Genomic DNA, 113,495 nt, shown 5'->3' on the forward strand with positions numbered 1-113,495 from the left:
GTGCAGGACCGTCTGCCGCAATGGTTGAAGCTGCATGTCAGTTCGGTGGACTCTTCGCTGGTGGCCCATCTGCAAAAATCAGGTCTGGGTGATGCAGGAGGTTCATCATGAGCAGTTACCATCTGATCCGTCATCTGGAAGGCAGCTTGCAGGCGGTGATGGAGTTGCAGCCCCAGGAACAGATGCAGCATTGGCGTTTGATGGTGAAGTTGATTTATGCCGGTGAAGCAGCCGGAGAGATCAGTTTTAACCTGCACAACTATTCTGAAGATGAAGCTCGCGATCTGGTGCATAACATCACTGATCACGGTTTCATCATGCGGGAAATTGATGACCTGCTGTTTGGTGACAGTGAATGAAATCACCGGGCATCCTTGCCCGGTTGGGGTTGCTGTCTGTCATCAGAAGAAAGTGCTGGCATCAGGGTGAAGCGGTGGCCTTTTCCAGACTGTCGTGAATGATCTCCGGGGGTAGATGTGGTGCATGAAGCTGCAGCAGTTGCTCCTTCACTTCCGGACTGGCAATCACTGTGGCCTTGATGCCTTTTTTCTGCAGTCGTGCCGCCATCTCATCTAGTGCAAAAATGGCGGTCAGATCCATAAAGTGCACCTGGCTGCAGTTGAAGATGATCTCACGGGTATCCAGCACCTGGTCCACCCTTTCGATTCGATCCAGCATCTGGCTGGTGGTCCCGAAAAACAGTGCCCCCCTCACATTGACTACTCGCACTCCGTGTTGCAGTACCGGCATGCCGGGCACTGTGCCGCTGTCATCGTGAAAGGAAATGTGTGCTTCTTTTGCCACACGCCAGGTCAGCAGGCCCATGGCCAGTACCACGCCGGCACCCACGGCGATCACCAGATCCACCAACACCGTCAGGGCAAACACCACCACCATGATCAGGCTTTCCTGTTTCGGGATGCGCTTGATCAGTTTCAGCAGGCGGTAGTCCAGAATATCGATGCCAACCTTGATCAGGATGCCGGCCAGCACGGCCAGCGGAATGCCGGAAGCCAGTGGTGCCAGGCCCAGCAGCAACAACAGCAGGAACACTGAGTGCACCACGCCGCTCAGACGAGTCTGGCCGCCGGAGTTGACATTGACCACGGTTCGCATGGTGGCACCGGCACCGGGCAGGCCACCGATGAAAGAACACAATACATTGCCAAGGCCCTGACCGATCAGCTCCTTGTTGGGGCGATGGCGGGTCTGGGTGATGGAGTCTGCCACCAGGGAGGTCAGCAGGCTGTCGATGCTGCCCAGCAGGGCCAGTGTTAGGCCCAGGGTGAAGATCAGCGTCCACTGCTCCAGACTGAAGTGGGGTAAGTGCAGGTCTGGCAGGCCGGTGGGAATGTGGCCGATGGTTGGTACATCAAAGCCCAGGATCACGGACAGCAGGGTACAGGCTATCAGTGCCAGCAGCGGTGATGGCATGAAGCGGCTGATGCGAATGGGGGTCAGAAACACGATGGCCAGGGTGATGGCACCTAGCAGTAGGGCTTGATGATTAAAGGCACCCAGGGTGGCCGGAATATTGGCCAGGGCTTTTAAAGGGGATGATGAAGGCGGTGCGCCCAGTAAGGGCCCAAACTGCAACAGAATGATGATGATACCGATGCCACTCATAAAACCGGAGATCACCGGGTAGGGGATGTAACGCACCAATCCACCGGTTTTCATCAGACCCAATGCAACCTGCAGCAGACCACCAACCAATACCACGGCCAGCGCCATTTCAAAACTGCCACCAAAGGCTGCAATGGCTGAAGCAAACACCACCGTCATTGGGCCGGTGGGGCCAGAAATCTGTACGCGGGTGCCACCAAACAGGGTTGCCATCAGGCCCAGTGCAATGGCGCCGTAAAGTCCTGCTGCAGCACCGGCACCGGATGCGACCCCGAAGGCCAGCGCCAGTGGCAGCGCCACCACTCCTGCGGTCAGGCCACCAAACAGGTCGCCGCGTAGGGTTGTTGCGGAAATATTTTGCATGAATGAAGCCCGGTTTGTTGTTGTCTTTATCCTGAGTCTTTCAGTTGTGCAAAGATCAAGTTACGGCAATCACCGGGCGAATGCAAACCCCCAAAAAGCAGTAGAAGCAAGCATTAATGATGTGTTTCCGGCGCTTTACACTGGCTGCCTGAATGGGATCTGGTGCAGGTCTGCACATCCATCGCTGTATCCTGTTGATCCAGCCCCACCCAGGCCTTGACCTCTGCCAGATCAAAACCCACCATGCGGCGTTCTTCACTGATCATCAGCGGGCGCCTGATCAGCAGAGGGTCTTCCAGCATCAGTGCCAGAGCCTGAGCTTCAGTCAGGTGATCCGGTGTCACTTCACCTTGTTTGATTCGCGGGGCCGCTGGGTTAAACCACTGTTGCAGTGGCAGGCCCTCAAAAAAGGCCTGCAGACGCTCTGTGGTCCAGGGTTCGGTCAGCAGGTTGCAGGCGATCACTTCATGGCCGGAGGCCTGAAGTAACTGTTTCTGGCGGGTATTGTTCATGCAGCCGGGCTTTTCATAAAAAACAATGCGTGCCATCTTGAGTCCCTCGGTTTTATTGCTGTAATCGGTCGCGTAGCAGTTGCACCAGATGCCTGGGTTGCCGGCCAGTGTGGCTGATGATCTGCTGGCGGCAGGAAAAACCATTGGCTAGAACCGCAGCCTGGGGTTGCTGCTCCAGAGCGGGCAGCAGGGCGTCAGCAGCCATTGCCTGAGACAAGGCGTGATGTTCCTTTTCATAACCAAAGCTACCACCCATGCCACAACAACTGGCTTCAATAAACTCCACCTGGGTGCCTGGCAGGTAACTGAGTACCTTGCGCATGGATTTCATGGCTCCTACAGCCTTTTGATGGCAATGACCGTGCACCAGCAGTGGTTCGCCTTCACCATTGAGTGGGTCAGCAGTGAAGTTGAGCTTTAATTTGCCGGTACGCAGCTCGCGGGCCAGAAACTCTTCCAGTAACCAGGACTGGCGGCTGATTTTTTCTGCTGCATCACCCAGCCCCAGTGCCCGATAATCATCACGCAGGGCCAGCAGGCAAGAAGGCTCCAGGCCAACAATCGGATAACCCTGTTCCACCCAGGGCAGTAATGCATGCAAGACTCTCTGGGCTTCGTGACGGGCTTCCTTGATGAGTCCCTGTGCCAGCAGACTGCGTCCACAACAAAGCGGGCGATCAGGCTCTGCATCTTCTGCCGCAGCCTGCACCAATTGCACTTCACAGCCACCGGCCTGCAACAGCTCCAGGGCTGCTTCGGCCAGCTCCGGCTGGTAATGACGCGTCCAGCTATCAACAAACAGCACCAGGCGCAGTTCTGATACTGGTGGCAGACAGGCATCCTGGTTGTTCTGCAGTGGTTCACGAAAGGGTTGCTGGCAGGCGACCGGCAGGGTACGAGGTGCCAGTCCCAATAGCAGCTTGTTTAACTGGCGCAGCAGTGCAAAACGGTTGTGCAGCTTCGGCAAACGCCCCAGCAACGGCCAGCGGTGCATCCATTGTGGCAGTTTGCCAAGCAGCCTGGTGCGCAGGCCTGCGCCATGATAACTGTGGCGCTGAGCCAGGTATTCCAGCTTGATTTGTGCCAGATCCACGCTGTTTTCACATTCACGCTTGCAGCCTTTACAGCCCACACACAGGGCCATGGCTTTTGCCAGTTCCTGATCCAGCAGCAGGGTTTCCGGTGATTCACTGTTTAATGCGCGTTTCAGCAGCTTCACCCGGCCACCAGGCGTGAAAGCGGGATCCCCCGTGACTCGATAGCTGGGGCACATCACACCACGGTCACGGGTTTCACACTGACGGCTGTTGATGCAGACGGCTACAGCCTTGGCAAAATCACCGCCTCGCCTGGGGATGTCAGCATAGGCATCACCCATACCGGCATCCTTGTATTCACGCCAGTCCAGAAAATGTTTCATCTGCGATTATCCTTCAACAAGTGCACCTGGATTCAGCACTGGCAGATGCAAGGCTTGTGCCGGGCCGGAAAGTCGCATTTATTCAGTGGTTGTAGATCAGCGATGTTGTATTTGTGACAGAGCAGCAGGTGCTTTTTACTGATTTGCCACAGCTAGACTGACGAGTCAAAATTTCGTGTTAAACTTCCGTTTCTTTTCTACTTATTTGCAGGATGCCTGACATGTTGCGCTGGTTTGAGTCCCGCCTGAATCCTTTCCCGCCTGAAGAACCGCAGGAGCCGCCACGGACACTGCTGGCTTTCTGCCTGTATTTCACCAAGGGCTCCTGGCCCTGGATTAGTGTCACAGCCGTGCTGATGGCGTGTATTGCGCTGGTGGAAGTCTGGCTGTTCAGTTTTCTGGGTGAGGTGGTGAACTGGTTGTCGGTACAGAACCGGGAAACCTTTCTGGCCACCGAGGGCTGGAAGTTGGCTGGCATGGCGCTGGTGATTCTGGGGCTGCCCTTGATGGTGCTGATGCATTCGCTGCTGAGTTTTCAGGTGCTGATGGGCAACTACCCGATGCGCATTCGCTGGATGGTGCACCGTTACCTGCTGAAGCAGTCGATGGCTTTTTATCAGGATGAGTTTGCCGGGCGCATTGCCACCAAACTGATGCAGACCTCTCTGGCGGTGCGGGAGTGTGTCATCAAGCTGGTGGATGTGCTGAATTACGTGTCGGTCTACTTCATTGGCACCCTGGTGATTGTGGCTTTTGCCGACCCGCGCCTGATGGCACCACTGGTGCTCTGGCTGGCGGGTTACATCCTGCTGATGCGGTTTTTTATTCCGGTGATGGGTCGGGTGGCGCAGGAACAGGCGGATGCCCGTTCCATCATGACCGGGCGGGTGGTGGACGCTTATACCAATATCCAGACGGTGAAGCTGTTTTCTCATGCCCGGCGTGAATCGGATTATGCCCGTGAAGGCATGGACAACTTTCTGGTCACGGTGCACCGGCAGATGCGGCTGGTGACGGGTTTCAACACCAGCCTTTACCTGCTGAATTCGCTGCTGCTGCTGTCGGTGGCCAGTCTGGCCATCTGGCTGTGGCTGGGAGATCTGATCAGTGTGGGTGCAGTGGCTGTGGCGCTGGGTCTGGTGCTGCGCCTGTCTGGCATGTCCCAGTGGATCATGTGGGAGGTGGCCTCGCTGTTTGAAAACATCGGTACGGTGAAGGATGGCATTGGCACCATTTCAAAACCCCAGGTGGTTGAGGATGTGCCGAATGCGCCACCTTTGCAGGTGGAAAAAGGCCGAATTCAGTTTGATGCCCTACGTTTTCATTACGGCAAGGGTTCCGGAGTGATTGAAAACCTGTCGCTGGATATCCAGCCCGGTGAAAAGGTGGGGCTGGTGGGGCGTTCGGGTGCCGGAAAGTCCACCCTGGTGAACCTGCTGCTGCGTTTTTATGATCTGGAAGGCGGCCGCATCGTGATTGACGGGCAGGACATTGCCGGCGTTCAGCAAGACAGCCTGCGTGCTGCCATCGGCATGGTCAGTCAGGATACCTCGCTGCTACACCGCTCGGTGCGCGACAACATCCGTTATGGCAAACCCGATGCCACAGAAGAAGACGTATGGCATGCAGCAGTCCAGGCACAGGCTGACACCTTTATCCCAGCGCTGGAAGATATCAAAGGCCGCAAGGGGTTGGATGCCCACGTGGGTGAACGGGGGGTGAAACTCTCCGGTGGTCAGCGTCAGCGGGTGGCCATTGCCCGGGTGATGCTGAAGGATGCCCCGATCCTGATACTGGATGAAGCCACCTCGGCACTGGATTCGGAAGTGGAAGCCGCCATTCAGGACAATCTCAATCGCCTGATGGAAGGCAAAACGGTGATTGCCATTGCCCACCGCCTGTCCACCATTGCCCAGATGGATCGGCTGGTGGTGATGGATCAGGGCCAGATCGTGGAAACCGGCACTCATGAACAACTGATAGCCAGCGGTGGTTTGTATGCCCAGTTGTGGGCGCGCCAGTCTGGTGGTTTTCTGGCGGAGGATTAAGCATGACCGCATTGCAGATCAGAAACGCCCGGAGCAGTGATCTGGATGCCATACTGACCATTCAGGCACTGTGTTACACCGAGTTGGAGCCGGAGTCGGCCCGGTCGATGGGTGCCAAGTTGGCTGCAGCGCCGAACAGTTGTTTTGTGGCTGAGCATCAGGGCCGGGTGGTGGCTTATCTGCTGTCCCTGCCCTGGCTGTTGCACCGCTTGCCCGCTCTGAACAGTCAGGAATGCCAGTTGCCGCATCAGCCGGATTGTTTTTACCTGCATGATCTGGCGGTGGTCCCACAGGGACGCAAGCTGGGTGCCGGGCGGGCATTGATTCAGGCCTTTTTCACCGCATTGACCCGTGCCGGGCTGGATGTGGCCTGTCTGGTGGCGGTGCAGGGTTCCGGTGATTACTGGCAGCGCTGGGGATTTGTGGTGCAACAGCCGGATGCCGAGCTGCAACATAAACTCAGCAGTTATGGTGAGGGGGTGGAGTATCGGGTGTGGTCGCGTGAAAGCGTTTTCTGAATACCCAGGCCAGTGTCAGCCCGCGCAGGGCATTAAACACCAGCAAGGCCGCCCACAAGCCATGATTGCCCCAATCCTGCAATAACCACCAGGCCAGCAGGTAACCGGCCAGTGAAAGCAGCAGGGTATTGCGCATGGCATCCGTCCAGGTGGCCCCGATGAACACTCCATCAAACAGATAACACCAGAGTGATACCGGCAGAATCAGCCACAACCAAGGCAGGTGGTTTTCCGCCACCTGACGCACCTCCGGCAGATCGGTAAGCCGGTGGATCAGCCATGCACCACCCAGCCAGACCAACAGTGTCAGCAGCAAAGCGGTGACGACTGATAAAAACAGCCCGGCACGAAAAACCTGCACTGCTTCCTGATGGCTGCGGGCAAAAGCAGCACCAAAACGTGCTTCCACCGCCTGAGCAAAACCATCCAGCAAATAACTGGATAACATCACCAGCTGCATCAACACCGCATTAGCAGCCAGCACTTCGTTACCCTGCTGGGCACCCTGACGGGTGAAAAAGGCCAGTGCCAGCAGCAGCGCCAGGGTACGCACAAACAGGTCACTGTTCACCTGAATCAACCTTTTGAGAGCGGCTGCGTCAGCAGTGGGGCGTTGCAGGGGAATGCCCAACTGACGGCAGGTGCGCAACAACCAGAATAGTCCAGCCACAGCAGCGGCCCATTCCGCCAACAGACTGGCCAGTGCCACACCGTTGCTGGTCATGCCCAACTCCAGTACAAACCACAGATCCAGCAGGATATTTATACCGTTAGCTAATATCAGCAGGGCCAACACCACTCGACTGCGCCCCAGGCCGATGGCAACACCCAGCACCACGTATTGCATCAAAACCGCAGGAGCACTCCACAGACGAATGCTGATGTACTCTGCCGCCAGCAGACGGGTTTCCGGTTCACCATCCAGCAGTGTCAGCAGCCACGGCACCAACGGCCGCAGCAGTTGCAGTGTCAATCCCAGCAAAAACGCCAGCCCCAGTGCCTGTAAAATCAATCGGCCCAGTGCAGCCTGATCCTGCCTGCCCCAGGCCTGAGCCACCAAGCCAGTGGTGCCCATGCGCAGAAAACCAAAACCCCAGTACAAAAAGCTGAACACCACCGCACCCAGCGCCACTGCCGCGAGGTAACGACCATCCGGCAAATGCCCCAGCACTGCCGTATCCACCAACCCCAGCAGTGGAATGGTGCAATTGGACAACAAAATCGGCCAGGCCAGACGAAACAAAGGGCGGGTTTGAGCAGGGAGCATGGAAATGTGCCGTTGGGAATGGGTGTTGGCTTATTGTTGGGCTTTACGCAATAATGAACAGAGCATGTCCAAGTGTTCTAGGAGGTATCTATGATACGCGAGACCAAACCCTTGCATTATGGTAAAACCGAATCTTCGCATGAGCAGAAGGCCGGATCTCTAGATGATTGTAAATTATATAACTCTGATGATGCCGATATGTATCAGATACTTCAGACGGTTTCTATTCGTGTAGCTGAATCTGTAGCCAGGGCAGACCTGATCCATAAGCAGCGTCTACAGAAGATTCATGCGGCCACCATCTAGCCATGAGAAAACCAGTATTGGCAATCATTGCTGGCCCTAATGGATCAGGAAAAACCACGATTACTGAGGTTCTTTTACAGCATCAATGGCTGAAAGAATGTGTGTATATCAACCCGGATAACCTTGCTCGGGATCTGGGAGACTGGAACGACCCGAAACTATCCCTGCAGGCTGCAAATCAGGCCGCTGAGTTACGTGAAAAGCTGCTGAAAGAGCAAAAATCCATAGCGTTTGAAACGGTGTTTTCTGCACCTGATAAGCTGGATTACCTGAAGCGGGCGAAACAGGCAGGTTATTTTACTAGGCTATTTTTTGTCTCCACCAGTTGCCCTTCAATCAATGCTGCCCGTATCACCAAAAGGTATTTGCTGGGTGGCCATGAAGTGCCTATTTCCAAGATCGTTGAGCGTTATTACAAATCCATCCAGCAAGCGGCGGATGCAATTCCTTATGTTGATCGCTTGGATGTTTTTGATAACAGCCAGGAAGGTGAGGGTGTCTGGCTGCGTCTGTTCAAATTCGGTCCCGAGTACCGGATGAAACTGATGATTGGTCAAGATCAGTTGCCAAGCTGGTCTGCTTCGCTTTATCAAACAGCAACTGAGCTTCAGACAAGCTAACCTGATGGCTTTCAAGTACTGGTTTGGCAGGATTTAGTAACCTGCATCTGGTTTTTTCTCAATCGGCATTATATGCTCTGGTGCGGATCGAATGATCGGTCCACGTCGCTGGGACGGTTCCCGGCGCTGACGCTATCGAGTGTATTATGAGCAAAGACACCTCTGGTGTGCCTTCTGCACGCCGTTTTTCCCGTATTGATCGCCTGCCTCCTTATGTATTCAACATCACTGCCGAGCTGAAGATGGCGGCTCGCCGTCGTGGTGAGGACATCATTGATTTCAGCATGGGCAACCCGGATGGCGCCACACCGCCACACATTGTTGAAAAACTCTGTGCCGTGGCTCAGCGTGAAAACACCCACGGTTATTCCACTTCTCGCGGCATTCCGCGCCTGCGCCGGGCCATTGCCAACTGGTATCAACAGCGTTTTGATGTGCAGATCGACCCGGAAACCGAAGCCATTGTCACCATCGGTTCCAAGGAAGGGCTGGCGCACCTGATGCTGGCCACCCTGGATCATGGCGACATGGTGCTGGTGCCCAATCCCAGTTATCCGATTCATATTTACGGTGCGGTGATTGCCGGTGCCCAGGTGCGTTCGGTGCCGCTGATTCCGGGCGTGGATTTTTTTGTGGAGCTGGAACGGGCGATCCGCGAAAGCATTCCCAAACCCAAGATGATGATTCTGGGTTTCCCGTCCAACCCGACCGCACAATGTGTGGAACTGGACTTTTTTGAGCGGGTGGTGGCGCTGGCACGGGAGCACAACATCATTGTGGTGCATGACCTGGCTTATGCCGACATTGTGTTTGATGGCTGGAAAGCACCGTCCATCATGCAGGTGGAAGGGGCGCGGGATGTGGCGGTGGAGTTTTTCACCCTGTCCAAGAGTTACAACATGGCTGGCTGGCGCATCGGCTTTATGGTCGGTAATGCTGAACTGGTGCAGGCACTGGCACGCATCAAGAGTTATCACGACTATGGCACCTTCACGCCCTTGCAGGTGGCGGCCATTGCTGCGCTGGAAGGGGATCAGCAGTGTGTGCGTGATATTGCCGAACAATACCGTAAACGCCGTGACACGCTGGTGAAAGGGCTGTACGAAGCTGGCTGGATGGTTGATAAACCCAAGGCCTCCATGTACATCTGGGCCAGAATCCCTGATCAATACCGTGCCATGGGATCACTGGAGTTCGCCAAGAGGTTGTTGGCCGAAGCCCGGGTTTGTGTGTCGCCGGGCGTGGGTTTTGGTGATTACGGTGATGATTATGTGCGTTTTGCCCTGATCGAAAACGAAAACCGCATCCGTCAGGCGGTACGGGGCATCAAGGCGATGTTCCGTCACGATGCCCAGCAGGCCACGGACTCCTGAAACTCAGCTGCCCGAAACCGGGCAGCTTCACACCCAGATGCCAGGGGTCGATCCCAAAGTTCAGCCCCAGCAGATTGACTTCCAACCCCTCCTGCACACTGGTGGCAACCCCGGCATAACCGAACAGGGATGCCTGGTAGCCGCTGTTGCTGGGGGTGCGGTTGAACGCACCGGGAGCCGGGTAGTCCTTGCCAATGGCGATGTTTGGCAGCACCACTTGCAGTTGCGGCGTTTCCCGGATCAACCAGGCCACAAAGGTGTTGCTGTTCGGTCCCGGCCAGGCTTCGTAGGTGTCCGGGTAGGGGTAGCTCTTTACGGCTGCCAGAAGATTCGGAATCGCCGCTTCGGCTTCAGCGCCACGCAGTTCGGCCAGCAATCGCGGCTCAGCACCGTACCAACGACGATCCGGCAGGTCCGGGCCGGAGCGGACAATCGGGCGACGCCAGCCCATCACTTCATGCACCTGCCAGTGATCAGCATCGGCTTCCTTGGTGGAAACCCAGGTGTGCACGGCAAAGTTGCCACGCCAACCGAAGGTACGCGCTGCGTACACCAGTACCACGGCTTCGGAAACGGCCTCAGCCGGTGGTGCCAGCCCGGCACTGGAACGATCGGCCTCTGACCAGTGCACCTGGGGTTTCAACAGGCTGCAGGCGGTCATCATGGCCGGTATTGCCAGCAGGGCAACAAGAAGCAACAGGCTGCGCAGCAGCCAGCTCAGTGAGCGTTTGATCATTGGTTTTTAATCATCTGCCTGGGCAGCTTGCCAAAGCTGCGGTCAACGAATAAGTTTCTGTATAGAACCCTTTGATAATAAAAGATTCCCTGTCCAAGGACATCCATGGCTACCGAAACACCGCTGTTGCAGCAGTTTTACATCAATGAAGAGCAGTCGCTTTACCTGATGAGCCATGAGGATGCCCAGAAGGTACGTGATTGGATCAGCCTGTGCCAGCAGCAGTTGCAGCAGGCGGGATTCAGTGACATCGAGCTGGTCGGTAAGGGAGCCTTTGGTTTTGTGTTTGGCGGCCGGGGCAGAGATGGCCGCGAGTATGTATTCAAGTTTTCCCGTATCAATCTGCCTCAGGCGGTGCAGGACCGGTTGGAGGAAGAAGCCTGGATGCAGGGGCAGGTGCAGCATGCCTTCATTCCCCGTCTGTATGAGTACACCCGCCTGGCGCGTCAGTCGGTGCTGGTGATGGAAAGGGCCAGGGGCATGGATCTGGAAGCCTGGTCCTTGCAGCAGGGGCGTTTGCCAGCCCGACTGATTCTGCGGCTGGCCTGGCAACTGGTGGAAGTGCTGAATGCCCTGCGCAGTCATCACAATGAACAGGGCGAGGCGCCGCTGGTGCATGGTGACATCAAACCTTCCAATATCGTGTTTGATCCGCAGACGGAAAACATCAAGCTGATTGACTGGGGTTCCAGTGTATTTGCCCAGTTGGATGTCCGAGGCCAGCCGGTGGGCCACAGTGCCGCACTGGGTCTGGGTGATGTCGGCAGCAGTAATGCCCGGCTGGGGGATGTGTTTTTTATCGGCGATGAGCAGTTGAACGGCGGGCTGAGTTCCCCGCGTTTTGATGAGCAGGGGCTGGCAGCCACCCTTTATGCGCTGGCATCGGCGCAGTCCTGTCGCCACGGTATTCATGCCATTCCGGCCACTTCGCTGGGTTTGCCAACCGCTTTTGGTGAGAATCTGCAGCAATTACTGGCCGGTGATCCTCAGCAGCGACGGGAAGCTGGAGACCGGATGATGCAGCAGGCACATCACTTGAAGCGCTGGGTATTGCCGGATGCATCGGACCTTGAGGTGCGCCCGGCCTTGCCGGTGTGGGTGACCGAACAGCGTGAGGCACTGGAAACAGTAGTGTACAGCTCGCGTCGCAGCTTTCTGCGTGCTGAACAGCCGGATTTAAGCCTGCTGGCCGGTATCCGGGATGTGGAGCTGGAGAAATACTACAAGAACTTCCTGCAGGGCATGGGTGATACCGAGAAGGCTTTTCTGGCAGCGGTCAGCCGCCTGGGCAAATATCCCTTGCTGGGCGGTCTGGCGATTCACTGGCAAGGGGATCAGTTGCTGGTGGATTCCAATCTGAAACTGCATGACCCGCAGTTGCGCAGATCCTTTGTCGACTCCGTCAATAATCTGATGACCCTGGCACGAGCCATCAATCGGCAGGAAGGGGTATTCAAGTGCTGCATGTTTGATGCTCGTGCCACCCGCCACCTGGAACGGGATGATGAAAACCAGCCTTTTGTACCGCCGGATGACTGGCATTTGCCCTATGAGGTCTTGCCAACCCCGGCAGTGGAAGACAGCAGTCTCAGCCACTCCTATTTTGAGGACGGGGATGATCCGGATGAGCTCTTGCATTTGCCGCAAGCGATTCTGGATGAAATTGTGCGCTTGAATGCCATCCGCCATACCGGTCTGATCATTTTTGAAGCCCTGCCCAGGCATCTGAAGGTACACAGTTATTATGTGCTGCTGGATGTTTCACGAGAGGAAGAGTTTGCAGCCTGCCTGCAGCGCATTCGGGCGGCAATTCCGCAGATTAATGGCTTGGGAGTGTCGGGTTTCATGAAGATGCCCTATAAGAATACGCGGCATTTTGAACGGCTCAGCAGTTAAGAAGCTTCTTGAGTGCTCTCAGTGACTGAAAAAAACAAACATCCCACGCGCCGACAGGGCCAGCAGCGCCAGCGACAGCAGCAACAGCAGCAAGGCCAGCAGTTGGTAGGCCAATCGCAGCAGGCGCAGTTTGGTGCGCCGCCACCAGCCAGCAGTCGGTTCAGGCTGTGGCAGGTGTTGAAACAGTGTCAGGAAAGCGTACAGCAGCAGTGACCAGATCAGCAGCAGGATTGCTGGCAACTGCAGGGTCAGGATGAAGGCGATCAACCCTGCTGCAGCCAGCAGCAGGGCCGGTACTCTCAGGAAGGCCAGGTGTTGTGCCCGGCGCTCCAGCCAGTTCAGCATGGGTTTTCCAGTCTGTTCGTATGGATTCCGGTGCCCTGGCAGTGCTTGTACGGATCAGTATTTTTCTTCTGAAACCCACAGATCCGGCGTAAAGCGCACCACCTGGTTGCGACCTCTTTCCTTGGCAGCATACAGGGAAACGTCCGCAAATTTAAGCACCTGCCAGAAGGCCTGGCCATCATTGGGATAATCTGCCAGACCGGCCGAGATGGTTTTGTTCAACAGTACACCGCCCGCCTTGAACTGATGATTTTCCACTGCCTTGCGTATTTTTTCAGCCACCAGCATGCCGCTGGCTGAATCGGTATCTGGCAGGATAATCAGGAATTCTTCACCGCCATAACGGATGACCAGGTCGGATTCACGCACGTTGGCGCGAAAGATATTGGCCAGATCCACCAGAATGCTGTCACCGACATCATGCCCGTAGGTGTCATTGACCTTCTTGAAGTAGTCCAGGTCCAGCATGATCAGTGTCATGGCTGTTTCACGGCGCTTGCACTGATTGACCAGGGTATCGGAATACTCCTCCAGAAAGCGACGATTGCGCAGGCCGGTCATGGCATCATTCAGTGTCGACTCCCGCAGGCTGGCCATCAGGCGTTTGGCCTGCAGAACCGGGGCAGCCTCCCGCAGGTAGGACTCAACCAGCGGGCGGACACGTTCGGCACGTTGAACATCAGTGTGATCCAGCACCAGTTGAATGACACTGCCAACGCCACCGGACTGAATCACAGGCAGACAGAGGTAGGTTTTATGCTGCTGGCGGGCCTCAGTGGAGAAGGAGCGGCAGATCAGGTTATTTTCAGTGCCATCAATAAAGTGCCCGGTGCGTACCGCCCTGCAAGCGGTGCACTTGTCGGAGATGTCGGCATTGCACCAGTGAATCGGGGCCTGGGCAATGCCATCAACACAAACGGTATGAATCTGTTTTTTGAGTTGATCCACTTCGTAAATGGAAAAGGTTTCAAAATGAAACTCATCCTGCAGCACTTCACCAATGCGCTGGAACACTTCTTCACTGGATTCGTCTTCTTCGATGGCTTGCTTGAACTGGGCCACCTTGACTAACCCGGACACGGTGTTGGCCGTATCGGCAAGCAAATCCCCGTTTTCAAGTGGCTGGGATTGCACCAGATGAGCCACATTCTGACGAATTTCACTGAGTTTGCTGGTGATGCCTTCGGATAGACTATTGAAGTGGCGGGCAATGGCACCGATTTCATCATTACTGCGCTGTTGTACACGAACACTGAAATCACCGGTTTTGGCCTGGCGCACGGCATGTTCAATTTCACTGGCTGTAGTGACCAGCGGCTGCAGCAGGCGGCGCAGGAACAGCAGGGAAATGATGGAAAAGAGGGCAGTGGCACCAACCAGAACAATAACCGTGAGTATGGCGGCAGTACGCATGTGTTCAATGGAAGCGGTCAGGGTTACGGCACCCAGTACCGAGCCTTCAGGAACAGCATGGCAGCTCAGGCAGTTCACATCACCACGACTGGTGGCAATGTAAGGAATGGTGGCACGAAACTCCGGGGTGAGATGACCACCCACCAGGGTATAAACCGGCTGGCCACTGGCCAGTACCTGGAGGTCGATGGTGTCTGCATGGCTTTCCAGCGCCAGGCCATCACCAAACTGCTGGGCAACTAATTTACCACGAATGACACGGGCTTCATCCAGACCATCCACCTGGGCAATGCGTTTTAGCAGGGAGTCCCGTTCGTGCATGGTGCCGTTGATCATGGATTCTGTCAGTGCTACACGAATCATTTCTGCCGCGGTGCGCGTGTGCTCAGTCGCGGCCCGGATGGAAAAATCACGAAACGAAGCCAGGCTGGCCAGGGTGATCACCAGCGTGAGGGTTAACATGACAGAAGCCAGGGCCAGGAGGGTTTTGGTCTGGAGTTTGAGCATTTGCAGCGGTCCTTGACTCGGTATTAACAAAAATTTTTTCTTATGGGACATTTTGTCGCTTTATACCGCATGAATGTATTGTCCTACGGCAAATATTATGTAATTTGTTGAAGGGACTGTTTTTTTTGTAGGCATCTGGATTATGCTGAGGATCAGTACAATTGATGTAAGGGGCTGCAAGAGATGGATGATGACTGGAGAAAGTTGGCGCAGAAACCGGAAGACCGTCACAAGAAAATTCCGGAACGCCGCCGCCGTCGTGACCCGCTACTGAATCTGATCAGTATTTTTGGCGCGGTATCCTGGGTGCTGATGTTGCCAATCCTGTTTCTGGTGGAGCAGGCTCGCCCGGAAATGGAGACCTTTTTTGATCGCATGCTGGGTTTGAAAGTACGCCCGAGCTGGGATGAAACAGCTTATTATTATGCTTTTTTCTTGATGTTGGCGGTGTTGCTACTGGCTGGTTTTGGTTTGCTGCTTAATTCTTTGCGGAACCGCCGTAAAACGGATTCGATTCGCATTAACCTGGTCGTGGTGTTTACGCTGTCCTTATTGGGTGTGTTGCATTATTTGATTCGATTTGTGTTCTGAAAATAAAACCCGCACCTGGCGGGTTTTATTTTCTTCAGTATTCAGTCGGCCGGTCTCAAGCCAACTTCTCACGGATGAAGTCAAGGATGGTGTCAGCCGCAACCATACTGGCTTCGGCATCACGGCGGCCCTTGTATTCCAGTTCACCGTTGTTCAGACCTCGCTCACCCACCACGATGCGGTGCGGAATGCCGATCAATTCCAGGTCGGCAAACTTGGAGCCGGGGCGCTCATCCCGGTCATCCAGCAGCACATCCACACCGGCTGCCTTCAGGTCCTGATAGAGTTTTTCGGTGGTTGCCCGCACCAGTTCGGATTTGTGGGCGTTCATCGGCACAATAGCCACTTCAAAGGGGGCAATGGCGTTTGGCCAGATGATGCCGGAAGCATCGTTGTTCTGTTCAATCGCTGAGGCCACCACGCGGGTGACACCGATGCCGTAACAACCCATGATCAGGGTGGCGTGTTTGCCATTTTCATCCAGTACTGTGGCGTTCATGGCTTCGGAGTATTTGATGCCCAACTGGAAGATGTGGCCCACTTCAATGCCGCGCTTGATCAGCAGGGTGCCCTTGCCATCAGGGCTGGGATCACCTTCCACTACATTGCGGATGTCGGCGGTTTCAGGCAGCGGCAGGTCGCGCTCCCAGTTGATACCAAAATAGTGTTTGCCATCTTCATTGGCACCGGCACCAAAGTCACTCATCATGGCAACAGAACGATCAGCAATGCAGGGGATCGGCAGCCTGATCGGGCCCAGAGAGCCGGGAGCAGCACCAATGGCAGCCTTGATCTCTTCATCACTGGCCATCTGTAATGGGCTGGCCACCTGAGGCAGGTTGGCGGCCTTCACTTCGTTCAGTTCGTGATCACCACGCACCAGCAGGGCAATCAGGCCACCTTCAGCCGCTTTCACCACCAGGGTTTTGATGGTTTTTTCAATCGGCAGGCCGAATTGTTCAACCAGTTGCGCAATGGTCCTGGCTTCCGGGGTGTCAATCAGGCGCAGTGCTTCCGTTGCTGCAGGGCGTGAGGTTTCACGCGGCAGGGCTTCAGCTTTTTCGATGTTGGCAGCGTAATCAGAGCTGTTGGAGAACACGATGTCGTCTTCACCCGAGTCAGCCAGTACGTGAAACTCGTGGGAGCCGGTGCCACCAATGGAACCGTTGTCTGCAATCACCGGACGGAAATCCAGGCCCAGACGGGTGAAGATGTTGCAGTAGGTACTGTGCATCACATCATAGGTCTGCTGCAGGGATTCCTGCGTCAGGTGGAAGGAGTAGGCATCCTTCATGATGAATTCACGGGCACGCATCACACCAAAACGGGGGCGGATTTCATCACGGAATTTGGTCTGAATCTGGTAGAAGTTGCCGGGGAGCTGTTTGTAGGAGCGCAGTTCACGGCGAATCAGATCGGTGATCACTTCTTCGTGGGTCGGACCAACGCAGAAATCACGGTCGTGGCGGTCTTTAACGCGCAGCAGCTCCTTGCCGTATTGTTCCCAGCGACCGGACTCCTGCCACAGTTCAGCAGGCTGGATGGCGGGCATCAATACTTCCTGCGCACCTGCCTTGTCCATTTCTTCACGCACAATGCGTTCCACCTTGCGCAGGGTACGCAGGCCCAGCGGCAACCAGGTGTAGAGGCCAGAACCATGGCTGCGAATGAAACCGGCGCGCAGCATCAACTGGTGGCTGATGACCTGGGCATCGTTGGGGGTTTCCTTGAGGGTGGCAATCAGGATCTGTGAAGCGCGCATGGGGTCAGCTTACCTTGAAGTCAAAATGGGTGTGCGAATGGGTATGTGTGCGATTACGTAAATGACGGGAAATTTACAGGATTTCGCTGCCTGTGTCACTGCAGCATAAGGCAAGACCCGGTGTCTGCCCTGTGCTGCGGGTGTTTACCGAAACCAGCGAGGTTGGGCAGTGCTTTGACCGTTACGCGTCAGCCACTTGCCCGCTACTGCATCATGGCCGTGCAGGCTTTCGTAGTGGTGAACTTCGATATGAGCCTGTTGCCAGTGAGGCAGTTTTTCAACACCCAGCGCCAGACGACGAGCAGCATCCTCACAGAACATCTGGTTGGCACCGTTTCGTAGGGCGAAGGCCTGTTCATCGGTGCGCTTCACGGCAGTTTGTACCGGTGTGGCAAGGGATTTTTCCATCTGCAGGATCAGGGTGTCCAGTTGCAGGGGTTGCTCTGCCTGCAACGAAGAGTGGAGTTCCACTCGGGCCATGCTACGCTGGCTGTGTGGAGTTGCCAGACTGGCGTGTTGCTGTAACCAGCGAGCTACATCTTCCGGTCGTAGTGCCTGATGATCAGCAAACTCCTCCCTGAATACTTCGGCCAGGGCTTCTCTCGACAGCGCTGCCGAACAGGGGCAGGTGGAAGAATAGAGTACTTCCACACGCTGCAGCAGTTGCATGCCCTGATCATTCTGCCAGGCGACCAGCTCAATGGGGTAACGCTGCCAACCACTGTTGTCACTCAGCAGTGCCGGAACCTTTTTTAACCAATCGAACCTGAGCGCCAGGCGCAGTTGTTGGCTGCCGGGTTGCTGGGTTTCCAGTAGACTGTTCAGCAGGGTGATCAGGCAACTGGTGTCCAGTGGCTGTTGGCTGGCCAGTTGTTCCAGTGTCAGATACAGGCGTGACATGTGGATACCGCGCTGCTCAGCACTCAGGTCAACGGTGACGGTGGCGCTGGCACTGATGTCCTGGTCCTGAAAGCGCAGGCGCAGGGGGATGTTGGCCATACCTACCTGGTCCAGATGCAGGCTCTGGTGGGTTTGGCGAGCAACGTCAGGCAGTGCAGCAGTCATGCGGAGTTCCTGTATTTGAAAAACACTTGGTTTCAGCGGGATTGCGGCAGCAGTTGTGCCACTTCTTTCAGGTTCATGCGGTTATCCAGCCCGGCAAACAGGCGTTGGCTCTGCTCTTTGAATTCGCGCAGGTCATTGCCTTCCAGTTTTTCAACACTGGGGAGTTCAGCACGCATGGCATCCACCGGGCGGCCATTGATGTGCAGTTCATAATGCAGGTGGGGACCTGTACTGCGACCGGTATTGCCTGTTTGCCCAATTTGCTGGCCGCGGCGCACATCCTGGCCGCGATTCACATACATGCGATGCAGGTGCAGGTAGCGGGTTTCAAAGCCTTGACCGTGATCGATGACCAGGTAGTTGCCACCATAAGGGTGCCAGCCGCGCCGAATGATTCGACCATCGGCAGGAGCGACCACCGGGGTGCCGACAGGGGTGGCAAAATCGGTGCCGTAGTGCGGCTGTACCCTGCCGGTGATGGGGTGACGGCGATTCAGGTTGAATCCGGAACTGATGCGAAAACGCTGAGCCAGCGGGATACGGTCAAAGGGTGGAATCAGGCTGACCCCTTCCGGAGTGTAAAAACGACCGTCCTGGTGGCGGGCTGCCCGAACCTGCATGCGATCACCCTTGTAATCAAAGGCCAGCAGGCGGGTTGAATAGGGGGTTGGGTCATTGCTCAGCCATTCCTGTTCAATCAGCAGGCTGAATTGATCACCATCACGGGCATCACGGCGCAGCGGTAGATGACGATCCAGTGCCGCGGCAATGGCACCTTGTTGCCCAGCAATTTCAGGCATGTCTTGCAGGCTGTTGACCAGAATGCCGTTAAGTGTGCCTTCCAGGCGTAGCAGGCGTACTTCTCGCTGGGAAGTGAGTTCACGAAAGCTGAATCCGCTGGATTCGCGCAGCCATTCACTGCCTTGTGCCCGGCTCTGCCAGATGCGTAAGGCCAGCAACTGGCCATCACGGCTGGCGAGCCACTCAATGTGCTGGCCGGGACGAACCCGGTTCAGGTGTTGTGCTCCTTCACGGTTTTCCAGCAGTGTATAAAGGGTAGCCAGCGGCAAGTGCCATTTTTCATGCCACAGGTGTGACAGGCGATCACCCGCCTGCAGGGTGTACTGCTCCCAGTCGGGCGGTGGCTGCAATGGTGGAATCAGGGCGTTATGGAAGTCGGTGGCTTCAAGCGCCTCCAGTACTTCACTCATGTTTGGTGCGGATTCGTCAACTGCTGGCGGGGTGCTGACCAGATAAACTGCAATGCCCAGTACCAGGCTAAAGCTGGTGATGAACAACAGGGCCCAGTGTCTGGGGCGGGCGGTAAAACGGTTCAGCATGACAGTCCTGAAGTGTTCCACGGGTGATTTTAGCCGCAGATAATAAGCAAGGGTGCAAGTGTTATACTATAACATTTGTGATATTCGCAGTAAATATATCTGTGAGCCAGGCACCAATTTAGTGCATTCTCGGTTAGAATCGGCTTTTTCAGTGGTGGGTCAATCGGGCTGGAACGCCTGTAAAGGAAGGGCAGAGTGAACCTTGAAGTAAAATGGCTGGAGGATTTTGTGGCGCTGGCAGCCACGCGCAGTTTTTCCCAGGCGGCAAAGCGGCGTTTTGTCACCCAGCCGGCTTTCAGTCGCAGAATTCAGTCACTGGAGCGTGCTGTGGGTTCAACTTTGGTGGATCGCAGTAAGTCACCGTTGGAGTTGACGGCCGATGGGCAGTTGTTTCTGATCACTGCACGCAATGTTGTTGAGCAGTTGGGTGAGGCCTTGCGGCATCTACGCGGTCTGGATGCCGCAGCGGGACAGTTGCTGGAATTCACCGTGGCGCATTCGCTGGCGTTTAACTTCTTTCCGCGCTGGTTGAAGCGTCTGCAGGCTGTGGTGGGTGAAGTGGGTTCACGCATGACGGCCATGAATGTCGGTGAGGCTATGCACGCGCTGCGTGAAGGGCGTTGTGACCTGATGCTGGCCTACCATGACCCGCATGGTTCCCTGCAGTTGGATCAGGAGCATTTTCCTTCCTTGCGTATGGGGGCCACAGAAATGCTGCCGGTGTGCAGTGTGGATGAGCAAGGGCAGGCATTGTTTGATCTGGATGCTTCTGATGAACAGGTGATTCCGTTACTGGCTTATACCCAGGGGGCATTTCTTGAGCGCTCACTGAAAATACTGCTGCGTCAGAAACCGGTTGGCATGCAGTTTCGCACGGTGTATGAAACCGCCATGGCGGAAGGTTTAAAAGGCATGGCGCTGGAAGGGCAGGGTGTCGCCTGGATTCCGCGCCTGAGTATTGAGCGTGAGCTGGCTGAAGGCAAGCTGGTGGTGTGTGGCAGTGAGCACTGGGTGATTCCGTTAGAGATTCGCCTGTACCGTTGTACCCTGGTACACAAGCCGCCGGTGGAGCGTTTGTGGCAGCGCTTGGTTAGTGATGCGGCTCAGGTGGAAGTAAAAACCTGAGCCGATAGCCGTTTGCTACCGAGCACCCAGGTTCGGTAAGCAAGGCTCAGGCTCAGTGACCAAGGTTCAGGCGCAGTGATCAGAGCTTAGAGACCAGTATTCAGACCCAGTGAATAGGCAGGTGATCACAAGCTTGTTGCAAGGCACTTTTCAACTGGCTGATGTCGGCGTCCGTGTAGTGCTCAGCGCTGCCAACACCCCAGATTGGACCGGGCCAGGCAGCATCACTTTTGAAGCGGGCGATCAGGTGCAGGTGGAGTTGCGGCACCATATTGCCCAGGGTGGCAACATTCAGCTTGTCCGCACTGGTGAGCGGTTTGATGACCTCAGCCAGTTGCCGTACTTCTTGCCACATCTGTACATATTGCTGTTCATTCAGGTCAGTAACCTCAATGGCGTCAGCCAGTCTGGGAATGAGTAACAGCCAGTAAAAGCGTTGGTCATTCATCAGGCGTAATTGACACAGCGGCAGGTCGCCCAGGTGCAGGCTGTCAGCAGCAAGGCGAGGGTGAAGTTCAAAAGTCATGGATACAGCTCCTGGGTTCCATTGAGTGCTTGGCGTTCTGACGCCTGTCTAGGCTATAATGCCGCCTCTTGAAATTAAACAAAAATCCCTTATTTAGGTTTCGGGGCCGGATGTGTATCCGAACCCTGAACAAAATGACCGATTTTGACGATTGTTGAACCCAGAGGCAAACGCCATGCCCATTTATGAATATCAGTGTCAATCCTGTGGCCACGAGCTGGAAGTGATGCACAAGATGAGTGATACACCACCCAAAGATTGCCCGGCCTGTAATGAGTCGGCTTTGACTCGCCGTATTTCGGCTGCTGGATTCCGTCTGGCCGGTGGTGGCTGGTATGAAACCGATTTCAAGAGCGGCGGCAAAAAGAACCTCGCCGATTCCGGCGGTTCAGGGAGTGGTGCCGCTGCTTGTGCATCCTGTCCGTCCGGTGCAACTGGCTCGTGTGCCTGAGCGATACAGACTTTTTACCTGGCAGGGCAAGTCCCTGCCTTTTCATTGAATACAACACGTTAACGGGAAATATTTATGCGTAGCCATTACTGTGGCGACTTGAACACAAGTCACCTGGATCAGGAAGTCGTATTGTGCGGCTGGGTTCACCGCCGTCGCGATCACGGGGGCGTCATTTTTCTTGATCTGCGAGATCGTAATGGCATCGCTCAGGTGGTGGTGGACCCGGATACGGAAGAAGCTTTTGCCCGTGCTGACCGTTCGCGCAGTGAATACGTATTAAAAATCCGTGGCCTGGTGCGTCGTCGCCCGGAAGGTACGGTGAATGCCAATATGTCCACTGGCGAGATCGAAGTACTGGCCAAGGATGTTGAAGTACTGAATACCTCTGAAACCCCACCCTTCATGCTGGATGAATTCGGCAAGGTGGGTGAGGAAGTCCGCCTGAAATACCGTTATGTGGATCTGCGTCGCCCGGAAATGGCAGAAAAACTGCGTTTTCGTTCACGTGTGACGCACCAGATTCGCAACTGCTTGGAAGAGCAAGGTTTTCTGGATATTGAAACCCCGATTCTGACCCGCGCCACGCCGGAAGGTGCACGCGATTACCTGGTGCCCAGCCGTACCCACGAAGGCCACTTTTTTGCCCTGCCACAGTCCCCACAGCTGTTCAAACAGCTGTTGATGGTGGCCGGTTTTGATCGTTATTACCAGATCGCCAAGTGTTTCCGTGACGAAGACCTGCGTGCCGATCGCCAGCCGGAATTCACCCAGATTGATATGGAAGCTTCTTTTGTTGAAGAAGCTGACATCATGGGCGCTGCTGAAGGCATGATTCGCAAGGTGTTTCAGGAATCCCTGGGTGTGGATCTGGGAGTTTTCCCGCACATGCCTTATTCCGAAGCCATGAACCGTTATGGTTCTGACAAGCCGGATCTGCGCATTCCGCTGGAGTTGGTGGATGTGGGTGATCTGATGGCCAATGTGGACTTTAAAGTCTTCTCTGGTCCGGCCACAGATCCCAAAGGCCGTGTTGCTGCCCTGAAAGTCAAGGGTGGTGCGGAGTTGTCTCGTAAGCAGATTGATGACTACACCAAGTTTGTCGGCATCTATGGTGCCCGTGGTCTGGCCTGGATCAAGATCAACAAGCGTGCGGATGGTCTGGATGGTCTGCAATCACCGATCGTCAAGTTCATGGAAGGCATCATTGATCAACTGCTGGATCGTGTGGGTGCTGAAGATGGCGATATCATCTTCTTTGGTGCTGACAAGGCCAAAATTGTTAATGAAGCCCTGGGTGCACTGCGCTGCAAACTGGGTGAAGACCTCAATCTCTACACCTGTGAATGGGCACCCCTGTGGGTGGTGGACTTCCCGATGTTTGAAGAAAACAGCGATGGCAGCCTGAGCGCCCTGCATCACCCCTTCACCTCGCCCAAATGCACCCCGGACGAGCTGGAGGCCAGCCCGGCCGATAAATTGTCCCGTGCTTATGACATGGTGCTGAATGGTACTGAGTTGGGTGGTGGTTCCATTCGTATTCACAATCAGGCCATGCAGCAAGCGGTGTTCCGTGTACTGGGCATCAGTGCTGAAGAGCAGCGTGAGAAGTTCGGCTTCCTGCTGGATGCTCTGAAGTTTGGCGCGCCACCTCATGGTGGTCTGGCTTTTGGTCTGGATCGTCTGATGATGCTGATGACCGGTGCCAAATCCATTCGTGAAGTGATTGCCTTCCCGAAAACCCAGTCGGCTGCCTGTGTGATGACCGATGCGCCCGGCGAAGTCAGTCAGGCGCAGTTAAAAGAGCTGAACCTGCGTCTGCGGGTTAAGGCTCAGGCAGAAGACTGATGCCTTTCAGCGGGTTGCTTCCAGTAACGGAAACAGCCCGCTGGTGTGGCGACGGAGGCTGAAATGCCACTGATTCTGGGGATAGACCCAGGCTCACGGATCACCGGTTACGGCCTGATTCATGCAGAAGCGGGTCAGATGAGTTACCACGCGAGTGGTTGCATCCGGGTACAGGCCGATGATTTGCCTCAGAAACTGGCGCAGATTTATGCCGGTCTGGCGGAGTTGATTGGTCAGCATCGACCTGATCAGGTGGCCATTGAACAGGTGTTCATGGCTAAAAATGCTGATTCAGCGCTCAAACTGGGTCAGGCGCGTGGCACCGCCGTGGTTTGTGTGGCCAACCATGGATTGCAACTGAGTGAATATTCAGCCAAGGAAGTGAAGCTGGCTGTGACCGGCACTGGCAGTGCTGACAAGATCCAGGTGCAGCACATGGTGAAGTCCTTGTTGAAGCTTTCAGCCACCCCCCAGGCTGATGCCGCGGATGCATTGGCGATTGCCTTGTGTCATGCCTATACCGCCAGTGGCTTGCTGGCACTTTCCGGCCAATTAAGTCGCAAACGTGGCAGCAGTTGGCGCAATTTTGATCCCAAAACCCTTTCCCGGCGCTCCTGATCATGCATTTTGACTTACCCCTGTTTATTCTGACCCTGGACCTGTTCGGTACCGTGGTGTTTGCCATGGCCGGTGTGCTGGCTGCAGCTGAGCGGCGCCTGGATTTGTTTGGTGTCATTGTGGTTGGCACGGTCACGGCCATAGGTGGCGGTACCCTGCGTGATCTGATTCTGGGCCGCTTGCCGGTGTTCTGGGTGCAGGACAACCTCTACATCTGGATTACCGTGACCACCTCGGTGGTGGTGTTTGCCTTGGCCCGCAAGATCCGCTTTCCGCACATGGCTCTGCAGGTGGCGGATGCCATCGGGCTGTCGGTGTTCACCATCATAGGCGCCAATGTGGCGCTCAACCTGGGGCATCCACCGCTGATTGCCGTGGTCACAGGGGTTATGACGGGTGTGTTTGGTGGTATTGTGCGGGATGTATTGACCGCCGTGAAACCAATGATTTTTGAAAAGGAAATTTATGCCACGGCAGTGATGGCGGGTGCTTTTGTGTATGTGAATCTCAACTGGTTTTTACCCTCCAGCTGGGAAACCTTCAACACCCTGGTGTCCATGGCGGTGGTGCTGGGTCTGCGCCTGGCAGCGATTCGCTGGGGGTTGCATCTGCCGGTGTTTCTTGCCATTGAAGACCAGCAGAATAAAAAGGATAAGTCATGATTGGACGTTTACAAGGCAAGGTGGCAGAAAAACAACCCTCCTGGGTGATAGTTGATGTGCAGGGAGTGGGTTATGAAGTGGATTTGCCGCTGTCGGTGTTTGCCGGATTGCCAGTTCTGGATGCACCGGTGACACTGTGGATTCATCAGGTGATCCGTGAGGATGCCAATCTGTTGTATGGTTTTACGCGCCTGGAAGATCGTCAGTTGTTCCGCGAGCTGATCAAGGTCAGTGGCATCGGTCCCAAGGTGGGGTTGGCGATCATGTCGGCGATGGACAGTCGCCAGTTGTTGCGGGCGATTCAGCATGAAGACTTGCAGGCCTTGACGCGGATTCCCGGCATTGGCAAAAAAACCGCTGAGCGCCTGCTGGTGGATCTGAAAGATCGCCTGAAAAGCTGGCAGCCGCAACAGATGGCACGTCTGGAGTTGCCCACTGGTGCATTACTGCCGGATGCTGATCCACGAGCCGAAGCTGAAGCCGCGTTGGTGGCACTGGGTTACAAGCCGGTGGAGGCAACCCGTGCAATCAGTGCGGTGGAGTCCACGGATCTGGATACCCAGGGGCTGATTCGTGCTGCACTCAAGGGGTTGGCAAGGTAAAGCGCTCAGTTAAAAAGGTAAAACTCTCCGTTAAACAGGAAGTGTGCAGTGATCGAAAATGACCGGTTAATCGCCGCCAGTGAGCAGTCACAGGACTCCAGCCAGGATCATGCCATCCGTCCCAAGCGTCTGGCTGATTACCGAGGGCAGCCGCAGGTTCGTGAGCAGATGGAGATTTTCATCGAGGCTGCTCGCGGCCGTAAGGAAGCACTGGATCATACATTGATTTTTGGTCCACCTGGACTGGGTAAAACCACGCTGGCCAATATCATTGCCAGTGAGATGGGCGTTTCGATCAAAAGCACCTCCGGCCCGGTACTGGAGAAAGCCGGTGATCTGGCAGCCATGCTGACCAATCTGGATGAAGGTGATGTGTTGTTCATTGATGAAATCCATCGCCTGAACCCTGCCGTGGAAGAAGTGCTTTATCCCGCCATGGAAGATTACCAACTGGACATCATGATTGGTGAAGGCCCGGCGGCGCGGTCCATCAAACTGGATCTGCCACCCTTCACCCTGGTGGGTGCCACCACCCGCGCCGGGATGTTGACTGCACCGCTGCGGGATCGTTTTGGTATTGTGCAGCGCCTGGAGTTTTATTCCATTGCTGATCTGACCTGGATCGTATCCCGTTCTGCCGGGTTGTTGGATATTCCGATGGAGCCGGGTGGTGCTGAAGAAATTGCCCGGCGTTCACGCGGCACTCCCCGCATTGCCAATCGCCTGCTGCGTCGGGTGCGAGACTTTGCTGAAGTGAAATCCGATGGTTGCATTACCCGTGAGCTGGCGGATATGGCGCTGAACCTGCTGAATGTGGATACCCATGGCCTGGATCATATGGATCGCCGTTTATTACTGGCCATGATGGAAAAATTTGCTGGTGGACCGGTGGGGGTGGACAGCCTGTCAGCAGCCATTTCAGAGGCCCGTGACACCATTGAGGAAGTGCTGGAACCCTACCTGATTCAGCAGGGTTTTATGATGCGTACTGCACGTGGGCGTCAGGTTACGGAACTTGCATGGCAACATTTTGGTCTTAGACAGCCGGAATGAGTAGAGAGGTGATGTGATGAGTGAGTTCACCTTGCCGGTGAGGGTGTATTACGAGGATACCGATGCCGGTGGTATCGTTTATTACGTCAATTACCTGAAGTTCATGGAGCGTGGTCGTACCGAATGGCTGCGTTCACTGGGCTTTGATCAGTCGCTGTTACCGGTGCTGTTTGTGGTGCGGGGCACGGAAGTCCGTTACGAAGCGCCAGCACGTCTGGATGACCTGTTGCAGGTGCAGGTGGCGTTAAAAGAGCGCCGGGGTGCTCGCCTGATGTTTGCGCAGCAGGTAGTGCGAGAAGATGGTTTGTTATTGTGTCAGGCGCAGGTGGAAGTGGCCTGTGTGGATCGCGACAGCTTGCGGCCCTGCCGTTTGCCTGACACACTGGTGCAGCGCCTTCCTTTGCTGAGCTGATGGATGCAGGGCAGGGCTTGCGAGTGGTTTGATCATGATAAGACGTTCAAGGAGTTCCGGTGCAAGAGCTTACCTTCTGGAAAATGGTGTTTGAAGCCAGTTTCTTTATCCAGTTTCTGATGTTGTGTCTGTTGGCCGGTTCGGTCATTTCCTGGGTGAGTATCTTTCAGCGCTGGCAGGTGTTTCGTCAGGCACAGCAAGCTCATGAAGAGTTCCGTGAACGTTTCTGGTCCGGTATCGAACTGAATGAGTTGTTCCGTAACACGGACCCTCATGAAGTGACCGGTGCAGAGCGTATTGTTTTTTCCGGTTTTAAAACCTTCAATCGCATTCGTCAGAAAACCACTGATGCCCAGCCAATTCTGGAAGGTGTTGAGCGCTCCATGCGCATTGCCATTGCCGAAGAGCAGGACCGCCTGCACTCCAGCCTGCCGTTGCTGGCCACCATCGGTTCGGTCAGCCCACACATTGGCCTGTTCGGTACCGTATGGGGCATCATGGAAGCTTTCAAAAGCCTGGCCGGTGTGCAGCAGGCCACCTTTGCCGTCGTGGCACCTGGTATGGCGGAGGCTTTGATGACTACTGCCATGGGTCTGTTTGTGGCGATTCCTGCGGTGATTGCCTACAACCGTTATGTGGCTTCCAGCGAAAGCCTGCTGAACCACTATGAAAACTTTGCCGATGAGTTTTCCGGCATCCTGCATCGTAGCCTGATTGCCAAGAAAGTGGATTGAGGCCAGGTCATGCCAAAACAAAGGTTTCGCCGCAGCCATCCCAAACCACCCATTTCTGAAGTCAACGTCTTGCCATACATTGACGTGATGCTGGTGTTGCTGGTCATTTTCATGGTCACTGCACCGATCCTGACCCAGGGCGTGGATGTTGAGTTGCCGGAAGTCACCTCTGAACCCATCAAGGTTGAGCAGGATCGTGAGCCGCTGGTGGTTTCACTGGATGCGGATGGCCGTTATTACATGGAACTGGGTGCTGATTCACGAGAGCCGCTGGATCTGGATACAGTGATCACCCGTGTGGCGCAGTTGAAACGCCAGAACCCGGATCTGCCGGTATTGGTTCGGGGCGATCGCCGAGTGGCCTATGGTGAGGTGGTGGTGTTGATGAGTGCGCTGCAAGGTGCCGGTGTCACTCAGGTGGGTCTGATTTCCAGACCACCGGAAAACCGCTAGGGGTAGTCGGTGAGAGCAACCAACCTGCCGCTGTCGGTTATTCTGACACTGATCATTCACCTAGTGGTCTTTTTGCTGTTGTTCTGGCAGGGCAGCATCACCCGTGAGCGCAGTGTGGAGCGCCCACCCGAAATCATTCGTGCACAGATTGTGCAGGATGATCCGGCAGTGGCCCGGCGTGCTGCTGCAGAGGCTGAGCGTCAGCGTCAGGCTGCAGCCCAGCGTCAGCGTGAAGCGGAGGCTAGAAGGCGTCAGCAGGAAGCTGAGCGTCAGGCCGCAGCTCAGCGCCAGCGTGAAGAAGAGGCTCGGCGTCAGGCTGAGGCAGAGCGCCAGCGACAGGAGGCGGAACGCCAACGTCAACAAGCTGAGCGTCAGCGTCAGGAACAACAGCAGGCTGAAGCCGAGCGGCAGCGCCAGTTGCAGTTGCAACGTCAGCGTGAGGAAGAGCAGCGGGCTCGTACTGCAGCAGAGCGTCAGCGGGCGGAAGAAGAGGCTATTCGTCGAAGGGTTGAAGAGCAGCGTCGGCAGGAAGCGGAAGCAGTGCGCGCCGAAGAAGCACGCATACGTGCTGAATCGGAGCGTGCAAGGGAAGAGGCGCGGGCTGCTCAGGCAGCCCGGGATGCAGAAGCCATTGCCAATATGGAAGGCATTATTTTTGACATGATTTCACGCTACTGGACCCGCCCGCCGGGTGTTACTCCAGAGCTGGAAACACGCATTCGAATCCGCTTGCTGGGGACTGGTGAGTTGAACGACATTCAGATTACCCGGGCCAGTGGTAATGCTGCTTTTGATCGTTCAGCGGTGCAAGCGGTGGAGCGAGCAGCACCTTTTCCACTGTTGCGGTTGGAACCAAGGCAACGAGACAGGTTCAGAGTTATTGATCTGATTTTTACACCCGAGGATTTAGCACTGTGATTGCTGTTCGTCGTACATTTCCCCTGCTGTTGCTACTGGTCAGCCTGCTGCTTTGGAGTTCACTGGTACAGGCCAATCTCACCATCCGGATCACCAAAGGCAGTGATCAAACCACACCGGTGGCCATAGTACCTTTTGCCTGGAAGGGCACGGGTGGTCTGCCAGAAGATATCGCTCGAATAGTCAGTGACAACCTTGAGCGAACCGGCCTGTTTCGTGCGGTTCCCCGTGAGGACCTGATCAGCCTGCCCACTCGTGCATCAGAGGTGGTCTATCGTGACTGGCGGCTATTGCAGGTGAATTACCTGCTGGTGGGCAGCATTGAATCGCAGGGCGGGGATCGTATTGAAATCCGTTATGAGCTGTTTGATGTCATCAATCAGGAACGGATGCTGGGTGAAACGGTTTCCGGCAGAATACAGGAATTGCGTTCAAGGTCGCATTTTGTCAGTGATCGGGTGTATGAAAAACTGACTGGGCAAAGAGGAATTTTCTCAACCCGCATTGCTTATGTGACAGCAGAACAAACGGGTAATGCCAGTTACACCTATCGCCTGCATGTCGCAGATGCGGATGGCCAGCGTTCCAGAACTATTTTGACTTCCCGCGAGCCGATCCTTTCACCGGACTGGTCGCCAGATGGCAAGCAACTGGCTTATGTGTCTTTTGAACGCGGCAGACCAGCGATTTTTGTGCAGGAAGTGGCTACCGGGCAGCGTTACCAACTGACCAATTTTCGCGGACTAAATGGTTCGCCTGCCTGGTCACCGGATGGTAAGCGTATTGCCATGACCCTATCGCGGGATGGCAGTCCGGAAATTTATATTTACCATCTTGATAACCGGCGCCTTACAAGGGTCACGCATCATTACGCGATAGATACGGAACCTTCATGGTCGCCGGATGGTAAAAGCCTTATTTTTACTTCAAGTCGCAGTGGTGGGCCACAGATCTATCGAATCGATCTGAGTAACGGTAATGAGGAGCGGATCAGCTTTGAGGGCAATTACAATGCCCGTGCCCGCTACTCGCCGGATGGTAAAGAAATTTTTATGGTTCACAGGGATGCAGGAGGTGGACTATTCAGTATTGCAGCGCTTAATATGCAGTCAGGACGGTTGCGTACACTGACCACCTCACCTTTGGATGAGTCGCCGAGTGTGGCCCCCAATGGATCAATGGTCATTTATGCGTTAATGAGAGGTACCCGGGGTGTTCTGGGTGTTGTTTCAACCGATGGAAGGATACAATATGAACTTCCAGCGGAAAGGGGCGATGTTCGGGAACCAGCCTGGTCACCTTTTCTGAACTGAACGAATTTTTAACTGCCTGGTTAAAAGTAACGCCTGAAGCAGGAAATGCAGAGGGTATTTAAAAAAGAACTATCTCAAATGGTAACGGGAGAAGACTTATGGATCTGATGAAATACAGCAAGGCATTTGCACTGGCAGCCTTTTTTGCACTGGTTGCCGGTTGTGGTGGCGCAACCATGGATGACGTGAGCGAAGATATTGTTTCTCAGTCTGAAATTGAGCGTGCAGATGCAGCCCTGTCCGAAGGCATTGACGGTGCATCTGATGCAGCAGCTCGTGCCATTGGTGATGCTACCCTGCCAAATGTTCGTGTCATCTATTTTGATTTTGACAAGTCCAACATTCGCAGCGAGTTCTATGATGTTCTGAACCTGCACGCTGCTTACCTGATGGCTAACCCACGTGCACGCGTAGTGTTGGAAGGCCACACTGACGAGCGCGGTACTCGTGAGTACAACATGGCCCTGGGTGAGCGTCGCGGTAACTCCGTACAGCGCTACCTGTCTCTGCAGGGTGTATCCAGCAGCCAGATGGAAGTGGTCAGCTATGGTGAAGAGCGTCCCGCAGTACGTGCCGCCCAGAGCCGTGAAGACCATGCCCAGAACCGTCGCGTTGTCTTCGTATACCGTTGATAACCGGGGTAATCTGACGTGAAGGACAAGAAACTTTCTTGCCAGGTCAGAGAAACTGAGGGGGCTCCAGTAGCCCCCCGTTTTCTTTTGGTGCTGTTGACAGGCCTTCTGTTTTTCTTTGGTACTACTGCAAGCCTTGCTGAAACGCGTAACCCCGCTGTGATTACTGCAGAGTTGATTATGCAGATGGAGCAGTTGCAACAGGAGTTGGCAACCCTGCGTAATCGTGTTGAACAGCAAGAACGTGCATTATCACGTATGCAAGAAGAGCAGCGTAATCGTTATGTGGACCTGGATGAGCGTGCTCAGGAACATTCTCGCCGCCTGAACCAATTGGAACAAGCACGGCCTGCTGCACAACCTGCAACACCTCGTACACCTGCCCAACCTGCTACAACCAATAATCCTGCTCCAGCCTCTCAGCCTCCCGCTGCTGTATTGGGTCAGGGTGATGCTGGCAGTGATCGTGATGCTTATGCACGAGCTTATGAGCTGGTTCCTGCCCGCCGCTTTGATGAAGCAGTAACCGCTTTCCAGAATTTCATCCGCCAGCATCCTGAGTCTCGTCTGGTGGGTAATGCCTATTATTGGATCGGCGAGATCTACATGGCTCAGAATCGCACCCAGGATGCCGAGAAGATGTTTGATGCGGTGGTGCGCCGTTATCCAGACAGTTTCAAAATTGCTGACTCAAAATACAAGTTGGGCCTGATTTATGCCCGTTATGGTGATGAGCGCAAGGCGCGCGAAACCATGGAAGCCATTGTTCGTGACCACCCCCGTGAACCCGCTGCCGATCTGGCTCGTGCTTATCTGCAACGCTGATAGTTGATTCAACCTCTGCCGGATTCAAACCATGTTATGTCAATTTGATTATCAAGCCCCGGTCGATCTACTGGCTGGCCGTGTCATCCTTGTGACGGGTGCCGGTGATGGTATCGGTCGCGTGGCTGCAAGAACCTACGCGGCTCATGGCGCAACAGTGATATTACTGGGTCGTACCATCAGCAAGCTAGAGGCTGTTTATGATGAAATTGAAGCCTTGGGCGCACCTGAACCGGCTATTTACCCGTTAAATCTGGAAGGTGCAGCCTGGCCAGATTACATGACCATGGCTGATAAGTTGTATGAAGCTTTCGGACGCCTGGATGGTGTGCTGCACAATGCCGGTATCCTGGGTCGTATTACACCGGTACAATCATACAACCCGGAATTGTGGCAGCAGGTCATGCAGATCAACTTTAATGGTCCAGTGATGCTGCAGCAGGCTGTCTTGTCATTGCTGGATCAGTCTGCAGACGCCTCAGTGATCTTTACATCCTCTGGTGTTGGGCGTCAGGGGCGGGCCTTCTGGGGGGCTTATGCTGCATCCAAGGCAGCTACAGAGAATTTTGCCCAGGTGCTGTCTCAGGAGTTGGAAAATACCAGTGCTATTCGTGTGAATACCCTGAACCCAGGTGCTACCCGCACTCAGATGCGTTCCAACGCTTATCCTGCTGAAAACCCCGCAACCCTGCGTGCTCCCGAAGACATTATGGGAACCTATCTGTACCTGATGGGTGCTGACAGCAAGGGCGTGACCGGCCAGCAGTTTAACGCCCAGCCGGATCGCTGATCAGATTGGAAAGCCTGGATGGCCGGACATCACGCTCTTCAGTAACTTCTCGAGGCGCGGATCACTAGGATCCAGCGCTTTACGAATGTCCAGTCGTGGTGTCTGAGCCAAATCCACCAGCTCTTGTTGCTCCAGGGGTTTCAGCTCAGGGCAGGTCAGCAGTAGTACCTGTGGTTGTGTACGCTGTTCAGTATGCGTGGCATGTACTACCGCCAGAGCGCCATTGCTCAGTTCAACCAGGCAGCCGGGCGGATAGACTCCCAGGCTCTGGATGAATTTCTCCACCAGCCTTGAATCAAAGTCATGAAAACGCCAGCGATACAGCTGGCTGAGTGCCTTGGTGGGCGACAGGGCCTGTCGATAAGAGCGATCACGTGTTAATGCCTCATACACGCTAGTGATCGCAACCATACGTGCCAGAAAGCTGATGTCCCTGCCTTTCAGGCGATCTGGATAACCCTCACCATTCAGCCGCTCCTGATGATGGAGGACCACATCGAGGGTTTCATCATCAAATCCACCCTGAGCCAGCAAGTAATCATGTCCCCGTCGGGGGTACTGGCGAATCAGCTCTTTTTCTGTTTCTGTCAGAGGATCGGTTTTGGTCAGTATCTCATTCGGAACCTGCAGCAAACCAACAGGGTGCAGCAGGGCACCCATACCCAGGGGCAATAATTGATCCTGTCTCAGGCCGATGTGTTTGGCAAAAACCAGACTGAGCACTGCAACACTGACCGCCTTGGATACCAGCTCGTCCTGATGGTTACGAAGCATGGCCAGATACACCATACTTTTGCTGTCATGCAGCACAGCTTCCATCAGGTCTTCCAGTACGTTACGCATGCGCTTGTGCTGCAGTGCGTTACCCAGGCGGATATCACCCATCACCCGATCCATCTGAGTGCGTAGATTCAGATAGAGTTTACGAGCTTCCTGTGTACCATCTTGTCGCTCCGAAGGAGCCTGCAGCGAGCGATTGACATCAATATAGACGTATTTGCAGTCAGGGCAGAGTAGCAGTAAGGCCGCTTCGCTGGTGAAATAAAAGCTCTGGCTTTCAAATGCACTGTCGGGGGCATCTTGATCCAGTCTGCAGATCCACATGCCCGGTACGAGCTGATGAACCGGAATTTTTTGATAATTTGGCTTGTCGCCCATCCTGGTATTTATACCCTGAGAGTTGCTTTTGCTAAGTGTTAAGTAGGATTTGAATTATATTTTAACACAGGGCGACAGGGATGAAACGGATTATGCAAGTTAAAGGCCAGAGATGCGCTCTGACCAGATGAATGAAACTTGAACCTAAGTATTTGAGTTGGAGCTGAAGAAAAGGAGTTACCAGAGGTTTTCAGCTTCCGGTGAACTCAGAATGGCTTGCACCAAGGCTCGGGTAATGGCACGCAGGCGGCTGTCCACCTGAGCCTCCACCACATTATTCTGTGAGGCTCGACGGACCAGCACCACATCATTGCCCTTGCGGGCTTCAGCGACCATGCGCAGGTTGTAAACCTTGATGCCGGATATTTCGGTGACCAGCTGTTGTTGTACTTCCAACCGAATGACCTGGGGAGAGGTCGTGGCATACTGGATGTTATAGCTGCCAAACACCCTGCGCGCTTCATCCAGCAGGGCTTGATCGCTGGAGTTGATCAGTTGCAATGCAACGCTGCCAGTGCGCAGGGGAACCAGAGCCAGATTGATGCGGCGCTGCTCACCGGCAGACAGGAACAACTGATTTCTCAAGGTATGGTGATCCGCTGCGGTGACCTGGTATTGGTAGTTGCCAGGTGCCACCAGTCGCATTTCACCTGATTGCAGTTGTTCATCACCGAGGCGAACCACTGCTGTGCGCGGTTCCAGCTCAAAGGTGATACGAGCAAAGTTCAGGTAACGAAAAATGTTCTGACGGATGCTGCCTGCTTCGTTGATCAAGCTGTTGCGGCTCAGGGTGGTACTTTCAGGCACATAAGCAGCAAATGCCATCAGGAATACCGCTTGGTCCTGCAGGGATAGCAGTTCGTGGCGACTGAGGGTGTTCAGATCAACACGGATTTCACGTAGCAGATGTTCAGCGGTTCTTCGAGCGGCATCCGTGCTTAAAGTGGCTCTGACACGATAGCTGCCATCCACGCGCTGAGGTTCGGAATAACTCACGCCTTGAAAATAGCTGCTGGATTGAATGCGCAGGCGATTTTCGATGGTATCGGTCACTTCGCCGCCATCCAGGCGGGTAATGCTTTCCATATCAGAGGCCACCGCAGCAATCACCATCTGCGACAGCTCTTGCAATGCGCTCTCTCTGGCTTCGGTGATGCTCTGGCCGTAACCTTCGGCGCTCAGTTGCTGAGCATGCAGCTGTAGTGGAAGACAAGCCAGTAGCAGTGCTGTGAGCAGTGTGGTCAGTAGAGGCCTCATGACACTTGTTCCTTATTCGATGATGATGTCGTCAGAATCAGTGAAACCAATGCGAATGACCAGAAAGGCGCCACTGTCCATCACACGGAAAATTCGACCTGGCCCGCGCCAGTGATCCTCCAGTTTAAACAGCAGATCCATCACATCGCGGCTTTCACAGGTCAGAATGTAATCAAAGCTGCTGCTGCCGGCAGCGTTACGTCTGGCCTGGCTGCAGACCTGACTGAAAAGCTGGTGGATTGGGCGGCTGATGTCACCAACACCAGGTTCAGCGGATGCCACCACCTTGTAACTGCGACCCTGAGCTGATTCACGTTGCCAGGAAGCGGTTAACTGGTTTAACAGCTTGTCCGCTGAGTCATTGGCAGCTTCACCGAGAATGGCGCCGCTGCCGGAAACAACGCGTTCGGTGGAATAGCCGGTGGCGGCACCTAGCTGGTTGCCTGTGGCGGTGTAATAAGCGGTGGCAGTGACTGTTGCCTGTGACAGGGTGTTGCCAGCCAGGGTGCGGCTGGCGGTTTCGGCGGTGATGGCGATGTAAATGTCACTACCGGTCTGTAATGCCAGCAGATAGGTTGGATCCAGAGTGCCGCTCAGTGCGGTGGCCTGTTGCACCACCTGGTTGATGCGCTCGGAGGCATCGGTCACCACCACGCGGAAGCCACGGCGTTGCAGGTATTCAGAAAACACAGTGGCTGCTTGTATGGAATGGGTTGAACGGTCGGCGGTAATCACTGAAATCTGTGGATTGCTGACCTGAGCCGCAAGGCTGCTGGTGCTGCTGATGATATTGCGAGCAATCAGATCGTTGCGCAGGGTGTCCAGATTGATACGGAAAGCCCTTTCAATGCGATCCTGTTTGCCATCTGTACGACGACTGAGAATTTCACCTTCATGGGTGATGTAGTCCATCACGCGGCTGTAGAAGTGCTGCTCATGGCGGGCAAAGGCCTGGCGCTGTGTCTGATCATTCAGTAACGGTGTATTGCCACCCATTAATACAAACCACAGGGCTGCCTTGCGGGCATCCTGACGGGCCTCACTCATTGAATGGCCCAGCCCCGTGGCACGGACCAGCACTTCGGATGCGGAATAGGACTCAATCAGAACGGCCTGGCGAGAGATGGGTGGATCACCTGCAGCAGGTGCAGCAGGTGCTTTTTTGCTGCTGGAACTGCTGCAGCCAATCAGTAACAGCAGGGTTGCCAGAAGGCACATCAGCAGTAGGTGAAACCTCAGGCGGCAGGCGGTGGTTCGGGTCATGGATCAGAAGCTCCTGTTGTTTCTGTCACGCAGTTGATTGCACTGGTCCGAGGGGCGTGTCATCAGCCCGGCATAGGGACCAGCAAAGTCCAGATGGATGGCCAGACTGATGCCCAGTGTCAATCCAGGCTGCATGTCGGCATCCACACGCCCTCCAGCCTTGTATTCTGCCCGGGTACTGAGGGGGTAGTGGTAACCTGCACTGGCAAGGATGCGGGTATTGGGACTGAAATAATACCCCAGACCGGCTTTGGGCGTGATGCCCCAAGTCACCACCTGCAGCTCATCAAATGCCAGGACATCATCATACTGGTAAGCCTCGACGCCCAGATCAGCACCCAGCGAGGCATAAAGCCCCGAACTTAGGTGGGTTTGTTTTTCCAGGCCCAGATTGAAGCGAATGGCGCCACTGGATTCCAGATGGGAAAATACATCACTGCCATCATCACTGGCACCGAGTCCCAGCCCGAAATTGAGCCACAGGCCGGACAATGAGGGGTTGTTTCGCAGGTAACCCAGATTGCCACTGAAACCCAGGTCAAAAAAGGTGGTGTCACCGGCACCAGTGAACTGCTCGTTAATGTCCAGGGCTGTGGCATGGTTGCTGATGCCCAGTGTGGCAAATACTCCTGTCCAGGGGTGCTCCACTGCCAGATCCGCTTCATCCACCCGGCCGTTGACCAGCCGTGCATAACTGGGTGTGCGTTGTTCGGCTGGTTGTGCCAGGCAGGTATTGCCAGGTTGATACACCTGTCCCCAGCCGATTTCCCGTTCACGATTGTTGATCACACGCCGAAAGGTAACCGGATGATCCACCCGAATGTCTTCCTGATTGCCAATGGCCAGTTGAATGGCCGCTGGCCGGGCACTCAGCACAGGAGTGCTGACGGCAAACATCCGGTGCTCTCTCAGACGGGCACTGAGGGCAAGCGTGGAGTCCTTGAAGGAGGATTTGAAGGCATCATCAAAAATCTGCTGGGCATCACTGTTGCCTGGCAGGAACAGGGTTTCCACCGAAGCTCCGGCTGAAGCCCGTTGAGCGATACCATCAAGGCTGAAAACGGAAGCCTGTGCATCCACTTCAAGTGCCTTGCGAAAGGTCTGACCATCAAAACGGTAAATCAGCATGCGGGTGCGTGCCGGGGCATTAATGGAGGTTTCGTAAGCAATGTATTTCACACCGCCAAAGGTGGTGCGTTCCACCTGCCGGATGGTGATGCTGCCCTGCAAGCGTGGCAGGTAAAAACCGAAGGCATAACCAGACGATACCAGCGCTTCCAGCACTTCGGCTGGCATGCCGGTGGCTCGGGCCTGCTCCCGCAGAAAGGTGCCTCGCTCCTGTGCATTCATTTCCTGATAACGGGCTTCTGCAGCGACACCCATAACCTGCTGCATCTGTGGTGCGATGTGGGTGTTCAAATGATTCAGCAGTCGGCGGTCAAACTCCCGGTAACTGTCGCTGCTTTCTGGCAAGGCTGGGATGCGTTCGTTCAGTGGCAGCTTATTGAAAGTGCGGGTGGCGGTGATGAAGCTGGCAGTATCACCCTCAAAGATCATCTGGTCATAACGGGATGGCACCAGAAAGCTCATGTTGCTGGCCAGTACACGGTCAGCATCCGCCTGGCTCAGATTCACGGTCCAGCTGCCCACCGGTAGACAGAGGCCTTTCAGGTTGCAAAAGGTGACCGGGAATTGCATGCGTTGTGTTTCCAGCCCCAGACGTGACAAGGCCAGAACGGCCTGGCGTTCACTGGCTGCTACAGTATCATCCGCTGTCACCAGGGCTGGACGGCTGCTGGTCGACTGGGCGGTAGCGGGAGTGGACAGGAACAATGGCAAGATCAGCCCCAAAACCATTGGCAAGCTGAAAAGATGATCGGATGGCCGCATAGCCCGGAGTCTCCCTTGCGTTTCCAGTGACATGAATAGTGTTATTTTGACCGGTTCAATCAGTGCATCCTGTCCTCCCGACCGATGTTATCATAATCCATGTCGGCAAAAGCTGAACCCTGTGTTTTGCCCTCAGTTCAGTCGCACCTTTCAGCCCGGAGTTGTCATGAGTTCGCCTTTTGTTGTTCATTCCCGTTTTCAGCCCGCCGGTGATCAGCCCACCGCCATTGCTCAACTGGTGGACGGACTGGAGCAGGGCCTGGCACACCAGACCCTGTTGGGTGTGACGGGTTCAGGCAAAACCTTCACCATGGCCAAGGTGATTGAAGCGGTGCAGCGTCCAACCCTGATTCTGGCACATAACAAAACGCTGGCCGCCCAGCTTTACGGGGAGTTCAAACAGTTTTTCCCGAACAATGCGGTGGAGTATTTTGTTTCTTATTACGACTATTACCAGCCGGAAGCCTATGTGCCTTCGAGTGACACCTTCATTGAGAAGGATGCCTCGATCAACGAACACATCGAGCAGATGCGCCTGTCAGCCACCAAGGCGCTGCTGGAGCGGGACGACACCATCATTGTGGCTACGGTGTCTTCCATCTATGGTCTGGGTGATCCTTCGGCCTACCTGAAAATGGTGGTGCATCTGGATCGTGGTGAACCCATGAACCAGCGCCAGTTGCTGCGTCGCATGGCCGAACTGCAGTATACCCGCAACGATCTGGATTTCCGGCGTGCCACCTTCCGGGTGCGTGGTGATGTGATCGATATCTTTCCTGCTGAATCCGAGTATGAAGCGGTGCGGGTGGAACTGTTTGATGATGAAATCGAACAGATCAGCCTGTTTGACCCCTTGACCGGTGAGGTGCTGCGCAAAGTGCCGCGTTACACCATCTACCCGAAAAGCCATTACGTGACGCCAAGGGAAACCATTTTGCAGGCCGTTGACCACATCAAGGATGAGCTGCGTCAGCGGCTGGATTATCTGCGCAAGAATGATCGGCTGGTGGAAGCGCAGCGGCTGGAGCAGCGCTGCCTGTATGACATTGAAATGATGGTGGAGCTGGGTTACTGCAACGGCATTGAAAACTACTCGCGCTACCTGTCTGGCCGTGAGCCGGGGCTGGCACCACCGACCTTTTTTGATTACCTGCCGGCCCATGCCCTGCTGATGATTGATGAATCTCACGTGACTGTGCCGCAGATCGGGGCCATGTACAAAGGGGATCGTTCACGCAAGGAAACCCTGGTGGAGTATGGTTTTCGCCTGCCTTCCGCGCTGGACAACCGACCGCTGCGCTTTGAGGAATGGGAAGCGCTGGCGCCACAGATGATTTTTGTATCCGCCACGCCCTCCACCTATGAGGCAGAGCATGCCGGGCAAGTGGTGGAGCAGGTGGTGCGTCCCACCGGTCTGCTGGACCCTGTTGTTGAGGTTCGCCCGGCGCAGCAGCAGGTGGATGATTTGCTCGGTGAAATCAGCAAGGTGGTGGCAGAAGGTGAGCGGGTGCTGGTCACTACCCTGACCAAACGCATGGCAGAAGACCTGACCGAGTATCTGGCGGAACATGGGGTGAAGGTGCGTTATCTGCATTCCGACATCGACACCGTGGAGCGGGTAGAAATCATCCGCGATCTGCGCCTGGGTGAGTTTGATGTGCTGGTGGGCATCAACCTGCTGCGCGAAGGTCTGGACATGCCAGAGGTCTCGCTGGTGGCCATTCTGGATGCCGATAAGGAAGGCTTCCTGCGCTCCGAGCGTTCACTGATTCAGACGCTGGGGCGGGCTGCCCGTAATGCCAAGGGGCGGGCGATTTTTTATGCTGATCGCATCACCGGCTCGATGCAGCGAGCGATGGAAGAAACCGAGCGACGTCGCCACAAACAGATGGCCTACAACGCCGAGCGGGGCATTGTGCCACAAACCGTACACAAATCGGTGCAGGACATTCTTGAAGGTGCTCAGGCCCCCGGTAAACGGGATCGCAAGCAGGATCGCCGCAAGGTGGCTGAACCGGCTGCCGGGTATGGCACTGAAACACCTCAGACGCCAGCAGAACTGGATAAACTCATGGCCCGACTGGAAGACGAAATGTTCAGCGCAGCCAAAAACCTGGAGTTTGAAAAGGCTGCGGGTATCCGTGATCGTTTGCAGGAACTGCAGAATCAACGCATCAGCATGTGATGGCTAAGCCAGGAAGCCTCTTACACGGACCAGAGAAACAGAAAATGAAGAATCCAACACCCACAACCAGCCATTTTGACCGTTCTGCCCGAGACTGGGACCAGCGCCCCATGTCACAACAACTGGCGGTGGTGGCCGAGCGACTGCTGTCGCGGTTGACCCTGAACAGCGACCAGCACTGGCTGGACTTCGGTGCCGGAACCGGACTGCTGAGCCTGCCGCTGGCGCAGCAGGTGGCACAGGTCACGGCACTGGATACTTCCGCTGCGATGCTGGCCGTGCTGGCGGAAAAAGGACAGACCAACATCCAGACCCTGCAGCAGGACGTGTTTGCCGGGCTGCCAGCAGTTTATGCCGGTGTGGTCAGTTGCATGGCATTACACCATGTTGAAGACACGCTGGGGTTGCTGCGGATCTTTCATCAGCACCTGCAACCCGCAGGACAGCTGGCACTGGTGGACCTTTATGCTGAAGACGGCAGCTTTCATGGCGACAATGAGGGTAAGGGTGTCAAACACCTGGGGTTTGAACCGGCAGAGCTGCAGGCACTGGCTGAGCAGGCTGGCTTCCAGGCAGTGACCTTCACCGAAATCCTGCACCTGCAACACCGCAATGGTCGGGATTACCCACTGTTCCTGATGCAGGCTCGGGCTTCAGGCTGAGCTGTTTGCTGGTTACGGTCTGGTTGTCAGCTCTTGCTGTGTTTAGAGCGCCTGCAGCTTGTTTGTCAGCTTTTTTGACGTTTAGGGCGCCTGCGGCTTGTTTCGTCAGCTTTTTTGACGTTTAGAGAGCGCCTTACGGATGGCGTTGTCAATGTCCTGGCTCTTGAAGGGCTTGATGATGTAACCATCCGCACCGGTGCGAATGGCCTGCTGCACGGTGCCGACATCATTGTTGGCAGTCACCATGATCACCACAATGTTGGCACTGATGGTCTTGATGCTGGCCAGGGCATCCAGGCCACTGATGTCTGGCATATTGATATCAAGGCAGACTACATCGGGTTTGTAGATATTGGTTTTTTCAATCGCACTGTGGCCACCACTGGCCAGTGCCACCACATCATAACCCAGGTCTTTCAGCAACTCTTTCAGCATGTCACGCACCAGCGGTTCATCATCAACAACCAGGACGCGCAGGGAAGAGTTCTGTGACATGAAAACCTCAATCGGAAAGTGTGGACTGATGGGTATAAATCAGCCTTGCTTTTTTACCATATTTTGCCTTGACTGACCAGTCGGCGGGATTTGTCGGAATTGGCAGACCCTGACAGATCATGTCTGCTGCGGTCATCCATCCGGCATGGCCTACGGCCAGATGCAACTGCAGCTGAGGTTTGTTTTGCAGCCAGTTGTTCACCCGTGCAAACAGCTGCGTCAGGGTTTCTCCACCGCCGGGGGCATGGTCGGCAAAGTGTTGGCACCAGTGATCCATTTCTTCCCGGTTGATGGTTGACCAGGGGCGGCCATCCCAGTCACCGAAATCAAACTCGATCAATGCCGGATCCACCTGCAGCTGCCAGCCCAGTTGCGCCAGTTGTTCACCAACCAGCCGACTGCGCTGCAAGGGGCTGACGTGAATCACCGGCTCAGCTTGCAGGCGTCGTGCGGTGCGGCGGATATGATCAGCCAGGCGGCGAATGCGACGCGGGTCCACTGTAACATCTGTTTGCCCCAGGCAGATGCCTGCGACCTGCTGAGGCCGAGGATGACGCCAGATGATCACGGGCATAACAGCACCAGTCCGGCGTAAGCGGCCAGTTCCGTCAGTTGCTGGGTGGCTCCGAGGCCATCACCGGTGTAGCCTCCCAGGCGTCTGTGCAGCAGGCGGGCCATGTACCAGCCTGTCAGCAACATCAGCAGCAGGGGTAATAACCAACCATACCACTGGGTATCCGGTAGTAGCAGATGGCTCAGCAGCAGGGCCGGTGAAAGGGTCGCCAGGGCAAACAGGGCTTGTTGCAGGCTGAGGTGTTGCGCCAGCGGTTTGGCCTTGGCGTGATCCAGGTCACCGGCATAGTCCAGTCGGTGAATCAGCAGGATGCTGAACCAGCGGGAAAAGCCGTGTGCCAGCACCAGTGCCACCACGGCCCAGAGCAGCGGCAGGCTGGCCAGCAGCGCAACTTTTAATGCCAGTGCCAGCACCAGGCCCAGGGTGCCATAGGTGCCCAGCCGTGAATCTTTCATGATCTCCAGCGCGCGCTCACGGGTGAAACCGCCACCCAGCCCATCACAGGTATCAGCCAGGCCATCTTCGTGAAAGGCACCGGTGAGCCGGATACTGAAAGCGGTGCTGCCGATGGCTGCCACCCAGGGGTTGAACAACCAGAACAGCAGTGCAAAAACACCGGCTGTCAGGCTACCCACCAGCAGACCGGTGAAAGGAAACCAGCGGGCAGACTGATGCAGCCATTGTGGCTGATAGTCGGGCAGTGCCGGAACCGGCAGGCGTGTCAGAAACTGGATGGCCACCAGCAGCAGTTTCAGTTCATGTCGCAGCCGTTGGATGTATTTCATGGCATTTTTTCACTGACACCGGCATCTGTAAAGCTGGCCATATCGTTCAGAAAGGCCAGTGCCGACTGCAGCAGCGGATAAGCCAGCACGGCACCGGTGCCTTCTCCCAGTCTCAGATCCAGATCCAGCAGGGGGCTGGCATTCAACAGCTGCAGCAGGTGGCGATGGCCCGGTTCCGCTGAGGCATGGCTGAACACGGCAAAGTCCTTGATGCCCGGTTGCAGGTGTTCAGCCACCAGTAAGGCGCTGCAGGCAATAAAACCATCCATCAGCAGGATGCGACGCTCACTGGCGGCTTGCAGCAGAGCACCGGTCATCATGGCAATTTCCAGTCCACCCAGTGTGGCCAGAATTTCCAGCGGATTTTTAACCTGACGATGTTTATGCAGGACCTGCTCCAGAATGGCCTGTTTGTGTGCCAGTCCGGCATCATCCAGTCCGGTACCACGCCCGATGCACTGATCCAGCGGCAGCTTGCCGAGTTTGCTCAGCAGCAGGCTGGCCGCGGAGGTGTTGCCGATGCCCATTTCACCCACCACCAGCAGGTTGCCCGGTGCCTCACGCACCAGTGCCATGCCGCAGAACACCGCTTGCAGGCACTCTTCAGCATTCATGGCTGCGGTCTGCAGGCTGTTGCGGGTGCCACGCATGACTTTTTTCTGCAGCAGGTCCGGGTGAGGGGCAAAGTCCGCATCCACGCCGGCATCCACCACTTTCAGGGTCAGGCCATGCTGACGGGCAAAGACATTGATGGCCGCGCCACCAGCCAGGAAGTTGAGCACCATCTGCTGGGTGACGGCTTTTGGAAAGGCGGAAATGCCTTCATCGGTCAGGCCGTGATCGGCTGCAAACACCCGGATCTGCGGCTGCTGGATGGCGGGAGTGGCCGTGTTCAGTATCAGGCCCAGCTGCAGGGCCAGGGCTTCAAGCTGACCCAGCGAGCCGGGCGGCTTGGTTTTCTGGTCGATGCGCTGCTGCAGCTGCTGTTGCAGGGTCGGGTTGTGCAGACGGGGCAGGTTCGGCAGTTCGAGGCGGTGACGGGCAGTGAACATGGCTTTATCCGTTGGTGGAGCGGGGAATGAAAATGCTCTGGCCCTCTGCCTGAAAAAGCAGCAGGGGCTGTTGGTAAAGGGTTTCCAGGGCTGGCAGGTGCAGCATGATGTCTTTTTCACCCCAGCAGGCCTGACCATCCGGGTAAAGCAGCAACAGGTGGCTGCAGTAACGGGCAGCAAGATTCAGGTCATGCAGTGCCATCACTGCAGCCTTGCCCTGCTGCACTTCACTTTGGATCAGTTCCAGCACACTGATCTGATGATGCAGGTCCAGGTGATTGGTGGGTTCATCCAGCAATAACAGCTGTGGGTCCTGAGTCAGCAGGGTTGCCAGGGCCAGGCGCTGACGTTCACCGCCGGACAGGGTCTGAATGCGACGTTCGGCCAGTGGCAGCAGATCCAGACGCTGCAGGGCCTGTTGCGCCAGTGCCAGGTCTGTCGGGCTTTCATTTTGCCACAGGCTGAGATGAGGGTGACGGCCGATCAGGGCTGTTTCCAGCACCGTGGCCGGAAATTCATCCTGCTGCTGTTGAAACAGCAAGCCCAGTTGTAACGCCCGCTGGCGCACCGAAAGGCGCTGCAAGGGCTGGCCCTGCAACAGCAGCTCGCCTTGCCGGGGTGGCCTGAGACCTGCCAGGCAGTGCAACAGTGTGGTTTTACCGGCACCGTTGGGCCCCAGGATTCCCCAGCACTCACCGCGTTGAATGGACCAGTCCAGGGTGTTTGTTGCGGTATGGGCCGGAAGTGCCAGTTGCAACTGATGGGTTTGCAGCAGTGCATTCATAATGTTCGGCTCCGATGCAACAGCAGCAGAAACACCGGCACCCCCAGCAGGGCAGTGATGACACCCACCGGCAGTTGCTGAGGGGCAATCAGGATGCGTGCCAGGGTGTCGGCCACTACCAGCAGCGTGCCGCCGCCCAGTGCACTGGCAGGCAGCAGCAGGCGATGATCATGACCCAGTAGCAGACGCATCAGGTGGGGCACAATCAGACCAACAAAACCGATGCTGCCGGCCACGGTGACTGCCACGGCAGTCAGCAGGGCCGCCAGACCATAGATCAGCCACTCCATGCGCCGTACCGGAACACCCAGCGCTGCGGCTTGCAGGCTGCCACGAGCCAGTACGTTCAGGTGGCGACCCAGTGGCAGCAGAATCAGTAAAACTGCCAGCAGGGCCAGCCACGGCAGCAGTGCCGTGCGGGCATGGGCCAGGTCACCCATCAGCCAGTAAAGCATGCCGGGCAGTTCGCTGGAGGGGGCCACTGCCAGCAGGAAGCTGATCAGGGCTCCCCAGCCGGCAGCAATCACCACCCCGGTCAGCAGCAAACGGGTGGGTGTCCAGCTGCCGCTGCCATGAGCCAGTCCGAACACCAACAGGGTTGAAAAAAGAGCACCAACAAAGGCTGCAGAAGACACCCACAGAATTCCCAGTCCGGCCAGCATCGCCAGCAAAGCGGCCACTGCCGCGCCTCCGGACAGACCCAGTACATAAGGATCAGCCAGTGGGTTGCGCAGTAACACCTGCATCAGTGCACCGGCCACGGCCAGCAAACCACCGGTGGCAAAGGCTGCCAGCACCCGTGGCAGGCGCAGTTCCAGTATCAGCATGCGTTCCAGCGGATTGCCTTCACCGATCAGTACCGCCCAGATGGTCAGTGGTGATAAAGGCACACTACCCAGCAGCAGACCGCCGATCAGCGCCAGCAAGGCAGCCAGCAGCAACAGCGGCAAACGCCGGTAAAGTTGATTCGGCATCAGTGGCCCCGTGCCTGCTGGAGTTTTTCACACACCAGGCGGGTACCTTCCAGCATGCGGGGTGTTGCGCGTTGCAACAGGGATGGTGGAATGAAATAGAGTTTATTGTCCTGCACTGCCTGCAGGGATTCAAAACGCTGCCAGTTGTCCAGCCAGGCACGGTTGGCCTCACCCATGCCGCCACCGAGAATGGCTTCCGGGTTCTGCTGGATCACCGCTTCCTGGCTGATGCGTGGGATCAATGCATCAACATCGGCAAAGATATTTTCACCACCACACAGGCTGATGGCTTCATGGATGATGTGCTCCCGGTTGATGGTCATCAGCGGCTGTTCCCAGACCTGGTAAAACACCCGTACCGGGCGTAACCCCTGATGAGCTGTTTTAACGGCGGCAACGCCCTGTTCCAGCTCGGTTGCTGCCAGCTCGGCGGTGGCCTGATGCCCGGTCAGGGTGCCGATTCGCCGCAGATTTTCAGCAACTTCGGCAAAACTTCGGGGTTCCGAGTAGTAAATCGGGATGCCAAGGCGTTCCAGTTGCTCCAGTTGTGCACGTGGATTGCCGCTGTGCCAGGCCAGGATCAGATCCGGTTGCAGTGCCACAATGCCTTCCAGATCCATCTGGGTATGACTGCCGACCCGTGGAAGATGGGTGGCGGCTTCCGGATAGTCACTGAATTTCACTGCTGCAATCAGCAAATCACCGGCACCGGCAGCAAACACATTTTCGGTGATGTGGGGTGCCAGACTGATCAGGCGTTGTGCCGGTTGTGCCAGTTGCAGGGTGCGGCCGGTATCATCGGTGACCTGGATGGATTGAGCGAAACTGCTCAGCGGCATCAGCAGCAAGGCGAGAAACACCAGGCACATCAACTGGTTCGAGTGTTTTTTCATGAAATAATCGGTTCAATCAGCATTGGAAACGACGGGAGTATACGTGTATTCTTGTCGCCCTTCGAGGTGCCCGTCCAGCTTCTGCTGCTTCGGGATAATCGGGAAGCCGGTGCGCAAACTGCTGTTTGCAAGTCCGGCGCTGCCCCCGCAACGGTAAGTTCTGTGCCTTCAGCAATGAAGGGTTTTTTCCCTGTAACCACTGTGCCGCTTCAGTAACAAACAGCGCATGGGAAGGTGGGAAAAAACTGGTCATGACCAGCACAAACAAGCCCGGAGACCGGCCTTGAAGATGAGGAATGGCGGTGGGCCAGGCAACCTCGGCAAGCTGATGCCTTCAGCTTGTTTCATCTGCTTTTGCCTGCCTGCCGCCTTTAAAAACATGACCGGAATACTCCGGCCCTTTGCGTGCGGGCGGCACGCAGGACTAGATCATCATGAAACCCTTTTCTTCTTCCTCCTGGCTGGCTTCTGCTGCGCTGGGTGTTTTTGCACTGGCTCCACTGACTCAGGCGGTTGCGCAGGCGTTCAGTCTTGAACCGATTGTTGTGACGGCCAGTCGTTCCGAACTACTGGATACCGAGGCTCCTTTTGCCACGGAAATTCATACCTGGCAGGATATTCAGCGATCAGGTGCAACCACCCTTTATGATTATCTCGACCGTCATACCTCAGTTACGGTAATGCCATCTTACGGCAATCCTTTTTCCCAGCTCTTGGATATGCGTGGGTTTGGCATCGGTGATGGTCACCAGAATATTGTGGTAACCCTGGATGGCAGGCGCATGAATAATGTGGATATGGCACCACAGCTGCTTGGCAGTGTGCCGCTGTCAAGCATCGAGCGCATTGAAATTGTCAAGGGAAGTGGTTCGGTTGCCCAGGGTGATGGAGCCATGGCTGGTGTTATTAATATTGTGACCCGCCAGCGAGATGGTGCCAGTTTGTCTGTAGCAGCAGGAAGCCATGGACTAAAGTTAGCGAATCTCAGTGCTGGCTTAGTCAGAGAGTACTTTGCGCTTTCAGTATCTGGTGAGGTTCATCGGCATGATGGATTTCGTGAAAAAGATATTAGTGGCAGCAAGGATCAGTCTAGTGCTGATAACCTGCAAGTCCAGCTCAGGCTGTTTCCTGTGGAAGAAGTTGAGTTGCGGGCTGGTAAAACACGCTCCTGGATCGATACCACTTATGGCAACAGTCTGACTCTGAAAGAGTTTCGCGATGATCCTTCACAGAATCGTGCTGGTGGTACCTATACTGGTCAGCAATTTGAATCCCATGTCACTTCATTTGGAAGCACTGTAGATCTTGGATATGGTTTGTCTTTGATTGCTGATCACTTCATTGAGGATAAATCATCCGTCTATACCGGTTTTGGTGGGAGTGACTACGACTATCGTTCAACCGATGTCGCCATAAAGCATCAAAAAAATGAACTTTTATTGATGCTGGGTTGGCAAGGGTTTGAGGGTGTTCGTGAAGGTAGTGATAATGAAACCTCCAAGGACAACACCGGTGTTTATCTTCAGGGGCAGTATCGCTGGTTGGATACCTTGTTTGCTGCGGGTGTCCGAAAGGAAAAGGTTGCTTATGAGTACCGTCCCGAGACTGGGCCATCCTTGAAGGATGATCACAAGCTGACGGCCTGGGACCTGGGCGTCAATCATCGTTTGTCTCAAGAAGTCACTGTTTTCGGAAACCTGAGTCAGAGCTTTCAGGCTCCTGATATTGATCGGTTTTTTAATTGGGGTGGAACCTTTAACGAGTTTATTGAGCCTGCACGGGTGCGCAGTGTAAATCTCGGTTTTTCACATGTGACGGCATACAACAAACTGAAAGTCACAGTCTTCCATATGGATCTGGAGAACGAGATTTATCTAGAGCCCATCACTTTTGCCAACACAAATATCGATGAGTCCATCAAGTATGGCCTTGAACTGCAGAACCAGTTGCAGATGACAGAGCAGCTTCGTGGCAGCTTGAACTATGCCTGGGTACGCGCCGTCATTCTCAATGAAAATGAAGGTGATGGTGCCTATAACGGGAAAGATCTGCCTGGTGTGTCTGAGCACAGCATTTCCCTGGCGCTGGACTATGCAATCACTGATCAGTCAAGCCTGACCCTGACACAGGTCTGGCGCAGTGAAACCTGGGCAGCCAATGACTTTGCCAATGAGTTTGATCAGAAACAGCAGGCTTATCGCATGATCAATCTGGGCTACCGTCATCGTCTGGATCAGATGGAGCTGTTTGCTCAGGTTGATAATCTTTTTGATCAGGCCAATGGCATCTGGATTCGTGATGATGTGATTTATCCCGTTAACTTCACTCGCACCTGGCGTGTGGGTGTACGTGCTGATTTTTAATGACCAACTGAGGTTGTCATGACTGATACTGACAAAAGCCAGCGCCATAAACAGCGTATGGAGCGCCACAAGGCGGTGGTGGATGAAAAAATTGCCAGTGCCACCAGTGAGCGAGGTGTGGTGGTGGTGCACACCGGTAATGGCAAGGGCAAGAGTACCGCTGCTTTTGGCATGGCAGCCCGTGCCCTTGGACATGGCATGAAGGTGGGCATCGTGCAGTTCATCAAAGGCAGTTTCAGCACCGGTGAAGAGGCGTTTTTCCGGCGTTTTCCAGATGTCAGCTACCATGTGATGGGGCAGGGTTACACCTGGGAAACCCAGAATCTGGAGCAGGACAAGGCCACCGCTGCCAGGGGATGGGCACAGGCTAAAGCCTTTCTGGAAGACCCTTCAGTGGATCTGGTGGTGCTGGATGAGCTGAACATTGCCCTGAAGTATCAGTACATCGACATGCAGGCCGTGCTGGATGCTCTGGCACAGCGCCCTGCCATGCAGCATGTGGTGATCACCGGGCGGGGTGCACGGGATGAGTTGATTGCGGTTGCCGATACGGTTTCCGAGCACCGCGAGATAAAACACGCTTTCCATGCCGGAGTGATGGCGCAGAAGGGGGTTGAACTCTGATTGCGTTTGATGGCTTGATTCCTGCGGTCTTGCAGCCTGCCCTGATACTGTCTCTGGCACTGCTGCTGGATCGCTGGCTGGGAGAGCCGCGCCGCTGGCATCCGCTGGTGGGGTTCGGTTGGCTGGCTGCCCGTATTGAGCAGTATTGCCATGCTGATCAGCGCTGGGCAGGGGTGCTGGCACTATTGCTGGCCGTGTTGCCCTGGGTGTTGCTGGTGTGGGGTTTACGCAGCCTGTTGGCTGATCATTTGCAGTTTTTGCCGCTGCTATGGTTGCTGGAATGGTTGCTGGATGTGCTGGTGATTTATCTGGCGGTGGGCTGGAAAAGTCTGGATCATCATCTGATGCAGGTGTTTCAGGCTTTGCAGTCGGGTCAGTTGCCGCTGGCCCGGGAGCGGGTGGGCTGGATTGTCAGTCGTGATACCCAGGCGCTGGATGAAACCGGCATCAGCCGGGCGGGTGTTGAATCCCTGCTGGAAAACGGCAATGACGCAGTGTTTGGTGTGCTCTTCTGGTATCTGCTGCTGGGGTTGCCGGGTGTGGTGTTGTTCCGGCTGGTGAACACCCTGGATGCCTTGTGGGGTTATCGCACCGAGCGTTATCTGTATTTCGGCTGGGCAGCAGCAAGGCTGGATGATCTGCTGAACTGGTTTCCGGCACGCCTGACGGCCTTGTCTTATGCGCTGGTTGTTTTGTTCAGCGGGCGTTTTTTGCGAGTGCTGGCTGCAGCAAGGCACAGCAGCCATGAATGGAAAAGCAGTAATGCCGGAGCGGCGATGGCCGCTGGGGCGGTGGCGCTGAATGTCCGGCTGGGTGGTGCAGCCATGTACCATGGAGAAGAACAGCAGCGCCCGATCCTGGGAGAGGTGACTGCCCCTGACCCCGTGGCGACTGATTTGCAGGCTGCCAGTCTTCTGTTGTATCGAGCCGTTTTACTCTGGTGTGCACTGATCTGGCTGGGTGGTTTATGTCGGCTGCTTCTTTAATGCACGGTGGCCGTCTGCGGCAGGCTGCGCAGACTTATGGCATAGCCCTGGAGCAGTGGCTGGATCTTTCAACCGGCATCAATCCGCAAGGCTGGCCGGTACCCTCGGTGCCTGCTGAGGTCTGGCAACGCCTGCCGGAAGCAGAGGATGGTTTGCAGCAGGCAATGGCAGCTTATTATGCCAGCCCGGATGGCCTGGCGGTGCCCGGCAGCCAGGCTGCCATTCAGTGTTTGCCGCAGCTGCTGTTTGCAGACGAGACGCCTGCTGCTGTGCGTGTGGCACTGCTGACTCCCGCTTATACCGAACATGCCAGGGCCTGGCAGTCAGCCGGTTTTGATGGTGTGGCGGTGACGGCTGAAAACCTTGAACAATGCCTGCAGGATGATCCGCAGATCCGTGCGCTGGTGCTGGTCCAGCCGAACAATCCCACGGGAGTGCTGTTTGTTCATGCGGATTTGCAGCGCTGGCATCATCTGTTGCTGGCGCGTAAGGGTTGGCTGGTGGTGGATGAAGCCTTTCTGGATGCTCTGCCGCAGGCAAACAGCATGATCCAGCCCCGCATGCCGCCGGGACTGGTGGTGTTGCGTTCGCTGGGCAAGTTTTTTGGTCTGGCCGGGCTGCGTCTGGGATTTGTGTTTGCAGAAACCAGCCTGCTACAGCAACTGCAACGTCGTCTGGGTCCCTGGGCGGTGTCTCATCCTGCCCGTTATCTCGGACGACTGGCGCTGCTGGATCATCAATGGCAGCAAACAGCCCGTCTGCGATTGCAGCAGGACAGTCAACGTCTGGCTGAACTGCTGCAGTCAGTCCATCTGCCACCTGTTGGCGGCACACCACTGTTTCAGTGGATATTGACCCCTCAGGCAACAGCACTGGCCGATCTGCTGGCGCAGCAGGGCATACTGGTGCGCTCGTTTGAACACCCACCCAGTCTGAGGTTTGGACTGCCGCATACAGACGCTGAATGGCAGCGGCTTGAACAGGCTTTACAGGGGCGATGATGACCAATGTATTGATGGTTCAGGGCACCACCTCGGACGCAGGTAAAAGCCTGTTGGTCACTGCGCTGGGGCGTGCCCTGTATCGACGGGGCATACGTGTGGCACCCTTCAAACCCCAGAACATGGCGCTGAACAGTGCGGTGACCGCAGCGGGTGGTGAAATCGGTCGTGCCCAGGCCGTGCAGGCGGCAGCCTGTGGATTGTTACCCACGGTGGACATGAATCCGGTATTGCTGAAACCCACCACAGATAGCAAGGCGCAGGTCATCATCCACGGCCAGGCCATCAACACCCAGGATGCAGTGGCTTATCATGATTACAAAAAAACCGCCATGCAGGCCGTGTTGCAGAGCCATCAGAGACTGGTGAATGCCTTCGATGTGGTGTTGGTGGAGGGGGCCGGATCTCCGGCAGAAATCAATCTGCGGGCAGGTGACATTGCCAACATGGGGTATGCCGAGGCAGTGGACTGCCCGGTGATCCTGATTGCGGATATCGACCGCGGCGGAGTGTTTGCCCATCTGGTGGGTACACTGGCGCTGCTGTCAGCCAGTGAGCAGGCGCGGGTGGTCGGTTTTGTCATTAATCGTTTTCGGGGTGATCTGGCCTTGTTGCAACCGGGTCTGGACTGGTTGGAAGCCCATACCGGCAAACCTGTGCTGGGCGTCTTGCCCTACCTGATGGATTTGCAGCTGGATGCCGAAGATGCCCTGCCGCAGCAGCAACCGGTTAAAAGCCAGACCAGTCTGACGGTGGTGGTACCGGTGTTGCCGCGCATCTCCAATCACACGGATTTTGATGCCCTGATCCAGCATCCACAGGTGGATCTGCGCTTTGTTCGTGCCGGTGAAGCCATTCCTGCTGCCGACCTGATCATCCTGCCCGGCTCCAAGGCGGTCAGAGCTGATCTGCAATGGCTGCGTGAGCAGGGTTGGGAGCAGGCCATTCTGCGTCACCTGCGGTATGGCGGTAAACTGCTGGGGATTTGTGGTGGTCTGCAGATGCTGGGGCAGATGATCCATGATCCGCTGGGACTGGAGGGAGAGGCTGGTTCCAGCCGCGGGCTGGGCCTGCTGGATCTGGAAACCTGGCTGGAGCCGGAAAAAGTGCTGCGTAACACAGCCGGTTGGATGGTTGGCCTCGGTGAGCAACGAATTCCGGCGCGAGGTTATGAGATTCATGCCGGACGCAGCAGTGGCAAGGCACTTGAGAAACCACTGCTGCTATCGGATCAGGGTTTGGCGGATGGCGCCGTCAGTGAAGATGGTCAGGTGATTGCCAGCTACTGGCATGGCCTGCTGGATCATCCGGAAGCGCTGAGCGCCCTGCTGCACTGGGCTGTCGGGGAGCAGGCAGGGTTAGCAGTGATGCCGGATCTGAACAGTCTGCGAGAACAGACCTTTGAGCGCCTGGCGGATCTGGTCGATGAACACCTGGACATGCAGCGTTTGCTGGCACTGCTTGGTCAATGACAGGATAAAAGATGGTAGGGCAAGAGGAGCAAGCATCATGCGGCAACTGATTCTGGGTGGGGTACGCTCCGGTAAAAGTCGCCTGGCTGAGCAGCAGGCAAGAGAAAGATCCCTGCAAACCGGCTATCCGGTGACCTATCTGGCCACGGCGCGAGCCGGGGATGGTGAAATGGCCCGGCGCATTGAACAGCATCGTCAACACCGTCCGGATGACTGGTTAACGCTGGAAATTCCCGATGCCCGCTTGCCAGCACAGCTGCAACAGCTGCTGCAGCAACCGGGTGTGATCCTGTTGGATTGCCTGACCCTGTGGCTGACCCAGGTTTTGTGTGAAGATTTAGCTGATGAAGAAGCTCTGAGTGAAGCTGCCCTGCAGCGAGTGGATCAGTTATTGGATGAGCTGGTGGCAGTGGTCAGTGCAGGCGGCGTGGCCGACCTGATTCTGGTGAGTAATGAAACCGGACTGGGCATCATGCCACTGGATGCCCTGACGCGCGCTTACGGTGACCGTGCAGGGCTTTTGCATCAGCGATTGGCAAGCGTCTGTGAGCGAGTGATCTTTACTGTTGCAGGCATGCCGCTGGTGGTTAAAGGCAGTGGGTTCAATGAACTCTACTGATGGTCAGTGGTCCAGAGGAGAGGCTACCCGGCTTTATGCTTCGCTGGTATGCTGAACACAATCAAGGTCAGACTTCAGGGGTGAGGTGTTCAGGATGAAAAGCTTTTTTGGCAAAGGGGTTGCGGCGCTGGTTTTGTTGTTCTCGAGCCAATTAATCCTGGCGATGGAACAGGCAGTGATTCCTTTTACAGCCGTCTATCAGCTCGACTCACGTTATGCTCTTGCACCAAGCATCAGTATCACGCATGAAGTGACACAGAACCGTACCGGATTCCGGAGTAGGATGGAGGCTAGTGTGCAATTGGCCAGTTGGCGTGAACAAGCCACTTTCAGCCTCGATGGTCTGTTGCCGGTTTCAATGGATTTTCGCTCTCGTTCCCGAGTTATTCGCAACCAGACTGATCGTAGTCTGTCTTTTGCCGAGCGTGAGGCCACCACTTATGATCGTCAGACGGTGGTGTTCCTTCTGCCGGCATTGGCAACACGAGATGGTGCGGGCAGCAGTGGGTACCTGAATGTACTGAATCCACGTGGACGTAATAACGACATTGAATACAGGGTGGTGGAGATCACCCGTTTCCAGGGTATGAATGCTGCAGTCATTGATGTCTGGTTTGAAGATGAGCCGGAGCAGACTGCAAGGGTTCATTTTTCGCTGGATGTGCCTGGACTGGTGTTGCAGGCGGAAGCTTATGATGAGAAAGGGCAGCGTCTCGGACGCCTGCAATTACGCCGCTGGTCTGCATCATGAACAAGCCTGATCTCACCCCCCTGACAGCAGCGCAGAAACACCAGTTGGCCAGTAAGCTGAGCCGGGAGGCACAGCATGTACTGTTGAATCAGGGCACGGAACCTCCTTTTTGTGGTGGTTATCTGGATCAGAAGGGGCCAGGGGTATACCACTGCGGTCTCTGTGACCTGCCGTTATTCAGCGCCACGGCAAAATTTGAGTCAGGTACTGGCTGGCCGAGTTTTTATCAGCCAGTGGATGCCAGACATATTCGTTATATTGAAGACACCTCGCATGGCATGCTTCGCACGGAAATCCGCTGTGTACGCTGTGATGGGCATCTGGGGCATGTGTTTGATGACGGTCCACAGCCAACGGGTTTGAGGTATTGCCTGAACTCACTGGCGCTGCAGTTTCATGCTGACGAGTGATTAAGAGCTTTGTCGCAGTCGATCCAAGAGCCTTTCTAAGTGTCTGAGTTAGCAGTGGTTTCAAAAGCCTGCCAAGAGAAATTAGTTGACAGCTGAAAACCAGCTGATAAGATACGCGCCGTGTTGGAGGGCTGGCTGAGTGGTCGAAAGCAACGGTCTTGAAAACCGTCGAGGGTTTGCGCCCTCCCAGGGTTCGAATCCCTGGCCCTCCACCAAGAATTCAGATTTAAGCACCCTACGGGGTGCTTTTTTTGTTTATACCCACTACCCACTACCCACTACCCACTACCCACTACCCACTACCCACTACCCACAACCTAAAACGCTAGGAAGCGGTGATCCCTCGGCTTTTTTCTGGCTGCGGAGCAGGTTGTAACGCTGCCGGTAGGGCCGCCACCTTGCGCGGTATGGATGACAGATCATAAAGCTCGCCATTCCAGGCCGCTCGCGCTTGCATGCCCAGCTCACGGGCCAGTTGCACGTGTGCTTCTTCGTGATGAGGCTCACCATGCATGGCCAGTAGGCAAGTGGGTTTCAACCAGGAATAAAGCTGGCGTAACTCATCCTGTGATGGGTGTCCTGATGCGTGAACACAAGCATCCCCATCAGTCACCAGCAATATGCCTCGCTCGCGCAACTTTTGCACCAGGCCTTCAACAGCTGCTTCATTGCCGGGAATGGTTTTTGAAGAAAAGATCACCAGATCACCGGCTTCCAGTTCCAGATCCGGGTGGCTGGCATTAGCCAGACGGAATAAGGCTGCTCCAGGCTCTCCCTGACTACCAGTACAAATCAGTAACTGTTCATGGCTGGGTAGGTAGCCCAGATCAACGGAGGGTATCAAGGGTGGGAAGTCTTCCAGGTAACCCAGTCGAGCTCCGATGCTACGTACTCTTTGCATACTGCGCCCCAGCAGGGTCAGATGACGCCCGGTATGGCGTGCAATGATGCCCAGGCTGGCCATGCGTGCCAGATTACTGGCAAAACAGGTCACCAGCACCCGGCCGGGGTGTTTGCGTATCTGCTCCATTAAACCCAGCTGTACAGCCAGTTCAGAGCGGCTGTGGCCGTCACGTGTTGCATTGGTGGAGTCACCAATGACCAGGTCTATACCTTCCTGCCCCAGCGCTTGCAGGCGTGACACCGCCGTTCTTTCACCAATAACCGGTGCGGGGTCCAGCTTCCAGTCACCAGTATGATAGAGGCTGCGTCCGGCAACCTGCAGGTGGATGCCATGTGACTCAGGGATGGAGTGGGTGACGGGAATCCATTCTACAGTGAAGGGGCCAAACTCATAACAACGTAAAGGGCGAATGCGGTGAAGCTTTCCGCCCTGCTGTTCAGGTTTGACTCGACTCAGAATCATTTCAGCGGCAAAGGGTGATGCATAAACCGGGCAGGCGAGCTGTCGCCATAACCAGGGCAAAGCACCAATATGATCTTCATGGCTATGTGTAATCAGCAGAGCCTGGATTGTTATACCGTTATCTTCAAGCAGGTTTACATCCGGCAGAAGGATGGTGGTATCAGCGAGGCCATTTTTTAAAAAGCCCATACCACAATCTATTGCAATCCAGTAACCAGCACTGCCATAGAGATAAAAATTCGCGCCAATTTCACCGGCACCACCAAGGGGCATAAAAAAGGGGCCGATGGCCTGGTGCAATTGTTCCTGGGAGGGTTGTATCACAAAAAAGCCTTTTTAACGGTCTGTTCAACAGCCATCTTAACTGCCTGGTGCAGAGCTTTTCAAAAAAATTCCTCTGGGTAGCTTGACATGAGTGCTGTATAAAAACATATACTGTATAAAAATCATGTTCGAGGTGAGCCATGCAGGCATCAACAGCTTATGTCACCCGCCTTTCAATGGAGCGGGGAACAGCAGATCAAAAGTGGGTAGCCCTGGTCGATGTCAATAACTTCTATGTCAGCTGCGAAAGGGCTTTTGCTCCTCGCCTTAGAGGCCGACCTGTTGCGGTGTTATCCAACAATGATGGCTGTGTGATTGCGCGCAGTGAAGAAATTAAAGCCCTGGGTGTTGAGATGGGCACGCCCACTTTCAAGCTCAAGCACCTGGTTCGTCGTTATCGTGCTGTGTTGCTCAGTTCCAACTATCCACTTTATGCCGATATGAGTCGTCGGGTTAATGATGTACTGAGTCGCTTTTCCGAGTGGGTGGAACCTTATTCAATTGATGAGTCCTTTGTGCATCTGCCTGGTTTTTTCACCGACACCCTGAAAGAGCTAGGGCAAGCCATGGAGCAAGCGGTGTTGAAAGAAACGCATCTGCCTGTAGGGGTTGGAATTGCACCCAGTGCAACACTGGCAAAGCTGGCCAATCGCCAGGCCAAGAAAAAAACTCAGGGAGATCGTGTTTATTTGCTGGAGGCTGACTCAGAGGAAACGCGTAACCTGTTAATGAAAACCCCTGTTGGTGAGGTCTGGGGCGTCGGTGGCCGCCTGGCTGAGCGTCTCCATGATCTGGGAATTACTACTGCCTGGCAGTTACGTGAAGCACCGGAAGCACTCATTCGTCGCCGTTTTTCAGTTACCCTGGCCAGAATCCAGTGGGAGCTGAAAGGGCAGGCGTGTCGTCATGTCCATTCCGATGACACCTCACGCAAACAACTCCGGGTTTCTCGTTCTTTCGGCCAGGCAACAGCGGATCAGCAAGATCTGGCAGAGGCCTTGCGTACACATGTTAACCGGGCCGCCGAAAAGCTCAGACGCCAAAAATCCTGTGCACGGGCCATGACCGTTTTTTTACGAACCAATCCTTTTAATCACGATCAACCACAACACAGTGATGCACTGGTATGGGTATTTGAGCAACCAACTGCTGATACGGCTGAAATGCTGCATGCGGCTAACAAGTTGTTGCGGCGCTTATGGCGTCCTGGATACCGTTACCACAAAGCAGGAGTGTTACTGATGGATCTGGCAGATCAGTCCGCTGAACAGCTGACCTTGCTGGAGCAGCCAGAGCATTTGGCAAGACGCATCAGAAGTGAACGATTGATGCAGGTGATGGATGAAATTAATCGTACTCAGGGGCGTGATACCCTGGTGATGGGGTTAAATCGGCCCCAGGCACCCTGGCATACCAAGCAAGAAAACCGCTCACCGGCTTATACCACCGCGTGGCGTGAACTACCACGGGTGGCTGCACGGTGAGACGGGATCAGGCTGTTTTTTTCAGTGTTGCAATCGATGAAGGACCGGAGTTCTGGCCAGGTTTGGCTAAAAGTGTTTCCGGTTTAACGGCAGCGTCCTGGCTGACACGGGATGACGTTTGTTCTTCAGAGGGCTTGCTGCTGACAGCCATACAGAAACCACCGGCTGTAGCGACATAACATCTTCTGGACATATCGGTCTCCTGCTCTTGATCAGTTCAATGGAGCGCGGTAACGAATACCACAAGTGGTTTACATCAAAACTGAGAAGACCTTAACCAGAATTTATGTTGAAAGAAAGCATTTTTTTGTGCATTGCACAAAAAGTCTAATGCCCTGTCCAGTTTCAGTTGACCAAAGTCTAAAAAATCGCCAGGGAAGCATCACCTGGCGCAATGGTTAATCAGATGTTTCCTGACTGCTCTATACAAAACGTACCAGGCTTACCCTGTTGCAGCAGCTGATTAAGCTCTGGCATCAAGGTCTTAAAATCCTGAGCCAGTGACCAGGGAGGGTTGATGATTAACATGCCGCTTCCGGTCATGCCAAAACCACTGCTGTCAGGCAGAGGGCAGTGTTCCAAACGCAGTAATGAGGGCAAACCGGCATTGCTGAACTGACGAATCCAGCTTTCTGTTTGCTGGCGTTGCAGTACCGGGTACCAGATGGCATAGGTGCCGGTGGCAAAACGCTTGACGCCCTCTTGTACCGCTTGAATCACCCGTTGGTAGTCTTCCTTGAGTTCATAGGGTGGGTCCATCAGGATCAGACCTCGGCGCTCGGGTGGTGGCAAGCTTGCTTTCAGCGCAGCAAAACCGTCACTTTGCTGAATGCGTACACGTGCCTTGTTTTGCAGGTGTGAACTGAGCAAGCGGTGATCCTGCGGATGAAGCTCATGCAGTTGCATGCGATCCTGAGGTCTCATCATCAGGCTGGCCAGTAGTGGTGAGCCAGGGTAATAGAGTTCGGAGGGCTTGGTATTCAAGCTTAGAACCTGTTGCCGAAATGCTTGCAGTAGCGGGTGTTTCGGCTCAGCACCGAGCAGACGTTGGATACCATCCTGATATTCACCTGTTTTTTCTGCGCTAGCTGATTTCAAAGAGTAGAGGCCGGCACCGGCATGAGTGTCCAGATAGAACCAGGGTTTGTCCTTGCGGTTCAGGTAGTCCAGCAGATAATGCAGTGTCAGGTGTTTGAGCAGGTCGGCAAAATTGCCGGCATGAAAACTGTGGCGATAGCTGAGCATGGGCGGTTTCGTTGTGTTGGGCTGCAGATTTCAGAAAATCCCTGGCTTATCAGCAGAACAGCCGCTGTTCAGCGGCTGTTTGTCAGGGTATCAACCAACCGATTGATCAGACCCAGCCTTGTGCCCTGGCGTGTGCTTCCATTTCGGTGTAACCACCAATATGTTGCTTGTCGATAAAGACCTGAGGAACCGTCTGTACAGGCTTGCCTACAGTTTTTTCAAGATCCGCCTTGGTGACACCTTCCTCGTACATGTCAACATAGCGGTAGGTTGCGCCTTGTGAGGTTTCCAGGCGTTCTGCCAGGTCCTTGGCTCTGACGCAATAAGGGCAACCAGGGCGACCAAAAATTACGATGTGCATTGCAGTACCTCAAGGGATTCGGGGGTAACAAAAGCCTGCGACACTATACCAGTGAAAACCAATCTGAAAAACCTAAGGCCCCGATTGATACCTGCTATAAATCTTGAATTTATTATTTCGCCAGAAAACGAAACGCCCCGCCGAAGCGGGGCGCAGACTGGTCTTTTGAACCTGGAGTCTTCTCAACCTGAGTTGAGATTCTTGCCTGTTGAGCCGGAGATCCCTTTCCAGAAAGCTCAAGTTCAATATTAGAGATCACCCTTGTGCCTGAATAGCAGGTAATTGCAGCGGCGCTTGTAGGAGATTGCGTACAAAGATGCACTTCAGTCTCATAAAATACCATGAATATGTGAGAGCCAGGTAAAGTCCTCATGACTGTCAGCGGGAAACTCGGCTGCCAACCAGTGGGAATAACCAACCTCAGCCAGTTGTTGAAACAGGTCGTCCAGATTCAAGTTACCTGTACCAGGATGGCTACGGCCAGGTGAGTCTGCAAACTGAATGTGGGCTAGTTGAGCAGCATATTCTTTGATCAAGGCTGTAAGGTCTTCCTGCATCCGGGCTGCATGATAGATATCCAGCTGCAGTCCAAAAGCCGGTTGTTGCAATGCCTCCGCCAGCCTGGTCCAGTCGGCAACTCTGGGCGTTAAATAACGGGGTTGATCCAGGTTGTTGATGGGTTCGCAGGTGATGCGTAAGGGGTAATCCGCCAGGCGTTCACAAGCAAATTGCAGGTTGTCCAGCAGGCAGTCAAGGCAGGCCTGTGTTTCATACTCCAGCGGTTGGCGCCCGGCTAAAATATTAAAAACCTCTGGTTGCAGGGTGTCCAGATAGGGTAATGCCTGCTCCAGAGCCTGACGAAACGCATGCTTGCGTTGTGGGTGGCAGGCCAGACCATCACCACCCTGCATAAAATCACCGGCGGGTAGATTGATCAGCACCAAAGGCATGTCAGCTGCTTGCAGTGCAGACTGCCAATCACTGACAGCCAGCTCATAAGGAAATTGCACTTCCACACCGCTGAAGCCCAGTTGTCTGGCTTGAGTGATGCGTTGAAGTAATGGCAGATCACGGAACAGCAGGCTGATATTGGCGGCCAGTTTCATCAATTTTCTCCCTGCTGATGGATGCGGTAGCACTCCACCAGGGTCGCTGGATCCGCATCCTGCATGCCCTGAATCGCGTGATTGCGCATCAACTGGGCTGCCAGTCCGCTCATTGGCACACTGCGCCCGGTGTCCCTGGCCAGGTCACCGGCCAGGTCCAGGTCTTTGAGCAGGGTGCGGACTTTCCATCTGGGTTCGGAATAGTCTGCTTTTGCCATGCGGGGTGCCAATAACTGCAAGGGCAGGGAGTCAGCAAAACCACCGGCAAATGCCTGCGGCAGGCGTTCTGCATGAATACCAGCAGCTTCTGCCAGGGCCATGACTTCGGCAATCACCATGGCATTGCAGCTGACCAGCATCTGGTTGCAAACCTTGGCGACCTGGCCGCTGCCTGCCGGACCCATAACGGTCACCTGCCGGGCCAGTGGTTCAAAGAGTGCTTTAACACGAACCAGGGCTGCGTCGCTGCCACCACACATGATGGCCAGTTGCCCTTGTTCAGCACCGCCCACACCACCGGAAACAGGTGCATCAATCCAGTCACAACCTCGCTCCTGAACGGCGGCTGCAAGTTTGCGGGTTGCTTCCGGTGCAATGCTGGAGAAGTCGATGATCAACTGGCCGGCTTGCAAATGGGGCAGCAGGCCATGATTTTCATCCAGCAGCAGTTGCTCAACGGTTTGAGTATCTGCCAGGCACAGGCAGATGACATCACATTGCTTGGGCAGTTGCTGAAGGTCTGTAACCAGATGGGCTCCCTCACTGACCAGGGCTTCGGCTTTGTTCCGGGTGCGGTTCCAGAGAAACAGATTAAAGCCAGCCTGCAGCAGGCGTCTGCTCATTGGTGTTCCCATCAGACCGATGCCAACAAAACCCACGTTTTTGATCGGAGAAACAGCGGTGATCATTTTACTCTCCAGAATAAATACGTCTGACGCGCGGTAATAAACCAGTCAGCAGGGTATAACTGATGGTGTCACACCAGTCGGCGACTTCATTGACGGAAAGGTTGTTGCCCCAGAGTTCAACAGGATCACCGGGTTGGTCGCTGGAACCAGGCCCAAGATCAACCGTCATCATGTCCATTGAAACACGACCGGCAAGGCTGCAGCGGCGGCCATTGACCAGAATGGGGGTGCCATCACGTGCCTGACGCGGATAACCATCACCATAACCACAGGCAATGACACCAATGCGTGTTGCTTGTGAGGTGACAAAACGCCCGCCATATCCCACGGCTTCGCCGGCCGGCAAGTCCCGCACACTGATCAGACGGGATTCCAGTGTCATCACCGGCTGCAGTTGCTCACCAAGGGGATGACCTGTCACCAGAGGAGAAGCACCGTACAGCATGATACCGGGGCGCAACCAGCCCTGTTGTGCGGCCTGCCAGTGCAGGGTTGCCGCCGAGTTGGCCAGGCTGGCCGGGCACTGGAGCTGTTGTTGCAAGGCCTGAAAGCGGGTGATCTGCTGTTCAGTGACAGGGCAGTTGGTTTCATCCGCACGGGCAAAATGGGTCACCAGAGTCATTTCACCGATGGCCGGTAGCTGCCGCAGGGTTTGCCAGGCAGCAGTAACCGCTTCCGGAGCCAGCCCCAGCCGATGCATACCGGTATCCACTTTCAGCCAGACATTCAGGCTGCCAGGTTTTACGGGATGCTGCTGAAGGTGGCTTGTCAGTTGATCGATCTGCCACTGGCTGTGTAACACTGGTTGATACTGCTGTTGCAGTAGCTGCGGGATTTCCTCCGCTTCAAAAAAACCTTCCAGCAACAGAATGGGTTGCTGGATGCCGGCTGTACGCAGTTGCTCAGCTTCTTCAATGCAGGCCACACCAAAGGCAGGAGCCAGATCAGACAAGGTTCTGGCAACAGGAATGGCACCATGACCATAGGCATCAGCCTTGACCACGGCCACTGCTGTGCCAGTTGCGGACTGGCCGAGGGCCAGCTGATAATTGTGACGCAAGGCAGCAAGGTTGATTGCTGCAATCAGGGGGCGGGCCATGCCTCAGCTCCGACAGTTTGGAATCAGGGGGTTGGATGTTAGCGAATATTGTGGATGGCTGGCTATGTTGATGTCATCTGTTATTGCACACAGAGGTGCACGGCAGCAGGCTGCTGAAAATACCTTGAGAGCCATGACACTGGCTGCTGAGCAGGGAGCACGCTGGGTTGAACTGGATGTGATGCTGACGGCAGATGGCATTCCTGTTGTGTTTCATGATCGTTATCTGGATCAGTTGACCAATGGTTATGGTGAGCTGGCGTCCTATCGCTTCGAGCAGTTACAGCGCTTGCGTGTACACGCCCCCATCGGCAGTGATGACCAGGCACAACCCATTCCCACCCTTGCTGAAGCTTTGCAGCGGCTGCATGCACTGGGGTTGGGGCTGAACCTGGAAATCAAACCCTCAACAAGATCGTTATGGCGGGAAACCCTGCAAGCCAGTCTGGCGGTGATTCAACAGTCAGCACCCTTACCGTTGGTGTTATCCAGCTTTCGTCATAAAGCCATTGCTGAAGCCCTGCAGCTGGCTCCCGGCATTCCACGGGCACTCTTGTGGGAGCGCTTGCCGCATGACTGGAAGCAGACTGCGCTGAAGCTGGAGGTCCGTGCCATTCATCTGGCAGAGTTTGCCTTGCGGCGCTGGCAGGTGGCAGAAATTCGTGCCAGTGGTTTTGAAGTGTATGTTTATACCGTTAACTCCATTAAGCGAGGCAAGCAACTGAAAAGCTGGGGTGTCAACGGGGTCTTTACCGATCATCCGGCTGCATTTCTCAGCCAGCCGGAATGGACCACTCGACAGGTACGTGCTTATGGTGAGCCACTTTAAGACTCAGTCACCATCAGCATCCAGTAAGCATTGTTTTAATTCATGATGGATGCCCGGAGTGGTGATGATCCAGTCACGGGTATCCAGATACAGGCCAACAAAATCACTGGGGTAGAGGTGGCTGAGCTGGGCACCGGCTTCTTCAGCGATCAGTACGGCTGCAGCAAAATCCCACAGGCTCAGGCTTTCGTAATAACCATCCAGCGAACCATCCGCAACGTGGCAAATGTCCAGTGCCGCGGAACCGCAGCGGCGCAGATCCTGACACTGAGGCAAAAGCACCGCCAACCGGTTGATCAGGGGTGCCAACTGGGTTTTGTCGTAAGGGAAACCTGAAGCAATGAGTGCCGGGCGCAAATGGGTCAGTCCGCTGACATGAATCGGCTGATTATTGCGATAAGCACCCTGCCCGCGAATGGCACTGAAGCTTTCCTCCAGAAAGGGTGCATGCACAACACCAATCTGAGGTACACCATGGCTATAAAAACCAATGGAAACTGCCACATGAGGCTGGCCATGCGCAAAGTTCACGGTGCCGTCGATCGGGTCCAGAATCCACAGGGCAGGAGCCTCTGCAGCCCCTTGAGTGTCGGTGATGTTTTCTTCACTCAGGATGCGGTCATCCGGGAAGGCTGCCTGTAACTGACTGCAGAGGAAGTTATCTATTTCCTTGTCAGTGCTGGTCACCAGTTCCTGGTGGTTTTTGTAATTGCGTTCAAAGCCACCATCTACTCGGGCTTGTTTCATCATCTGACCAGCCTGCAGGGCAATTTTTTCAGCAAAACGCAGGCGATGTTGCAGGGCTTCGTGAGACAGGGGGCTGCTGGACATAAGTAACTCATGGACTCAGGTTGACTTTGATGGCATCAAGGGTAGCATTCCAGCATTTCCGACAAAAGGCGTGATCATAATGGATGGACGGCTTGCAACCAGTCTGGGCTGGTTTTTTGGGTGCTCTTTGATACTGGTCGGTTTCTGGCTGACAGGTTTTTATTTTCTCACAGGGGCTGCGCTGGCCCTGCTGGGTTTTCTCTGGTGGCCACCCAGTCGCAGCTGGATCATTCAGCGCCTGGGACTGCCGCGAATGCCGGTATTGCATGCTGCTTTAACCCTTTGTTTGCTGGTGGTGGCGCTGTTTGCTTTTATTGGACGTTATTCAGCTGAGCTGGAGGCTCGCGCCCTGGAAGCAGGTTATCCAGGCATTGAAGCCTGGCGGGATGCCCAACGAGAAACACAACGCCAGCCTTGATATACACGTAACAGCGTGTTGCATTTGTTCCTTAGCTTTACCGGAAGGCATGAAGATAGGATGGATTTGTTAAACCCTGTAAATATGCAATCTTCTGTCCATGCGCCTGCGTCTCCTCTCGGTTAGAATCGAATGAAACATCGACCCGCAGGACGTTGAAACACCATGGCGAAGGAAAAAGATCAGGAGCTTCATCCGCTTGATGAGAAGGAAATCGAGCTGGGCATGAAGCTACCCTGGACCATTTATACGGCATCCGGCCAGCTATTGATGAAAGAGGGTGCCCTTATCGACAACCAGCGTAAGCTGGATAACCTGCTGGGCAAGGGGTTTCGTTACAAATCCGGTCCGGTACCGGGTGCCGAGGAAGCCGGCCCGCCACCGGATGAACCCCAACCGGTGCGTTTTGCAGAAAACACCAATCCTTTTGCGGAGTTGGATGAGCTGGGTTATCAGCTCAAAAAACTCTTTGAACGCATTGAAGAACAATCTGCCAAACCCGGTGAAGTTGAGCGCAAAACCTATGAAATGGCTGCTCAGATTCAAGGTCTGGTGCAGCTTAACAGTGATGCAGTGCTGGGTGCGGTGCACTTGAACCGTGAACATGCCTACATCATCCAGCACCCCTTGCACGTCACTGTTATGGCGGCGCTGATTGCCCGCACACTCAATGTTCCCCAGCGTACCCAGCTTTCCATGCTGGCTGCAGCCTTGACCCAGAATGTGGGCATGAATGCCTACCAGATGCGATTGCATGCCCAGGCAGCCCCACTGGATGACAAACAAAGGGCGCAGGTTGATCAGCATCCTCTGGAAGGGGTGAAAATGCTCAATGCGGCCGGAGTGCATGACAACCTCTGGCTGCAAATTGTGTTTCAGCATCATGAAAAAGCCAATGGCAAGGGTTATCCCAAGGGGCTTAAAGGCAATCAAATCCGGCCGGAAGCGCGTATTGTTGCGCTGGGTGATGTTTACTCGGCGCTGGTCAGTGGGCGTCCCCATCGTCCCGGACTGAGTGCCCAGCAAAGCCTGCGCTCAATTTTTCTTGAGCGGGGACAGCAGTTTGATCCCAAGCTCAGTATGGTGTTTCTGAATGAACTGGGTCTGTATCCACCGGGTGCCTGCGTGCGTCTGCGTAATGGGGAAGTTGGGGTGGTTGTGCGTCGTACTTCCGATAGCCGTGCACCGATGGTCACCAGCGTGATGGATGACCGTGGACAGCTGTTCATGCGTTTGCAGGAGCGGGATACCAGTGAGTTTGACTATAATGTCATGGCCTCTGTGCATCCTCAGCATTTGCCAAAATTGAACCCAACCCTGTTGTGGGGAATCAAACTCAAGAGGATCGGCTGATATACTGAAAAAAATAGACGGAGGATACTGATGCACCACTTGTCCCGCAGTGGCTTATCACTGTTGTTAGTGTTTCTGCTGGGTTGGTTGCCGATACAGGCTCAAGCTGAAATGTCTGCAAGAGATGTGGATCTTCGCATCGATACCTTTGATGAAATCGATCGCTTATTCAAAGCACTGCGTTTCAAGGTTGTGAATCAGCGCAGTACTGATCGTCAGGGTGCCATGGTTTACTCCAGTGAACTGGTGCGCCTGGGTTACCGCCTCCCGGATTTGTTTGATCATCCTTCTCCCCGTGAAATGTTTCCTCAGAGCCGTGCTCGTCCGGAAATCTGGAATCGTAAAGACCGTTATGACTTCCTGATGGATGAGTTTCTGGACAATCTTGAAAAAATCCATGAAGACCTGAGTGCCGGCCGCATGAGTCAGGCGGGTCAGTTGATTGATCGTACTGCTCAGGGCTGCAGACGTTGTCATAACACTTTCCGTTACAGATAATGGCTGCTGCCATTTTTCATAACGGGAAGACCTGATGAGTGAACATGATTTTGACCTGCTGGTGATTGGTGCCGGATCCGGTGGTGTGCGTGCTGCGCGTATGGCAGCAGGTCGGGGTGTAAGGGTTGGCATCATTGAAGACCGTTACTGGGGCGGAACCTGCGTTAATGTTGGCTGTGTACCCAAAAAACTCTACTCCTACGCCGCCCACTTCGGGGAAGATTTTGCTGATGCAGCCGGTTATGGCTGGAACATCGGTACACCGCAGTTTGACTGGCCGGTATTGCGTGATAACCGTGCCAGGGAAATCCTCCGATTGAATGGGGTGTATAACCGCCTGCTGGACAACAGTGGTGTGACCCGTATCGAAGGGCGGGGCAAGATCCTTTCTGCTCATTCCGTTCAGGTGGGTGAAAAGACCTATAGCGCGGAACGCCTGCTGATTACCACTGGCTCCTGGCCTTACATTCCGGATTTTCCCGGTTCAGAGCACTGCATCACTTCCAATGAAGTGTTTGACCTGCCGGTGTTTCCGAAGCGCTTCCTGGTGTACGGCGGTGGGTACATTGCGGTGGAATTTGCTTCGATCTTTAAAGGTCTGGGTGCTGAAACCACACTGGTGTACCGGGGTAACAAGTTGTTGCGTGGTTTTGATGAAGAAGTACGTGACTTTGTTCAGGAAGAAATCGGTGCTCATGGCGTTAAGCTGTTGCTGGAGCAGGAGATTCAAAGCCTTGAACGCAAGGCGGACAAACTGCTGGTGACATTGGCTGATGGTTCACAGTTAACCGTGGACGCGGTGCTTTGTGCCACAGGTCGACGCGGCAACCTGGCGGGCCTGGGTCTTGAGAATGTTGGCTTGAAGGCCAATGCACAGGGTGAAATCCCCGTTGATGAACATTTTTGTACCGAGGTGCCGAGCATTTATGCGCTGGGTGATGTCACCGGTGGCCCGCAATTGACACCTGTGGCACTGGCTGAAGCCATGGTCCTGGTGCATAACCTCTACAGCGGTGAAGCTGCACGGGTGATGAATTATGACAACATTCCCACTGCAGTGTTTTGCCACCCCAATATTAGTACAGTGGGGCTGAGTGAAGAAAAAGCACGTCAGGTTTATGGCGAAATCCGGGTTTATTCCACCAGCTTCAGACCCATGCGTAATACCCTGTCTGGTAATCCTGGTCGTTGCCTGATGAAACTGGTGGTGGATGATGCCAGTGACAAGGTGGTTGGTTGCCATGTTGTGGGTCCGGAAGCCGGTGAAATCGTACAGGGAATGGGCATTGCAGTGAAAGCTGGGCTGACCAAGGCTGATTTTGATGCCACCCTTGGCATTCACCCCACCTCTGCTGAAGAGTTGGTGACCCTGCGTAGCCTGACACGACGTTAATCACTGGCTGTCCAGGCACGAACTGCAGAAAGTGAAGTGACCCCGCCCTGGCGGGGTTTTTTGTTTTATGGCAGCTACCGGGTTGGGCTGATTCGGAGAATGATAATTAAAAATTATGATTTAACCATTTCTTCATAATCCAAAATTTGATTTTTGGGTGGTTTCTGTTATCCTGTATGCATCCTGGATAGAGACCACAACTTATATGGATACTGAAAATCTACGTATCAGAAAGCCTGTAGCTGATGATGGTGTTGTTATTCATCAGCTGATTCAGAGCTGCCCTCCGCTGGATGTCAATTCGACCTACCTTTATTTGCTGCAGTGCACTCATTTTGCTGAAACCTGCGTTGTTGCCGAGCTGAACGGCAAGGTTGCTGCTTTTTTATCCGGCTACATCAAGCCGGGTAACAGTTCGACATTTTTTCTCTGGCAGGTAGCAGTGGGTGAGTCACTGCGAGGCAAGGGTATGGCCAGGCGCTTGCTGGATGCAGTGCTGGAGCGGGAGGCATGCCATGACGTGTGTTTTCTTGAAACGACCATTACTCCGGACAATCAGGCCTCCTGGGCGTTATTTCGCAGTTTTGCGCGGGATCGCCAGGCTGAACTGACCGATCAAGTGCTGTTCAGTACCGCTGAGTTGGGTGGTCAGCATGAACCGGAAGTACTGGTCAGGATCGGGCCCTTCCAGAATAAGCCCTTTGCTTAGTGCCCGGTAAGCTCATTGATGACCCACTTCACCGATTAAAAAACAGACAGGTAAAACACCATGACTGACGTAAACGTTAACTCTGAATCCCTGGAACGCCTGGAATCTGAAGTTCGCACCTACAGCCGTTCCTTTCCAACCGTTTTCAAGCGTGCACGTGGTGCCACCCTGACGGATGAAAACGACAAGGATTACATTGATTTTCTGGCGGGTGCCGGCACGTTGAATTATGGCCACAACAATCCAAAGCTGAAAAAAGCCCTGCTGGATTACATCATGGATGACGGTATCACCCATGGTCTGGATATGTGGACGAGTGCCAAACGTGATTTTCTGGAAACCCTGGAGCAGGTGATCTTTAAGCCCAGAGGGCTGGATTACAAGGTACAGTTCTGTGGCCCGACCGGAACCAATGCCATTGAGGCTGCCCTGCGGATTGCCCGCAACACTACCGGTCGCACCAATATAGTTTCCTTCACCAATGCATTTCATGGTGTGACTCTGGGTGCTCTGGCCACCACGGCCAACAGCAAGTTCCGCCATGCAGCAGCAATGCCCACTGCCGGCGTTTCCTTCATGCCTTACTGCGGTTACATGGATGGCGACTCATCCAGTCTGGCCTTTCTGGAAAAGACTCTGACTGATAACTCCAGTGGAGTGGATTATCCTGCAGCGATCCTGCTGGAAACCGTACAGGGTGAAGGCGGCATTAATGTGGCTTCCATTGAATGGTTGCAGGGCATCGAAAAAATCTGTCGCAAGCATGGCATTCTGCTGATTGTCGACGACATTCAGGCGGGCTGTGGCCGTACCGGCAAGTTCTTCAGTTTTGAACATGCCGGGTTGAAGCCGGATATTGTCACCAGCTCCAAATCGCTGTCCGGTTATGGATTGCCCTTTGCAGCAGTGTTCATGAAGCCGGAACTGGATCAGTGGAAGCCAGGTGAATACAACGGTACTTTCAGAGGCAATAACCTGGCCTTTGTCACGGCCACCACTGCGATGCGTGAATACTGGCGTAATGATGACCTGGCGCGTGATGTCACTCGCAAGGGCAAGATTGTCGAGCACCGCTTCAAACAGCTGGCTCGTGCTTATCAGGCAGCCGGTATTGAGGCCTCCGAACGGGGGCGTGGCCTGATGCGTGGACTGGATATCTTGCAGGGTGATCTGGCCGACGAGATTGTGGCTGACTGCTTTGAAAATGGCCTCGTCATCGAAACCAGCGGGCCAGAAGGGCAGGTGGTCAAATGCCTGTGTCCGCTGCTGATCAGTGATGATGAGCTGAACAAGGGACTGGATATTCTTGAGCAGGCTGTAAAACGCCAGTTGGACAGGCTGAACAGCAATCAGACCCGTAAGTCAGCCTGAGGAGTGGTGGCATGATAGTCAGAAACCTGGAAGAAGCCCGCAAGACAGATCGGTTTGTGGTGGCTGAAAACGGTAACTGGGACAGCACCCGGCTGGTGCTGGCGGATGATGGCATGAACCACTCATTCCACATCACCCGAATTTACGCTGGAACCGAGACTCCCATCCATTACAAGCACCACCTGGAAACGGTTTATTGCATTGAAGGTGAGGGCGAAGTGGAAACCGTGGCTGATGGTAAAATCTGGCCGATTCGGCCCGGTGATGTGTATGTGCTGGATAAACACGATCAACACCTGCTGCGTGCCAGTAAAACCATGACGGTGGCTTGTGTTTTTTATCCGGCAATCACCGGTACGGAAAAGCACCGTGAGGATGGTTCTTACGCGCCGGCAGATGAAGGCTAATCCTGCCGCCAAGTGATAAAAATGGTGTGATAAAAGCTGTGAAATAAAAAAGAGGCCATGTAGGGCCTCTTTTTTATATAGGGTTCTTATGTAAGCTTCCTGGCTGTTTTCACTGAGAACTCTCAGCTGTTTTCACTGAGATCCTGGCTTTGTCCGCCAGAGGTAAACAACAGGATGCGATTACGCCCTGTGCGTTTGGCATTGTACATGGCCTGATCTGCAGCACTGACCAGCTCATCAGCGTCAGCAAAAACGGGTTGGGCATTATCCCTTAATTGCTGAACAGCAATGCCCATGGATGCGGACACATAGATATCTTCCTTGTTGTGGCTTAGCAGGGGGGTACTGGCCAGGTGCTCTTGCAGGCGCCTTGCAAAAGCCAGTGCCTCATCCTGGTTAAAACCGGGCAACAAGGCAACAAACTCTTCGCCACCATAACGGCCAGCAATGCAGCCGCTTTCCAATTCCTGCTCCAGTGCCGTAGCAAAGGCTTTTAACGCTGAGTCACCCAGAGCATGACCATATTGATCATTCAGGGTTTTGAAATAATCCAGGTCAATGAAAACAACCGCCAGAGAACCACCGGATTGCTGAATCGCCATAAAGTGCTGTTGCAATTCTTTTTCGGTGTACTGGCGGTTAAAAATACCTGTCAGCGGATCTTTTTTGAGCTGTTCCTGGAGTTTTTCAGAATTACGGCGCAGTTCGTCAATTTCCTGCTGCTGCTGCGCCAGTTTCTGCATCATGCGCAGGTTGCGCTCCACCAGTAGGTGTTTGGCTTCCTGCAGCAGGTTAAAGGTGTCGATCTGTGCCGGTGCCTTGATTTCAAACAGGCGGGCAATATCAGGTAATTTGTCTTGCAAGTGCAGCAACAGATGAGAGAACTGGCGCTCATCCATCTGCAGATAATCCTGGCTGGCCTGGTAGGCCAGTGTCATCGCCATCTCCTGATTGGAAGACAACCAGGGGTCAGCCATCAAGCCGGATAAAGCCAATACACGTTGGGCTGCATTGGTCTTGTCTATTTCTTTAGGCAGTTGATGGCTGTTCAGCAGCGGCAGAGTGTACTTTTCCGGTAAGCCCCAGCGGCTGCATAACCAGTGGCCTACCTGGGTGTGGTTGGTACCGTATTCACGCTCTTCAAAAGAAGCCAGTTGGCGGTGGGAGCGGGCACTGTGATAAATCACACCGTAAATATCAGGGTCCATCTCGTTTAATGCCAGCATGCCAATGTCTTGCAGCACTGCCGCCAGATAGGTGGTTTCAACATCAAAGCGCAGGTTCATCAGGCGTTGCAGTTCACGCACCACCATGCCGCTGATCAGGGCTCGCTTCCAGAAGTTGTCCAGATCCATGCCGTTGCTGTCACGGGTGCCACGAAAGGCCAGCCCGAAGCTGAGCGACAAGGACAGGGCACCTTCCATGCCAATACGATTAACCGCCTGTTGCAGCGTTTTTAATTCGCTGCCTGCATAAAAGGCAGAGTTGGCTGCGGCCAGCAGTTTGGCGCTGAGGGATGGATCCTTGGCAACCAGATTGGCCAGCTCCAGGGTTCCGGCTGTGGGTGTGCGCGCCAGCTCAAGAATGCTCACCACAATGGCTGGCAGGGAGGGCAGGGTTCTGCAATCCTGAAGTTTCTTGATCAGGGTCGGCGGCAATTGAGAGTCACTGACCTGTTGCATGCATGGGTATCCTTGATCGACGTTAGTCGCGATGGGTTCCACTATACTCCAGTGCAGGCAAATCCAAAAGTCATCCGGTGCGTCAGAGGCCCTGCAGCGCCTCTATGTGCCGGTGAACTGATCGCGCCAGGGAGTTAAGGTCATAACCCCCTTCCAGCACGGATACCAGTCGCCCTTGTGCATGGATGCGGGCCTGATCCATCAATAGAGTGGTGATCCAGTGATAATCGTCATCTTCCAGATTCAGTTCACCCATGGGATCTTCACGATGTGCATCAAAACCGGCAGATACCAGAATCAGTTGGGGTTTGAATGCCTGCAGGGCAGGCAGCCAACTGGCTTCAATGGCTTTACGGAAAGCCAGGCTACCGGTATGGGCGTCCAGGGGTGTATTGATGATGTGATCGCCCTGGTGATCTGTGTAACGCCAGGGATAAAAGGGGTGCTGGAAGCTGGAGCAGACCAGCACACGCGGATCATTACGGAATACATCAACCGTACCGTTACCGTGGTGTACGTCGAAATCAACAATGGCTACACGATCCAGCTTGTAATGTTCCAGTGCATGAAGCGCACCAACGGCTACATTGTTGTAAAAACAAAAGCCCATGCTTTCCACGCGTTCAGCATGGTGCCCCGGTGGGCGCACGGCACAGAACACATTGTCAGCCTGGTTCTTGAAGATCTGTTCAACACCGCGCACGACAGCACCGGCAGCCATGCCAGCGGCATCCAGTGAGCGCGGACCCAGTAGGGTTTCATCTTCAATGGCGGTGAAACCTTCCTGTGGCAGACTCAGTTGTAATGAGCGGATGTGTGCTCTGGGGTGAGCACGATGTAGCTGTTCTTCAGTGACCGGTCGGGCAGAGTACTGCATCAGCTGATTCATCAAACCGCTGAGTTTAAGCTGATCAATGATGGCATTCAGGCGCAGAGGGCTTTCCGGATGCCAGGGCCCCATGTCATGAAGGGCGCAGTCCTGATGAGTGATGAAAGATGTGATCATGGCTCCGCCTGCTATTCGTTACTTTTTGTTATTCAGTTTAATCTTGTTTCGCTTTGGGGGATACTGGGCAATGGTCGAAGAATCTGGATGGGCTGGAGAAACAAGGTGAGCACAAGGTTTCTGCGTTATTTTTTTGAGCCACGTACCCTGGCAGTGATTGGTGCCTCGGAAAAAAACTTCAGCCTGGGTGGGCAGGTGGTGGTTAACCTGTTGGACGCTGCTTTTCCGGGCCGCGTATGGGTCGTGAACCCTAAGGGTTACATCCGTGTGCATGGCTGTGAATGTTATGCTCATGTACGTGATTTACCGGAGGTACCTGATCTGGCCGTGGTCTGTACACCGGCCGATGTTGCTCCCGATGTGGTGGCCGAGCTGGGCCGCTTTGGTGTCAAGGCAGCATTGGTGCTGACTTCCGGCCAGGGGCACCGCAGAACCAATTACAAGGTGCGACTGCTGGAAGCCGCCCAGAGCTCGGGCATACGGGTCATGGGGCCTGAGTGCATGGGGATTCTGGTACCCTCCCGCAAGCTGAATGCCAGTTATGCACCACAGAACATCAAGCCTGGCAAGGTGGCTTATATCGGTCAATCCGGCATGCTGGGCAATGCCATCATTGACTGGGCCAACGGGCGCGGCATAGGTTTTTCCCATCTGATTACCCTGGGCGACAGTGTTGACGTGCGCCTGGCGGATGTCATTGATTACATCAACCGTTTTTCCAATGCCCAGGCGATTTTGTTGCACCTGGAAAATGTGCCGGATTCCCGTCACTTCATGACCGCAGTGCGTGAAGCTTCGCGCAACAAGTTGGTGCTGGCGATTAAATCAGGTCGCACCGCGGAAGCTCAGGGCGACCCGGATCTTTATACCCCCGGTTTGATCAACCGCGACCCTGTGTATGATGCAGCCTTCTCCCGTGCGGGTATGGTCAGGGTGCATAACAGTGAAGAGTTGTTTGATGCCTTGGAAACCCTGACCCGCATGCGTCCGGTAAGAGGGGACAAGCTGGCCATTGTCAGCAATGGGCTTGGTCCGAGCATGCTGGCCGTGGATAGGTTGATACACCAGGGCGGGCAGTTGGCCCCCCTGACGGAAGCAACCCGCGAGCGGTTGCGCGCCTGGTTGCCCAGTGATGAGCATCGCATCAATCCGCTGGATATCGGTGGTGGTGCGACACCCCAGCAGTTTGTTGATGCCATCCAGATCGTTTCTGAAGACCCGGAAGTGGATGCAGTATTGGTGGTGCATGCACCCACTCGACTGGCACCCAGTGAAGCCACCGCACTGGCGGTGATTGCCAATAAAAAAAGCTACAAACGTAATCTGCTGACCAGTTGGATGGGGCTGGATCATGCCTTTCCAGCCCGTCATGAGTTCAATCTGGCTGGAATACCCACCTACCTGTCACCGGAAAAAGCAGTGCAAGCCTTTATGCACCTGGTGAATTATCAGCGCAACCAGTTGTTGCTGCAGGAAACGCCACCCACGCTGCCGTTTGAAACCTCTCAGGAAGCACGCAACCAGGTGAGGCAGTTGGTTGAATCAGTGGTGGCGGAAGGGCGTCTGCATCTGAGTCATGAAGAAACAGCGCAGTTGCTGAAAGCCTATGCCATTGACATGGCACCGACCTTTTACCCGAAAACACCGGAACAGGCCGGTTTGCTGGCAAAACAGATTGAAGGCAGCAAGGCTTTAAAAATCAATCATGCCACCAACTCCTGTCCGTTTGTGTACCGCAAGCACCCGCACAAGGTCTCTGCCGGGTTGTTACATGACCTGGAAACACCGGAGGATGTGCGTCTGGGTGCAGAAAAACTGCTGGCAAAAGTGCAGGAAAAGTTTCCGCACAGCCCGGTGCATTCTTTTGTGCTGCAGCCCATGCAGCGCGGCAAACACTCCATGCAGCTGAACCTTGGCATTACCCGTGATCCGGTATTCGGCCCGGTGATTTTGTTCGGTATTGGTGGTTACAAGGTCAATATCCTGCTGGATCGGCAGATTGCCCTGCCACCACTGAACATGACCCTGGCGCAGGATCTGGTGAAACGCAGTCATGCCGGTCGTTTGATCCAGGAGCACAGCAATCATCCTGAGCAGGATCTGGAGCGTATTGGTGTGCTGCTGGTGAAACTCTCCCAGCTTTGTTCAGACATCCCTTTGATTCGCGGCCTGGAAATCAATCCACTGTTACTGAATCGACGTGAAATGTTTGCCATTGATGTGCAGTGTGATCTGGGTGATCCGGCTTATCATGCCATCATGCCTTACCCGGAAGATCTGCGGAAAAAGGTGGCACTCAAGGATGGTCGGGAAGTGGAGGTGCGCCCTATTCGGGGTGAGGATGCTGTGGCACTGCTGCGCTTCCATAGTCGTTTGTCGGAAGAAAGCATACGTTTCCGTTATTTTCATAACAAGGCAGACCTGACCAAGCGTGACCTGTCACTGCTGACCCAGATCAATTATGACCGCCAGATGGCGTTTATTGCTGAACAGACACTGGAGGATGGCAGCAAGGAGATTCTGGGTGTGTCACGTGTCTGGACTGATCCGGATAATATTCGCACCGAATTTTCGGTGATCATCCGTGATGATCTGCAGGGGCTGGGGCTGGGTTCGTTGCTGATGAATAAACTGATCAGCTATTCACGCAGTGTTGGAACACTGGAAATGGTCGGAAAAATCATGGTGGAGAACCACCCGATGCGAGGCCTGATGAAGCATCTGGGTTTTCAGTGCACCTACAACCTGGATGAGCAGGTGATCGATGCGGTGCTGCCGCTGAATGAACCCACCACCGAGTGGCAGCGGCATCGTCTGGCCAACCCGGTGGATTAAGAACCCTCTGATTAACTATTACGCTTGACCATGCTGCGTTGAAATTGATCTCAAACTGCTCATTTACTCCGTGTAAACTGCGCTTTTTCAATCAATTTCGCCTTGCCTTGCCTGCGCTCATCACGTTAATCAGAGGTTCTTTTAGTTTGGTTTCCTGGGTATTGGATCAGGGCGACAGGCGCTCCCTGATCCACTCGCCACCTTCCAGTCGGAAACGAATGCGGTCATGCAAGCGGCTGGGCTGGCCCTGCCAGAACTCGACCAGGGTAGGGATGACCCTGTATCCACCCCAGTGGGGTGGGCGAGGCAGGGTATCAAACTCACGATATTGTTCTTCCAGAATGGCCTGGCGTTCACTTAACACTTCGCGGCCACTGATGATCTGACTCTGTTCTGATACCCAGGCACCCAGTTGGCTGTCACGCGGACGACTGGTGTAATAGGCATCAGACTCATCATCTGACAGCTTTTCAACACGGCCTTCAATCCGAACCTGGCGCTCCAGCATTTCCCACCAGAATAACAGGCTGCAGCGCGGATTTTCAGCCAGTTCCTGGCCCTTGTCACTTTCGTAGTTGGTATAAAACACCCAGCCCTTTTCTTTTGAAAACCCCTTTAATAACAGAATACGTGCACGTGGTTGGCCATCTTTTCCTTGAGTTGCCAATGTCATGGCATTGGGGTCCAGATTTTCAGTTTGCACGGCTTCAGCCAGCCAGTGAGTGAAAAGTGCAAAAGGACAGCTGCCGGCCTTGTCTTCTGTAAGGCCGTCTTGAGCGTAATTTCTTCGCATTGCGGCAAGATCACGGTTCATCTTGCTGATCTCCTGGTGTAAAGTGGTTTATAAGACTTTTTGCAACTGAATCAGGAGGATTGATTCCATGACAGCGCAGGTACCTGCCCAGAATATCAAAGTCTGGGACTGGTCGATAAGGGTATTTCACTGGTCCTTGCCTTTGCTCATTTTTTTGCTCTGGTTTTCTCAGCGCAACGGTAATCTTGAGCATCACTTTCTGTTTGGACAGGTGTTAACAGGGTTGTTGGTTTATCGTGTGATCTGGGGTTTTATCGGTACCCCTTATGCACGCTTCAGCCATTTTCTGCGGGGACCAGAACGCCTGCTGGTTTATGTGCAAAATTTTTTCTCATCCGATAAACCGCTTTACCTGAGCCATAACCCTCTGGGTGGTCTGATGGTGCTGGTGTTGTTGGGTGCTGTCAGCTTTCAGTTGGTCACCGGCCTGTTTACTACAGATGATATTTTTTTCTCAGGGCCGCTTTATGACACTGTTTCCCGCTCAACATCGGCTTGGATGTCGCGTTGGCACCACAACTTTTTTGACTGGTTACTGGTGCTGATTGGCTTGCATCTGGTCGCAATTTTGGTTTATCGGTTGAGAGGCGAAGGGTTGGTCAAGGCCATGTTCACCGGCAGCAAAAAAACGACTCGTCAGCCGGAAGATGAGTTGAGTGTTGATACGATGCAGGCATTTCCCTGGCTGCGTTTTGCTCTGGCTGTTGTGGCAGCTTTACTGGTAGTGCTGGTGATTTTTCACTGGGTGTGAGAAGTGCAGATTCTTGAGTGATAAAAAAGGCCGCCCTTGTTGAAGGGGCGGCCTTTTACTGGCTGCTAGATTTGTAAATCAGCGTGCACGGTAATCATCGTGGCAGCTGCGGCAGCTTTGTACCAGGGCACCAATGGTCTGGCGTGCCTTGGCTTGATCAAAGTCAGGCTGGCCAGAGGCTTCTACCAGTTCTCCCAGGGCTTTACCAAAGGCTTGCCCTTTGGCCTGGAAGTCACTCATGTTGTTCCAGGCGCGATCTTGTAATCTGCTACCCGTCACACCACGGGTTGCCGGGAAGTAGGTTTCACCCAGCATGGGGGCAACCTTGGCAATATTGGTAGCGCGTTTGTGTACTTCTTCCGCATCAAAGGGAATATCACCACGTACCATGCCGCCTAATACACTGCTTTGTGCACTGAATACCTGGTAAATGGCTTGACGATATTTAATGGCATCTTCAGGCTTGAACAGATCGGCCTGGACGCTTGTGGTACCCAGCAGGGCCAGGGTTGCAACAGCTAGGGTCTTTTTCAGCATGGGTTCTCTCCTTGTCAAAGCAAAGTGGCAGTGGTTTTAACTGCAGCTTCTTATAAAAACAGAAAGTCACTGTTTTCATTATCAGATGCTTATAAAGACCTGACTCTACATCAATTCTGTGCGGGTCGCAAAAGTGATTGCCTTACGAACAAGCCATAAAATGTGCATGATGTTACAAAAATTCACGGTGGAGCGTTTTTTTTACCGTTTAAATAGTGGTCTGGCTACAAAAGCCTGGCGTGCAATACTGTTCAAACGCTTCAGGGCTGCTATCATAGTCACTATCTGCGCCTGACGGGTTGTCAGGGGTATGCGCGTTTAACTGCCGTTTTCACTTAAGGATCGCAATATGGATCTTGCTACGCTGCTGGGCCTGGTGCTGGGGTTCACCCTGATCATACTGGCAATTATCACCAGTGCGGATCTTGGACTGTTCTTCAACCTCCCCGGTATTCTACTGGTCATGGGCGGAACCTTTTCTGCAGCCTTGATCAAGTTTCGGGTGCAGAGCTATCTGGTTGGAATAAAAGAAGGATTTGCCACAGCCTTTTTTGAACGTAATGACAACCCGCGCGAAATTATTGCCTTGGCCAACCGCCTCTCTCGCATTGCCCGTCGTAACGGCCTGCTGGGTCTGGAAGATGAACCCATCGATAACCCGTTTTTCCAGAAGGGCGTACAGATGTGTGTAGACGGTAGCGCCCCCGAATTTATTCAGGAAGTACTGCAAAAGGAAATGCTTCTGACCATTGAGCGTAAATCGATTGGTGAAAGGGTATTCCGTGCCTTTGGTGATTTGTCACCCGCTTTTGGCATGATCGGTACACTGGTGGGTCTGGTCGCGATGCTGAATAACCTGGATGACCCGACTAAATTGGGTCCGGGTATGGCGATTGCACTGCTGACCACTTTTTATGGTTCACTGATGGCGCAGCTGGTTTTTATCCCTCTGGCTGACAAGCTGGAAATGAAAGGGGATGAGCTGCGAAACAACATGGCACTGATCGTTGATTCGGTCATGGGTATTTATAACGGTATGAACCCGCAGGTACTGGATGAGCTGCTGGAAACCTATTTGCCGGAATACCAGCGTGGTGCCGTAAACATGACGGAAGAAATCGAGTAAAGCAGACCAACCTGAGAGGTTGTCTGGCTGAAGGAGAAACACTGCTGTCATGACCAAAAATGCCTTGCCGCAAAAGAAGAAAAAAGAGATCAAGGGAACCCCGGTTCCTACATACATGATCACTTTTGCCGACATGATGACACTGCTGCTGGTGTTCTTTGTGTTGATCCTTTCTTTTTCAACCATGGAAGTGGAGCGTTTCCGTGCTATTTCCATGGCATTGCAGAACTCTTTCGGCTTTCAGATGATGAACCCGCTGAATCTGATACCCGTGGACAATCCACCTCGAACTGAAAACATCATTGCTCCAATCAAGCCTGAACCGCCGACCACTGAAAACACTGGGATGGAAAACCAGTTGGATGCCCTGGGCAATCGACTGCAGACCAACTTTGTGGATGAGATCGAGCGCGGACTGATCATTGTTGAGCAAGATGAAGATCACATCATTATCCGCTTTCCAGATGATTCAGCCTTTGGATCAGCCAGTGATTGGCTGGAACCACAAATGGTTCCGATCATTCAGCGGGTAGGCGACCTGATCTCCGAGTTTGAGATGTATGTGATTGTTGGTGGTCATACCGATAACATTCCCATTCATACTGAGCGTTTTCGGTCCAACTGGGAGCTTTCCACCGCTCGCGCCATTTCGGTGGCACATGAGTTGACCTGGATGAGTGACTTGAATGAAGAGTACCTCTATGTGGTGGGTAATGGGGATGCCCGTCCGCTGGCTACCAATGCCACGCCCGAGGGACGTGCACGTAACCGCCGTGTGGAAATTCTACTGATGGAGCGTGACCTCACCGAAGAGCGCGAGGTTTTTCAGGGTATTCAGCAGATTCCTACCTATCGCTGACCCAGAAACCCTTGCTTATAGCGCTAAAAAAACCTGCCAATGGGCAGGTTTTTTTATTATCGAGTAAATGAGTATTGTGAGATCAATTTCAGGGCGGTATCAGCAAGCGCAAGGGTTGATCATAAGCATTTCAAGGCTGCTCTGGCGTATAACGTGCGCGAGGTGTGGCCATCGGCCAGGGTTCTTCATCCACCGGACGAAATTTACCCTGAGCAGCGTCATACGCAAGGATTTGGCTGGTACCCACATTGTAGATCCAGCCGTGAATAAACAGTTGGCCACTGGCCAGTCTGGATGCCACGGAAGGGTGGGTGCGCAGGTGATCCAGTTGTGCCACCACATTTTCTTCGGTCAGTACGCTCAGTGCATCATGGCCACCACAACAATTGTGCTCCACCACCGTTCTGGCTACTTCAGCATGGCGTAACCAGGCCTTGACGGTTGGCATGTGCTCAACTTTTTCAGGGTTCATGACGGCCTTCATGGCGCCACAGTCAGAGTGTCCGCACACAATGATGTGTTTCACACCCAGGGCCATCACAGCGTATTCGATGGCAGTGGATACACCACCCAGCATCTGGCCGTAAGGCGGTACGATGTTACCGACATTACGGGTAACAAACAGGTCGCCGGGTTCACTCTGAGTAATCAGTTCGGGAACAACACGAGAGTCGGAGCAGGTAATAAACATGGCGCGAGGATTTTGTTCCTGCGCCAATTCTTCAAAAAAAGCCTGCTGCTGAGGGAAAACATCGTTTCGAAAGCGTCGAAAGCCCTGAATGATTTTATCCAATGCCTCGTTAGCACTTTCGGCAGTGTTTCTTGAATCCGGCATGATCCGGAGGTCTCCTTTAGGTAATTGCCTTTTTAAACTTGTAATCGCTGCCAGCGACGTTGCTGCCAGATCCAGATAAACAAACCTGAGTTGATCACCCGGTAAGCCAGTTGTGCGCACCAGATGCCCAGTAGGCCATAACCTAAATGAATGCCCGCAAGCCAGGCCATGGGCAAGAAAAACAGCCACTGCATGGACAGGCTCAGTTGCATCACCAGTCGCTGCGCACCGGCGCCCTGTAATGCCTGATTAAACACGATAGCAGCAGCATCCAGGGTGATCATGATGCCCGTGAGCATCAAAGGAATTCTGCCTAATTCGATCAAGTGGGTATCATGCAGGAAAATACCCAGAATGGCTTCAGGGAACAGCAGCATCGGCAAGCCCAGAACTGCCAGTAGCAATGAGGCCAGCCGCATCACTTCCCAGCCCCAGCGATGGGCTTCTTCCTTTTGCTCTTCCCCGAGGCTGTGACCGACCAGTGTCATGGCTGCCATACCCAGGCCTACGCCTGGCAGAATCAGTAGCAGGGACAGGTGCACCAGCACATGGCCTACCGCCACACTGGAGGTGCTGATTTGTCCCAGAAACCAGAAAAGGATGGCGTAGCTGACGGCAAATAAAAACTGCTGAACCGAATTGGGAATGGCAAGGCGCAGGGTGCGCCATAACAGATTAAAGGTTGGAACCTTGAACAGAAAACCACTCGGACAGGCACGCTGCCAGGTCAGCCAGCCCCACACCAGTGCGCCGGCAGTAACGGAAAGGCTGGTGCCCAGTGCGGCACCAACAGCGCCCAGCGGTGGAACACCCAGGCCACCGTGGATCAGCCAGATGCTCAACAGAATATTCAACCCATGGGTGAACAAGATGATGCGCAGGTAAATGCCTGATTCATGAATGCCGTGCCAATAACCCCTGAAACACAGGGTCAGGGCAACGGGCAGCAGTGCCAATACCCGCCACTGGAAATAATCACTGGCAACGGCCTGTACTTCAGGCGTCTGATTGATCCAGGCAACAATCCAGCCGGCTTCCAGCCAGCCAATCAATGTCAGTGGCAGTGTCACCAGCAATGCCAGCAGAATGGCAGCATTCAGTGGCAAGGCACGTACCGAGTACTCTCTGGCACCATGACGGCGTGCAACCTGAGCTTGCACCCCGGAAGATAGACCCATGATCAGGGCGGTCAGCATAAATATCGCGTAACCACCCACGCCCACCCCGGCCAGCACCGTTTCCCCCAGACTGCCGACCAGCGCCGCATCCACCAGATTCAACAGGCTCTGGCTTAACATGCCGCCCATGATCGGCAAAGCCAGTGCCAGAATACGGCGGGTGCGCTCTTTTTGCATCGAGGGTGCCTGATCCATGAAGGATTACTGATCCTGATCCGGATCGTAACCCAGAACCGGCATCAGCCAGCGTTCCAGCTCCTCGAGTGACATGCCCTTGTGGTTTGCTGCACTGATCACCTGGTCTCGGGTGATTTTGCCCAGATTAAAATACTTGCTGGCCGGATGCGCAAAATACCAGCCGGATACTGCTGCGGTGGGGTACATGGCATAACTTTCGGTCAGGATCAGCCCGGTGTGTTCTGTGGCATTCAGCAATTTGAACAACAGGCCTTTTTCGGTATGGTCCGGGCAGGACGGATAACCCGGGGCAGGGCGAATACCCTGATAGGCTTCCTTGATCAAGGCATTGTTATCCAGTTGTTCGTCAGCAGCATACCCCCAGAACTCCTTACGCACCCGCTCATGCATGCGTTCAGCAAAGGCTTCTGCCAGACGATCCGCCAGCGCCTTGACCATGATGGCGCGATAATCATCGTGCTGAGCCTCGTATTCCTTGGCCAGCTCTTCTGCACCTATGCCTGCGGTGACGGCAAAACCGCCGATCCAGTCGGCAATGCCTGAGTCTTTGGGCGCCACAAAGTCGGCCAGGGACTTGCAATGACCGTCCTTGTCCGGTGTTTGCTGGCGTAAATGGGTCAGGCGTTGCACCACCTGCTGACGGGTTTCATCGCTGTAAACTTCGATGACATCATCCAGCGAGTTGGCAGGCCACAGGCCAATCACGCCACGTGCCTTGATTTTTTTGCCTTCGATCAGTTCGCTCAGCATTTGCTGAGCATCAGCAAACAGCTTTTTGGCTTCTTCACCCACCACCTGATCTTCAAAAATGGCCGGGTATTTGCCCACCAAATTCCAGCTGATGAAAAAAGGGGTCCAGTCAATGCGCTCGACCAGTTCTTCCAGTGAATAATCATCAAAAGCCTGAACACCGGTGATCCGAGGTGGTACCGGGGGTTGTGCGCTGAAGTCCAGCTGCAGTTTACGACGGCGAGCCTCGGCATAATCACATTCAGCAGCCTTCAGGGTGCGTTTACTCTGGCGATCGCGTACCGCGTCATATTCTTCACGGATTTTTTCCATGAAGGGGGCTTTTAAGGTTTCAGACAAGAGGTTACTGGCAACACCCACGGCGCGGGAGGCATCACTGACATAAACCACCGCTTCATCATAGTGGGGATCAATTTTCACAGCCGTGTGGGCTTTGGAAGTGGTGGCACCACCAATCATCAGCGGGATTTTAAAGCCCTGACGCTGCATTTCTTTGGCAACATGCACCATTTCATCCAGTGACGGGGTGATCAAACCGGACAGGCCAATGATGTCGACCCTTTCCTCACGTGCCTTTTGCAGAATCTTGTCTGCAGGCACCATCACTCCCAGATCCACCACTTCATAGTTGTTACACTGCAGCACCACACCGACAATGTTTTTGCCGATGTCGTGAACATCACCCTTGACGGTGGCCATCAGGATTTTGCCCTTGGTTTGTACCTCGCCGGATTTTTCCGCCTCGATATAAGGGATCAGGATGGCCACCGCCTGTTTCATGACGCGAGCAGATTTCACCACCTGTGGCAAGAACATCTTGCCTTCGCCAAACAGGTCGCCGACGATGTTCATGCCATCCATCAGCGGCCCTTCAATCACATGAATCGGGCGCTCGGCCGCCTGGCGGGCTTCTTCAATATCCACATCAATGTAGGCGGTGATGCCTTTCACCAGCGCGTGGGCAATGCGCTCATTGACCGGCAGTTTGCGCCATTCCAGATCTTCTTTTTTCTCGGCACTGGCACCATCACCGCGGTATTTTTCAGCAATATCCAGCAACCGCTCGGTAGCATCCGGGCGCCGGTTCAGCACCACGTCTTCCACGGCATCACGCAACTCGGCAGGCAGGTCATCATAAAGTGCCAGCTGGCCGGCATTCACGATGCCCATGCTCATGCCCACCTTGATGGCATGGTAGAGGAACACTGAGTGAATGGCTTCACGCACCGGATTGTTACCCCGGAAGGAGAAGGATACGTTGGATACACCGCCGGAGATCAGCGCGTGAGGCAGGTTCTTGTGAATCCATTCGGTGGCCTGAATGAAGTCCACGCCATAGTTGTTGTGTTCTTCTATACCGGTGGCCACGGCAAAAATGTTCGGGTCAAAAATGATGTCTTCCGCAGGGAAGCCGATTTCATCCACCAGCAGCCGGTAAGCACGTTCACAGATTTCAATCTTGCGCTCAAAGGTGTCGGCCTGCCCACTTTCATCAAAAGCCATCACAATGATGGCGGCGCCATAACGCTTGCACAGGCGAGCCTGCTGACGGAAGGCTTCCTCGCCTTCTTTCATCGAAATGGAGTTAACAATCGGTTTGCCCTGCACACACTTCAGACCGGCTTCCAGAATCGGCCATTTGGACGAGTCCAGCATGATCGGCACCCGGGCAATGTCCGGTTCACCGGCAATCAGGTTCAGGAAACGCACCATGGCGGCTTGAGAATCCAGCATGCCTTCATCCATGTTGATGTCGATCACCTGCGCACCGTTTTCCACCTGTTCCAGTGCCACTTCCAGCGCGGTGGTGTAATCCTCGGCCACAATCAGCTTTTTGAAGCGTGCGGAACCGGTGACATTGGTGCGCTCGCCGACGTTCACAAACAGTGAGTCAGCGGTGATGTTGAAGGGTTCCAGACCCGATAAACGACAGGCAGGCGCAATTTCAGGGATCTGTCGCGGTGGGATACGGGCCACCGCTTCAGCAATGGCCTTGATGTGGGCCGGAGTGGAGCCACAACAGCCACCAATGATGTTCATCAGGCCAGACTGGGCAAATTCCACCAGAATGGCGGCCATTTCTTCCGGCGTCTGATCGTACTCACCAAAGGCATTGGGCAGACCCGCATTGGGGTGGGCTGATACATAGGTGTCCGCAATGCGTGACAGCTCCTCAACATAAGGACGCAGGTCTTCAGCACCCAGGGCACAGTTCAGGCCGATGGAGAGGGGGCGGGCATGACGCAGACTGTTCCAGAAGGCTTCCGTGGTCTGGCCGGACAGGGTGCGCCCGGAAGCATCGGTGATGGTGCCGGAAATCATGATCGGCAGCTCATAACCCTGACGTTCAAACACTTCCTGTACAGCAAACACCGCAGCCTTGGCATTCAGGGTATCAAAAATGGTTTCGATCAGAATCAGGTCACAGCCACCCCGAATCAGTGCTTCGGTGGCTTCAATGTAGTTTTCCACCAGCAGATCAAAGGTGACATTCCGGTAACCTGGATCATTCACATCGGGTGAAATGGAGGCAGTGCGACTGGTTGGACCCAGTACCCCGGCAACATAACGGGGGCGTTCCGGTGTGGAATACTGATCAGCCGCTTCACGGGCCACTCGGGCACCCGCTTCATTCAGCTCTGCCGCCAGTGCCTGCATGTCATAGTCGGCCTGGGACAGCTGGGTGGAGTTAAAGGTATTGGTTTCAATGATGTCCGCACCGGCGGCCAGGTATTCACCGTGCAGGCGGCGAATCAGATCCGGCTGGCTTAATACCAGCAGGTCGTTGTTGCCCTTGACATCACTGGGCCAGTCAGCAAAACGCTCTCCCCGATAATCGGCTTCCTGAAGTTTCTCTTTCTGGATCAGGGTGCCCATACCACCATCAAGAATGACAAGGCGTTGTTTCAGGGCATTTTTCAGGGCTTCAAGGCGCGCCTGAGTGGCAGCAGCAGGGGCTTTCATCTGGGGTTTCCGAATCTGGTTGCAAAGTTCGGCGCATTGTAACAAAAAGCCGTGGAGCTGGTCAGATAAAAAGACTGATCAAAAAGCTAGGGTATTGTCCTTGTTTACTGATTTAGCATAAGATGTTGCCATACCTAAACGTTTTCCTCTGGGGAAGAAAAAGCAATGAGTGAAGCCAGTGAAGCTGAAGTGATCAGCAAACCACTTCAGATTACCGAATCAGCCGAAAACTACCTGGCCGAACTGCTGGCCAAACAGAATGTTGAGGGCATGTCGGTGCGGGTGTTTATCACCCAACCCGGTACGCCTTACGCTGAAACCTGTCTGGCCTACAGCCGTCCCGGTGAAGAAGAAGCCACCGACGAGCTGGTAGAGCTGGAAAAAATTCGTGTGTATCTGGAAAAAAACAGCCTGCCATTCCTGGAAGAAGCCGTAGTGGACTTCAATCCGGACCGCATGGGTGGTCAGCTGACCATCAAGGCACCCAATGCCAAGATGCCCAAAGTCAGCAAAGACAGCCCTCTGGCTGACCAGATCAACTACATCCTGTACAGCGACATCAACCCTGGTCTGGCTGCCCATGGTGGTGAGATCAAACTGATTGAAATCACTGAAGATCAGATTGCCATTCTGCAGTTTGGTGGTGGCTGTCAGGGCTGTTCAGCCGTTGACCTGACACTGAAGGATGGTGTTGAAAAGACCCTGTTGGAACGCCTGCCGCAGCTGAAAGGTATACGTGATGTGACCGACCACAGTGTTAAGGAAAACGCCTTCTACAAGTAACAGCGAATCAAGTTGTTGGCTGCACGAAGGGTACATAAAGGTTTGACAGAAGCGTCACAACTGCTAGATTTAAAAAAGTCTGACCAGACAAACAAGAAACTGCTTGGGAGAATAAAGGCATGTCAATGCTGAAAAAAACACTGGCAACAGCTGTTGTCACCGCAGGACTGAGTCTGACCGCATTTAGCACTGGCGCTCTGGCGAATCCGAACCAGAGCTTCATCACCATCGGCACCGGTGGTGTGACAGGTGTTTATTATCCGACCGGTGGTGCCATCTGCCGTTTGGTTAACCGTGATCGTAGCCAGCATGGCATTCGCTGCTCGGTTGAAAGCACTGGTGGTTCTGCCTACAACGTCAACACCATTCGAGCTGGTGAGCTGGATTTTGGTGTGGTGCAATCCGATGTGCAGTACAACGCCTTTAATGGTGTAGCCCAGTTTGCTGATGCCGGTGCTTACACGGATCTTCGAGCTGTATTTTCGCTGCACCCTGAGGCCTTCACCGTTGTTGCTCGTGCTGATGCCCGTGCCACCGAGTTTGACCAGTTGCGTGGCAAGCGGGTCAACGTGGGCAACCCTGGTTCAGGTCAGCGTGCTACCGTAGAGCAATTGCTGGAAATTCGTGGCCAGAACATGGGCATTTTCTCGCTGGCGGCCGATCTGCGCGCTGCAGAGATGTCCAGCGCCCTGTGTGATAATCGCATTGACGCCATGATTTACGTGGTGGGTCACCCCAGTGGTGCCATTAAAGAAGCCACCAGCAGCTGTGACAGTCGTTTTGTGAATGTGCGTGGCGACTATGTTGATGAGCTGCTGAAAAAGTATCCCTACTACCGTCGTGCGGTGATCCCGGGTGGTGAATACACCGGCAATCCCAACGATACCCATACCTTCGGTGTTGCTGCCACGCTGGTCACCACTGCCAAAACGCCAGATGAGCAGGTTTACCAGCTGGTTCGCGCAGTCTTTGAAAACTTTGACACCTTCACCCGCCTGCACCCCGCATTTGCAGGTTTAACCAAGGAAGACATGGTGGGATCAGGCCTTTCTGCACCCCTCCACCCAGGCGCTGAAAGGTACTATCGTGAGGCAGGTCTGCTGAAATAAGGGCAGCCTGAACCCCGCAGCAAGGTGAAGCATGCCAGCTACTCAATTCTGATTAGCTGGCTTTTTTATTCCAACAAAAAAAGAATGGCCGAAGGGCGATCCTTTTCGGGCGTTCGGCTTGTTTGAGTTACATCAGGCCAGACAAGCAAGGCTGAAAATCTGTCGGTACCAAGCCCGACGACTTCAGTTTTAATAAGGGGAAAGGTGTATGACCGAAAAAAATCCGGGCAAACGCATCAGTATTGATGACTCGGCAAAAGATGACGAGGCAGCAAAACTGGTGCAATCAGAAAGTGGCTCCCGGCTGCCAGCGGGGCTGGGCGGTAAAATTATTTTGATGGTTGCACTTTGCTGGTCGCTGTATCAGCTCTGGTATGCCTCTCCTTTTTCCCTGATCAGTTCATCTTTCGCCCGGCCAACCCACCTGGCTTTTGCAATTTTTCTGGCGTTCCTGGTTTATCCGGCATTCAAGCGATCTCCTCAGCAGCGCATTCCCTGGCATGACTGGCTGTTTGCCATTGCTGGTGCCGCCTCCGCCATGTATCTGGTTTATGCCTATGAAGCCCTGGCAACACGCCCCGGCATTCCGAATACCACCGATCTGGTGTTTGCTGGCATGGGTATGGTGTTGTTGCTGGAAGCCACGCGCAGGGCGTTAGGGCCACCACTGATGATTGTGGCCGCAGTATTTTTAACCTACACCTACTTCGGGCCTTATTTCCCGGAGGTTATCTCACACCGCGGAGCCAGCCTGGAGCGATTGCTGTCGCATCAGTGGCTGACCTCGGAAGGGGTGTTTGGTGTCGCCATCGGTGTTTCGGCCAGTTTTGTTTTCCTGTTTGTGCTGTTTGGTGCTTTGCTGGAGCGGGCGGGCGCGGGTAACTATTTCATCAAAGTGGCCTTTTCACTGCTGGGTCACATGCGTGGTGGTCCTGCCAAGGCCGCTGTAGTGGCATCCGGCATGTCCGGTATCATTTCCGGTTCATCCATCGCCAACGTGGTCACTACGGGTACGTTTACCATTCCGCTGATGAAGCGGGTTGGTTTTCCGGCCAGCAAGGCCGGGGCAGTGGAGGTGGCTTCTTCCACCAACGGGCAACTGACACCCCCGATCATGGGTGCAGCAGCCTTTCTGATGGTGGAATACGTGGGTATTCCTTATCTGGATGTCATCAAACACGCCATTCTGCCCGCACTGATTTCCTACATTGCGCTGATTTACATCGTGCATCTGGAGGCCTGCAAGGCCAATATGCTGGGCCTGCCGCGCCGTTATACACCCACGCTGGCGCAATCACTGACCAGCTTTGTCGGCACCATTCTGGGGCTGTGCATTCTTACCCTGCTGGTTTATTACGGCATTGGCTGGATGAAGCTGGTGTTTGGTGAATGGGCCATGCCGCTGGTGCTGCTGTTGACCACCTTGGCCTATATTGCGCTGGTGGCCTATGGTTGCCGCTTTCCAGAGTTGCATATGGATGACCCCAATGCGCCAGTGGTGGAGCTGCCCGAAGTCGGTCCGACCATCAAGTCCGGGCTGTATTTCCTGTTGCCAGTGGTGGTGCTGGTCTGGTGTCTGGCGGTGGAGCGTTTTTCACCCGGTGTGGCTGCCTTCTGGGCCACCATCTTCATGATTTTTATTGTGGTGACCCAGCGCCCGCTGAAAAGCTTTTTCCGTCAGCAGCATGATTACCTGAACAGTGCCAGGGAAGGTTTTGCCGACCTGTATCACGGCCTGATCAATGGTGCCCGCAACATGATTGGCATTGGTGTGGCGACTGCTGCTGCAGGCATAGTGGTTGGCACCGTGACCCTGACCGGCATCGGGCTGGTGATGACTGATTTTGTGGAGTTCATCTCTGGTGGCAACCTGATGCTGATCCTGATTTTCACAGCCATGATCAGCCTGATTCTGGGAATGGGGCTACCGACCACCGCCAATTACATCGTGGTATCCACCTTGATGGCACCGGTGATTGTTGAGCTGGGCGCCCAGAACGGTCTGCTGGTGCCTTTGATTGCCGTGCATCTGTTTGTGTTCTATTTCGGCATTCTGGCGGATGACACGCCACCGGTGGGTCTGGCCGCTTTTGCCGCGGCTGCGGTCGCCAAGGCGGATCCGATTCGTACCGGTGTACAGGGTTTCACCTACGACATACGCACCGCCATTCTGCCGTTCATGTTTATTTTCAACACCAACCTGTTGTTAATCGACATCAATAACCTGTTCCACTTTTTCACCGTGGTGTTTGGTGCTGTGGTGGCCATGCTGGTGTTTGCTGCAGCGACCCAGCACTGGTGGCTGACCAAAAACCGTTTATGGGAAACCCTGGCGCTGCTGCTGATTGCCTTTACGCTGTTCCGGCCCGGCTACTGGTGGGACATGATTTATCCGCCCTACGAACATCTACCGGCAGCCCAGTTGGTTGAAGCGGCAGAACAGACACCCAGGGGTGAATCCCTGCGTATCTGGGTTGAAGGTGAAAGCCTGGATGGGCGGGATGTCAGCAAGCTGGTGATGTTGCCACTCAAAACGGCGGGTGATGGCCTGTCGCGCCTGGAGGATGCCGGTTTGATGCTGCTCATCGAGGGTGATGAGGTGGAGGTGGATATGGTGGCCTTTGGCTCCCCGGCTGAAGCCCTGGGTATCGATTTTGGTTGGCGCATCAGTGGAGCAGAACTGGCGCTGGATCGGCCAGCCAAGGAGTGGATGATGATTCCACCCTTATTCCTGCTGGCATTGATTGCCTGGTTACAAAGGCGTCGGCTGGCTGCGGCCAGAGCAGCTGATGCAAGTGAGGTGAAGCATGTTTAAGCACATTCTGCTGCCAGTTGACATATCTGACGGCAAGCAGTCAGAAAAAGCCATACGTGCTGCGGTGGAGCTGGCTCAGATGCATCAGGCCCAGCTTCATGTGCTGACGGTATTGCCGGGGTTTGGTTCACCCATTGTTGCCAGCTACTTCCCGAAACAGGACCTGAAAAAACTGCTGGAAAGCATTTATCAGAAACTGCAGGAACTGGTGGAGCCCTTCATTCCCGATGCACTTGAGGTGAAACTGCGTGCGGTGGAAGGTACGCCACACAAGGAGATCCTGAAGGAAGCCAAGCGCATCAAGGCTGATCTGATCGTGATTCCCAGTCACGACCCCAAGGCCGTGGAGCGCTTCTTTCTGGGCTCTGTGGCGGCCCGAGTGGTGGAACGGGCACACGTTTCAGTGATGGTGATTCGCCCGGATCGTTGACTGATGTAGCCGCTGGACCACAATAAAAAGGATTACAATAAAATCAAAGGGGCAGGGCGCTGTTGCTGATCTTTCTGTCGAATGGCGTCCTGCAACGCTTCCAGTTGCTGTTGTTTCTGTTCAATCTCCAGGCGCAGTTGAGCTTCGGTTGTCTGCGCCTGTTCTCTGAGCTGCTGCTGTTGTTGCTCCATGCGCTCCAGCTGCCGTTGCTGTTCCTGTTGCCGTACCTGATGCCCCTGTAATTCCAGTTGCAACTGTTGCATGGATTTGTGTGTAGCATCCAGCTCTGACTGCAGGCGTTGTTTTTCCTGCTGTTGCTGCTGTTGTGCCTGCTCCAGATGCTCACGGCTGGTACGTGCTTCCTGCCGGGCCAGATCCACCTCTCTGATCCAGCGCAGTTGATTCTCTTCATTACGCTGTTGTTCGTGCTCCATCGCCTGACGGTGATGCTGTTCCTGAGCCAGCAATTGATCAGCCAGCTTTTGTTGTTGCTGTTTCGCCTGAAGTTGTTGTTCAACCAGTTGGCTTTCCGCTGCCTGTAGCCTGGTTTCAAGCTGCAGGAGTTGTTCAGCAGTTCTGGTTTCCAGTGTTTGCAGCTGTGATTCACGCTGTTCCAGCAGTGCCTTATGGCGGCTGACTTCGGCCGTCTGGCGTTTGATTTCCTGCATCAGCTCCATATTTTGCCGATCCAGTAACAGTCGAGCCTCCTCATGGCGTTGCACCAACTCCATCGCGGCATGTTTTTCCGTCAGCGCCTGATGGATTTCATGATCAACCTGCTCGCGATGCTGCTGTAAGCGTTGATCGGCCTCCGTACAGGCAGCTTGCCAGAGTTCCTGCACCAGTTGTTGCAAGACTGGTGGAATGCTGGCTGCTTCCTGTTGCATGGGGCTGGCGTTGCGCTGTTCATCCCGCCACTGGCGCAGGTGTTCACTGAGGGTGGTGAAACTGCCGGTTCCCAGCATTTCCCGAATGCGTTGCACCGTTGGATTCTCGCCCTGGCGCAGTAGCGTCTGAATGACCTGAACCACTTCCTGATATTGAACACCGTTTCTGGCCATGGGGCAGTCCTCTTTACGGATTCGGCTGCGTTTTGCTTGTGTGTTAGGCGTAATGCTTGAGTGATCGTTTTGCTGCCTTTTTGCTGATTTTTGCCGCCATGAATACTCTGGGGCAGGTCAGCGTGTTTTTGAGGATAATATTACGTATTACGTTAAATGTAAAATATGATACGAAATAGAGCGTATATTCATGATAACCATAATTATCATGAATACTGGAAAAGGCCTCAGATTACAGATAAGATCAAAATCAGGCTGACCGCTTTCAGGTACAGACAGGTATAGAATCTCCATCAGCCAGCGCAACTCTCCCAGCCTAACCAGGACTCAGCACTGTGAAACAGCCATCACCCATATCAGTAAGCCGCAGGGATCGTCGCACTCTTGCCCAGGGTGGCTTTGCGCTGGCAATGGCCCCGCTGGAGCGTATTGGTGAGCTGCCGGATGAGCTGAGTGGCCGTTTTGGGGAAAACCGTCCTCCTGCCACCCAGATCTGCCAGATAGATGCTGCCAACGACCTGGAAGCCGTACAGTCCTGGTTATTGGAATACCAGTTGCAACCTCAGACCTTTCGGACTTATCGCAAGGAAGCAGAGCGTTTGCTGCTGTGGTGCTGGCTGGAACAAGGCAAGGCTTTTTCCAGTCTGAATCGTCAGGATCTGGCCGCCTATCAGGCTTTTCTGGCCGACCCGCAACCGGCCGTACGCTGGTGTGGGCATGGTCGGGCGCCGCGCCACAGTGCAGAATGGCGGCCTTTTCAGGGTAGATTGAGCCAAGCCAGTCAGCAGCATGCACTGCGCATTCTCAAGGGGTTGTTTCAATACCTGCATGCCGCCGGTTACCTGGCAGGTAACCCACTGGCACTGGTGCGTCAGAAAGATAACCGGCAGGATGGACGACGAGTCCGCGAAAGGCATCTGGATCAGGAAACCTGGGATGCGTTGGTGGACTATCTGCAACATCAACAGGCCGATGACCCCAAACGACTGAAACAACTGGAGCGCTGGCGGTTGCTGCTGGCCTTTTTATACCTGCTGGCCCCCCGGGTCCACGAAGTGGCGCAGGCGCGCATGAATGATTTTTTTCAGCGGCGTGGCCACTGGTGGTGGGCGGTGGAAGGCAAGGGCAAAAAATATGCGGAAATTCCCGTCAGTGAAGCCCTGATTGCTGCTTTAAAACGCTACCGCAGCTTTCTGCAGCTTGAGCCCCTGCCCGACCCTGAGGATTTCAGCCCGCTGATCAGGGATTTGTCCGGACAGCGTGGCATCTCGGCCAACATGATCTATCGCACCATGAAAGACCTGACGGATGAGGCCAGTCGTGCCTTTGCAACCAGCAACCCCGAGATTGCCCGGCGACTGGAAAAAACCAGTACCCACTGGTTTCGTCATACCTCCATCACCCATCAGGCAGATGCCGGTGTCGAACTGCGTTTTCTGGCTCGTAATGCCCGCCATGCCAGCCTCAGCACCACGCGCATTTATCTGCACGAAGAAGATCAGGCGTGGCAGGAACAGAACAGCAAGCAAGACTGGCAGGCTCCCTGGGCGGATCAGGCGGAAGAATGAATTTTGCATTAAACTGCTCAGCAGAAGCCTTATAAAAAGAAACCTGGCCAGCCGAGGGAATCAAATGGATCACGACAAACTCAGTGGCACCCACCTGCGTCGTGTGCTGGAAGCAGCCAGCCATCAGAGTGGTTTAAAGCTGCAACCCTTGATGCAGGATGACCGCAGTGTTGCCGATGAACCCTGGCCCATCACTCACCTGCAACTGGATCGAGAGCAGAACTGCCTGCATGTGCAGTTACGGGGTGACGAACAACAGATGAGCTTTCTGGCTCGCTGGCATCAGTTTCGTCTGTTTTTAAAGCATCGCAACCTGCTGTACGAAAGTGACCCACTGGAGGTCATCCGCACCGAACCCGGCAGTGAGCAGATCAATCTGCTGTTGGCGATGCCAAAAGTGCTGAGCAAGGTTTTTCACCGTGAGTTTTTTCGTGTTTATCTGGAAAATCGGGTGCATATTGCTGCCCGCATCAAGGCAGATGATTTAACCTTGCGGGGTCATCTGGAAGACTTGTCTGCCGGCGGTTGCCGTATCGCTCTGAATCCTCAGTTGGCCTTGAAACTTTTGCAGCCAGCTAAAGCCCCTTTGCAAGTGACGCTTGAATTCCCCAGTGGTGAGAAGGTTCTACGCCAGATTGAAATGTCCTATCTGCAGCCACAAGAGGCCTTTCAACATGCACTGCTGGGTTGTCACTTTGTGCATGCGGACCAGGATGAGCAGAAACGCATGTTCCACTATACGCTGGAAACTGAACGTGAAGTGGCACGCTTAAGCAACGTCGGTCGGATGTCTCGTTATCCATCCAACCTGTTTCAGCGTCCGGAAACGAGTGACCGCAAAGGCCCACGCAAAACCGCTCAGGGGGCTCGCAAAAGTCTGTACCCTGCGATTGATGAAGGTTATGAGCTGCGTGTCCGATCCATGGCTGATCGTCTGGCCTTACAGGTATTGTTGTTGGTGATGAACGGCAAGCTGGATGCTGCGCGCTTACGCGAGTTGGCGCTGGAGTTGATTGATGAGCTGGAAAATCGTCCGGCTAAAATGCTGCTGGCCCTGCAAGCCTGTCATGGCGGCATTAACCCGATTCTTTTACATAGCCTGCGTGTGGCTTGCCTGATGTTCCCGCTGGTTCCCCGAATTGGTATTTCCCGTGGCATGGAGTTGCCGGTGATGGTTTGTCTGCTGTTGCATGATCTGGGCAAACTTTTCATCAGTAACCAGCCTTGTTTTAACCCGCTTAAACAATCAACAGAAGCCTTGAGGCTGTTAAAGCAGAATCAGATTCAGCTATTCCGGGCTGCTTCGGCGCTGAAATGGATTCCTCCCCGAATTGGTGAGTCACTGATGGTTAATGCCAGTGAGCGCCTGGATGGTTCAGGTTATCCGCGGGGTTTAAAAGCCGACCGCCTGGATGCTTTGGCTCGCTTGATGAGCCTGGTGAAGGTGCTGGATTGCCTGGTTCAGGGTTACAACGATCCGCCCATGAGCTGGCGAGAGGCCTTTAAATGGATTTATCGCCACACAGAATGGTTCGATCTGGAACAGCTCAAGGTGTTTATCCGTTATTTTGGCCTGCGCCCCGTTGGCTGCCAACTGGTGTACAGCTCTGGTTTATTGGTTCAGGTCACTGCGGTGGACCACCATGGTGAAATTGAAGAGGTGATGCTGTTGAAACACCTGGAGATCCCAGGCCGTGAGGTGGCAGGAGAGCGGATACGGGGTGCTGCTGCACTGGAGCGGTTGGGCAAGATCCGTGGAGAGCAGGCGATTATCTGTTAAACTCGACTGTGAAACGGTAATACACAGCCGGAGATGGCATGCTCGGAAAAATCTTACTGACGGCACTGGTGTGTGGCCTTGTTTATCTGGTTTGGCGCCACCAGAAAAGTCAACTGCTGGAACAAGGTAAACCCGCCTCAGGCACAGCAACCCAAAACCCCCGGATCAGTCGCTCACCTCGCCCCCCCATCAAACGCCTGACAATGGGTGTCTTGTTGGTCATGTCACTGGGCAGTGGTGTCTGGATGCTGCTCGATTGGCGTGAGCGTCATACGCTGCTGGAGGTTCGGGTGATCAATCCGATGACCGGTAGTGAAACGGCTTATCAGGTGCTGAAAAAAGACCTGCAGGAAAATGCTTTTGTCACCCGTGACGGTCAACGCATACGCATTGCATCCAGCGAGCGACTGGAGGTTCAGCGTGCCCCCCGGAATTAAATCCTGTTAAACAAGCCGGAGAAAATGGCGTGTCAGCACAAGAAGCCCAACAAAACCTGCTGGAAGAGTTTGAATTTTTTGATAACTGGATGGATCGTTATCAGTACATCATTGATCTGGGGAAAGCCCTGCCTGCTTATCCTGATGAGTGGAAAACCGCTGAATACAAAATTGAAGGTTGCCAATCCCAGGTGTGGATTCGCCCTGAGGTGAAAGATCAGGGGGTGATTCACTTTGACGCCATCAGTGATGCCGCCATTGTTTCCGGTCTGATTGCCTTGCTGCTGCGTATTTACAGTAATCGCACTGCTGAGGAAATTCTGGCCACTCCACCGGAATTTCTGAAGGCGCTGGGACTGGACAAACACCTGAGCCCAACCCGCAGCAATGGCCTGCATGCCATGCTGGAGCGGATTTTTGCCGTTGCACAAGCGGCGCAATAGGAACACCCCTGATGGCTGAACCGCTGATCAACCGTTATGGTGCTGAAATCCCTCGCCAGATTGCTGCTCAGTTGTCTGGTGTGGACTCGCAGTTTGACTGTGAGGGTTTTATTGAAGCTGCGTTGGAAGGTTATGACCAGCTGGCCTTGATGGATCGTGGCCGCCATCTGGCGAAAGTGCTGCATCGTTTTCTGCCATCCGATCAGGAACAGGCCATTCAGTGGCTGGTGGCTTCCATGGGGCCGCGTCTGGAAAGGGATCAGGGTAACAGCATGGCGCCCTTTTTATACCTGCCACACAGTTTTTATCTGGCTCATTACGGGCTGGATCATTTTGAAGCTTCCATGCAGGCCCAATACCAGCTGACTCAGCGTTTCACTGCTGAGTTCAGCATTCGTCCCTTCCTGGAGCGTTATCCCGAAGCAACCCTGGAACGCTTACACCAGTGGGCTGAAGATAACGACCATCACGTTCGGCGACTGGTCTCTGAAGGCACTCGCCCTCGTCTGCCCTGGGCCCCACGCCTGAAATCCTTTCAGAAAGACCCTCAGCCGGTGCTGGCTTTGCTGGAAAAACTGAAAGATGACCCTGAGCTATATGTGCGTCGTTCAGTGGCCAACAACCTCAATGATATCGGCAAGGACCACCCGGATGTGTTGCTGGACTGTGTGGCGCGCTGGTCTGCAAGGGCTTCCGAAGCGCGTCGCTGGATCATTCGTCATGCCTTGCGCTCACTGGTGAAGCAGGGGCATCCACAAGCCCTGGCATTATTGGGTTACGGCGAAGCACCAAGCATTAAAGTAGAAGCGGCACGTCTGACACCGGAGCAGGTTCAGATGGGTGACAAGGTGCCTCCCCCGTGTGTCAACCTGAGTCTGGTGCTGCACAATCCAACCCCGCAGGCTCAGGAACTGCTGGTCGATTTCTGTGTGCACTATGTCAAGGCCAATGGCAGCACTGCACCCAAGGTATTCAAGTTGAAAACCCTGACACTGGATGCTGGAGCCAGCCTGCCACTGAGCAAACGCATTTCACTGGCGGAAATGACCACCCGACGCCATTACCCGGGCACACACCGGGTGGAATTACTGATCAATGGACAGACTTACCCGCTGGGTGCTTTTGAGCTGCTGTGAACAGCACGGAGCACTGATTCAATGTTTGCAGTCGGTCGAGCTGCAGGATGGCGATGACGGCGACTGGTGTTTTCCCGGTGGCACCAGATCCACACCACCCGGATGCAGCGGATGGCATTTACCGACTCGTTTAACCGTCAGCCACAGTCCCTTGATGGGCCCGTGGACCTTCAGGGCTTCAATGGCATAACTGGAGCAGGTGGGATAAAAGCGGCAACTGGGTGGTTTAAGGGGGCTGATGAACAGCTGATAAAAACGCACCAGACCGATCAGCAGCCGCTTCAGCAAGCCACTGACCAACCTGATCGGCAGCATCAGCCAGTCACGCAGGGTGGAGGGGCGTTGCAGCCACATCAGGACTGACCATAGAGGCTGGCGGGATCTACATCCGGTGCATTCAGCACCTCCAGCCGTTCGCCATTCAGATCAAAATAGAAGCAGCTGCGCCGTCCGGTATGGCAAGCCGGGCCTTGTTGATCCACCAGCAGCAACAAGGCATCCCCGTCACAATCCACACGAATGCCCTTTAACCACTGCACCTGACCGGAACTTTCTCCCTTGCGCCATAAACGGTTGCGGGAACGTGACCAGTAACAGGCCCGGCCTTCCTGCAGCGTCACCAGCAGTGATTCACGGTTCATCCAGGCCAGCATCAACACTTCCCCTGTGTCGACTTGCTGGGCCACTGCAGTGATCAGGCCCTGCTCATTAAAGGCCAGTTGATCCAGCACTTCTTCAAGGCTGCGCTGGGTGCCGGGTGTTGCCTGCTCCAGATCGAGCCAGAATTGATTATTGGAAGCCACAATTCATCTCTTGTTGGTTTCAGCGGTTAAACGTCAGGCGCTGACCATGAATGCCCTGCCCTAACTGGCCTTCATGCCAGGCAATACCACCATTCACCAGGGTAGTGACAATACGGCTCTTGAAGGTATGGCCTTCAAAGGGTGACCAGCCGCATTTGTAGAGCAGGGATTCACGGGTCACGGTGGTTTCAGCCTGCAGATCAACCAGTACCAGGTCGGCAAAATAACCTTCACGCAGGTAACCGCGATCCTTCACTTCAAAAGCCTCCGCCGGATTGTGGCAGACCTTTTCAACAATGGTTTCCAGCGACAGGCGGCCGGCATGGTAATGATCCAGCAGGCTGGGCAGCGCATGCTGCACCAGAGGTAAACCGGCTGGAGCCTTGAAATAGGTGCCCTGTTTTTCTTCCCATGTATGGGGGGCATGGTCAGTGGCAACGATGTCGATGCGCCCGTCTTTTACGGCTTGCAGAATGGCATCACGGTCTTCGGCACGTTTGACTGCCGGGTTGCACTTGATCTGAGCACCCAGGCGTGGATAGTCCTCCTGGCTGAACCACAGGTGATGCACACAAGCCTCACCGGTGATGCGCTTGCCTTTCATCGGGCCAGGCTGAAAATGCGCCAACTCACGGGCGGTGGTGATGTGCAGGATGTGCAGGCGGGCATCGTGTTTTTTTGCCAGTTCAACAGCAAAGGAAGACGATTTCCAGCAGGCTTCTTCAGAACGAATCAGTGGATGCTCGGCGAAGGGTACTTCTTCCCCGTATTTTTCCCGGGCCGCCTGCTCGTTACGTTGAATGGTCGGGCTGTCTTCACAGTGAGTGACAATAATGATCGGAGCATGCTCAAAAATGCTGTCCAGCACCTGCGGGTCATCCACCAGCATGTTGCCGGTGGATGCGCCCATGAACACCTTGATGCCGCAAGCGGCCTGAGGATCCAGCGTCTTGATGTCTTCCAGGTTGTCGTTGCTGGCACCCAGATAAAAAGCAAAGTTGGCACGCGAACGACCAGTGGCGCGCTGGTATTTGTCTTCCAGTGCCTGGGCATTGATGGTCAGCGGGTTAACGTTGGGCATTTCCATGTAGGTGGTGATGCCACCCGCCACTGCCGCAGCCGACTCAGTGGCAATATCACCCTTGTGGGTCAGGCCCGGCTCCCGGAAATGCACCTGATCATCAATCATGCCCGGCAGCAGATGCAGGCCGCGCACATCCATGACCTGGGTGGCCGGTGCAGAAGACAGGTCGCTGGCAATGGTTGCAATGCGTTGATCGCGGATACCCACATCCGCCTGGAATACCCGGCCCTCATTGACCAGTGTGGCATTTAAAAGCAGCAGATCGTACATGGTTTAACTCCGGATCAGTGGGAAGTAGGGTGCTGGGTTACATGGCATTGCTGACACAGACCATGCACCTCAATGGTTTTTTTCTCGACATAAAATCCCTGGCGTGCAGCGGCTGCATCCAGTTGATGGTCCAGTGACTCCTCGTGCAGCTCCTGTACCTTGCCGCAATCTTTACAGATTAGCAGCTGATAAGCCTGAGCATGTTCCGGGCAGGCACAACTGACATAAGCATTTAAGGATTCAATACGATGAATCAGACCATTGCTGAGTAAAAAGTCGATGGCACGATAGATGGTGGGCGGGCGCGCCGAAGGGTTTTCTGCCGTGAGCGCATCCAGCAGGTCATAAGCCTTGGCGCCGCCTGGGCTGTGTACAATCAGCTCAAGTACCCGGCGGCGCGTTGGTGTCAGCCGTAACCCCTTGCGCAGGCATAGGGTATCGGCTTCGGCCATGAGTTTTTCGTGTTCAAGGCTCATCAGGGCATGCTTTCAAATGATGGATTATGCCTCTTATTCTACGTGGACTCAGTCACCAGAACAAACCTCTGGCACCGAGGATGCCGTTACTGTGCCGGAAAACAATCGGCGTGCCACTTCAACACGCAGCTGAAAAGGCTCCTCCGGTCCACGCACACCCTCGCAGTGCCGATTGATCTTGAGCAGTCGCGGTTTCAGGCCGGTGCCATTGGCCATCTGAATGGCCAGGCCAGGACGGGCATTCAACTCCAGCAACAGTGGACCATGTTCAGCATCTACCACCAGATCAGCGCCCAGATAGCCTAAGCGCGTCATGTCATAGCAGCGAGATGCCAATTCCAACAGGTATTGCCAGTTGCTGATGCGCAGTTGTGACAGGGGTTTGCCGGTGTCTGGGTGTAAATGCACCGGACGATCGTGTTGAACAGCCTGCAAGGCACAACCACTGCCCAGATCAATACCCACCCCTAACGCCCCCTGATGCAGATTGGCCTTGCCATCCGAGGCGTGAGTGGAAAGGCGCATCATGGCCATCACCGGATAACCGCGATAAACAATCACCCGGATATCCGGCACGCCTTCAAAGGTAAAGTCTTCAAAGGCCTGGTGGCTGCGAATCAGTGTTTCAATAATGGCCACATCCGGGTGGCCGCCGAGGCTGTAAAGACCGGAAATCAGGTTCGACAGATGGTGTTCAATTTGTTGCCGGGAGACCCATTCACCAGAGGCTTTTAAATAGCGATCTCCGCTGCGATGCTGGATCACCAGGATGCCCTTGCCACCACTCCCCTTGGCCGGTTTGATGGCAAAACCACCCTGCTGCGGCAAAAAGCGTTCAAAGTGGGCAATTTCTGCCTGCTGACGTATCACACCCAGAAGTGCCGGCGTGGCCAACTGGTAGTCCTGAGCCAGCAATTTGGTCTGCAGCTTGTCATCCACCAACGGAAAGCGTGAACGAGGATTCAGGGCGCTGATACAAGCCCTGTTGCGCTCATTCAGCCCCAACACCCCCGCTGCCTTCAGTTCAGCCGGTGTGGCAAAGTTACGTCTCAGCCAGCCAAGCATCCGGCTACTCCTTACCCGGCTGGGAAACAGTGCCTGACCGGGAAGCTGTTTGCACCAGTGGGCTGAAACGCCAGAGCTCCAGCAGGCGATAACCGGTGTAACTGCCAAACAACAGGATCAACGCCAGCACAACCAGCTGCAGGCCAGGAAAGTTGAACATCCAGTAGCGTATCAATGCCAGATCCATCACCACAAAGGCGGCAGTTGCAGTAATCAGGCTGCCCATCCCCTGCATCATGACTTCTTTCGGGCCTTCTTCTTCCCACAGAATCGACATGCGCTCAATGGTCCAGGCCAGAATGATCATCGGGAACAGGGTGACCTGCATGCCGGTGGTAATACCGGCATGGAAGGACACCACCGCCATCAGGGCGATCAGACCGATGACACAGACAATCACCGCCGCAACACGAGCAACCAGCAGCAAGTTCAGGTGTGCCAGTAACTGGCGTAATACCAGCCCGGTGCCGACCAGCAGTAAAAAAGTGATCAGGCCAGGCAACAGGGACATTTCCAGAAAGGCCAGGGCTATCAGCACTGGCATGAAGGTACCGGAGGTTTTTAAACCAACCAGTACCCTGAGAATGACCACCACCAGTGCTCCCAGTGGCAACAGCAACAGGGTCTTGAAAATGGCCTGTTCGGAGATCGGCAGACTGTGAATCGACAGGTTCAGCAATGCATCACGCATCACCATGGCATGAATGCTGCCACTGGCCGGTTCACGAGTGGACAGCATTGAAAAGGTTACCCGGGATTCCCTCGCTCCTTCCACTTCCAGTATCGGGCCTGCAGCCAGTTGCCACAGCAGGTAGTCATTTCGGGTATCCAGGCTGCTGGAGTCTGCCGCAAGCGGATCAAAAATCTGCCAACGCTGGCCATTAAAAACCTGTACCAGTGGTTGCAGGGTCTGGCGACGGCGAGCGTCTTCCAGTTTCAGGCCATACAACACCCGAGCCGGTACACGGGCTTCATTCAGCAGGCGCACCATGGCTTCTGCCGCTGTCATTTCATTCAGCAACAACCCGGCATTCTGGTTGGTGCTGTCACTCAGTCGCTGGCTGATGGCCCGTGCCAGGCTGAAAGCATCTGCCGATTCCTGCCATGAACGGCGCAGAATCTGCGCAGCAGCGGTTTCCAGTGAGGGAGACCAGGTGACTTGCAGCAAGGTGGGTGGGTGGTCAACGGCTGGGATATGGCGGTCAGGGTCGACCCGAAACTGGGTGCGGTAGTACAGCCACTGCGTGCCCTGAGCGCTGCGAATGGTCCATTCCACCCGGCGCTGGTCGCCTTCCATGAAGCTGATGCCAAATCCGGGGGATGCGGTGTGCTCGGATTGCAGTAAAAAACCAGGTTGGCTCTGAGGCAAGGCCAGTACGACCCGAACCGGATCACCCTGCGCTTCCATTTCAACACGTGCTTCGATATCCCAGAAGGTTTGCTGGCTGCCAGGCAGCAGCGGCACTTGATGCACCAGATGTCGCCAGCCGGTATGGAGACTGCCAAGAATCACCAGAGTGATTGCAGTCCAGAAGAGGGTTGAACGACGCAGGTTCATGGTGTTTCAACCTCACCTGACGCCGACGTTTCAGCTTCACCGGGTTGTTGCAGCTCAGGTTTACCCTGCACATAAGTACGTGCCACATCAATCACCGCAATATCCATCATGAATCGGCGGCCCAGCAACACCGGGTAGGTCATGTCACCACGATCACTGAGCGTGAACTCAACTTCCTGAACCAACGGGCCCAGTTGCATCGGTAGACTGATGACCGGGCGAGATTCAGAACCGCTGGCCTGCAGAATTCTGACATTGCGAACCAACGGGGCTTCAATTTCAGCCTTTTGCGGTTCTCTATTGCTGTTTTCAGGTTGATAGTGGGTTTCAAAACGGACCCAACTGCGGCCATCGCGCTCAAACTCACGCAGGTTCACCGCATGCAAGGAGGATGTGTTGGCACCTGAATCCACCCTTGCCGGAAGTACCAGCTGCTGAGCGGGTAATGCAACCCACTCATAACGCCCCAGCAGCAGTTTGCCATCATCCTGTACCACTTCAGTCACGCGACTATTGCTGAAACCGGGTTCCGGGCGCCCTCTGCCGGGTAATTCACGACCCAACTCTTCAATCTGGAAGGTGTGCTGGCGTTGAAAGCGCTGGTTCTCTTCTCGCAGGTTATCAAGCTGTATCTGAACGGCTTGCAGTTGTTGCTGCAGCTCCGTCAGTCCAGCCACCTGACTGCCCTGAAACGCATTGAGCTGGCTACCTAATTGCTGACGGGTCAGTTGATGCTGCTGCTCCTGGCGCTGTTCAAGCAAGGAGTGATGAGTTGATGGTTGTCCTAACTGCTGGCATCCACTTAAAAACAACAGCAAAAAGCCTGAAATGGATAACCGCAAGAGTTTCGGTTGGCTGTGCCTGTTCTGAAGGTACTGAAACATGCCTGTGCCTTGTTTGAGTTTTTATGATCAGGCCGCATGATAAGTCATCAGTGCTCTCAACTGGCATGTCTTTTCACTGCGACAGGCAAAAAACCACTGATTGCCATCACGTTAATGAGTGGCTTCTTTGTCACTGGTGTTGGCAGACTGAGTTGGATATTACCGGGTGCGAGGCTCCTGATCTTCGCGCGCAGCAGGCAGTTGCTCCACAGGATGTACATCATCGTCCTGCAAAATGCCACGAAAATTCACTTTCAGGTCGCGTCCAGCCGTTAAAGCTTTTAGTGTTTTTGAATGAAATTCACGGCGATAAAGCACTCCAACCACCGCCAGGGTAGATACCATGAAAATCAGTGGATGCAAAAACCACCCCAGCAATGCCAGACCAAAATAATAAGCCCGCAGGCCATAGTTGAACTGGTTGGCAGCCAGATCAATGACATTGGCCGCCTGAATCGCAAAAGCCTTGCGAATCCCCGGTGTAATGCCCTTTTCATTGGGTAACGGCGCACTGCCAATCAGAATGGCGCAGAAGTTGTACTGACGCATCGACCAGGTAAAAGTGAAAAAAGCATAGATAAAAATGGCTACCAGCAGCAGTAACTTCAGCTCAAGCCCGAGACGATTGGTGGTGCTGCTGGCAAAAGGCAGGTCTGTAATCACTGCCAGTGCTCGATCCATGGCACCCAGCAGACCAAACATGGCTGCAAGGATCAGCAGTGTGCTGGAAGCAAAAAAGGCGCCATTACGCTCCAGGTGAGTCATGATGGTGGCATCGGCAATGCGGGCCTCCCTGTCCAGCAGACGTTTCATCCAGTCATAACGGTAACCATGCATGACACCGGCCAGACAGCGGCGATTGCGCTGACGGCGACGGCTGTATTCGTAATACCAGCCCCAGCAAAGCACAAACAAGCCAAAGGCAGCCCAGTCCAGCCAGCTGAATGCTTCATAAAGGGTTTCGGACACCGGTTAACTCCTTGGTTATCTCTCAGAGGACATGCTGCCGTCGCAAGACTGGTATTTTAGACCAAACGACCGACTCAGGTCGGTGCAGATCAATGCAGCAGGGTTCAGTAATTTGTTACACTTTGCTGATGTTCAATTCCAATCAAAGCGGTATTACTCAGTGAAAAGCGATTCTTCCCTTGCTGTCTCTGCATCCTGTCAGGATAAACGACAGCAGATTATCCTGGCTGCCTCGGAAGCCTTTCTGCAGAAGGGCTACCAGAATTCAAGCATGGAAGCCATTGCCGCCCAGGCCGGTGTAGCCAAACAAACGCTTTATAACCACTTTGGTAACAAGGATGCGTTGTTTTTTGCGGTGGTGAATCAGATGTGTGCAGTGGAAGATGACCACCTGCGTTCCAATGAAATCACCAGCAAGAATGTTGAGGCCGTTTTGCAGCAGTATGCCCGGCGTAAACTGGCGGATCTGACTTCGGCGGAAAACACCGCCATGTTCCGCATGATGGTGTCTGAAGCGATACGTTTTCCCAATCTTGGGCAGTTCTTTTTTCAAGCCGGGATGGAAAAAGACCGGCAGCTATTGGTTGATTTTCTAACTCGTCAACACGAAGCAGGCAACCTGCAGGTGGATGATCCAGAGCAGGCTGCCCTTTTCTTTCAAGGGGCACTGAACGCTTATTTCCGCCCCAAATTCATTATGACGGGGGAAGCTCCCAGTGAAGCGGCGATCCAGCAGCACATCGACTACTGTATCGCCAAGTTCCTGCAGTTATACCGGCTCACCCCATAGGTCGTGCTCATCTGCATCGGTAACCCGAACCTGCAAGCGCTGACCCGGTTGCAGGTGGGTTGCATTGAGCAGGAAGATCTGTCCATCAATCTCGGGAGCATCAGCCATGGTACGCGCTGCTGCACCGTCATCCCCTACCTCATCAACCAGCACTTCCAGGGTTTTGCCAATTTTCTGCTGCAGCTTACGAGCACTGATTTCAGCCTGTTTTTCCATAAAACGAGCCAGGCGCTCTTCTTTCACTTCTTCCGGCACCGCACCGGGCAGGGCATTGGCACTGGCGCCATCTACTGGTGAATAGGTGAAACAGCCAACCCGATCCAGTTGCGCTTCATCCAGGAAGTCCAGCAGGTATTCAAACTGAGCTTCAGTTTCACCGGGGAAACCAACAATGAAAGTGGAGCGCAGGGTGATGTCCGGGCAGACATCCCGCCAGCCGCGAATTCGCTCCAGTGTTTTTTCACTGGCCGCCGGACGCTTCATGGCGCGCAGCACATCCGGGTGAGCATGCTGAAAAGGAATGTCCAGATACGGCAGGATCAGGCCTTCTGCCATCAATGGGGTGATGTCATCCACGTGAGGATAGGGATAAACATAATGCAGACGCACCCAGCTACCCATCTGCCCCAACTCCTGGCACAGCTCCTTCATGCGGGTTTTCACCGGACGCCCCTGCCAGAAACCGGTGCGGTACTTCAGATCCAGTCCGTAAGCACTGGTGTCCTGAGAAACCACCAGCAGCTCCTGCACGCCGGCATTCACCAGGCGCTCAGCCTCACTCAGCACCTCACCGATGGGACGGGATACCAGGTCACCACGCAGTGATGGAATGATGCAGAAACTGCAGCGATGGTTGCAGCCTTCGGAAATTTTCAGATACGCGTAATGGCGCGGGGTCAGCTTGATGCCCTGCGGTGGCAGCAGGTCCACAAAGGGATCGTGGTTTTTGGGTGGCGGCAAATACTGGTGCACCGCACCAACCACCTGCTCATACTGCTGGGGACCAGTTACGGCCAACACCTGCGGATGTAATTCACGGATATGCTGCTCATCCACCCCCATACAACCGGTGACAATCACCCGGCCATTTTCATGAATGGCTTCACCGATGGCTTCCAGCGACTCGGCTTTGGCGGCATCAATAAAGCCGCAGGTATTCACCACCACCAGATCAGCATCTTCATAACTGGGCACCAGCTCGTAACCTTCGCCACGCAACTGGGTTAGAATTCGCTCGGAATCCACCAGTGCTTTCGGACAGCCAAGGCTGACAAATCCGACGCGAGGTGAAGTGCTGTTGAGAGTGATGGTGTGGCTGGAAGGACTGGGCATGAAAGATTACACTGTGCAGGTTGATCAAACCCGCTATTTTAGCGCCTGAACTTCGGAGACAACAGGCCGGATGTCCAAAAAAAATCTGCTGATAACCGGTTTTCTGCTTGTTCTGCCAGTAGCAGCTGCACTGCTGTTCATTCATCAGCAAAATAAACATCACCTTGCAGATAACGCCGCCCAGCCCATTCGCCTGGCATTGGTCTGGGTGGCCAATCCGCAGTTTGCCGGCTTTTATGCAGCCGATGCGTTAGGGCTCTATCAACGCGAAGGTCTTGATATTGAGTTTTTGCCTTATCACAGTGAACTTTCAGTGGTCGAACAACTGGAGGCTGGCCTGGCTGACTTTGGCATCGACTCTCCGGATCAGGTTATTTTAGGTAGTGGCGCAGGATCAGATCTGTTGGCGGTGGCTGCCATTTACCGTATCAATCCGCTGGCTTTTGCCAGTCATTCGGCCTTGAATATACGCCACCCCGTTGATTTTGCAGGGCTCAGGATTGGTGTATTACCTGATGGCACTCAAACCTTGATGCAGGCCATGCTTGCGCGTCACGGCATCATGCCAAATGCCTATCAGGCATTACCCATGGGGTATGATCTGCAAGGGTTTATCCAGGGTGATCTGGATGTTATTCCAGTTTATGTTCAAGATGAACCATTTAAGCTGCAGCGTCTGGATATACCATTTAACCTGTTGCGCCCACAGGATTTTGGCATCGATAGTTATGGTGACACACTCATCACCACTCGCCGCTTTGCTGAACAGCACCCGGAAGTGACCCGGCGCTTTATTCGAGCCAGTTTGCAGGGTTGGCGTTATGTGCTGAAGCATCCGGAAAAGGCAAGGCAACTGATTGAAGCCAGAATGCATGAAATTTATGTCGATGCCGACTATCAGCAACATTTGCTGGCCCACTCGGCACCCTTGATCAATACCGGGCTGGGGCCACTGGGCTGGATGGAAACTGGTCATTGGCAAGCGCTGCACGAACTCTTGTTACGCCATCAACTGATTCAGCAGGCAGTGGATGTTCGACAGCTGTTTACCAACAGTTTTCTGGATCTCGACAATTGAATCGTTATTACCACCTACCACCCAGTGTCAAACACCTGCTGATTGCAGCCTGGTTGACGGGTTTGTTAGCCATGCTGCTGCATCCGTTGCTGACGAGCCGTCAACAGCAGGCTGAATTACTGGACGAACTGACACGTCTGGCGGAACAAAAGGAAATCCTGCTGGACCAGTGGATCACCGCCATGGAAGTTGATCTGCTGCGACTGTCACGCTTTCCTATCCCTGGCCCCAGGTTGCAGGAAGGTTCCAGTTGGTTAAGACTTCACTTTGATGAGTTGACCGAAAGTTATCTGGCCCCCTTTGGTCACTTCCTGGAAGTGTTTGTTATGGATGAGCGCGGCCAGGTCATCCTTTCCACTGATCCTGATGCTCAGGGGCGTTACAAACACAGTCGACGTTATTTTTTACAAGGCAGGCACACTGCTTATATACAACCGGCACACCACTCCATCAGCCTTGGCACGGTTGCCATTACCCTGGCTCGGCCACTGACACTCATTGAGGTTCCTGGTCATCAAACCTACTGGGCCGGCGTATTGGCGGCACGTGCCGACTTAACACATCTGCAACAGTTGATGCAGACTGCAAATCAACCTGCATCACAACTGCCTCGTACTTATTTAGTCAATCGTTACGGCTTTTTCATCACGCCACCAGAATCCTTTTCCGGCTCACTAGCCCCCTACCCTCGAACCGCTGTATCTGAAGGCATTGAAGCCTGCCTTAAAGGGCAGCCGTTACAAGGCCGGTATTTGAATCATGATCAACAAGCGGTTATAGGCACAGGGCTCTGGCTGCCGCGCCATCAGCTTTGTTTAATGGCCGAGCAACCTGCTGCCGGGCTAGAATTCAGATCCCCCTTTTTATTGTGGCTGTTTGTATCGCTACTGGCTGCAACACTGCTGGTGCTGGCGGTCGGATGGTTATATCGCCCGGTCAGTAATGACACCGCTCATCATGAACCTGACTGCAGGCCAGCCGAACCTGATCGAAATTTCTTGCGTCTTCTTGGACATGAAATACGCACCCCGTTGAATGGCATCATTGGCATGCTCTCCTTGTTGCAGGAAGGCCGCTTAACCGAAGAGCAGCGCCACCAGATACGTGTTGCAGATACCTCAGCGCAACAGCTGTATAACCTGATGACACAGATGATGGTAATGACCCAGGATGAAAAAGAAGATCATCAGTCGGTTGAAAAACACTGGATCAACCTGCAAGAGCGCCTGTCACTGCTCACTGAAAGTTATCATTGGAAAGCCCGCCAGAAAGGACTGTTTCTGCGTTTCCAGGCGGATGAAGCCAGTGATCAGCTGGTTTATCTGGCCGATACCCTGTTAATTCAACTGCTGGGGAATTTGCTTGAAAATGCATTCAAGTTCACCGAAAAAGGTGGTGTAACCCTGGAACTGCAGATCAGACAAGGGCAAGATCAACAACAGGACATCATCATTCGTGTCCGTGATACCGGGCAAGGTATTCCTCTACAGGAACAACAGCGGATTTTCCAACCCTTCCATAAAATCATCTACCCCGGCCGCAAACCGGATGACAGTCTGGGTCTGGGGTTGGCGATCTGCCAGCGCCTGGCACGCCAACTGAAAGCAGCACTGGAACTGGAATCCAGCCCTGGCAAAGGCAGCTGTTTTACCATCCTGCTGAGCTGTCCTGGTCGAAAAGCCTGATAAATGCCTGATAAGTCCCCTCCCCGCGCCCAAGGCATTTCTGTTATTCTGCTGCTTTAAGAACCATCGCTAGAGTAGAGGCCAGCTTCAGAAGCAGGTCGGAGGGTGAAGCAGGTGATACGGGTATTGATCGTTGATGACCACGACCTTGTCAGAACAGGCATTGTGCGAGTGCTGGCAGATACCGATGGCATTGAAGTGGTTGGCGAGGCTTGTGATGGCGAAGGCGCAGTCAACAAGGTTCGTGAAGCCAGTCCTGATGTGGTGCTGATGGACGTCAAAATGCCTGGCATCGGTGGTGTGGAAGCAACCCGTAAAATCACCCGCAGCCACCCGGATACACACGTCATAGGACTCACTGCCAGTGGTGATGAAACCTTTTTGCAGCGCCTGTTGCAGGCTGGTGCCAAGGGTTATCTGACCAAGGGCTGCAGTTTTGATGAGGTAATCCGTGCCATTCGCATTGTTGCATCAGGACAGCATTACATCGATCCCACCCTTGCCAGCGGATTGCTGAGCAGAGGCCAGAAGAGCAGCGCCAACCCTTTTGATCAGCTCTCTGAAAGGGAAATGCAAGTCACGTTGATGATCGTTAACTGTCAGAAAGTACAGGAAATTGCAGACAGCCTGTTTGTCAGCCCACGCACGGTAAACACCTACCGCTACCGCATTTTTGAAAAACTGGCTGTTCGCAATGATGTTGAACTGACCCATCTGGCCATGCGCCATAAACTGGTTGATGTGACCGACTGAGCACCGAGGCAGCTGTGTCTGACATCGAAGGTTTTGATCACCGTAGCTTCCTGAAACAGGCCCCTCAGGACCCTGGCATTTATCAGATGTTTGCCGAAGATGGCAAAATTCTTTATGTCGGTAAAGCCCGCAACCTGCGTAACCGCCTGGCCAGTTATTTTCGCAGCAACAATCAGCCGCCGAAAACCCGCGCACTGGTCAGCCGTATTGCCAGCATTGAAGTCACCATCACCCGTACCGAAACCGAAGCCCTGCTGCTGGAGCAGAATCTGATCAAGGCGCTGAAACCGCCTTTTAACATTCTGCTGCGTGACGACAAGTCTTATCCTTTTCTGCACTTTTCCGATCATGCCTGGCCCGCACTGGGTGTACGCCGCACGCGGCATCAGCGTGGCCCCGGTCAGTGGTTTGGTCCCTACCCCAGTGCCAGCATGGTCAGGGAAACCCTGCAGTTGCTTTATCGGGTGTTCCAGATTCGTCAGTGTGATGACACCACCTTCAGCAATCGCAGTCGTCCCTGTCTGCAGTATCAAATCAAACGCTGCTCAGCACCTTGTACCGGTGAAATCACCGCCGAAGCCTATGCCGAAGACCTGCACCACGCCCGATTGCTGCTGGAAGGCAAAAGTCAGCAGGTCACCCAGCAGCTTGCTGAGCGCATGGATGCCGCAGCGGCAGCCCTGGATTTTGAACAGGCAGCCCATTACCGGGACCAGATTCAGCAGTTGCGCCAACTGCAAGTGCAACAGGATGTCGACACCGGCATTGGTGATGCCGATGTTTTTGCCCTGGTGTCCTCCGAAGGACAGAGCAGCATCAGTCTGCTTCAGATTCGTCAGGGCCGCCTGATTGCCACCCGGCATTTTAACTTCACCAACCCGCTGGATGCTGATGACAGCAATACCCTGACGGCTTTTGTGGCCCAGTTTTACCTGACTCGCACTGCATTGCCCCCGGCACCGGAAATCCTGCTCAGCCATGAACTTGAGGATCAGGACACCCTGCAGCAGGCACTGGCTGAACGCTTTGGCATCAAGTCACGCCTGGCTCATCGTGTCAGAAGCCAACGTGCGCGCTGGCTGGAACTGGCTCTGACCAATGCCGGCCAGCAACTGACCGGCAGCCGCGACAAACAAAACCAGCAGCAGCAACGCATGCAGGCATTACAGCAGGCACTTGAGCTGGAGCAACCCATCCAACGCATGGAGTGCTTTGATATCAGCCACAGCCAGGGGGAAGCCACAGTCGCCTCTTGTGTGGTGTTTGATGCGGATGGTCCGCGTAAACAGGACTATCGCCGTTTTAACATTGAAGGCATCACCGGTGGTGATGATTACGCTGCCATGGCTCAGGCACTGGAACGGCGTTATCGGCGGGTTAAAGCCGGAGAAGTTCAGACACCGGATCTGTTGCTGGTGGATGGCGGCAAGGGTCAGCTCAATGCAGCCCGAGAAATCCTCGAAAATCTGGGGTTAAACACCATCCGGTTGCTGGGTGTTGCCAAAGGCACTACCCGCAAACCCGGGCTGGAAACCCTGTTCATCGAAACCGTGGATCAGCAGTTAAGTCTGCCGGGCCACTCCCCGGCACTGCATCTGATTCAGCAAATCCGTGACGAAGCCCATCGCTTTGCCATCACCGGGCACCGCCAGAGGCGTGACAAAGCACGGCAAACCTCTTTTCTCGAAGGCATTGCCGGTGTGGGCCCCAAACGGCGTCAAGCCTTGTTGCGTCATTTTGGTGGCCGTGCCGCTGTTGCAGAGGCCAGTATTGAAGCACTATGCCAGGTTGAAGGCATTAATCGTGCGCTGGCAGAAGAAATTCATGCTACTCTTCACAACCGTTAAAACATGTATCCCTGATCTGGCTGAACCATGAACTTTCCGACCTTTCTGACACTGCTGCGCATCCTGGTCATTCCACTGCTGGTTGTCATCTACTACCTGCCAATACCCAATAAATACCTGATCTGTGCGCTGCTGTTTGGTGCCGCAGCGCTAACGGATTGGCTGGATGGTTATCTGGCCCGTCGCTGGGACCAGATGACACCCTTTGGCGCCTTTTTGGACCCCGTTGCAGACAAACTAATGGTTGCGGTGGCCCTGGGTGTATTGATCGAAGCTCATGCCAGCTGGATCATGACCTTTCCGGCACTGGTCATTATCGGCCGGGAAATTGTGATTTCAGCCTTGCGTGAATGGATGGCAGAAATTGGTGAACGAGGCAGTGTTGCTGTGAGCTGGATTGGCAAGATCAAGACCACCTTCCAGATGCTGGCCATTTTCCTGTTGCTGTTAACTCCACCGGGCACCCTGCTGGCCTGGGGTGGTCTGGCACTGCTTTACCTGGCTGCACTGTTAACACTCTGGTCGATGATCAGCTACCTGCGGGCTGCCTTGCCGCACTTGCTGCCAAATCCGGCAAAAAACCCATAGCAGTCTCTAAGTCTTTGGCTGATCAGGAAAAAATCTTTAGCTGAGGCAATAAAAAACATTGACAGGTAAATTTATCCCCCTATAATGTGCCCCCAGTTGCGCGGGAATAGCTCAGTGGTAGAGCACAACCTTGCCAAGGTTGGGGTCGCGAGTTCGAATCTCGTTTCCCGCTCCAGCAACTGGAATATCTGAAATGGCTGGGTGGCAGAGTGGTTATGCAGCGGATTGCAAATCCGTGGACGCCGGTTCGATTCCGACCCCAGCCTCCATTTCCTGATTTATCAGATACATCCCTCAAAGACCCGATCCAGCCCGGATGGTGAAATTGGTAGACACAAGGGATTTAAAATCCCTCGGCCTTTTGGCTGTGCGGGTTCGAGTCCCGCTCCGGGCACCAGTAAAGTCAAAAAAATCAAAGCGTTGAAAAGCTCACCATTGCTGTTATCCCCTCTTCTTTTCTCCTGTGTCAATAAAGCGTCAACGTCATTTAAAAATAATTGGTGATCAGCGTTGCTGCAAACTATAGCCTGCCTGCCTCTGGTGGCGTATGGAAAGCAGCAAGACAGTCTCTTGATGCAAACGATAGAGCACGACATAACCAGATGAACCAAAGGGCACAACGTACTCCCTGAAATCTCCTGCAAGC

At 54.4% G+C, this 113,495-nt stretch carries 108 protein-coding genes, 4 tRNA genes, 1 pseudogene and 1 riboswitch (2 of these 114 running past the window's edge); of the genes and pseudogenes, 65 read left to right on the plus strand and 48 right to left on the minus strand.

All coding sequences use genetic code 11. The annotated features are described in order from the left end of the window. Positions 1-111 carry the 3' portion of a bacteriohemerythrin gene (locus BT114_RS09085; protein WP_072326132.1) on the plus strand. 255 nt of this gene lie to the left of the window's left edge, so only the last 111 of its 366 coding nucleotides appear in the window; its start codon lies beyond the left edge, outside the window; it ends in the stop codon at positions 109-111. Then, complete coding sequence (locus tag BT114_RS09090; RefSeq protein ID WP_072326134.1) at positions 108-359, plus strand: hypothetical protein; 252 nt, start codon at positions 108-110, stop codon at positions 357-359. Before BT114_RS09085 ends, BT114_RS09090 begins: the two co-directional genes overlap by 4 nt. Before the next feature lie 61 nt (positions 360-420). Here the strand turns inward: BT114_RS09090 and BT114_RS09095 are convergent, their stop codons facing one another. The 3 genes from BT114_RS09095 to BT114_RS09105 form a co-directional block, all read right to left on the minus strand. After that, the gene (locus tag BT114_RS09095; protein WP_072326136.1) at positions 421-1,989 is read right to left on the minus strand and encodes a SulP family inorganic anion transporter; all 1,569 of its coding nucleotides are present in this window, start codon (positions 1,987-1,989) and stop codon (positions 421-423) included. Positions 1,990-2,102: 113 nt separating this feature from the next. Beyond that, positions 2,103-2,537 (minus strand): ArsC/Spx/MgsR family protein, encoded by a 435-nt coding sequence (locus BT114_RS09100; protein ID WP_072326138.1) that lies wholly within the window; start codon positions 2,535-2,537, stop codon positions 2,103-2,105. 16 nt (positions 2,538-2,553) lie between these two features. Then, positions 2,554-3,921 (minus strand): (Fe-S)-binding protein, encoded by a 1,368-nt coding sequence (locus BT114_RS09105; RefSeq protein WP_072326140.1) that lies wholly within the window; start codon positions 3,919-3,921, stop codon positions 2,554-2,556. Between the two features lie 221 nt (positions 3,922-4,142). On the opposite strand from BT114_RS09105, the gene BT114_RS09110 reads away from it, so the two are divergent. Next, entirely contained in the window at positions 4,143-5,969 is a 1,827-nt protein-coding gene (locus BT114_RS09110; RefSeq protein WP_072326142.1) for an ABC transporter ATP-binding protein, read from the plus strand. Positions 5,970-5,971: 2 nt separating this feature from the next. After that, positions 5,972-6,487: a GNAT family N-acetyltransferase gene (locus BT114_RS09115; protein WP_072326144.1), complete on the plus strand. Its 516-nt coding sequence runs from the start codon at positions 5,972-5,974 to the stop codon at positions 6,485-6,487. On the opposite strand, the gene BT114_RS09120 is transcribed toward BT114_RS09115, so the two are convergent. After that, positions 6,429-7,754: an MATE family efflux transporter gene (locus BT114_RS09120; protein WP_072326146.1), complete on the minus strand. Its 1,326-nt coding sequence runs from the start codon at positions 7,752-7,754 to the stop codon at positions 6,429-6,431. The two genes, BT114_RS09115 and BT114_RS09120, sit on opposite strands and share 59 nt — an antisense overlap. A 308-nt stretch (positions 7,755-8,062) precedes the next feature. Here BT114_RS09120 and BT114_RS09130 point away from each other — a divergent pair, with 308 nt between their 5' ends. After that, complete coding sequence (locus BT114_RS09130) at positions 8,063-8,680, plus strand: ATPase (RefSeq protein ID WP_072326151.1); 618 nt, start codon at positions 8,063-8,065, stop codon at positions 8,678-8,680. Positions 8,681-8,826: 146 nt separating this feature from the next. Further along, complete coding sequence (gene alaC, locus BT114_RS09135) at positions 8,827-10,053, plus strand: alanine transaminase (protein WP_072326153.1); 1,227 nt, start codon at positions 8,827-8,829, stop codon at positions 10,051-10,053. Here the strand turns inward: alaC and BT114_RS09140 are convergent. Then, on the minus strand, positions 10,007-10,789 hold the full coding sequence (locus BT114_RS09140; RefSeq protein ID WP_177247072.1) for a DUF3750 domain-containing protein: 783 nt from the start codon (positions 10,787-10,789) through the stop codon (positions 10,007-10,009). The two genes, alaC and BT114_RS09140, sit on opposite strands and share 47 nt — an antisense overlap. A gap of 105 nt (positions 10,790-10,894) precedes the next feature. On the opposite strand from BT114_RS09140, the gene BT114_RS09145 reads away from it, so the two are divergent. Then, complete coding sequence (locus BT114_RS09145) at positions 10,895-12,685, plus strand: protein kinase domain-containing protein (RefSeq protein WP_072326155.1); 1,791 nt, start codon at positions 10,895-10,897, stop codon at positions 12,683-12,685. An 18-nt stretch (positions 12,686-12,703) separates the two neighbouring features. Here the strand turns inward: BT114_RS09145 and BT114_RS09150 are convergent, their stop codons facing one another. Both BT114_RS09150 and BT114_RS09155 read right to left on the minus strand, forming a co-directional pair. After that, positions 12,704-13,030 carry a hypothetical protein gene (locus BT114_RS09150; protein ID WP_072326156.1) on the minus strand — a complete coding sequence of 109 codons (327 nt, stop codon included), beginning with the start codon at positions 13,028-13,030 and terminating at the stop codon, positions 12,704-12,706. 54 nt (positions 13,031-13,084) lie between these two features. Then, the gene (locus tag BT114_RS09155; RefSeq protein ID WP_072326157.1) at positions 13,085-14,950 is read right to left on the minus strand and encodes a diguanylate cyclase; all 1,866 of its coding nucleotides are present in this window, start codon (positions 14,948-14,950) and stop codon (positions 13,085-13,087) included. Between the two features lie 183 nt (positions 14,951-15,133). Here BT114_RS09155 and BT114_RS09160 point away from each other — a divergent pair, with 183 nt between their 5' ends. Continuing rightward, on the plus strand, positions 15,134-15,541 hold the full coding sequence (locus BT114_RS09160; RefSeq protein WP_072326158.1) for a hypothetical protein: 408 nt from the start codon (positions 15,134-15,136) through the stop codon (positions 15,539-15,541). 55 nt (positions 15,542-15,596) lie between these two features. Here BT114_RS09160 and BT114_RS09165 read toward each other — a convergent pair whose 3' ends face one another. The 3 genes from BT114_RS09165 to BT114_RS09175 all read right to left on the minus strand — a co-directional run bounded on the left by BT114_RS09165 (position 15,597) and on the right by BT114_RS09175 (position 19,708). Further along, entirely contained in the window at positions 15,597-17,303 is a 1,707-nt protein-coding gene (locus tag BT114_RS09165; RefSeq protein ID WP_072326159.1) for a proline--tRNA ligase, read from the minus strand. 144 nt (positions 17,304-17,447) lie between these two features. Further along, positions 17,448-18,368, minus strand: coding sequence for a GTP cyclohydrolase FolE2 (gene folE2, locus BT114_RS09170; RefSeq protein ID WP_072326160.1), 921 nt, complete (start codon positions 18,366-18,368; stop codon positions 17,448-17,450). A 32-nt stretch (positions 18,369-18,400) separates the two neighbouring features. Beyond that, positions 18,401-19,708, minus strand: coding sequence for a peptidoglycan DD-metalloendopeptidase family protein (locus tag BT114_RS09175; RefSeq protein WP_072326161.1), 1,308 nt, complete (start codon positions 19,706-19,708; stop codon positions 18,401-18,403). Positions 19,709-19,903: 195 nt separating this feature from the next. Here BT114_RS09175 and BT114_RS09180 point away from each other — a divergent pair, with 195 nt between their 5' ends. Beyond that, positions 19,904-20,833, plus strand: a complete 930-nt coding sequence (locus BT114_RS09180; protein WP_072326162.1) for a LysR substrate-binding domain-containing protein — start codon at positions 19,904-19,906, stop codon at positions 20,831-20,833. A 100-nt stretch (positions 20,834-20,933) separates the two neighbouring features. Here the strand turns inward: BT114_RS09180 and BT114_RS09185 are convergent, their stop codons facing one another. After that, positions 20,934-21,359 carry an HIT family protein gene (locus BT114_RS09185; protein ID WP_072326163.1) on the minus strand — a complete coding sequence of 142 codons (426 nt, stop codon included), beginning with the start codon at positions 21,357-21,359 and terminating at the stop codon, positions 20,934-20,936. A 175-nt stretch (positions 21,360-21,534) separates the two neighbouring features. Here BT114_RS09185 and BT114_RS09190 point away from each other — a divergent pair, with 175 nt between their 5' ends. From BT114_RS09190 to BT114_RS09255, 14 genes are all read left to right on the plus strand, one after another. Then, positions 21,535-21,810: an FmdB family zinc ribbon protein gene (locus tag BT114_RS09190; RefSeq protein WP_072326164.1), complete on the plus strand. Its 276-nt coding sequence runs from the start codon at positions 21,535-21,537 to the stop codon at positions 21,808-21,810. Between the two features lie 75 nt (positions 21,811-21,885). Next, positions 21,886-23,658: an aspartate--tRNA ligase gene (gene aspS, locus BT114_RS09195; protein WP_072326165.1), complete on the plus strand. Its 1,773-nt coding sequence runs from the start codon at positions 21,886-21,888 to the stop codon at positions 23,656-23,658. A gap of 63 nt (positions 23,659-23,721) precedes the next feature. Next, on the plus strand, positions 23,722-24,276 hold the full coding sequence (ruvC, locus tag BT114_RS09200) for a crossover junction endodeoxyribonuclease RuvC (RefSeq protein ID WP_072326166.1): 555 nt from the start codon (positions 23,722-23,724) through the stop codon (positions 24,274-24,276). Between the two features lie 2 nt (positions 24,277-24,278). Next, positions 24,279-24,938, plus strand: a complete 660-nt coding sequence (locus BT114_RS09205) for a trimeric intracellular cation channel family protein (RefSeq protein ID WP_072326167.1) — start codon at positions 24,279-24,281, stop codon at positions 24,936-24,938. Beyond that, positions 24,935-25,540, plus strand: a complete 606-nt coding sequence (ruvA, locus tag BT114_RS09210; RefSeq protein WP_072326168.1) for a Holliday junction branch migration protein RuvA — start codon at positions 24,935-24,937, stop codon at positions 25,538-25,540. Before BT114_RS09205 ends, ruvA begins: the two co-directional genes overlap by 4 nt. Before the next feature lie 48 nt (positions 25,541-25,588). After that, the gene (gene ruvB, locus BT114_RS09215) at positions 25,589-26,593 is read left to right on the plus strand and encodes a Holliday junction branch migration DNA helicase RuvB (protein ID WP_072326169.1); all 1,005 of its coding nucleotides are present in this window, start codon (positions 25,589-25,591) and stop codon (positions 26,591-26,593) included. Between the two features lie 16 nt (positions 26,594-26,609). Beyond that, positions 26,610-27,005: a tol-pal system-associated acyl-CoA thioesterase gene (gene ybgC, locus BT114_RS09220; protein WP_072326170.1), complete on the plus strand. Its 396-nt coding sequence runs from the start codon at positions 26,610-26,612 to the stop codon at positions 27,003-27,005. A gap of 59 nt (positions 27,006-27,064) precedes the next feature. After that, positions 27,065-27,739: a protein TolQ gene (gene tolQ, locus BT114_RS09225; RefSeq protein ID WP_245770416.1), complete on the plus strand. Its 675-nt coding sequence runs from the start codon at positions 27,065-27,067 to the stop codon at positions 27,737-27,739. A 9-nt stretch (positions 27,740-27,748) separates the two neighbouring features. Beyond that, complete coding sequence (tolR, locus tag BT114_RS09230) at positions 27,749-28,192, plus strand: protein TolR (protein WP_072326172.1); 444 nt, start codon at positions 27,749-27,751, stop codon at positions 28,190-28,192. Positions 28,193-28,201: 9 nt separating this feature from the next. Further along, positions 28,202-29,110, plus strand: a complete 909-nt coding sequence (tolA, locus tag BT114_RS09235; RefSeq protein ID WP_072326173.1) for a cell envelope integrity protein TolA — start codon at positions 28,202-28,204, stop codon at positions 29,108-29,110. Further along, positions 29,107-30,423 carry a Tol-Pal system beta propeller repeat protein TolB gene (gene tolB / locus BT114_RS09240; RefSeq protein WP_245770417.1) on the plus strand — a complete coding sequence of 439 codons (1,317 nt, stop codon included), beginning with the start codon at positions 29,107-29,109 and terminating at the stop codon, positions 30,421-30,423. Before tolA ends, tolB begins: the two co-directional genes overlap by 4 nt. A gap of 98 nt (positions 30,424-30,521) precedes the next feature. Beyond that, complete coding sequence (pal, locus tag BT114_RS09245) at positions 30,522-31,055, plus strand: peptidoglycan-associated lipoprotein Pal (protein WP_072326174.1); 534 nt, start codon at positions 30,522-30,524, stop codon at positions 31,053-31,055. A gap of 180 nt (positions 31,056-31,235) precedes the next feature. After that, positions 31,236-31,880, plus strand: a complete 645-nt coding sequence (gene ybgF, locus BT114_RS09250) for a tol-pal system protein YbgF (protein ID WP_143142805.1) — start codon at positions 31,236-31,238, stop codon at positions 31,878-31,880. 31 nt (positions 31,881-31,911) lie between these two features. Continuing rightward, positions 31,912-32,670, plus strand: a complete 759-nt coding sequence (locus BT114_RS09255) for a YciK family oxidoreductase (RefSeq protein WP_072326176.1) — start codon at positions 31,912-31,914, stop codon at positions 32,668-32,670. On the opposite strand, the gene BT114_RS09260 is transcribed toward BT114_RS09255, so the two are convergent. The 4 genes from BT114_RS09260 to BT114_RS09275 all read right to left on the minus strand — a co-directional run bounded on the left by BT114_RS09260 (position 32,671) and on the right by BT114_RS09275 (position 38,187). After that, complete coding sequence (locus BT114_RS09260) at positions 32,671-33,828, minus strand: cyclic di-GMP phosphodiesterase (protein ID WP_072326177.1); 1,158 nt, start codon at positions 33,826-33,828, stop codon at positions 32,671-32,673. Between the two features lie 177 nt (positions 33,829-34,005). Continuing rightward, positions 34,006-35,085, minus strand: coding sequence for a hypothetical protein (locus tag BT114_RS09265; protein ID WP_072326178.1), 1,080 nt, complete (start codon positions 35,083-35,085; stop codon positions 34,006-34,008). 12 nt (positions 35,086-35,097) lie between these two features. After that, positions 35,098-36,348, minus strand: a complete 1,251-nt coding sequence (locus tag BT114_RS09270; RefSeq protein WP_072326179.1) for a DUF6175 family protein — start codon at positions 36,346-36,348, stop codon at positions 35,098-35,100. Between the two features lie 3 nt (positions 36,349-36,351). Next, positions 36,352-38,187 (minus strand): hypothetical protein, encoded by a 1,836-nt coding sequence (locus BT114_RS09275; RefSeq protein WP_143142806.1) that lies wholly within the window; start codon positions 38,185-38,187, stop codon positions 36,352-36,354. Between the two features lie 217 nt (positions 38,188-38,404). Between BT114_RS09275 and uvrB the strand changes: the two genes are divergently transcribed. Together uvrB and BT114_RS09285 are read left to right on the plus strand one after the other, a co-directional pair. Beyond that, positions 38,405-40,423, plus strand: a complete 2,019-nt coding sequence (gene uvrB / locus BT114_RS09280; RefSeq protein ID WP_072326181.1) for an excinuclease ABC subunit UvrB — start codon at positions 38,405-38,407, stop codon at positions 40,421-40,423. A 44-nt stretch (positions 40,424-40,467) separates the two neighbouring features. Continuing rightward, the gene (locus BT114_RS09285) at positions 40,468-41,085 is read left to right on the plus strand and encodes a class I SAM-dependent methyltransferase (RefSeq protein ID WP_072326182.1); all 618 of its coding nucleotides are present in this window, start codon (positions 40,468-40,470) and stop codon (positions 41,083-41,085) included. Between the two features lie 105 nt (positions 41,086-41,190). Here BT114_RS09285 and BT114_RS09290 read toward each other — a convergent pair whose 3' ends face one another. From BT114_RS09290 to BT114_RS09320, 7 genes and pseudogenes are all read right to left on the minus strand, one after another. Next, positions 41,191-41,580 (minus strand): response regulator, encoded by a 390-nt coding sequence (locus BT114_RS09290; RefSeq protein ID WP_072326183.1) that lies wholly within the window; start codon positions 41,578-41,580, stop codon positions 41,191-41,193. Between the two features lie 7 nt (positions 41,581-41,587). After that, positions 41,588-42,154: a histidine phosphatase family protein gene (locus BT114_RS09295; RefSeq protein WP_072326184.1), complete on the minus strand. Its 567-nt coding sequence runs from the start codon at positions 42,152-42,154 to the stop codon at positions 41,588-41,590. Then, a complete protein-coding gene (cobS, locus tag BT114_RS09300; RefSeq protein ID WP_072326185.1) occupies positions 42,145-42,939 on the minus strand; it encodes an adenosylcobinamide-GDP ribazoletransferase in 795 nt (264 codons plus the stop codon). Before cobS ends, BT114_RS09295 begins: the two co-directional genes overlap by 10 nt. After that, positions 42,936-43,991, minus strand: coding sequence for a nicotinate-nucleotide--dimethylbenzimidazole phosphoribosyltransferase (gene cobT, locus BT114_RS09305; protein WP_072326186.1), 1,056 nt, complete (start codon positions 43,989-43,991; stop codon positions 42,936-42,938). Before cobT ends, cobS begins: the two co-directional genes overlap by 4 nt. A gap of 268 nt (positions 43,992-44,259) precedes the next feature. Continuing rightward, a pseudogene (locus BT114_RS09310) lies at positions 44,260-44,775 on the minus strand (ABC transporter ATP-binding protein); the annotation flags it as partial. Further along, positions 44,772-45,749 (minus strand): FecCD family ABC transporter permease, encoded by a 978-nt coding sequence (locus BT114_RS09315; RefSeq protein ID WP_072326188.1) that lies wholly within the window; start codon positions 45,747-45,749, stop codon positions 44,772-44,774. The gene BT114_RS09315 and the pseudogene BT114_RS09310, both read right to left, overlap by 4 nt. After that, positions 45,749-46,642 (minus strand): cobalamin-binding protein, encoded by an 894-nt coding sequence (locus tag BT114_RS09320; protein ID WP_245770418.1) that lies wholly within the window; start codon positions 46,640-46,642, stop codon positions 45,749-45,751. The genes BT114_RS09315 and BT114_RS09320 overlap by 1 nt, the downstream gene beginning before the upstream one ends. A gap of 47 nt (positions 46,643-46,689) precedes the next feature. Next, positions 46,690-46,942, plus strand: a riboswitch (cobalamin riboswitch). A 134-nt stretch (positions 46,943-47,076) separates the two neighbouring features. On the opposite strand from BT114_RS09320, the gene BT114_RS09325 reads away from it, so the two are divergent. From BT114_RS09325 to BT114_RS09365, 9 genes are all read left to right on the plus strand, one after another. Beyond that, positions 47,077-49,005, plus strand: coding sequence for a TonB-dependent receptor plug domain-containing protein (locus BT114_RS09325; protein ID WP_072326189.1), 1,929 nt, complete (start codon positions 47,077-47,079; stop codon positions 49,003-49,005). An 18-nt stretch (positions 49,006-49,023) separates the two neighbouring features. Next, complete coding sequence (gene cobO, locus BT114_RS09330; RefSeq protein ID WP_072326190.1) at positions 49,024-49,629, plus strand: cob(I)yrinic acid a,c-diamide adenosyltransferase; 606 nt, start codon at positions 49,024-49,026, stop codon at positions 49,627-49,629. Between the two features lie 29 nt (positions 49,630-49,658). Next, complete coding sequence (cbiB, locus tag BT114_RS09335; protein ID WP_143142807.1) at positions 49,659-50,615, plus strand: adenosylcobinamide-phosphate synthase CbiB; 957 nt, start codon at positions 49,659-49,661, stop codon at positions 50,613-50,615. Further along, complete coding sequence (gene cobD / locus BT114_RS09340; RefSeq protein ID WP_072326191.1) at positions 50,597-51,616, plus strand: threonine-phosphate decarboxylase CobD; 1,020 nt, start codon at positions 50,597-50,599, stop codon at positions 51,614-51,616. The genes cbiB and cobD overlap by 19 nt, the downstream gene beginning before the upstream one ends. After that, positions 51,616-53,088: a cobyric acid synthase gene (locus BT114_RS09345; RefSeq protein ID WP_072326192.1), complete on the plus strand. Its 1,473-nt coding sequence runs from the start codon at positions 51,616-51,618 to the stop codon at positions 53,086-53,088. Before cobD ends, BT114_RS09345 begins: the two co-directional genes overlap by 1 nt. A 37-nt stretch (positions 53,089-53,125) precedes the next feature. Beyond that, a complete protein-coding gene (gene cobU / locus BT114_RS09350; RefSeq protein WP_072326193.1) occupies positions 53,126-53,707 on the plus strand; it encodes a bifunctional adenosylcobinamide kinase/adenosylcobinamide-phosphate guanylyltransferase in 582 nt (193 codons plus the stop codon). 94 nt (positions 53,708-53,801) lie between these two features. Continuing rightward, complete coding sequence (locus BT114_RS09355; RefSeq protein ID WP_072326194.1) at positions 53,802-54,458, plus strand: hypothetical protein; 657 nt, start codon at positions 53,802-53,804, stop codon at positions 54,456-54,458. Further along, positions 54,455-54,868, plus strand: coding sequence for a peptide-methionine (R)-S-oxide reductase MsrB (gene msrB / locus BT114_RS09360; RefSeq protein WP_072326195.1), 414 nt, complete (start codon positions 54,455-54,457; stop codon positions 54,866-54,868). Before BT114_RS09355 ends, msrB begins: the two co-directional genes overlap by 4 nt. A gap of 125 nt (positions 54,869-54,993) precedes the next feature. Beyond that, positions 54,994-55,083, plus strand: a tRNA-Ser gene (locus BT114_RS09365). Positions 55,084-55,193: 110 nt separating this feature from the next. Here the strand turns inward: BT114_RS09365 and BT114_RS09370 are convergent. After that, a complete protein-coding gene (locus BT114_RS09370) occupies positions 55,194-56,558 on the minus strand; it encodes a ribonuclease J (protein ID WP_143142808.1) in 1,365 nt (454 codons plus the stop codon). A 140-nt stretch (positions 56,559-56,698) separates the two neighbouring features. On the opposite strand from BT114_RS09370, the gene BT114_RS09375 reads away from it, so the two are divergent. Next, positions 56,699-58,042, plus strand: a complete 1,344-nt coding sequence (locus tag BT114_RS09375) for a Y-family DNA polymerase (protein ID WP_245770419.1) — start codon at positions 56,699-56,701, stop codon at positions 58,040-58,042. Between the two features lie 7 nt (positions 58,043-58,049). On the opposite strand, the gene BT114_RS14900 is transcribed toward BT114_RS09375, so the two are convergent. From BT114_RS14900 to alr, 6 genes are all read right to left on the minus strand, one after another. Continuing rightward, positions 58,050-58,235 (minus strand): hypothetical protein, encoded by a 186-nt coding sequence (locus BT114_RS14900; protein WP_143142809.1) that lies wholly within the window; start codon positions 58,233-58,235, stop codon positions 58,050-58,052. A 209-nt stretch (positions 58,236-58,444) separates the two neighbouring features. After that, positions 58,445-59,287 (minus strand): 23S rRNA (adenine(2030)-N(6))-methyltransferase RlmJ, encoded by an 843-nt coding sequence (locus tag BT114_RS09380; protein WP_072326198.1) that lies wholly within the window; start codon positions 59,285-59,287, stop codon positions 58,445-58,447. Positions 59,288-59,393: 106 nt separating this feature from the next. After that, on the minus strand, positions 59,394-59,648 hold the full coding sequence (locus BT114_RS09385) for a GrxA family glutaredoxin (protein ID WP_072326199.1): 255 nt from the start codon (positions 59,646-59,648) through the stop codon (positions 59,394-59,396). 329 nt (positions 59,649-59,977) lie between these two features. After that, the gene (locus BT114_RS09390) at positions 59,978-60,754 is read right to left on the minus strand and encodes a hydroxypyruvate isomerase family protein (RefSeq protein ID WP_084662096.1); all 777 of its coding nucleotides are present in this window, start codon (positions 60,752-60,754) and stop codon (positions 59,978-59,980) included. After that, on the minus strand, positions 60,754-61,662 hold the full coding sequence (locus BT114_RS09395) for an NAD(P)-dependent oxidoreductase (RefSeq protein ID WP_072326201.1): 909 nt from the start codon (positions 61,660-61,662) through the stop codon (positions 60,754-60,756). Before BT114_RS09395 ends, BT114_RS09390 begins: the two co-directional genes overlap by 1 nt. Before the next feature lies 1 nt (position 61,663). Continuing rightward, positions 61,664-62,761 carry an alanine racemase gene (gene alr, locus BT114_RS09400; RefSeq protein WP_072326202.1) on the minus strand — a complete coding sequence of 366 codons (1,098 nt, stop codon included), beginning with the start codon at positions 62,759-62,761 and terminating at the stop codon, positions 61,664-61,666. Positions 62,762-62,831: 70 nt separating this feature from the next. Here alr and BT114_RS09405 point away from each other — a divergent pair, with 70 nt between their 5' ends. Next, entirely contained in the window at positions 62,832-63,590 is a 759-nt protein-coding gene (locus BT114_RS09405; protein ID WP_177247074.1) for a glycerophosphodiester phosphodiesterase family protein, read from the plus strand. Between the two features lie 3 nt (positions 63,591-63,593). On the opposite strand, the gene BT114_RS09410 is transcribed toward BT114_RS09405, so the two are convergent. Beyond that, positions 63,594-64,421: an inositol monophosphatase family protein gene (locus tag BT114_RS09410; protein WP_072326204.1), complete on the minus strand. Its 828-nt coding sequence runs from the start codon at positions 64,419-64,421 to the stop codon at positions 63,594-63,596. Positions 64,422-64,500: 79 nt separating this feature from the next. Here BT114_RS09410 and BT114_RS09415 point away from each other — a divergent pair, with 79 nt between their 5' ends. The 7 genes from BT114_RS09415 (at position 64,501) to BT114_RS09445 (ending at position 70,570) form a co-directional block, all read left to right on the plus strand. Next, positions 64,501-64,839 (plus strand): hypothetical protein, encoded by a 339-nt coding sequence (locus tag BT114_RS09415; protein WP_072326205.1) that lies wholly within the window; start codon positions 64,501-64,503, stop codon positions 64,837-64,839. 165 nt (positions 64,840-65,004) lie between these two features. Further along, a complete protein-coding gene (locus tag BT114_RS09420) occupies positions 65,005-66,192 on the plus strand; it encodes an HD-GYP domain-containing protein (RefSeq protein WP_072326206.1) in 1,188 nt (395 codons plus the stop codon). Positions 66,193-66,222: 30 nt separating this feature from the next. Further along, the gene (locus BT114_RS09425; protein ID WP_072326207.1) at positions 66,223-66,690 is read left to right on the plus strand and encodes a cytochrome c; all 468 of its coding nucleotides are present in this window, start codon (positions 66,223-66,225) and stop codon (positions 66,688-66,690) included. Between the two features lie 34 nt (positions 66,691-66,724). Next, positions 66,725-68,083, plus strand: coding sequence for a glutathione-disulfide reductase (gene gorA, locus BT114_RS09430; RefSeq protein ID WP_072326208.1), 1,359 nt, complete (start codon positions 66,725-66,727; stop codon positions 68,081-68,083). A gap of 205 nt (positions 68,084-68,288) precedes the next feature. After that, positions 68,289-68,792: a diaminobutyrate acetyltransferase gene (gene ectA, locus BT114_RS09435; RefSeq protein WP_072326209.1), complete on the plus strand. Its 504-nt coding sequence runs from the start codon at positions 68,289-68,291 to the stop codon at positions 68,790-68,792. 60 nt (positions 68,793-68,852) lie between these two features. Next, the gene (ectB, locus tag BT114_RS09440) at positions 68,853-70,163 is read left to right on the plus strand and encodes a diaminobutyrate--2-oxoglutarate transaminase (protein ID WP_072326210.1); all 1,311 of its coding nucleotides are present in this window, start codon (positions 68,853-68,855) and stop codon (positions 70,161-70,163) included. 11 nt (positions 70,164-70,174) lie between these two features. Continuing rightward, entirely contained in the window at positions 70,175-70,570 is a 396-nt protein-coding gene (locus BT114_RS09445) for an ectoine synthase (protein ID WP_072326211.1), read from the plus strand. Between the two features lie 122 nt (positions 70,571-70,692). Here the strand turns inward: BT114_RS09445 and BT114_RS09450 are convergent, their stop codons facing one another. Continuing rightward, a complete protein-coding gene (locus BT114_RS09450) occupies positions 70,693-72,252 on the minus strand; it encodes a sensor domain-containing diguanylate cyclase (RefSeq protein ID WP_072326212.1) in 1,560 nt (519 codons plus the stop codon). Positions 72,253-72,334: 82 nt separating this feature from the next. Then, the gene (locus BT114_RS09455; protein WP_072326213.1) at positions 72,335-73,258 is read right to left on the minus strand and encodes a histone deacetylase family protein; all 924 of its coding nucleotides are present in this window, start codon (positions 73,256-73,258) and stop codon (positions 72,335-72,337) included. A gap of 105 nt (positions 73,259-73,363) precedes the next feature. On the opposite strand from BT114_RS09455, the gene BT114_RS09460 reads away from it, so the two are divergent. Beyond that, positions 73,364-76,093, plus strand: coding sequence for a bifunctional acetate--CoA ligase family protein/GNAT family N-acetyltransferase (locus BT114_RS09460; RefSeq protein ID WP_072326214.1), 2,730 nt, complete (start codon positions 73,364-73,366; stop codon positions 76,091-76,093). Positions 76,094-76,259: 166 nt separating this feature from the next. On the opposite strand, the gene pdxH is transcribed toward BT114_RS09460, so the two are convergent. Further along, positions 76,260-76,907 (minus strand): pyridoxamine 5'-phosphate oxidase, encoded by a 648-nt coding sequence (gene pdxH / locus BT114_RS09465; protein ID WP_072326215.1) that lies wholly within the window; start codon positions 76,905-76,907, stop codon positions 76,260-76,262. 67 nt (positions 76,908-76,974) lie between these two features. Between pdxH and BT114_RS09470 the strand changes: the two genes are divergently transcribed. Then, a complete protein-coding gene (locus BT114_RS09470) occupies positions 76,975-77,658 on the plus strand; it encodes a cytochrome b/b6 domain-containing protein (protein ID WP_072326216.1) in 684 nt (227 codons plus the stop codon). A 78-nt stretch (positions 77,659-77,736) separates the two neighbouring features. Here BT114_RS09470 and BT114_RS09475 read toward each other — a convergent pair whose 3' ends face one another. After that, positions 77,737-78,195 (minus strand): c-type cytochrome, encoded by a 459-nt coding sequence (locus tag BT114_RS09475; protein ID WP_072326217.1) that lies wholly within the window; start codon positions 78,193-78,195, stop codon positions 77,737-77,739. 349 nt (positions 78,196-78,544) lie between these two features. Here BT114_RS09475 and BT114_RS09480 point away from each other — a divergent pair, with 349 nt between their 5' ends. After that, positions 78,545-79,321: a MotA/TolQ/ExbB proton channel family protein gene (locus tag BT114_RS09480; protein WP_072326218.1), complete on the plus strand. Its 777-nt coding sequence runs from the start codon at positions 78,545-78,547 to the stop codon at positions 79,319-79,321. A 49-nt stretch (positions 79,322-79,370) separates the two neighbouring features. Then, positions 79,371-80,180, plus strand: coding sequence for a flagellar motor protein MotB (locus BT114_RS09485; protein ID WP_072326219.1), 810 nt, complete (start codon positions 79,371-79,373; stop codon positions 80,178-80,180). A gap of 130 nt (positions 80,181-80,310) precedes the next feature. Here the strand turns inward: BT114_RS09485 and BT114_RS09490 are convergent, their stop codons facing one another. The 3 genes from BT114_RS09490 to metH are packed head-to-tail and all read right to left on the minus strand — an operon-like array spanning position 80,311 to position 86,105. Then, the gene (locus BT114_RS09490; RefSeq protein WP_072326220.1) at positions 80,311-81,015 is read right to left on the minus strand and encodes a carbonic anhydrase; all 705 of its coding nucleotides are present in this window, start codon (positions 81,013-81,015) and stop codon (positions 80,311-80,313) included. A 32-nt stretch (positions 81,016-81,047) separates the two neighbouring features. Continuing rightward, the gene (locus BT114_RS09495) at positions 81,048-82,388 is read right to left on the minus strand and encodes an MATE family efflux transporter (RefSeq protein WP_245770420.1); all 1,341 of its coding nucleotides are present in this window, start codon (positions 82,386-82,388) and stop codon (positions 81,048-81,050) included. Between the two features lie 6 nt (positions 82,389-82,394). Further along, on the minus strand, positions 82,395-86,105 hold the full coding sequence (metH, locus tag BT114_RS09500) for a methionine synthase (RefSeq protein ID WP_072326221.1): 3,711 nt from the start codon (positions 86,103-86,105) through the stop codon (positions 82,395-82,397). A 165-nt stretch (positions 86,106-86,270) separates the two neighbouring features. Between metH and nfuA the strand changes: the two genes are divergently transcribed. The 4 genes from nfuA (at position 86,271) to BT114_RS09520 (ending at position 91,242) form a co-directional block, all read left to right on the plus strand. Then, positions 86,271-86,888 carry a Fe-S biogenesis protein NfuA gene (nfuA, locus tag BT114_RS09505; protein WP_072326222.1) on the plus strand — a complete coding sequence of 206 codons (618 nt, stop codon included), beginning with the start codon at positions 86,271-86,273 and terminating at the stop codon, positions 86,886-86,888. Positions 86,889-87,007: 119 nt separating this feature from the next. Then, on the plus strand, positions 87,008-87,997 hold the full coding sequence (locus BT114_RS09510) for a TAXI family TRAP transporter solute-binding subunit (protein ID WP_072326223.1): 990 nt from the start codon (positions 87,008-87,010) through the stop codon (positions 87,995-87,997). Positions 87,998-88,205: 208 nt separating this feature from the next. Further along, on the plus strand, positions 88,206-90,812 hold the full coding sequence (locus tag BT114_RS09515) for a TRAP transporter permease (RefSeq protein WP_084662102.1): 2,607 nt from the start codon (positions 88,206-88,208) through the stop codon (positions 90,810-90,812). Further along, a complete protein-coding gene (locus tag BT114_RS09520; RefSeq protein ID WP_072326224.1) occupies positions 90,805-91,242 on the plus strand; it encodes a universal stress protein in 438 nt (145 codons plus the stop codon). The genes BT114_RS09515 and BT114_RS09520 overlap by 8 nt, the downstream gene beginning before the upstream one ends. 32 nt (positions 91,243-91,274) lie before the next feature. Here BT114_RS09520 and BT114_RS09525 read toward each other — a convergent pair whose 3' ends face one another. Then, positions 91,275-92,303 carry a DNA-binding protein gene (locus BT114_RS09525; RefSeq protein ID WP_072326225.1) on the minus strand — a complete coding sequence of 343 codons (1,029 nt, stop codon included), beginning with the start codon at positions 92,301-92,303 and terminating at the stop codon, positions 91,275-91,277. A 335-nt stretch (positions 92,304-92,638) separates the two neighbouring features. Here BT114_RS09525 and BT114_RS09530 point away from each other — a divergent pair, with 335 nt between their 5' ends. The 5 genes from BT114_RS09530 (at position 92,639) to BT114_RS09550 (ending at position 97,667) form a co-directional block, all read left to right on the plus strand. Beyond that, positions 92,639-93,871 (plus strand): tyrosine-type recombinase/integrase, encoded by a 1,233-nt coding sequence (locus tag BT114_RS09530; protein ID WP_218163489.1) that lies wholly within the window; start codon positions 92,639-92,641, stop codon positions 93,869-93,871. Positions 93,872-93,935: 64 nt separating this feature from the next. Further along, on the plus strand, positions 93,936-95,651 hold the full coding sequence (locus BT114_RS09535; RefSeq protein ID WP_072326226.1) for an HD domain-containing phosphohydrolase: 1,716 nt from the start codon (positions 93,936-93,938) through the stop codon (positions 95,649-95,651). Positions 95,652-95,689: 38 nt separating this feature from the next. Then, a complete protein-coding gene (locus BT114_RS09540; RefSeq protein ID WP_072326227.1) occupies positions 95,690-96,088 on the plus strand; it encodes a hypothetical protein in 399 nt (132 codons plus the stop codon). A 29-nt stretch (positions 96,089-96,117) separates the two neighbouring features. After that, positions 96,118-96,531 carry a SufE family protein gene (locus BT114_RS09545; protein WP_072326228.1) on the plus strand — a complete coding sequence of 138 codons (414 nt, stop codon included), beginning with the start codon at positions 96,118-96,120 and terminating at the stop codon, positions 96,529-96,531. Positions 96,532-96,542: 11 nt separating this feature from the next. Next, positions 96,543-97,667, plus strand: a complete 1,125-nt coding sequence (locus BT114_RS09550; protein WP_072326229.1) for a DNA alkylation repair protein — start codon at positions 96,543-96,545, stop codon at positions 97,665-97,667. An 18-nt stretch (positions 97,668-97,685) separates the two neighbouring features. On the opposite strand, the gene yidD is transcribed toward BT114_RS09550, so the two are convergent. The 8 genes from yidD to BT114_RS09590 form a co-directional block, all read right to left on the minus strand. Continuing rightward, entirely contained in the window at positions 97,686-98,021 is a 336-nt protein-coding gene (yidD, locus tag BT114_RS09555) for a membrane protein insertion efficiency factor YidD (RefSeq protein ID WP_084662106.1), read from the minus strand. Continuing rightward, complete coding sequence (gene hisI / locus BT114_RS09560; protein ID WP_072326230.1) at positions 98,021-98,470, minus strand: phosphoribosyl-AMP cyclohydrolase; 450 nt, start codon at positions 98,468-98,470, stop codon at positions 98,021-98,023. The genes yidD and hisI overlap by 1 nt, the downstream gene beginning before the upstream one ends. Before the next feature lie 19 nt (positions 98,471-98,489). Further along, positions 98,490-99,824, minus strand: coding sequence for a dihydroorotase (locus BT114_RS09565; RefSeq protein WP_072326231.1), 1,335 nt, complete (start codon positions 99,822-99,824; stop codon positions 98,490-98,492). A 14-nt stretch (positions 99,825-99,838) separates the two neighbouring features. After that, positions 99,839-100,300: a transcriptional repressor gene (locus BT114_RS09570; protein WP_072326232.1), complete on the minus strand. Its 462-nt coding sequence runs from the start codon at positions 100,298-100,300 to the stop codon at positions 99,839-99,841. A gap of 48 nt (positions 100,301-100,348) precedes the next feature. Further along, positions 100,349-101,365, minus strand: a complete 1,017-nt coding sequence (locus BT114_RS09575) for an alpha-L-glutamate ligase-like protein (protein ID WP_072326233.1) — start codon at positions 101,363-101,365, stop codon at positions 100,349-100,351. 4 nt (positions 101,366-101,369) lie between these two features. Continuing rightward, positions 101,370-102,923 carry a UUP1 family membrane protein gene (locus BT114_RS09580; protein WP_072326234.1) on the minus strand — a complete coding sequence of 518 codons (1,554 nt, stop codon included), beginning with the start codon at positions 102,921-102,923 and terminating at the stop codon, positions 101,370-101,372. Continuing rightward, entirely contained in the window at positions 102,920-103,807 is an 888-nt protein-coding gene (locus tag BT114_RS09585) for an ATP-dependent zinc protease family protein (RefSeq protein WP_072326235.1), read from the minus strand. Before BT114_RS09585 ends, BT114_RS09580 begins: the two co-directional genes overlap by 4 nt. A gap of 159 nt (positions 103,808-103,966) precedes the next feature. Continuing rightward, positions 103,967-104,776, minus strand: a complete 810-nt coding sequence (locus BT114_RS09590; protein WP_072326236.1) for a DUF599 domain-containing protein — start codon at positions 104,774-104,776, stop codon at positions 103,967-103,969. Positions 104,777-104,807: 31 nt separating this feature from the next. On the opposite strand from BT114_RS09590, the gene BT114_RS09595 reads away from it, so the two are divergent. Beyond that, the gene (locus BT114_RS09595) at positions 104,808-105,566 is read left to right on the plus strand and encodes a TetR/AcrR family transcriptional regulator (RefSeq protein WP_084662108.1); all 759 of its coding nucleotides are present in this window, start codon (positions 104,808-104,810) and stop codon (positions 105,564-105,566) included. On the opposite strand, the gene rimO is transcribed toward BT114_RS09595, so the two are convergent. Then, the gene (gene rimO / locus BT114_RS09600; protein WP_072326238.1) at positions 105,546-106,898 is read right to left on the minus strand and encodes a 30S ribosomal protein S12 methylthiotransferase RimO; all 1,353 of its coding nucleotides are present in this window, start codon (positions 106,896-106,898) and stop codon (positions 105,546-105,548) included. The two genes, BT114_RS09595 and rimO, sit on opposite strands and share 21 nt — an antisense overlap. Positions 106,899-106,968: 70 nt before the next feature. Here rimO and BT114_RS09605 point away from each other — a divergent pair, with 70 nt between their 5' ends. The 8 genes from BT114_RS09605 to BT114_RS09640 all read left to right on the plus strand — a co-directional run bounded on the left by BT114_RS09605 (position 106,969) and on the right by BT114_RS09640 (position 113,246). Continuing rightward, a complete protein-coding gene (locus BT114_RS09605; protein ID WP_072326239.1) occupies positions 106,969-107,976 on the plus strand; it encodes an ABC transporter substrate-binding protein in 1,008 nt (335 codons plus the stop codon). After that, positions 107,973-109,661: a sensor histidine kinase gene (locus BT114_RS09610; protein ID WP_072326240.1), complete on the plus strand. Its 1,689-nt coding sequence runs from the start codon at positions 107,973-107,975 to the stop codon at positions 109,659-109,661. The genes BT114_RS09605 and BT114_RS09610 overlap by 4 nt, the downstream gene beginning before the upstream one ends. A 105-nt stretch (positions 109,662-109,766) precedes the next feature. After that, entirely contained in the window at positions 109,767-110,414 is a 648-nt protein-coding gene (locus BT114_RS09615) for a response regulator (protein ID WP_425434785.1), read from the plus strand. A 14-nt stretch (positions 110,415-110,428) separates the two neighbouring features. Beyond that, a complete protein-coding gene (uvrC, locus tag BT114_RS09620; RefSeq protein WP_281249028.1) occupies positions 110,429-112,261 on the plus strand; it encodes an excinuclease ABC subunit UvrC in 1,833 nt (610 codons plus the stop codon). A 27-nt stretch (positions 112,262-112,288) separates the two neighbouring features. Beyond that, the gene (pgsA, locus tag BT114_RS09625; RefSeq protein WP_072326241.1) at positions 112,289-112,849 is read left to right on the plus strand and encodes a CDP-diacylglycerol--glycerol-3-phosphate 3-phosphatidyltransferase; all 561 of its coding nucleotides are present in this window, start codon (positions 112,289-112,291) and stop codon (positions 112,847-112,849) included. A gap of 100 nt (positions 112,850-112,949) precedes the next feature. Continuing rightward, positions 112,950-113,024, plus strand: a tRNA-Gly gene (locus BT114_RS09630). Between the two features lie 20 nt (positions 113,025-113,044). Beyond that, positions 113,045-113,118: transfer RNA gene (locus BT114_RS09635), tRNA-Cys, on the plus strand. 41 nt (positions 113,119-113,159) lie between these two features. Next, positions 113,160-113,246, plus strand: a tRNA-Leu gene (locus tag BT114_RS09640). Between the two features lie 107 nt (positions 113,247-113,353). On the opposite strand, the gene BT114_RS09645 is transcribed toward BT114_RS09640, so the two are convergent. Then, positions 113,354-113,495 carry the final stretch of a type II toxin-antitoxin system RelE/ParE family toxin gene (locus tag BT114_RS09645; RefSeq protein WP_072326242.1) on the minus strand. 164 nt of this gene lie beyond the right edge of the window, so the window shows 142 of its 306 coding nt (coding positions 165-306); its start codon lies beyond the right edge, outside the window; it ends in the stop codon at positions 113,354-113,356.

The sequence above is a fragment of the Marinospirillum alkaliphilum DSM 21637 genome, from assembly GCF_900119735.1.
Lineage (GTDB): Bacteria > Pseudomonadota > Gammaproteobacteria > Pseudomonadales > Halomonadaceae > Marinospirillum > Marinospirillum alkaliphilum.

Excerpts from the sequence above, each read along its gene's own strand:
- BT114_RS09090 (WP_072326134.1), top strand. The coding sequence starts at position 108 with ATGAGCAGTTACCATCTGATCCGTCATCTGGAAGGCAGCTTGCAGGCG.
- BT114_RS09095 (WP_072326136.1), bottom strand. The coding sequence starts at position 1,989 with ATGCAAAATATTTCCGCAACAACCCTACGCGGCGACCTGTTTGGTGGC.
- BT114_RS09100 (WP_072326138.1), bottom strand. The coding sequence starts at position 2,537 with ATGGCACGCATTGTTTTTTATGAAAAGCCCGGCTGCATGAACAATACC.
- BT114_RS09105 (WP_072326140.1), bottom strand. The coding sequence starts at position 3,921 with ATGAAACATTTTCTGGACTGGCGTGAATACAAGGATGCCGGTATGGGT.
- BT114_RS09110 (WP_072326142.1), top strand. The coding sequence starts at position 4,143 with ATGTTGCGCTGGTTTGAGTCCCGCCTGAATCCTTTCCCGCCTGAAGAA.
- BT114_RS09115 (WP_072326144.1), top strand. The coding sequence starts at position 5,972 with ATGACCGCATTGCAGATCAGAAACGCCCGGAGCAGTGATCTGGATGCC.
- BT114_RS09120 (WP_072326146.1), bottom strand. The coding sequence starts at position 7,754 with ATGCTCCCTGCTCAAACCCGCCCTTTGTTTCGTCTGGCCTGGCCGATT.
- BT114_RS09130 (WP_072326151.1), top strand. The coding sequence starts at position 8,063 with ATGAGAAAACCAGTATTGGCAATCATTGCTGGCCCTAATGGATCAGGA.
- alaC (WP_072326153.1), top strand. The coding sequence starts at position 8,827 with ATGAGCAAAGACACCTCTGGTGTGCCTTCTGCACGCCGTTTTTCCCGT.
- BT114_RS09140 (WP_177247072.1), bottom strand. The coding sequence starts at position 10,789 with ATGATCAAACGCTCACTGAGCTGGCTGCTGCGCAGCCTGTTGCTTCTT.
- BT114_RS09145 (WP_072326155.1), top strand. The coding sequence starts at position 10,895 with ATGGCTACCGAAACACCGCTGTTGCAGCAGTTTTACATCAATGAAGAG.
- BT114_RS09150 (WP_072326156.1), bottom strand. The coding sequence starts at position 13,030 with ATGCTGAACTGGCTGGAGCGCCGGGCACAACACCTGGCCTTCCTGAGA.
- BT114_RS09155 (WP_072326157.1), bottom strand. The coding sequence starts at position 14,950 with ATGCTCAAACTCCAGACCAAAACCCTCCTGGCCCTGGCTTCTGTCATG.
- BT114_RS09160 (WP_072326158.1), top strand. The coding sequence starts at position 15,134 with ATGGATGATGACTGGAGAAAGTTGGCGCAGAAACCGGAAGACCGTCAC.
- BT114_RS09165 (WP_072326159.1), bottom strand. The coding sequence starts at position 17,303 with ATGCGCGCTTCACAGATCCTGATTGCCACCCTCAAGGAAACCCCCAAC.
- folE2 (WP_072326160.1), bottom strand. The coding sequence starts at position 18,368 with ATGACTGCTGCACTGCCTGACGTTGCTCGCCAAACCCACCAGAGCCTG.
- BT114_RS09175 (WP_072326161.1), bottom strand. The coding sequence starts at position 19,708 with ATGCTGAACCGTTTTACCGCCCGCCCCAGACACTGGGCCCTGTTGTTC.
- BT114_RS09185 (WP_072326163.1), bottom strand. The coding sequence starts at position 21,359 with ATGACTTTTGAACTTCACCCTCGCCTTGCTGCTGACAGCCTGCACCTG.
- BT114_RS09190 (WP_072326164.1), top strand. The coding sequence starts at position 21,535 with ATGCCCATTTATGAATATCAGTGTCAATCCTGTGGCCACGAGCTGGAA.
- aspS (WP_072326165.1), top strand. The coding sequence starts at position 21,886 with ATGCGTAGCCATTACTGTGGCGACTTGAACACAAGTCACCTGGATCAG.
- ruvC (WP_072326166.1), top strand. The coding sequence starts at position 23,722 with ATGCCACTGATTCTGGGGATAGACCCAGGCTCACGGATCACCGGTTAC.
- BT114_RS09205 (WP_072326167.1), top strand. The coding sequence starts at position 24,279 with ATGCATTTTGACTTACCCCTGTTTATTCTGACCCTGGACCTGTTCGGT.
- ruvA (WP_072326168.1), top strand. The coding sequence starts at position 24,935 with ATGATTGGACGTTTACAAGGCAAGGTGGCAGAAAAACAACCCTCCTGG.
- ybgC (WP_072326170.1), top strand. The coding sequence starts at position 26,610 with ATGAGTGAGTTCACCTTGCCGGTGAGGGTGTATTACGAGGATACCGAT.
- tolR (WP_072326172.1), top strand. The coding sequence starts at position 27,749 with ATGCCAAAACAAAGGTTTCGCCGCAGCCATCCCAAACCACCCATTTCT.
- pal (WP_072326174.1), top strand. The coding sequence starts at position 30,522 with ATGGATCTGATGAAATACAGCAAGGCATTTGCACTGGCAGCCTTTTTT.
- ybgF (WP_143142805.1), top strand. The coding sequence starts at position 31,236 with ATGCAGATGGAGCAGTTGCAACAGGAGTTGGCAACCCTGCGTAATCGT.
- BT114_RS09255 (WP_072326176.1), top strand. The coding sequence starts at position 31,912 with ATGTTATGTCAATTTGATTATCAAGCCCCGGTCGATCTACTGGCTGGC.
- BT114_RS09260 (WP_072326177.1), bottom strand. The coding sequence starts at position 33,828 with ATGGGCGACAAGCCAAATTATCAAAAAATTCCGGTTCATCAGCTCGTA.
- BT114_RS09265 (WP_072326178.1), bottom strand. The coding sequence starts at position 35,085 with ATGAGGCCTCTACTGACCACACTGCTCACAGCACTGCTACTGGCTTGT.
- BT114_RS09270 (WP_072326179.1), bottom strand. The coding sequence starts at position 36,348 with ATGACCCGAACCACCGCCTGCCGCCTGAGGTTTCACCTACTGCTGATG.
- uvrB (WP_072326181.1), top strand. The coding sequence starts at position 38,405 with ATGAGTTCGCCTTTTGTTGTTCATTCCCGTTTTCAGCCCGCCGGTGAT.
- BT114_RS09285 (WP_072326182.1), top strand. The coding sequence starts at position 40,468 with ATGAAGAATCCAACACCCACAACCAGCCATTTTGACCGTTCTGCCCGA.
- BT114_RS09290 (WP_072326183.1), bottom strand. The coding sequence starts at position 41,580 with ATGTCACAGAACTCTTCCCTGCGCGTCCTGGTTGTTGATGATGAACCG.
- BT114_RS09295 (WP_072326184.1), bottom strand. The coding sequence starts at position 42,154 with ATGCCCGTGATCATCTGGCGTCATCCTCGGCCTCAGCAGGTCGCAGGC.
- cobS (WP_072326185.1), bottom strand. The coding sequence starts at position 42,939 with ATGAAATACATCCAACGGCTGCGACATGAACTGAAACTGCTGCTGGTG.
- cobT (WP_072326186.1), bottom strand. The coding sequence starts at position 43,991 with ATGTTCACTGCCCGTCACCGCCTCGAACTGCCGAACCTGCCCCGTCTG.
- BT114_RS09315 (WP_072326188.1), bottom strand. The coding sequence starts at position 45,749 with ATGCCGAATCAACTTTACCGGCGTTTGCCGCTGTTGCTGCTGGCTGCC.
- BT114_RS09320 (WP_245770418.1), bottom strand. The coding sequence starts at position 46,642 with ATGAAAAAACACTCGAACCAGTTGATGTGCCTGGTGTTTCTCGCCTTG.
- BT114_RS09325 (WP_072326189.1), top strand. The coding sequence starts at position 47,077 with ATGAAACCCTTTTCTTCTTCCTCCTGGCTGGCTTCTGCTGCGCTGGGT.
- cobO (WP_072326190.1), top strand. The coding sequence starts at position 49,024 with ATGACTGATACTGACAAAAGCCAGCGCCATAAACAGCGTATGGAGCGC.
- cobD (WP_072326191.1), top strand. The coding sequence starts at position 50,597 with ATGTCGGCTGCTTCTTTAATGCACGGTGGCCGTCTGCGGCAGGCTGCG.
- BT114_RS09345 (WP_072326192.1), top strand. The coding sequence starts at position 51,616 with ATGACCAATGTATTGATGGTTCAGGGCACCACCTCGGACGCAGGTAAA.
- cobU (WP_072326193.1), top strand. The coding sequence starts at position 53,126 with ATGCGGCAACTGATTCTGGGTGGGGTACGCTCCGGTAAAAGTCGCCTG.
- BT114_RS09355 (WP_072326194.1), top strand. The coding sequence starts at position 53,802 with ATGAAAAGCTTTTTTGGCAAAGGGGTTGCGGCGCTGGTTTTGTTGTTC.
- msrB (WP_072326195.1), top strand. The coding sequence starts at position 54,455 with ATGAACAAGCCTGATCTCACCCCCCTGACAGCAGCGCAGAAACACCAG.
- BT114_RS09375 (WP_245770419.1), top strand. The coding sequence starts at position 56,699 with ATGCAGGCATCAACAGCTTATGTCACCCGCCTTTCAATGGAGCGGGGA.
- BT114_RS14900 (WP_143142809.1), bottom strand. The coding sequence starts at position 58,235 with ATGTCCAGAAGATGTTATGTCGCTACAGCCGGTGGTTTCTGTATGGCT.
- BT114_RS09380 (WP_072326198.1), bottom strand. The coding sequence starts at position 59,287 with ATGCTCAGCTATCGCCACAGTTTTCATGCCGGCAATTTTGCCGACCTG.
- BT114_RS09385 (WP_072326199.1), bottom strand. The coding sequence starts at position 59,648 with ATGCACATCGTAATTTTTGGTCGCCCTGGTTGCCCTTATTGCGTCAGA.
- BT114_RS09390 (WP_084662096.1), bottom strand. The coding sequence starts at position 60,754 with ATGAAACTGGCCGCCAATATCAGCCTGCTGTTCCGTGATCTGCCATTA.
- BT114_RS09395 (WP_072326201.1), bottom strand. The coding sequence starts at position 61,662 with ATGATCACCGCTGTTTCTCCGATCAAAAACGTGGGTTTTGTTGGCATC.
- alr (WP_072326202.1), bottom strand. The coding sequence starts at position 62,761 with ATGGCCCGCCCCCTGATTGCAGCAATCAACCTTGCTGCCTTGCGTCAC.
- BT114_RS09405 (WP_177247074.1), top strand. The coding sequence starts at position 62,832 with ATGTCATCTGTTATTGCACACAGAGGTGCACGGCAGCAGGCTGCTGAA.
- BT114_RS09410 (WP_072326204.1), bottom strand. The coding sequence starts at position 64,421 with ATGTCCAGCAGCCCCCTGTCTCACGAAGCCCTGCAACATCGCCTGCGT.
- BT114_RS09415 (WP_072326205.1), top strand. The coding sequence starts at position 64,501 with ATGGATGGACGGCTTGCAACCAGTCTGGGCTGGTTTTTTGGGTGCTCT.
- BT114_RS09420 (WP_072326206.1), top strand. The coding sequence starts at position 65,005 with ATGGCGAAGGAAAAAGATCAGGAGCTTCATCCGCTTGATGAGAAGGAA.
- BT114_RS09425 (WP_072326207.1), top strand. The coding sequence starts at position 66,223 with ATGCACCACTTGTCCCGCAGTGGCTTATCACTGTTGTTAGTGTTTCTG.
- gorA (WP_072326208.1), top strand. The coding sequence starts at position 66,725 with ATGAGTGAACATGATTTTGACCTGCTGGTGATTGGTGCCGGATCCGGT.
- ectA (WP_072326209.1), top strand. The coding sequence starts at position 68,289 with ATGGATACTGAAAATCTACGTATCAGAAAGCCTGTAGCTGATGATGGT.
- ectB (WP_072326210.1), top strand. The coding sequence starts at position 68,853 with ATGACTGACGTAAACGTTAACTCTGAATCCCTGGAACGCCTGGAATCT.
- BT114_RS09445 (WP_072326211.1), top strand. The coding sequence starts at position 70,175 with ATGATAGTCAGAAACCTGGAAGAAGCCCGCAAGACAGATCGGTTTGTG.
- BT114_RS09450 (WP_072326212.1), bottom strand. The coding sequence starts at position 72,252 with ATGCAACAGGTCAGTGACTCTCAATTGCCGCCGACCCTGATCAAGAAA.
- BT114_RS09455 (WP_072326213.1), bottom strand. The coding sequence starts at position 73,258 with ATGATCACATCTTTCATCACTCATCAGGACTGCGCCCTTCATGACATG.
- pdxH (WP_072326215.1), bottom strand. The coding sequence starts at position 76,907 with ATGAACCGTGATCTTGCCGCAATGCGAAGAAATTACGCTCAAGACGGC.
- BT114_RS09470 (WP_072326216.1), top strand. The coding sequence starts at position 76,975 with ATGACAGCGCAGGTACCTGCCCAGAATATCAAAGTCTGGGACTGGTCG.
- BT114_RS09475 (WP_072326217.1), bottom strand. The coding sequence starts at position 78,195 with ATGCTGAAAAAGACCCTAGCTGTTGCAACCCTGGCCCTGCTGGGTACC.
- BT114_RS09480 (WP_072326218.1), top strand. The coding sequence starts at position 78,545 with ATGGATCTTGCTACGCTGCTGGGCCTGGTGCTGGGGTTCACCCTGATC.
- BT114_RS09485 (WP_072326219.1), top strand. The coding sequence starts at position 79,371 with ATGACCAAAAATGCCTTGCCGCAAAAGAAGAAAAAAGAGATCAAGGGA.
- BT114_RS09490 (WP_072326220.1), bottom strand. The coding sequence starts at position 81,015 with ATGCCGGATTCAAGAAACACTGCCGAAAGTGCTAACGAGGCATTGGAT.
- BT114_RS09495 (WP_245770420.1), bottom strand. The coding sequence starts at position 82,388 with ATGGATCAGGCACCCTCGATGCAAAAAGAGCGCACCCGCCGTATTCTG.
- metH (WP_072326221.1), bottom strand. The coding sequence starts at position 86,105 with ATGAAAGCCCCTGCTGCTGCCACTCAGGCGCGCCTTGAAGCCCTGAAA.
- nfuA (WP_072326222.1), top strand. The coding sequence starts at position 86,271 with ATGAGTGAAGCCAGTGAAGCTGAAGTGATCAGCAAACCACTTCAGATT.
- BT114_RS09510 (WP_072326223.1), top strand. The coding sequence starts at position 87,008 with ATGTCAATGCTGAAAAAAACACTGGCAACAGCTGTTGTCACCGCAGGA.
- BT114_RS09515 (WP_084662102.1), top strand. The coding sequence starts at position 88,206 with ATGACCGAAAAAAATCCGGGCAAACGCATCAGTATTGATGACTCGGCA.
- BT114_RS09520 (WP_072326224.1), top strand. The coding sequence starts at position 90,805 with ATGTTTAAGCACATTCTGCTGCCAGTTGACATATCTGACGGCAAGCAG.
- BT114_RS09525 (WP_072326225.1), bottom strand. The coding sequence starts at position 92,303 with ATGGCCAGAAACGGTGTTCAATATCAGGAAGTGGTTCAGGTCATTCAG.
- BT114_RS09535 (WP_072326226.1), top strand. The coding sequence starts at position 93,936 with ATGGATCACGACAAACTCAGTGGCACCCACCTGCGTCGTGTGCTGGAA.
- BT114_RS09540 (WP_072326227.1), top strand. The coding sequence starts at position 95,690 with ATGCTCGGAAAAATCTTACTGACGGCACTGGTGTGTGGCCTTGTTTAT.
- BT114_RS09550 (WP_072326229.1), top strand. The coding sequence starts at position 96,543 with ATGGCTGAACCGCTGATCAACCGTTATGGTGCTGAAATCCCTCGCCAG.
- yidD (WP_084662106.1), bottom strand. The coding sequence starts at position 98,021 with ATGTGGCTGCAACGCCCCTCCACCCTGCGTGACTGGCTGATGCTGCCG.
- BT114_RS09565 (WP_072326231.1), bottom strand. The coding sequence starts at position 99,824 with ATGTACGATCTGCTGCTTTTAAATGCCACACTGGTCAATGAGGGCCGG.
- BT114_RS09570 (WP_072326232.1), bottom strand. The coding sequence starts at position 100,300 with ATGAGCCTTGAACACGAAAAACTCATGGCCGAAGCCGATACCCTATGC.
- BT114_RS09575 (WP_072326233.1), bottom strand. The coding sequence starts at position 101,365 with ATGCTTGGCTGGCTGAGACGTAACTTTGCCACACCGGCTGAACTGAAG.
- BT114_RS09580 (WP_072326234.1), bottom strand. The coding sequence starts at position 102,923 with ATGAACCTGCGTCGTTCAACCCTCTTCTGGACTGCAATCACTCTGGTG.
- BT114_RS09585 (WP_072326235.1), bottom strand. The coding sequence starts at position 103,807 with ATGTTTCAGTACCTTCAGAACAGGCACAGCCAACCGAAACTCTTGCGG.
- BT114_RS09595 (WP_084662108.1), top strand. The coding sequence starts at position 104,808 with ATGCTGCCGTCGCAAGACTGGTATTTTAGACCAAACGACCGACTCAGG.
- rimO (WP_072326238.1), bottom strand. The coding sequence starts at position 106,898 with ATGCCCAGTCCTTCCAGCCACACCATCACTCTCAACAGCACTTCACCT.
- BT114_RS09605 (WP_072326239.1), top strand. The coding sequence starts at position 106,969 with ATGTCCAAAAAAAATCTGCTGATAACCGGTTTTCTGCTTGTTCTGCCA.
- pgsA (WP_072326241.1), top strand. The coding sequence starts at position 112,289 with ATGAACTTTCCGACCTTTCTGACACTGCTGCGCATCCTGGTCATTCCA.